General features: G+C 62.0%; 82 protein-coding genes, 1 pseudogene and 1 riboswitch. Of the genes and pseudogenes, 65 read left to right on the top strand and 18 right to left on the bottom strand.

Annotated features, from left to right (window positions below; genetic code table 11):
• The first annotated feature begins 201 nt into the window (after nucleotides 1–201).
• Nucleotides 202–954 (top strand): HAD-IIB family hydrolase, encoded by a 753-nt coding sequence (locus ACRQEG_RS03825; protein WP_016442885.1) that lies wholly within the window; start codon nucleotides 202–204, stop codon nucleotides 952–954.
• Nucleotides 955–1,027: 73 nt separating this feature from the next.
• On the opposite strand, the gene ACRQEG_RS03820 is transcribed toward ACRQEG_RS03825, so the two are convergent.
• Complete coding sequence (locus ACRQEG_RS03820) at nucleotides 1,028–1,468, bottom strand: HIT family protein (protein ID WP_016442884.1); 441 nt, start codon at nucleotides 1,466–1,468, stop codon at nucleotides 1,028–1,030.
• Between the two features lie 107 nt (nucleotides 1,469–1,575).
• Between ACRQEG_RS03820 and ACRQEG_RS03815 the strand changes: the two genes are divergently transcribed.
• Both ACRQEG_RS03815 and ACRQEG_RS03810 read left to right on the top strand, forming a co-directional pair.
• Nucleotides 1,576–4,476: a leucine--tRNA ligase gene (locus tag ACRQEG_RS03815; RefSeq protein WP_274733123.1), complete on the top strand. Its 2,901-nt coding sequence runs from the start codon at nucleotides 1,576–1,578 to the stop codon at nucleotides 4,474–4,476.
• Between the two features lie 126 nt (nucleotides 4,477–4,602).
• On the top strand, nucleotides 4,603–5,574 hold the full coding sequence (locus ACRQEG_RS03810; RefSeq protein WP_039899034.1) for an aldose 1-epimerase: 972 nt from the start codon (nucleotides 4,603–4,605) through the stop codon (nucleotides 5,572–5,574).
• 12 nt (nucleotides 5,575–5,586) lie between these two features.
• Here the strand turns inward: ACRQEG_RS03810 and ACRQEG_RS03805 are convergent, their stop codons facing one another.
• Complete coding sequence (locus ACRQEG_RS03805) at nucleotides 5,587–7,464, bottom strand: helicase HerA-like domain-containing protein (RefSeq protein WP_039899032.1); 1,878 nt, start codon at nucleotides 7,462–7,464, stop codon at nucleotides 5,587–5,589.
• A 118-nt stretch (nucleotides 7,465–7,582) separates the two neighbouring features.
• Here ACRQEG_RS03805 and ACRQEG_RS03800 point away from each other — a divergent pair, with 118 nt between their 5' ends.
• The 8 genes from ACRQEG_RS03800 (at nucleotide 7,583) to ACRQEG_RS03765 (ending at nucleotide 16,721) form a co-directional block, all read left to right on the top strand.
• A complete protein-coding gene (locus ACRQEG_RS03800) occupies nucleotides 7,583–8,572 on the top strand; it encodes a ComEA family DNA-binding protein (protein ID WP_016442880.1) in 990 nt (329 codons plus the stop codon).
• A gap of 140 nt (nucleotides 8,573–8,712) precedes the next feature.
• Complete coding sequence (locus tag ACRQEG_RS03795) at nucleotides 8,713–11,211, top strand: ComEC/Rec2 family competence protein (protein WP_196800260.1); 2,499 nt, start codon at nucleotides 8,713–8,715, stop codon at nucleotides 11,209–11,211.
• On the top strand, nucleotides 11,126–12,052 hold the full coding sequence (gene holA / locus ACRQEG_RS03790) for a DNA polymerase III subunit delta (RefSeq protein ID WP_231366734.1): 927 nt from the start codon (nucleotides 11,126–11,128) through the stop codon (nucleotides 12,050–12,052). Before ACRQEG_RS03795 ends, holA begins: the two co-directional genes overlap by 86 nt.
• A gap of 156 nt (nucleotides 12,053–12,208) precedes the next feature.
• Nucleotides 12,209–13,735, top strand: a complete 1,527-nt coding sequence (locus tag ACRQEG_RS03785; protein ID WP_016442877.1) for a Re/Si-specific NAD(P)(+) transhydrogenase subunit alpha — start codon at nucleotides 12,209–12,211, stop codon at nucleotides 13,733–13,735.
• A 3-nt stretch (nucleotides 13,736–13,738) separates the two neighbouring features.
• The gene (gene pntB, locus ACRQEG_RS03780) at nucleotides 13,739–15,217 is read left to right on the top strand and encodes a Re/Si-specific NAD(P)(+) transhydrogenase subunit beta (RefSeq protein WP_375712888.1); all 1,479 of its coding nucleotides are present in this window, start codon (nucleotides 13,739–13,741) and stop codon (nucleotides 15,215–15,217) included.
• 341 nt (nucleotides 15,218–15,558) lie between these two features.
• Nucleotides 15,559–16,137, top strand: a complete 579-nt coding sequence (locus tag ACRQEG_RS03775; protein WP_274733019.1) for a hypothetical protein — start codon at nucleotides 15,559–15,561, stop codon at nucleotides 16,135–16,137.
• A gap of 9 nt (nucleotides 16,138–16,146) precedes the next feature.
• Nucleotides 16,147–16,377, top strand: a complete 231-nt coding sequence (locus ACRQEG_RS03770) for a hypothetical protein (RefSeq protein WP_274733021.1) — start codon at nucleotides 16,147–16,149, stop codon at nucleotides 16,375–16,377.
• 152 nt (nucleotides 16,378–16,529) lie between these two features.
• Complete coding sequence (locus ACRQEG_RS03765) at nucleotides 16,530–16,721, top strand: hypothetical protein (RefSeq protein ID WP_274733023.1); 192 nt, start codon at nucleotides 16,530–16,532, stop codon at nucleotides 16,719–16,721.
• Nucleotides 16,722–16,860: 139 nt separating this feature from the next.
• On the opposite strand, the gene rpsT is transcribed toward ACRQEG_RS03765, so the two are convergent.
• From rpsT to ACRQEG_RS03750, 3 genes are all read right to left on the bottom strand, one after another.
• Entirely contained in the window at nucleotides 16,861–17,127 is a 267-nt protein-coding gene (gene rpsT, locus ACRQEG_RS03760) for a 30S ribosomal protein S20 (RefSeq protein WP_016442875.1), read from the bottom strand.
• Between the two features lie 160 nt (nucleotides 17,128–17,287).
• Nucleotides 17,288–17,800 (bottom strand): PH domain-containing protein, encoded by a 513-nt coding sequence (locus tag ACRQEG_RS03755; RefSeq protein ID WP_274733025.1) that lies wholly within the window; start codon nucleotides 17,798–17,800, stop codon nucleotides 17,288–17,290.
• Between the two features lie 118 nt (nucleotides 17,801–17,918).
• Entirely contained in the window at nucleotides 17,919–18,947 is a 1,029-nt protein-coding gene (locus tag ACRQEG_RS03750) for an LLM class flavin-dependent oxidoreductase (protein ID WP_274733027.1), read from the bottom strand.
• 48 nt (nucleotides 18,948–18,995) lie between these two features.
• Here ACRQEG_RS03750 and lepA point away from each other — a divergent pair, with 48 nt between their 5' ends.
• The 3 genes from lepA to hemW are packed head-to-tail and all read left to right on the top strand — an operon-like array spanning nucleotide 18,996 to nucleotide 22,969.
• Entirely contained in the window at nucleotides 18,996–20,849 is a 1,854-nt protein-coding gene (lepA, locus tag ACRQEG_RS03745; protein WP_126134519.1) for a translation elongation factor 4, read from the top strand.
• A gap of 2 nt (nucleotides 20,850–20,851) precedes the next feature.
• On the top strand, nucleotides 20,852–21,694 hold the full coding sequence (gene trmB / locus ACRQEG_RS03740; protein WP_274733030.1) for a tRNA (guanine(46)-N(7))-methyltransferase TrmB: 843 nt from the start codon (nucleotides 20,852–20,854) through the stop codon (nucleotides 21,692–21,694).
• Between the two features lie 6 nt (nucleotides 21,695–21,700).
• Nucleotides 21,701–22,969 (top strand): radical SAM family heme chaperone HemW, encoded by a 1,269-nt coding sequence (gene hemW / locus ACRQEG_RS03735; RefSeq protein ID WP_274733032.1) that lies wholly within the window; start codon nucleotides 21,701–21,703, stop codon nucleotides 22,967–22,969.
• 12 nt (nucleotides 22,970–22,981) lie between these two features.
• On the opposite strand, the gene ACRQEG_RS03730 is transcribed toward hemW, so the two are convergent.
• Entirely contained in the window at nucleotides 22,982–23,941 is a 960-nt protein-coding gene (locus ACRQEG_RS03730; RefSeq protein ID WP_126134516.1) for a DMT family transporter, read from the bottom strand.
• A gap of 158 nt (nucleotides 23,942–24,099) precedes the next feature.
• Nucleotides 24,100–24,957 carry a DUF3097 family protein gene (locus tag ACRQEG_RS03725; RefSeq protein WP_274733127.1) on the bottom strand — a complete coding sequence of 286 codons (858 nt, stop codon included), beginning with the start codon at nucleotides 24,955–24,957 and terminating at the stop codon, nucleotides 24,100–24,102.
• Nucleotides 24,958–25,045: 88 nt separating this feature from the next.
• Here ACRQEG_RS03725 and hrcA point away from each other — a divergent pair, with 88 nt between their 5' ends.
• The 19 genes from hrcA to ACRQEG_RS03630 all read left to right on the top strand — a co-directional run bounded on the left by hrcA (nucleotide 25,046) and on the right by ACRQEG_RS03630 (nucleotide 42,407).
• Nucleotides 25,046–26,065 (top strand): heat-inducible transcriptional repressor HrcA, encoded by a 1,020-nt coding sequence (gene hrcA / locus ACRQEG_RS03720; RefSeq protein WP_126134515.1) that lies wholly within the window; start codon nucleotides 25,046–25,048, stop codon nucleotides 26,063–26,065.
• Nucleotides 26,066–26,170: 105 nt separating this feature from the next.
• Entirely contained in the window at nucleotides 26,171–27,283 is a 1,113-nt protein-coding gene (locus ACRQEG_RS03715; protein WP_126134514.1) for a J domain-containing protein, read from the top strand.
• Nucleotides 27,280–28,065 (top strand): 16S rRNA (uracil(1498)-N(3))-methyltransferase, encoded by a 786-nt coding sequence (locus ACRQEG_RS03710; protein WP_435733785.1) that lies wholly within the window; start codon nucleotides 27,280–27,282, stop codon nucleotides 28,063–28,065. The genes ACRQEG_RS03715 and ACRQEG_RS03710 overlap by 4 nt, the downstream gene beginning before the upstream one ends.
• 6 nt (nucleotides 28,066–28,071) lie before the next feature.
• On the top strand, nucleotides 28,072–29,043 hold the full coding sequence (locus ACRQEG_RS03705; RefSeq protein ID WP_126134512.1) for a PhoH family protein: 972 nt from the start codon (nucleotides 28,072–28,074) through the stop codon (nucleotides 29,041–29,043).
• Between the two features lie 87 nt (nucleotides 29,044–29,130).
• Nucleotides 29,131–29,616, top strand: coding sequence for an rRNA maturation RNase YbeY (gene ybeY / locus ACRQEG_RS03700; RefSeq protein ID WP_274733039.1), 486 nt, complete (start codon nucleotides 29,131–29,133; stop codon nucleotides 29,614–29,616).
• A gap of 6 nt (nucleotides 29,617–29,622) precedes the next feature.
• Nucleotides 29,623–30,903 (top strand): hemolysin family protein, encoded by a 1,281-nt coding sequence (locus ACRQEG_RS03695; protein ID WP_274733041.1) that lies wholly within the window; start codon nucleotides 29,623–29,625, stop codon nucleotides 30,901–30,903.
• Between the two features lie 6 nt (nucleotides 30,904–30,909).
• The gene (era, locus tag ACRQEG_RS03690; RefSeq protein ID WP_126134509.1) at nucleotides 30,910–31,818 is read left to right on the top strand and encodes a GTPase Era; all 909 of its coding nucleotides are present in this window, start codon (nucleotides 30,910–30,912) and stop codon (nucleotides 31,816–31,818) included.
• A gap of 3 nt (nucleotides 31,819–31,821) precedes the next feature.
• Nucleotides 31,822–33,435, top strand: a complete 1,614-nt coding sequence (locus tag ACRQEG_RS03685; protein WP_284891121.1) for an alpha/beta hydrolase family protein — start codon at nucleotides 31,822–31,824, stop codon at nucleotides 33,433–33,435.
• A 271-nt stretch (nucleotides 33,436–33,706) separates the two neighbouring features.
• Nucleotides 33,707–35,509 (top strand): 2-isopropylmalate synthase, encoded by a 1,803-nt coding sequence (gene leuA, locus ACRQEG_RS03680; RefSeq protein ID WP_274733045.1) that lies wholly within the window; start codon nucleotides 33,707–33,709, stop codon nucleotides 35,507–35,509.
• An 11-nt stretch (nucleotides 35,510–35,520) separates the two neighbouring features.
• On the top strand, nucleotides 35,521–36,252 hold the full coding sequence (gene recO, locus ACRQEG_RS03675) for a DNA repair protein RecO (RefSeq protein ID WP_274778257.1): 732 nt from the start codon (nucleotides 35,521–35,523) through the stop codon (nucleotides 36,250–36,252).
• Nucleotides 36,249–37,148, top strand: coding sequence for a polyprenyl diphosphate synthase (gene uppS, locus ACRQEG_RS03670; protein WP_274755667.1), 900 nt, complete (start codon nucleotides 36,249–36,251; stop codon nucleotides 37,146–37,148). Before recO ends, uppS begins: the two co-directional genes overlap by 4 nt.
• A gap of 62 nt (nucleotides 37,149–37,210) precedes the next feature.
• Entirely contained in the window at nucleotides 37,211–37,732 is a 522-nt protein-coding gene (locus ACRQEG_RS03665) for a YbhB/YbcL family Raf kinase inhibitor-like protein (RefSeq protein WP_274755668.1), read from the top strand.
• Between the two features lie 31 nt (nucleotides 37,733–37,763).
• The gene (locus ACRQEG_RS03660; RefSeq protein WP_274733051.1) at nucleotides 37,764–38,354 is read left to right on the top strand and encodes a hypothetical protein; all 591 of its coding nucleotides are present in this window, start codon (nucleotides 37,764–37,766) and stop codon (nucleotides 38,352–38,354) included.
• Nucleotides 38,344–39,081 carry a HisA/HisF-related TIM barrel protein gene (locus ACRQEG_RS03655; protein ID WP_274733053.1) on the top strand — a complete coding sequence of 246 codons (738 nt, stop codon included), beginning with the start codon at nucleotides 38,344–38,346 and terminating at the stop codon, nucleotides 39,079–39,081. Before ACRQEG_RS03660 ends, ACRQEG_RS03655 begins: the two co-directional genes overlap by 11 nt.
• A 278-nt stretch (nucleotides 39,082–39,359) precedes the next feature.
• Nucleotides 39,360–40,037, top strand: coding sequence for a translation initiation factor IF-3 (gene infC, locus ACRQEG_RS03650; protein WP_206435355.1), 678 nt, complete (start codon nucleotides 39,360–39,362; stop codon nucleotides 40,035–40,037).
• Between the two features lie 81 nt (nucleotides 40,038–40,118).
• The gene (gene rpmI, locus ACRQEG_RS03645; protein WP_016442851.1) at nucleotides 40,119–40,313 is read left to right on the top strand and encodes a 50S ribosomal protein L35; all 195 of its coding nucleotides are present in this window, start codon (nucleotides 40,119–40,121) and stop codon (nucleotides 40,311–40,313) included.
• A 37-nt stretch (nucleotides 40,314–40,350) separates the two neighbouring features.
• Nucleotides 40,351–40,734 carry a 50S ribosomal protein L20 gene (gene rplT / locus ACRQEG_RS03640; protein WP_026429412.1) on the top strand — a complete coding sequence of 128 codons (384 nt, stop codon included), beginning with the start codon at nucleotides 40,351–40,353 and terminating at the stop codon, nucleotides 40,732–40,734.
• Between the two features lie 77 nt (nucleotides 40,735–40,811).
• Nucleotides 40,812–41,525, top strand: coding sequence for a glycerophosphodiester phosphodiesterase family protein (locus ACRQEG_RS03635; RefSeq protein ID WP_274733058.1), 714 nt, complete (start codon nucleotides 40,812–40,814; stop codon nucleotides 41,523–41,525).
• A gap of 42 nt (nucleotides 41,526–41,567) precedes the next feature.
• Nucleotides 41,568–42,407, top strand: a complete 840-nt coding sequence (locus ACRQEG_RS03630; protein WP_126134499.1) for a TrmH family RNA methyltransferase — start codon at nucleotides 41,568–41,570, stop codon at nucleotides 42,405–42,407.
• Between the two features lie 142 nt (nucleotides 42,408–42,549).
• Here the strand turns inward: ACRQEG_RS03630 and ACRQEG_RS03625 are convergent, their stop codons facing one another.
• Together ACRQEG_RS03625 and uxaC are read right to left on the bottom strand one after the other, a co-directional pair.
• Complete coding sequence (locus ACRQEG_RS03625; protein WP_126134498.1) at nucleotides 42,550–42,858, bottom strand: hypothetical protein; 309 nt, start codon at nucleotides 42,856–42,858, stop codon at nucleotides 42,550–42,552.
• Between the two features lie 216 nt (nucleotides 42,859–43,074).
• On the bottom strand, nucleotides 43,075–44,526 hold the full coding sequence (gene uxaC, locus ACRQEG_RS03620) for a glucuronate isomerase (protein WP_274733062.1): 1,452 nt from the start codon (nucleotides 44,524–44,526) through the stop codon (nucleotides 43,075–43,077).
• Nucleotides 44,527–45,046: 520 nt separating this feature from the next.
• Here uxaC and ACRQEG_RS03615 point away from each other — a divergent pair.
• The 4 genes from ACRQEG_RS03615 (at nucleotide 45,047) to ACRQEG_RS03600 (ending at nucleotide 51,339) form a co-directional block, all read left to right on the top strand.
• Nucleotides 45,047–46,714 (top strand): MFS transporter, encoded by a 1,668-nt coding sequence (locus ACRQEG_RS03615; protein WP_126134496.1) that lies wholly within the window; start codon nucleotides 45,047–45,049, stop codon nucleotides 46,712–46,714.
• A gap of 148 nt (nucleotides 46,715–46,862) precedes the next feature.
• Entirely contained in the window at nucleotides 46,863–47,942 is a 1,080-nt protein-coding gene (gene pheS, locus ACRQEG_RS03610; protein ID WP_126134495.1) for a phenylalanine--tRNA ligase subunit alpha, read from the top strand.
• Nucleotides 47,942–50,485 (top strand): phenylalanine--tRNA ligase subunit beta, encoded by a 2,544-nt coding sequence (pheT, locus tag ACRQEG_RS03605; protein WP_274733065.1) that lies wholly within the window; start codon nucleotides 47,942–47,944, stop codon nucleotides 50,483–50,485. The genes pheS and pheT overlap by 1 nt, the downstream gene beginning before the upstream one ends.
• The gene (locus ACRQEG_RS03600) at nucleotides 50,485–51,339 is read left to right on the top strand and encodes an SDR family NAD(P)-dependent oxidoreductase (RefSeq protein ID WP_274733067.1); all 855 of its coding nucleotides are present in this window, start codon (nucleotides 50,485–50,487) and stop codon (nucleotides 51,337–51,339) included. Before pheT ends, ACRQEG_RS03600 begins: the two co-directional genes overlap by 1 nt.
• 107 nt (nucleotides 51,340–51,446) lie before the next feature.
• Here ACRQEG_RS03600 and ACRQEG_RS03595 read toward each other — a convergent pair whose 3' ends face one another.
• The 4 genes from ACRQEG_RS03595 to ACRQEG_RS03580 form a co-directional block, all read right to left on the bottom strand.
• The gene (locus ACRQEG_RS03595) at nucleotides 51,447–51,926 is read right to left on the bottom strand and encodes a hypothetical protein (RefSeq protein WP_274733069.1); all 480 of its coding nucleotides are present in this window, start codon (nucleotides 51,924–51,926) and stop codon (nucleotides 51,447–51,449) included.
• Between the two features lie 128 nt (nucleotides 51,927–52,054).
• Entirely contained in the window at nucleotides 52,055–52,426 is a 372-nt protein-coding gene (locus ACRQEG_RS03590) for a hypothetical protein (protein ID WP_274733071.1), read from the bottom strand.
• 101 nt (nucleotides 52,427–52,527) lie between these two features.
• A complete protein-coding gene (locus ACRQEG_RS03585) occupies nucleotides 52,528–54,537 on the bottom strand; it encodes a DEAD/DEAH box helicase (protein ID WP_274733073.1) in 2,010 nt (669 codons plus the stop codon).
• A 162-nt stretch (nucleotides 54,538–54,699) separates the two neighbouring features.
• Nucleotides 54,700–56,160 carry an MFS transporter gene (locus ACRQEG_RS03580; protein ID WP_274733075.1) on the bottom strand — a complete coding sequence of 487 codons (1,461 nt, stop codon included), beginning with the start codon at nucleotides 56,158–56,160 and terminating at the stop codon, nucleotides 54,700–54,702.
• A gap of 206 nt (nucleotides 56,161–56,366) precedes the next feature.
• On the opposite strand from ACRQEG_RS03580, the gene aspS reads away from it, so the two are divergent.
• Nucleotides 56,367–58,202, top strand: a complete 1,836-nt coding sequence (gene aspS / locus ACRQEG_RS03575) for an aspartate--tRNA ligase (protein WP_274755669.1) — start codon at nucleotides 56,367–56,369, stop codon at nucleotides 58,200–58,202.
• Nucleotides 58,203–58,268: 66 nt separating this feature from the next.
• Here aspS and ACRQEG_RS03570 read toward each other — a convergent pair whose 3' ends face one another.
• Both ACRQEG_RS03570 and ACRQEG_RS03565 read right to left on the bottom strand, forming a co-directional pair.
• Complete coding sequence (locus tag ACRQEG_RS03570; RefSeq protein ID WP_274755670.1) at nucleotides 58,269–58,817, bottom strand: DUF421 domain-containing protein; 549 nt, start codon at nucleotides 58,815–58,817, stop codon at nucleotides 58,269–58,271.
• Between the two features lie 7 nt (nucleotides 58,818–58,824).
• The gene (locus ACRQEG_RS03565; RefSeq protein ID WP_274755671.1) at nucleotides 58,825–61,425 is read right to left on the bottom strand and encodes an MMPL family transporter; all 2,601 of its coding nucleotides are present in this window, start codon (nucleotides 61,423–61,425) and stop codon (nucleotides 58,825–58,827) included.
• 131 nt (nucleotides 61,426–61,556) lie between these two features.
• Between ACRQEG_RS03565 and ACRQEG_RS03560 the strand changes: the two genes are divergently transcribed.
• The 10 genes from ACRQEG_RS03560 to ACRQEG_RS03515 all read left to right on the top strand — a co-directional run bounded on the left by ACRQEG_RS03560 (nucleotide 61,557) and on the right by ACRQEG_RS03515 (nucleotide 72,294).
• Nucleotides 61,557–62,900 (top strand): replication-associated recombination protein A, encoded by a 1,344-nt coding sequence (locus ACRQEG_RS03560; protein ID WP_274733082.1) that lies wholly within the window; start codon nucleotides 61,557–61,559, stop codon nucleotides 62,898–62,900.
• Nucleotides 62,901–63,011: 111 nt separating this feature from the next.
• Nucleotides 63,012–63,632, top strand: a complete 621-nt coding sequence (gene rpsD, locus ACRQEG_RS03555; protein WP_016442833.1) for a 30S ribosomal protein S4 — start codon at nucleotides 63,012–63,014, stop codon at nucleotides 63,630–63,632.
• A gap of 241 nt (nucleotides 63,633–63,873) precedes the next feature.
• Entirely contained in the window at nucleotides 63,874–66,555 is a 2,682-nt protein-coding gene (gene alaS / locus ACRQEG_RS03550; RefSeq protein ID WP_274733085.1) for an alanine--tRNA ligase, read from the top strand.
• Nucleotides 66,555–67,034, top strand: coding sequence for a Holliday junction resolvase RuvX (ruvX, locus tag ACRQEG_RS03545; RefSeq protein ID WP_126134484.1), 480 nt, complete (start codon nucleotides 66,555–66,557; stop codon nucleotides 67,032–67,034). Before alaS ends, ruvX begins: the two co-directional genes overlap by 1 nt.
• The gene (mltG, locus tag ACRQEG_RS03540) at nucleotides 67,027–68,358 is read left to right on the top strand and encodes an endolytic transglycosylase MltG (RefSeq protein ID WP_274733088.1); all 1,332 of its coding nucleotides are present in this window, start codon (nucleotides 67,027–67,029) and stop codon (nucleotides 68,356–68,358) included. Before ruvX ends, mltG begins: the two co-directional genes overlap by 8 nt.
• A 155-nt stretch (nucleotides 68,359–68,513) precedes the next feature.
• Nucleotides 68,514–69,143: a prepilin peptidase gene (locus tag ACRQEG_RS03535; protein ID WP_274733090.1), complete on the top strand. Its 630-nt coding sequence runs from the start codon at nucleotides 68,514–68,516 to the stop codon at nucleotides 69,141–69,143.
• Nucleotides 69,144–69,272: 129 nt separating this feature from the next.
• Nucleotides 69,273–70,484, top strand: a complete 1,212-nt coding sequence (gene aroC, locus ACRQEG_RS03530) for a chorismate synthase (RefSeq protein WP_274733129.1) — start codon at nucleotides 69,273–69,275, stop codon at nucleotides 70,482–70,484.
• On the top strand, nucleotides 70,481–71,005 hold the full coding sequence (locus ACRQEG_RS03525; RefSeq protein WP_126134480.1) for a shikimate kinase: 525 nt from the start codon (nucleotides 70,481–70,483) through the stop codon (nucleotides 71,003–71,005). Before aroC ends, ACRQEG_RS03525 begins: the two co-directional genes overlap by 4 nt.
• Nucleotides 71,006–71,125: 120 nt before the next feature.
• Nucleotides 71,126–71,689, top strand: coding sequence for an elongation factor P (efp, locus tag ACRQEG_RS03520; RefSeq protein ID WP_016442826.1), 564 nt, complete (start codon nucleotides 71,126–71,128; stop codon nucleotides 71,687–71,689).
• Entirely contained in the window at nucleotides 71,689–72,294 is a 606-nt protein-coding gene (locus tag ACRQEG_RS03515) for a transcription antitermination protein NusB (protein ID WP_126134479.1), read from the top strand. Before efp ends, ACRQEG_RS03515 begins: the two co-directional genes overlap by 1 nt.
• A 168-nt stretch (nucleotides 72,295–72,462) precedes the next feature.
• Here the strand turns inward: ACRQEG_RS03515 and ACRQEG_RS03510 are convergent, their stop codons facing one another.
• The gene (locus ACRQEG_RS03510; protein WP_087070820.1) at nucleotides 72,463–72,840 is read right to left on the bottom strand and encodes an RNA-binding S4 domain-containing protein; all 378 of its coding nucleotides are present in this window, start codon (nucleotides 72,838–72,840) and stop codon (nucleotides 72,463–72,465) included.
• Nucleotides 72,841–73,013: 173 nt separating this feature from the next.
• Here ACRQEG_RS03510 and mihF point away from each other — a divergent pair, with 173 nt between their 5' ends.
• From mihF to ACRQEG_RS03455, 11 genes and pseudogenes are all read left to right on the top strand, one after another.
• The gene (gene mihF / locus ACRQEG_RS03505) at nucleotides 73,014–73,388 is read left to right on the top strand and encodes an integration host factor, actinobacterial type (RefSeq protein ID WP_435733784.1); all 375 of its coding nucleotides are present in this window, start codon (nucleotides 73,014–73,016) and stop codon (nucleotides 73,386–73,388) included.
• 95 nt (nucleotides 73,389–73,483) lie between these two features.
• Nucleotides 73,484–74,053, top strand: coding sequence for a guanylate kinase (gene gmk, locus ACRQEG_RS03500; protein ID WP_274733096.1), 570 nt, complete (start codon nucleotides 73,484–73,486; stop codon nucleotides 74,051–74,053).
• Nucleotides 74,054–74,119: 66 nt separating this feature from the next.
• Nucleotides 74,120–74,368, top strand: a pseudogene (rpoZ, locus tag ACRQEG_RS03495) (DNA-directed RNA polymerase subunit omega); the annotation flags it as partial.
• Entirely contained in the window at nucleotides 74,368–75,651 is a 1,284-nt protein-coding gene (gene coaBC, locus ACRQEG_RS03490) for a bifunctional phosphopantothenoylcysteine decarboxylase/phosphopantothenate--cysteine ligase CoaBC (protein WP_274733098.1), read from the top strand. The pseudogene rpoZ and the gene coaBC, both read left to right, overlap by 1 nt.
• A 75-nt stretch (nucleotides 75,652–75,726) precedes the next feature.
• A complete protein-coding gene (gene metK, locus ACRQEG_RS03485; RefSeq protein WP_126134475.1) occupies nucleotides 75,727–76,926 on the top strand; it encodes a methionine adenosyltransferase in 1,200 nt (399 codons plus the stop codon).
• A gap of 66 nt (nucleotides 76,927–76,992) precedes the next feature.
• Nucleotides 76,993–79,167, top strand: coding sequence for a primosomal protein N' family DNA-binding protein (locus tag ACRQEG_RS03480; protein WP_435733783.1), 2,175 nt, complete (start codon nucleotides 76,993–76,995; stop codon nucleotides 79,165–79,167).
• Nucleotides 79,168–79,235: 68 nt separating this feature from the next.
• The gene (fmt, locus tag ACRQEG_RS03475) at nucleotides 79,236–80,192 is read left to right on the top strand and encodes a methionyl-tRNA formyltransferase (protein ID WP_274736525.1); all 957 of its coding nucleotides are present in this window, start codon (nucleotides 79,236–79,238) and stop codon (nucleotides 80,190–80,192) included.
• On the top strand, nucleotides 80,185–81,633 hold the full coding sequence (locus ACRQEG_RS03470; RefSeq protein WP_274733105.1) for an RsmB/NOP family class I SAM-dependent RNA methyltransferase: 1,449 nt from the start codon (nucleotides 80,185–80,187) through the stop codon (nucleotides 81,631–81,633). The genes fmt and ACRQEG_RS03470 overlap by 8 nt, the downstream gene beginning before the upstream one ends.
• Nucleotides 81,634–81,646: 13 nt before the next feature.
• A complete protein-coding gene (gene rpe / locus ACRQEG_RS03465; protein WP_274733106.1) occupies nucleotides 81,647–82,321 on the top strand; it encodes a ribulose-phosphate 3-epimerase in 675 nt (224 codons plus the stop codon).
• A gap of 40 nt (nucleotides 82,322–82,361) precedes the next feature.
• Nucleotides 82,362–82,480: riboswitch (FMN riboswitch) on the top strand.
• Between the two features lie 103 nt (nucleotides 82,481–82,583).
• Nucleotides 82,584–83,387: an ABC transporter permease gene (locus ACRQEG_RS03460; RefSeq protein WP_274733107.1), complete on the top strand. Its 804-nt coding sequence runs from the start codon at nucleotides 82,584–82,586 to the stop codon at nucleotides 83,385–83,387.
• 89 nt (nucleotides 83,388–83,476) lie between these two features.
• Nucleotides 83,477–84,517 (top strand): ABC transporter substrate-binding protein, encoded by a 1,041-nt coding sequence (locus tag ACRQEG_RS03455; RefSeq protein ID WP_274733108.1) that lies wholly within the window; start codon nucleotides 83,477–83,479, stop codon nucleotides 84,515–84,517.
• A 45-nt stretch (nucleotides 84,518–84,562) separates the two neighbouring features.
• On the opposite strand, the gene ACRQEG_RS03450 is transcribed toward ACRQEG_RS03455, so the two are convergent.
• A complete protein-coding gene (locus tag ACRQEG_RS03450; protein WP_274733110.1) occupies nucleotides 84,563–85,678 on the bottom strand; it encodes a DUF3866 family protein in 1,116 nt (371 codons plus the stop codon).
• 36 nt (nucleotides 85,679–85,714) lie between these two features.
• Between ACRQEG_RS03450 and ACRQEG_RS03445 the strand changes: the two genes are divergently transcribed.
• From ACRQEG_RS03445 to ACRQEG_RS03425, 5 genes are read left to right on the top strand one after another with little or no spacing between them, the layout of a single operon-like run.
• Entirely contained in the window at nucleotides 85,715–86,695 is a 981-nt protein-coding gene (locus tag ACRQEG_RS03445) for a helix-turn-helix transcriptional regulator (RefSeq protein WP_274733111.1), read from the top strand.
• Nucleotides 86,692–87,807: a helix-turn-helix transcriptional regulator gene (locus tag ACRQEG_RS03440; RefSeq protein WP_435733782.1), complete on the top strand. Its 1,116-nt coding sequence runs from the start codon at nucleotides 86,692–86,694 to the stop codon at nucleotides 87,805–87,807. The genes ACRQEG_RS03445 and ACRQEG_RS03440 overlap by 4 nt, the downstream gene beginning before the upstream one ends.
• Nucleotides 87,804–90,401 carry a DEAD/DEAH box helicase gene (locus ACRQEG_RS03435; RefSeq protein WP_274755672.1) on the top strand — a complete coding sequence of 866 codons (2,598 nt, stop codon included), beginning with the start codon at nucleotides 87,804–87,806 and terminating at the stop codon, nucleotides 90,399–90,401. The genes ACRQEG_RS03440 and ACRQEG_RS03435 overlap by 4 nt, the downstream gene beginning before the upstream one ends.
• A complete protein-coding gene (gene lnt / locus ACRQEG_RS03430) occupies nucleotides 90,398–91,990 on the top strand; it encodes an apolipoprotein N-acyltransferase (protein ID WP_274733118.1) in 1,593 nt (530 codons plus the stop codon). The genes ACRQEG_RS03435 and lnt overlap by 4 nt, the downstream gene beginning before the upstream one ends.
• Entirely contained in the window at nucleotides 91,951–92,763 is an 813-nt protein-coding gene (locus ACRQEG_RS03425) for a polyprenol monophosphomannose synthase (RefSeq protein ID WP_284891728.1), read from the top strand. The genes lnt and ACRQEG_RS03425 overlap by 40 nt, the downstream gene beginning before the upstream one ends.
• 24 nt (nucleotides 92,764–92,787) lie before the next feature.
• Here ACRQEG_RS03425 and ACRQEG_RS03420 read toward each other — a convergent pair whose 3' ends face one another.
• Nucleotides 92,788–93,141 carry an RNA polymerase-binding protein RbpA gene (locus ACRQEG_RS03420; protein WP_126134462.1) on the bottom strand — a complete coding sequence of 118 codons (354 nt, stop codon included), beginning with the start codon at nucleotides 93,139–93,141 and terminating at the stop codon, nucleotides 92,788–92,790.
• A gap of 418 nt (nucleotides 93,142–93,559) precedes the next feature.
• Here ACRQEG_RS03420 and ACRQEG_RS03415 point away from each other — a divergent pair.
• Nucleotides 93,560–97,073: S8 family serine peptidase (locus ACRQEG_RS03415; RefSeq protein ID WP_435733781.1), on the top strand; the 3,514-nt coding region annotated here is incomplete at its 3' end.

Raw genomic sequence — 97,073 nt, 5'->3', positions numbered from 1 at the left:
GGGTAGTCCTCCGCACCGGTCGGGGCGGTGGGGGTAACCTGGGTCGGCGCATCGTAGGTAGCAAGCCACTCGCGATGTATCAGCCCGCTGCGTCGTCGTAAGAATGTGTGGGTACCCTAAAACAAGGGGCATCTACTCTGCGGGTAGGTAGCGTTGCCTAGTTATTTCGCATTTGGGTGCTCGGTGCACCATACTGTGGCTATGACGTCTTACCGCCTTATTGCTTTTGACTTGGACGATACCCTGGCACCTTCCAAATCCGCGCTCCCGGAACGCATGGCGCGGGCCCTGCGGGCACTGCTCGATACGTACGACGTGTGCGTGATTTCCGGCGGCCAATTCGGACAGTTCGAAAGCCAACTCCTGGAAGGACTAGACGGCACCCCCGCAGAGCTTGCGCGTCTCCACCTCATGCCCACCTGCGGAACCCGCTACCTCGTTCACGAGGACGGAGCGTGGCGCGATGTGTACGTCCGTAACCTCACCGCGGAAGAACGTCGGGATGCCGCTCTGGCCCTGGAAGAAGAAGCACGGCGGCTCGGGCTGTGGGAAAGTAGCACCTGGGGCGAGATCCTGGAAGACCGCGGATCCCAGGTGACCTTTTCCGCGCTCGGGCAAAGCGCCCCGCTGGAAGCGAAACGCGCCTGGGATCCGAGCGGGGAAAAGAAAAACGCGCTGCGAGAAGCTGTCGCAGCGCGTCTGCCGCACCTGGAGGTGCGCTCGGGCGGTTCAACGTCCGTGGATATTACCCGCAAGGGCGTGGATAAAGCCTACGGAATTGCGGAATTATCCAAGCAAACCGGTATCCCCATCGCCCACATGCTCTTCGTGGGGGACCGCCTCGACCCCGCCGGAAACGACTACCCCGTTACCCGGCTCGGCATCGATACCCACGCGGTGCGGGACTGGACCGATACTGCCGACTTCATTGAGGAACTGGTGGGGCTGGCCTAGACCGTTGCGTGTGTGGCCTAGGCGAGCGGGCATAACGCAGTGGGCTTAGGCAACTTGGCTTAGGCAACTTGGCTTAGGCGAGGGAACTGAGCTGGGCCGGAACGAAGGAACCCCAGCCCTGCTGCCGCAGGGCCGCGCGTAATTCCTCCATGGCCGCATCCAATTCGGTGCCGGGAACATCCTTGCGTGCCGATGCGAAACTGGTGACGTTTTCCGAATCAGCCGGAATAACATGCAGGTGTGTATGAGGTACCCCGAGTCCGGCGATGACGAGCATCGCCCGCTCCACGCCGAAAGCCGCGATCTGGGCCTTGCCAATACGCTTAGCCACGATGAAGAGATGCGCGGCTGTATCGTCGTCAAGATCGGTGAAACGGTCAATTTCCGCGCGCGGAACAACTAGCACATGGCCGCGGGCGTGCGGCTCAAGAGTTGCGAAAGCAACGCAGACGTCGTCGGCCCAAACAAAACGACCCGGAATCTCGCCGGCAATAATTTTTGAAAAGACACTCATGGTGCCAGTCTAGTCACCGCTGTGGACGACCTGAGATTTGTCGGAGGAGAGAGCTACAATTGACCGAAGTCGACCGTCGAAAAGGAGTACCCTTGAGCGCTGAGGATATGACCCAGTTCCGCTACACCGCAGAACTGGCTAATGAGATCGAAGCCCACTGGCAGGAACGCTGGGAAGAGGAAGGTGCCTTCTACGCCGCGAACCCGGTTGGGGATCTCGCGGGGGATACCTCGGCGCCGAAGTTCTTCATCCAGGACATGTTCCCCTATCCGTCCGGGCGCGGCCTGCACGTGGGCCATCCGCTCGGCTATATTGCCACGGATACCGTGGCCCGCTACCACCGCATGAAGGGTGAGAACGTCCTCTACACCATGGGCTATGACGCCTTCGGACTTCCCGCCGAACAGTTCGCGGTGCAAAATGGCAAGCACCCGGCTATCACCACCGCGGAAAATATTGCCAATATGGCAGCTCAGCTGCATCGCCTCGGGCTTTCCCACGATTCACGGCGGGTTTTCTCCACCACAGATATTGATTACGTGAAGTGGACCCAATGGATTTTCACCAAGGTGTTTAATTCCTGGTTTGACCCGGATTACCCGCGCCGGGACGGGCGTGGCAACGGAGCGGCCCGGCCCATTGCGGAACTCGAAGCGAAATTCGCCAGTGGGGAAAAGGCCACGCCGGATGGTCGGCCCTGGGAGGCGCTCTCCAGGAAAGAAAAAGCGGATGCGCTCAGCGAGTACCGCCTGGTTTATATTAAGGAAGCCCCGGTTAATTGGTGTCCGGGGCTGGGAACGGTGCTTGCCAATGAGGAAGTCACCGCGGAAGGCCGGTCCGAACGCGGTAACTTCCCGGTGTTCCGGCGCAATCTTGCCCAGTGGATGATGCGGATTACCGCCTATGCGGACCGCCTGGTGAGTGACCTGGACACCATTGACTGGCCGGATAAAGTGCGGGCCATGCAGCAGAACTGGATCGGGCGCTCCCACGGCGCCACGGTTCGTTTTGAGCTTTCTGACGGCTCCGGGCGGGTCCTGGATGTTTATACCACCCGCCCCGATACTCTCTTCGGGGCCAGCTTCATGGCCGTTGCTCCCGAACATGAGGCCTTGGGCGGAAGTGAAGCGGGTACGGATACGGATGCGCAGGCACTCCGGGTTCCCGATAGCTGGCCGGAAGGCACCCGCGCAGAATGGACTGGCGGATACGCCACTCCGCGCGCAGCGGTTGCGGCCTACCGGGCGCGCGCCGCCGCGAAATCGGATATGGAACGCACCTCGGATACTCACGAAAAGACCGGCGTTTTCTCCGGGCTCTTCGGGATTAATCCGGTCAACGGCGCCAAGGTTCCGGTTTTCGTGGCGGATTATGTGCTGGTCGGTTACGGAACCGGTGCCATTATGGCGGTTCCTGCCCATGATGATCGCGACTGGGCTTTCGCGCGCGAATACAATCTGGACGTTATCCGCACCATCGGCCCGGCGGAGGATCCGTACGGCCCGGACCTGGAAGAGGGTGCCTACACCGGGGATGGCATCCTCGTTGATTCCGCCAATGAGGAAATCTCCCTCAACGGCATGACGAAATCCGAATCCATGGCCGCTATTATCGCCTGGCTGGAAGAACGCGGTGCCGGAACCGCCACCGTCACCTACCGCCTGCACGATTGGCTTTTCTCCCGCCAGCGCTACTGGGGTGAGCCCTTCCCGATTGTTTGGGATGAGGAGGGTATTGCGCACGCGCTACCCGAATCGATGCTCCCCTTGGAGCTGCCCGAAATGGAAGACTTCTCGCCGGCGTCTTACGATGCCGACGACGCAAATTCACTGCCCCAACCTCCGCTGGAACGCAACCCGGAATGGGTGAATGTGGAGCTTGACCTGGGTGATGGTCTCAAGAAGTACCGCCGCGAAACCAATACCATGCCGCAGTGGGCAGGTTCGTGCTGGTACGAATTGCGCTATGTGGATCCCACCAATTCGGATAGCTTCTGCGCCCCGGAAAACGAAGCCTACTGGATGGGCCCGCGTCCCGAGGCCGGTAACACTTCCGGAGGGGTGGATTTGTACGTGGGCGGCGTCGAACACGCGGTGCTCCACCTGCTCTACGCGCGTTTCTGGCACAAGGTCCTCTTTGACCTGGGTTATGTTTCCTCTTCGGAGCCTTTCCACAAGCTCTTCAACCAGGGCTACGTACAGGCATATGCCTATACCGATGCTCGCGGGGCCTACGTGCCGGCCGATGAGGTAGAAGAACGCGAAGAAAACGGCGAAACGGTCTTCTACTACCGGGGGGAGAAGGTCAACCGGGAATACGGGAAGATGGGCAAGTCCCTCAAGAACATCATCACACCTGATGATATGGCTGATCAGTACGGTGCGGATACGTTCCGCGTCTACGAAATGTCCATGGGTCCGCTTGATGTTTCCCGGCCCTGGGATACCCGCGCGGTGGTAGGTTCGCAGCGCTTCTTGCAGCGGCTGTGGCGCAATATCGTTGATGAGCGCACCGGCGAGGTGACGGTCAGTGACGCGGCTCCGGATACCGAAACCGCTAAGCTCCTGGCCCGCACCATCGCGGGAGTGGCTGATGATTACGATCATATGCGTATCAACACCGCGATCTCCAAGCTCATTGTTCTCAATAACCATCTCACCGGGCTGACGGCGGTACCGCGGGAAGCTGCCTGCGCTATCGTGGCCATGGTGGCACCGGTGGCCCCCCATATTGCCGAAGAACTCTGGGCACGTTTGGGTAATAGCGGCCTGGTCGCGCGCGCTGCGTTCCCGCAGGTTAGCGACGCAGCGCTGCTGGTGGATGACACCGTGACCTGCGTGGTGCAGGTGAAGGGTAAGGTCCGCGCCCGTCTGGAGGTACCCCAGGATATTTCCGATGCGGATCTGACCGCCCGGGCCCTGGCTGAAGAACGGGTGCAGGCCTTCCTGGAGGGCGAACCGCGCAAGATTATTGTGCGTGCTCCGGGACTCATCAATATCGTTCCCTAAAGCGGAACGCAGGCAAGTCTCAGGCTCTGCTGGGGTCCGAGCCTGAAATGCTCGTTCACGCCCGTGAAGTGGGCGCCAATCCAAGGGGAGGAACCCGCGGGAGTAAGGAGGAATATCGTGGCACGTATGCGAATCACAGCGCAGGACTTTGACGGTAACCCGGCGTGGCTTCTTAGCGCACCGGGCGGAGCCAGCGCCCTCGTAGCTGCACGCGGGGCCACCCTCCTCTCCTGGAGTCCCGACGGGGAGGTGTTTTCCGGATACCGTAACGGTGCCGAACTGGAGGAGGCAGATGGGGGGCGTGGGCTTATCGAAGCCCCCTGGGTGGGGCCTCTCGCCGGCGGGTGCTACACCTGGGATGGGCAGAGCTACCGCCTCGAAGCGGATACCACCGGGCGGTGCTTGCGGGTCCACAGCTGCGAATTCCGGCGGGAACGCTCCGCAGATGCGCTTATTTTGCGCGCGGAGCTTCCCGCGGTAGCGGGCTACCCGTGGCCCGTGGGAATCCAAGTGGTCTATGCGCTGGGGGATTCCAGCGCGGGAACCCATCATCTTTCCGTCAGTCTGGAAGTGACGAACCGGGGTGAGAGCTGCGCCCCGGTGGCGGTCGCGTGGAACGGCTACTTGCGTTTCCCGCAGCTCGCTTCCATTTCAAAAATGTCGACGACGGTTAGTGCGCGCACCAAGATCGCAGCCGATGCCCACGGAATCCCGGCTCCCGGCGATGCCGCGCTCACGGGGGTAAGCACCCCCGTGGAGTGGCCGGTACTCGGAGCTAGCCGTATCGACTCCACCTTCACCTCGCTGGTGCCCACCAGTGACGGAGTCGTGGCAACCGTGCTGACCGATCCAGCTCGCGAACGCGATATCATCCTCGCCCAGGAACCGAGCGAAGCACCCTATGTGCGGCTATGGACCGGGGATACTCTGGAACGCGGGGCCCGGGAAGCTCTCCTGGTTGCCCCGGCCTCTGCCTTGCCCAATGCTTTTAATCGTTCGGATCAAGTGGGGCGCGTGGCGCTAGCGCCGGGCCAGTCCCGCAGCCTCACCGTCACCATGAGCTATCCGGCTACCTCTGCTCCGTATGCCCGAAAGTAAGCGGAATCCGCGCTAGCGCCGCCGCCCGAAAATCGAATTAATAATTGAACGGCCGAGTGACCTTCCGGCACTGCGCACCACCGAATCAATTGCGGCATCGCGGCGCCGGGCCTGCCGTTGCGCCTCCTTCTCGGCATTCCGTTGGGCCTGCCGAGCCTGACGCTCCGCTTCCCGCTCCGCGGCCGCCAGTTTTTTCTCCGCCTCGCGGGCAGCTTTCTTCGCCGCGGCTTCCGCGGCCCGCCGCTGCTCTTCAGCTTCTTTAGCAGCCACCGCGGCAGCTTCTCGTTGCGCGCGCCGCGCGGCAACAGCGCGGGCAGCACCTTCGCTTGCGGTATCCCCGGCTATAGGAGCAGGCCGGGGTGTGGTGCCAAGAGCGGTGCTCAACGCGGCCGGTCCGGCTGGGCCCATGATAGAGCGCGGCGCCCAGAGCCGGGTAGGGGCCACGGCCGTAGGGGCGCCGTCGTCGCCCAAACCTGTAACCACAGCCTCGCCGGTGCCGAGCGCGGGTAGCACGGCCGCTATATCGAGGGGTGAGAAGGGGAAGGTTTTTGCTGTTTCCTTGAGAATCTTCACGTCCTTGGGCGTGTGGGCGCGCAGCGCGTGGTGAATGCGGGTGCCCAGCTGCGCGAGCACCGATTCGGGAATATCCTGCGGCGTTTGAGTCACGAAGAAAACGCCTACACCTTTCGAGCGGATGAGGCGCACCACGCGGGTAACCTCGTCCACGAAATTCCGGGAAGCGCCCGAGAACAGCAGATGCGCTTCGTCGAAGAAGAACACCAGGCGGGGCAGGGGAGTATCGCCCACTTCGGGAAGATCGGAAAAGAGCCGACTGAGTATCCACATGGTGAAAGTGGAGAAAAGTTCGGGCATATCGCGCACGTCGGGAAGTTCGAGGGCGGAGATAACACCGCGTTCGCCTTCGTGGGCGATGAGCTCGCTGGGGCTAAAGGACGGGCGCTGGAAGAACATGTCTCCGCCCTGCGCAGCCAGGGCTGATACCTCGCGCAGAATCACCCCGGCGGTGGCGGTCGATACCCCGCCAATACCGGATAGCTCCGCCTTCCCCGCCGTGGTCAAATAATGAAGTACCTCGCGCAGATCCTCCAGGGTGTACAAGTGCAGATTCTCTTTTTCCGCCCACGCGAAAACCAAGGCCAGCGCCGATTCCTGGGTGTCATTTAGTTTCAGGGCCCGGGCTAAGAGCAAAGCACCGAAATCTTCCACCGTGGAACGTAGCGGCACCCCGGTTGATTCGGTGAGGGAATACAGGTGGAGCGGGAACGAGGCACCGGACCAATCCTGCCCTAAAGCTCGGGTGCGGGCCGTGAGCTTATCGGAAGCCACGCCCGCTTCGCACAGGCCCGACAGATCTCCTTTAATATCGGTGAGGAAAACGGCCACTCCGGCCGCGCTCAGCTGTTCGGCCAGCAGCTGGAGAGTACGAGTTTTCCCGGTTCCGGTTGCTCCGCACACCAGGCCGTGCCGGTTGAAACTAGCGAAGGGCAGCCGCACCAGAACATCGGGGCGCGGATTCCCAGCCGGGTCCAGGTAGGCGCCCAGGGTGAGAGCCGGGCCCGATATCTGGTAGCTGCGGGCAACCTCGCTCGCGTAATCCTCACCGGTGCTTTCTGGCGATTGTTCCGGCGACGCCGCCGCCGGCTGCGCCGGTGAGCGCTTCTCTGCCGCGGTGGCGGTGGTTATGGTGTCCGCGCCGTCCGCGCCTTCCGCTCCTGCCGTGGCATCGGCGGCGGTGGCTACTGCCGGGGAGGCTGCGGCGGCAAGTGCGGCATCGAGGCGGGCCTGGGCGAGTTCGGCTTCGGCGCGGGCAGCTTTGGCAGCGGCTTCGGCCGCTTGGGCACGCAGGCGAGCAATATCGGCGTCGTTCATACCAATATTGTAGAGCGGGCAATGGCCGTGGCTATCCACAGCTCGGCAAACGTTAGCGTTATCCCCAGGCCAGTGGGGCTGCCAACGCTGGGTGTGCCTCGGTGTGCATGATAGCCCCATGAATGCTTCTCTGCCTCGCCCTGCCCCGCGCCTGAGTCTGCCCTTTAACGATCCTCTCAACGAAACCCGCGGGGATCCGGGTGCGGGTGCGCCGCCCGGCCAGAGCCCGGTACGGGATTTCGCCACGCTGGCCCTCGGTGCGGGCACCGGCGAGGATATCGCCGTGCTCACCACACCCGCGCAATCATCGCGGTGGCGGTGGTCACCCCGCGCGTTGGGCGCCTTTGCTATAGCTTTGCTGGGCGGGCTGCTCATTCTCGGGCTGCTGGTATGGCTCGGGCGCGGTGGTGGTCCCGTTTCCGCCAACCCCGCAGCGGTGCCACCGGGAAGCAGTGTGGCCAGTTCGGGTTCCAACACGGAAAATCCGGCTGTGGTATCTACCGATCCGCAGGCTTCGCCGGGCCCTTCGCACGGCCGGGTAATGGGTAGCACACCTGGGCCGGCTGGCCCTACCGCGGGAGAATCCGCTCCCGCAACCATCGTTGCCTATATTTCTGGTGAAGTGGCCACTCCGGGAGTGTATAGCGCTCCCGGTGGGGCACGTGTCAATGACCTCGTGGAATTAGCCGGTGGGCTCACCCCGAATGCGGATGGCGCCGCGATCAATCTTGCCGAACCGGTAGCGGATGGCTCCCATATTCATATTCCCGCTCCCGGTGAAGCACCGCGAGCACGCATCGGCTCTGGAGCTAGCACAAGCCCGGGTGGGAGCGGTGGTAGCGCAGGTGGGAATAGCGGTGGGGCGGGCGGCGGCGCGGCCGGTGGGGATAAAGCATCTGGGAAAGCCGGCTCGGGTGCCCTGATCAACCTTAATACCGCCTCAGCCAGCGACTTGGAGAGCCTCCCCGGGGTTGGCCCGGCTACCGCTCGGGATATCCTCACCTGGAGGGAAAACAACGGCCCCTTTACCGCTCCGGAAGATCTTCTTGAGGTCCCCGGTATTGGACCAGCTAAATTTAATAAGCTTTCCGCGCTGGTGACAGTATGATCCGCAAGCTCGATGTCCCGCGCAGTCGCAGTGCCAGGGGCAAGCGCAGCGATCTGTGCAAGCCTAGGGTGTTCGGCGATCCCCGCACTCGCAGAAGCCAGCGAAGTTCGCATTGCGCGCATGCGGGCCACGGTCAGGATATGCGCCTCCTTCCATCAGCCGCCGCGGCCCTGGGCGGGGCGTGGGCGGCGCTGAGCGGGTATGCGCACTTCGGATTCCTCGGTGCTGCCCTGTGCATCGTGGCAGCTTGGGCAGTAACCGGGTATGCCCGGGCGCATCCCGGCCGGCGCGGGAAAGCAAGCGGGGTGGTTTTGAGTATCCTCGCGGTGGCGTGCACGCTGGGTGCTACCAGTATCGCCGGGCTGCTCGCCCTCTCTGCCGCGCATATCCCGGCAGTCAGGGGAAGCGTGGAACTGGATGCCTATGTCATGACCCGCCCGGAACCCTCCACTATGCCGTGGGGAGAAGAAAAATGCACGGCGCTGCTGCGCCCCGCAAAGATCACCACCGCTGGCCCGAACGGGGTGCAGCTTGCCAGCGGCCCCCGCGCGCGAATCCGAGCGGAAGTTCCCTGCACAGCCCTGGCGGGTCAGCGCGTGTTTGGGCAGGGCCGACTCACCCCCGCGCACGGGCGGCGGGAAAGTGCCCGCTGGTCCGGGCCTGCCCTCCAAACACGCGGGAGTGGCGCGCTGAGCGCCGGCATCGTTCACCGCATCGATACCGCGCTTGCCACGCTGCTCTCCACCCGCCCTGAGCACGCCCGCGGCCTTATCCCCGGGGTCGCCCTCGGAGACGATAGCCGGGTATCCCCGGAACTGGAAGAAGCCATGCGCACAACGGCCCTTACCCATCTCATTGCGGTCTCCGGGGCTCATGTATCCCTTGTTCTCGGCATCATTATTATGGCGGTGGGCCGGGCCCGGCCCCTGCGTACCGCGTTAGCGGGAGTGGTGGGTTTAGGTGGACTGGTTATTCTGGTGGGACCCGCGCCCTCGGTTATCCGGGCGGCACTCATGGGCCTGGTGGTTCTCGCAGCAGTGGGAATGAACCGCCGAAGCCAAGCTATCAATGCCCTGAGCTGCGCGAGCATCACCGCTGCCCTCATTGATCCGTGGCTCGCAACCGGCTACGGTTTCCTGCTCTCCGCCAGTGCCACCCTCGGAATTATCTGCGGAGGATACCCGCTTACGGAACACCTCAGCAGGTTCTTCCCGGCCGCACTCGCCCGGGTCGTTGCCATTCCGCTGGTGGCCCAAATCTCCTGCCTACCCGTACTGCTCCTCTTCACCGAAGCTGGGTCGCTGTGGGCGGTTCCGGCTAATGCGCTTGTGGCACCCGTCGTCGCACCCCTCACTATTTTCGGACTTGTCGGGGCGCTCACCGCACCGCTGTTCCCGGTGCTCGCCGGCCTCGCCATCTCCTTTGCGCAACTGGCCACGTGGTGGATTGACCACGTAGCCCGCGCCCTTGCCTCCCTACCGGGATCGGGAATTCCCCTTGTCCTTGCCGGAATCGGTCATATATGTGCGGTCTTGGTGCTCCTGGTGATACCCCGCCTGAGCGCAATCCTGATTCTGGTGGCCGCCCTCGTGGCCCTCGGGCTATCACGAGGGCCGGGCGCTACCGTGATTCCCTCCAACTGGACGGCGGTGCAATGCGATGTGGGCCAGGGATCAGCTTTCCTCTACCGGGTGCGCGGATACACGATAATGATTGATGTTGGACCTCGCACTCCCGCCGCTGCTCGCTGCCTAAGCGATGCTCAGGTGAGTCATCTTGATCTCCTCATCCTCTCCCATTTTCACTCCGATCACGTGGAAGGGTTACGCGACGTTCTCAGCACCGCAACAATCAGCGCGGTATGGATATCTCCAAATTCCGCCCCGAAGCCCCAGTCCCGCACCGCACTCGACTTACTCGATTCCCATTCCATTCCGGTGAACGTGGTAGCCGCAGGAACAACCTTGCGGGTAGATGATGTTCCCATCGCCCGGATTCTTAGCCCGCATCCGGGTGCGCGTAGCATTCCCGAGGAAGCCAACGCGGATTCCCTCGTGATCCTCCTCGACGCTGATGGTGTGGACAGCCCGGGCCGGGCAGCTAACGCCGGCGCGAGCGGTGGCACTAGCCAGGCTGCTCAACGCATCGTGGTTCTCGGAGATGCGACTGCCCCGGCCCAAGAACGCCTCGTGGGGGCGGTCGGGCCGGTTGATATCGCCGTCGTCGCCCATCACGGAAGCGCGGACCAATCCGCACGCCTCGCCCGTGAACTTGACCCCGCAATTGCCCTGATATCCGTGGGGGAGAATAGTTACGGGCATCCCTCCGCACGCGTCTATGAGCTTTATTCCGGTGCCCAGATTTATCCCACCCTCGCGTGCGGGGCAATCGCATGGGCGGAAGGGGACCTCGTTTCCGAATGCGAGGAGCCACCCACGCAGCCCACGCCACCCAAGCCACCCGCCGTGCAGCAGGTGGGTTATGACATGAGAGAATGGAGCTATGGCAGCCAAAGAACGCGCGGTCGGGTACGACGCTCTCCGCTTAGAACCGGTGATCCTCATCGTTGGCGCGGAACCGGTCCTTGCCGAGCGCGCCTGGGCCCGCCTCATCAGCCTTGCCCGCCAGGCGCACCCTGAGGTGCAGGTCGTGCGCGTGGACGCGGCAACCTATGAACGCGGGGCCCTCGCCCTGCACACCTCACCTTCACTTTTTGGTGACCATTGCATCGTCATCGTCACCGGCGCCGAACATATGAATGACGCGTTCCTCACGGAGATGCTCGCCTACCTACCGCAGCCCAATGCGGATATTCCCGTGATCATCCAGCACGGGGGAGGTACCCGCGGTAAAAAACTCCTTGACGCTATCGCGGCGGGTGGTTGGCAAGTAGCCCGGATCGAAAAAATCAAACGCGATGACGATAAGGCGCGCTTGGTGACAGCGGATGTGCGGGCCGCCGGGCGCAAAATCACGGACGGGGCGGTGCGGGCGCTCGTTGATGCACTCGGCCAGGACCTGCGCGAATTACTCAGTGCCACCTCCCAACTCCTCGCGGATGTGGAGGGGATGATCACCGAGGACCATATTCGGGATTTCTATGCCGGGCGCAATGAAGCAACACCCTTTGAGATCGCGGATGCTGCCTTGGCCGGGCGTACCGGCCAAGCTTTGGCACTGGCCCGCCACGCTTTCGCCACCCGGGTCAACCCGGTTCCCATCGTGGCGGCGCTCGCGGCGAAACTGCGCCAGCTCGCTATTGTCCAGGCGCCTGGCATCACCCAGCGAGAATTGAAAATGGCGCCCTGGCAGGCCCAACGGGCCCGCCGGGAAGCACGCGGGTGGAGCGATGCCGGACTCGGGCAAGCCATTCGAGCGGTGGCGCTCGCCGATGAACAGGTCAAGGGTGCCTCCCGCGACCCGCAGTTCGCTGTTGAACACGCGATTATCACCATCGGGCGCGCCCGGCGCACGCGGTAGCGACTAACCCGCACAGTCTCACGCTTGCCGGGGTGCTCAGGCCCCTTCGGGAAACGTGGAATAATAAGGAATGTCCCGCGGCGGCGCGACAATGGCGTATCTGGAGCGCCGCCCACGCAGACCGCAGCACGGTAGTGCTGTACTGAGGAGCACTTTATGCTTGTTGGAATACCACAAAGTACCCGCCCGGGTGACCCCCTGGTGGCGGGCACCCCCGATACCGTCGCCAAGCTCATCGCTTTGGGCTACGAGGTCGTGGTGGAAACGGGGGCGGGGGAGGCCTCGTCCTACCCCGATAGCCAATACGAAAGCGCGGGCGCACGCCTCGTTTCCGCGCAAGAAGCCTGGGCTGCGGATATTGTTTTAGCCACCGACGCCCCGGATGTGAGCTACCTTGACCGCATGAGCCGCGGCGCCACCCTCATTGCGCGTATGAACCCGGCCGGCTCGCCCGAGCTTATCGAGGAACTTTCGCGCCGTGAACTCACGGCCCTGGCGCTTGACGCAATTCCGCGTATTTCGCGCGCTCAGTCCATGGATGTACGTTCCTCGATGGCCAATATTTCCGGCTACCGTGCCGTTATCGAAGCAGCCTCCCACTTCGGGCGGCTTTTCACCGGGCAGGTTACCGCCGCCGGTAAGGTTCCCCCGGCCACCGTCTACGTTATTGGAGCGGGAGTTGCTGGGCTTGCGGCGGTTGGCACCGCCAATTCCATGGGTGCGATCGTCAAGGCAACGGACGTGCGTGCCGATGTTGCCGAACAGGTTCAGTCCATGGGTGCCGAATTCGTGGAGATCCCGGTACGCCAGGAATCCGCGGACGGTTACGCCCGTGAAATGACCGCGGATCAGGCCAACGCAGCCGGGGTGGTCTACGCCCGGGAAGCAGCCGCGGCGGATATTGTTATTACGACGGCGCTCATCCCCGGCAAGCCGGCCCCGCAACTATTGGACTCTGCGGCGGTAGCCGCCATGAAACCCGGCAGCGTCATCGTTGATTTGGCGGCGGCTAACGGCGGAAACGTGGCCGGTACTCGCCCGGGAGAAGTTGTCCACACCGAGAACGGCGTCACGATTATTGGCTACGAAGATCTTGCCCTACGCCTGCCCGGCCAAGCCTCGCAGCTTTTCGGGCAGAACCTCGTCAATTTCCTCAAACTCACCACCCCGGGTAAGGACGGCCAGCTGGTGCTGGATACCGAGGATGATATTGTGCGCGGTATTCTGGTCACCCTCGGGGGAGCGGTGGCCTGGCCGCCCCCGCCCATCAAGGTCTCGGCCGCGCCGGCTGCGCCTCCAGCGCCTCCCGCACCGCCGGCCGCCCCTGAACCGTCCCGCCCTAGCCCGTTGCGCTACCTGTGGGCCGGGCTGGCAGCGGCGGTAGCCCTGTGGATTCTCTTCACGGCCCCGCCGAGCATGACTTCGCATTTCATCGTCTTCATGCTGGCCTGCGTGGTGGGCTTCTACGTCATCACCTCGGTGACGCACGCGCTGCATACACCGCTCATGTCCGTAACGAACGCGATTTCCGGAATCATCGTGGTGGGGGCAATCCTCCAGCTCAGTTCGGGACATCTAGCCGTGACCATCCTTGCCGCTATTGCACTCACCCTCGCTTCCATCAATATTTTCGGTGGATTCTTGGTGACTGCGCGCATGCTGTCTATGTTTAAGAGGAGCTAAGCCGTGCTCACTACTATTAACGACGTCCTTGCCCTTGCCACCCCGAACTTGGGTGGTCTCAAGGTTGCTTTCAGCGTGCAAACTGTCGCCTACCTGGTGGCGGCCCTGCTCTTCATTCTCGCTCTGGCCGGGCTTTCCAAACAGGAAACCGCCGCGAAAGGTAATATTCTGGGCGCCATTGGAATGGTGTTGGCCCTGGTCGCCACCATTATCGTGGTTCTCGCTTTCCCCACGGAGGCTTCTTCCACTGTTGTTGTGCTGGTGCTCGTGCTCGCCCTCGTGGTGGGCGGCGGCATCGGGATTTGGAGGGCCCGCACCGTGGAAATGACGGGCATGCCCGAACTCATCGCTCTGCTTCATTCTTTCGTGGGCGCGGCAGCGGTGCTGGTGGGCTACAACTCTTTCCTCCAGCAACCCGGGGAAGATTTCTCCCCCACAAATGCCTTCCATATGGGCGAAGTGGGCTTGGCTGTGTTCATCGGCGCGATCACCTTCACCGGATCGGTATGCGCCTACCTGAAACTCGCGGGGAAGATTCCCGGCAAGCCGCTGGTGCTCCCGGCCCGTAATCTTCTCAATTTGCTGGCGATCCTGGCGTGCCTGGGGCTTATTATCTGGTTCGCCTGGACCCGCGGGGTAGGGGCCGGCCTCATTCCCCTCATCCTCATCACGATTATTGCGCTGCTGCTCGGGGCACATATGGTGCTCGCGATCGGCGGTGGTGATATGCCCGTCGTCGTATCAATGCTCAATTCCTACTCGGGCTGGGCGGCAGCGATGGCTGGCTTCACCCTCGGCAATGACCTCCTCATCATCACCGGAGCGCTGGTGGGGTCCTCGGGCGCGTATCTCTCCTACATCATGTGCAAGGCCATGAACCGTTCTTTCATTTCGGTGATCCTGGGCGGTTTTGGGTCCGACGGCGCAGTTACCGGAGAGGCGCGTGACTATGGCAGCCACACGGAAACCACCGCGGCGGAGGTGGCCCAAGAGCTCGCGGACGCCAGCTCGGTGATTATTGCTCCCGGTTACGGTATGGCCGTGGCCCAAGCCCAATATCCGGTGGCGGAGCTGACGAAGAAGCTGCGCGAGAACGGAACCGAGGTACGTTTCGCTATCCATCCGGTAGCAGGGCGCCTGCCCGGGCATATGAACGTGCTGCTGGCCGAAGCGAAAGTCCCCTATGACATCGTGGAGGAAATGGACGATATCAACGATTCCTTCGCGGATACCGATGTCGTGCTGGTTATCGGGGCGAATGACACGGTCAATCCTTCGGCTTCCGAGCCCGGTTCGCCTATCGCGGGTATGCCGGTGCTGCATGTCTGGGATGCCAAGAAGGTGATCGTATTCAAGCGGTCCATGGGCAATGCCGGCTATGCCGGGGTGCAAAACCCGCTGTTCTTTAATGAGAATACCGATATGCTGCTCGGCGATGCCAAGGCATCCGTGGATGCCATCAATGCGGCTTTCCCCGGTTAAGGTAGCCTCGCTCCCGCGCCCTAGCCCGGGCGTGGCCGGGGCAAGCTGAGCAACTATAACCGCTTAGGGAATCCCTCAGTTAGCGCAGGTGGCCGGAACACCTTTCAGGTTCCGGCCACCTGCGCTACGTGTATATCTAGCGACTCTTATAGATAAGTTTCTTTCAGGATTCTGACTTCAATTCGATTGTTGGATAGAAATATAACAAACCGTGATATGCGCTAAATGAAGTGTTGCAAAAGTGTAATAGGAAATTGATTTACGGTGAGTGTGACTCGTGTTACGGTGAAATCGTACCTGTAATAAGCGTCACAGGTATTCACATCTATGAAGGAATTGCTATGTCTATCAAAAGTTTCGCCGTACTTCCTGTTACTCTCGCTTTTGCCTGCGGCGGGTCTCTCCCGGCAGTTGTTGCTGGTGACGAGGTGCCGCAAGGGTCTCATGTTAATATGTCGATACCTACCAGTGAGGATGACGCTCTCGCGCAAGACTTGGCAAAGGTGCTTATTGAAGCGGAAAGCGTGCCACCAGATGGTCAGCTTCGAACAACGGGATCTTTGCGGTGGAAGGTGACGAAAGAGTCGTCGCAAGAACTCTCCCTCATGGGTAGGGAGCAGGGCTACGCTCCTCAGTTCCGAGTGACCGCAGGTTGGTATCTATACCTTTATCTCAACACGGACGAACATAAGCGGATTGGAATGGCTGTCGGTGGAGTGCTTGGAAATGCCATATGCGGTTCGTTGGGAGTTACGGGGGTTGGTGGCCTTGCCTGTGTAACCGTCTTGGCAACGTTTTCACGTTACCTTATGGAAAAAGGCGCACCTGGGCCGAATCAATGTGGAGAGCTTAGGTTGTTGTGGGGAGCGTTCACCCCGGTAGGTTATAAAATAATCAATCGTCCGTGCAATGAGATTTAAGGAGGGGGTATGCGTTCGAAGAGGTACTTCTATTTCTCGCAACTGGCACTTGGTGTCGTGTTGAGCTGCTTTGTACTGAATGTACTGAAGAGGCGTTCTTGGTATGACTACGCTCTTATCCCCGGCCTTGTCACTCTTGCGTTATTCGGCCTTGCTCTGTGGCACCGGCATCGTGAAAACGAAGTACGCGCTACACTGCGCCGTTTGGAAGCGGAACGCAAGCACGAGGAAGAAGAATGAGGGGAACTCGGGTTGCTGGGTGAGTGTCCATCTCGGTAGTTTATAAAAACATCAATCGTCCGTGCAATGAGATTTAAGGAGGAGGTATGCGCTCGAAGAGATATTTCATATGGGCAAGTTCGTGGCTCGGTGCAACGTTGGGTATCGTGATAATGGCTCTAGTGAGGGATAACCCGTGGTACGACTACGCTCTTATCCCCGGCCTTGTCACTCTTGCGTTATTCGGCCTTGCGCTGTGGCACCGGCATCGTGAAAACGAAGTACGCGCTACACTGCGCCGTTTGGAAGCGGAACGCCGCAGTTTGGAAGCGGACCGCGAGGGCGAGCACGAAGGAGAAGAATGAGAAAATTCGTGAGCGATATGAAAAGCGGCTGGAACGCCTAGGTTCCAGCCGCTTTTTCTAATTTCCTCTAAGTATCAGCGCGGTAGATATAAGAGATACAACCGCGCCGGAGGTCCGGCCTGCATGGCCGGGGCACAGCCTACTTGGCCAGTGCGTTCACGCGCTTAGCAAGCTTCGACTTGCGGTTCGCCGCTTGGTTGCGGTGAATAACACCCTTGGACACAGCCTTGTCCAGCTTGCGGGAGGCCGCGGCCAGGAGGGTTTCCGCTTCTTCGGCATTGCCGGCTTCCACGGCAAGGCGAGTCTTACGGATGTAGGTCTTCAGTTCCGACTTAACGGCCTGGTTGCGAAGGCGACGCTTCTCGTTCGTCAGAACGCGCTTCTTCTGCTGCTTGATATTAGCCAATGAAATATCTCTTTCGGTCAATCGCTAGGCGATAGATGAATATGGTCGGAGAGGGAAGCGTTCCTCGTAGGACTGCGGGCGTGGGGCACCCGTGGTTGTTACGAAAGAACAAGGACTTGCCACCCGACCGGTGAAAGTCCATCTCCAAACACTACCAGAATCAGGCGGTTTCGCGCGAGGTCCCGGTGTGAAACCCCTCTCCCGCGCGCTTGTCCAGTAGCGTGTTCAGGAACGTGGTGACAGCGGGAAGATTCGCGATGCGGCGCAGAATGACCGTGGCACCTGACGTCGTCGTCACAAGAAGGGAACCGGAGGTGCCGGTACCCGTAGGTTGCGCCTCCACCCGTGCCACCGCGGCGAGCGGAAGATCGTGCCCGAGCTTCGTGAATACCCCGCGCCGAGTGATAATCCGGCGGTTGGTAATACTCACGGTGCTCATATACCACTGCAGCCACGGCCACCCGGCTATCGCAATAAGCGTGAGAACCCCGGCCGCCACCACCAGCCACCCGGCCAGCGGCTGCCAACTACCTGGCAGCGCGACCACCCCGAGCACCGCGAGGAACACCACCGCCGCGGCACCGAGCGCCCGCGGCAACAAATGCCGGGCATCGGGGTGCATATGGACAAGGAGTTCTTCGCCGGTTCCGAGTAGTTTTTGCGACAGAGGCATACTGACCATCGTGCCACAAAGAAAACGCGGGCGTGCGAGGCGGCCGATAGCGCGTGGGGGATGCGACGCTGCGCGATACGGTACGACGCCGCGCCTAGCTGCCCGCGCCGTGCCTGCCTCAGCTATCCAAGCCGTAGCCGCGGGCGGTGAGCTCCAAGCACGCCAGTGATTCTTCATGCGAGGTGGCCTGCACCGAAATCATGAGCTCATCGGCCTGGGCATCCCGGGCGAACGTGCGCAGATACTCGCCCACCTCGGTCGCATTACCCACCGCGGTGTAGCGGAGCATATCGAGGATCTGGCGGCCCTGCGCGCTGTCCAGCACCGCAGCAAGATCCGCATCGGAAATATCGCGGCCGGGCGCCCCGCGCAACAGCATATTGCGAACCCGAGCCCGCTTGACCCGCTCAAATTCCCGCGCGGCAGCCTCCGACGTTTCCGCCGCGGTCACATTTACCGCCGCAATGACATAGGGGTGGGCAAGGGCTTCGGAGGGCTGGAAATTCTCCCGGTAGTGGGCGATAGCCTCGTGGAGCAGGCGCGGAGCGAAATGAGAAGCAAAAGAATAGGGTAGGCCCAGCTGCGCGGCCAGATCCGCCCCGAAAAGCGAAGAACCCAGAATAATGAGGGGGACGTGGGTGCCCTGGCCCGGATAGGCCGCCACGCCCGGTACCCGGGAAGTATCCCCGAGGAACCCCTGGAGTTCCATCACATCACGGGGGAAGTTCTCATAGGCGCTAGCATCGCGGCGCAGCGCGTAGAGGGTGCGGCTATCGGTGCCCGGTGCCCGCCCGAGCCCCAGATCGATACGGTTCGGGTACATCTCCGCAAGGGCCCCGAATTGTTCAGCAACGACGAGCGGAGAATGATTGGGGAGCATGACACCGCCCGCACCCAGCCGAATCCGTGCGGTGTGGGAGGCGACGTAGCCGATGATAATCGCGGGGGAGGAGGAGATCACCGTGGGCATATTGTGATGCTCGGTGTACCACACCCGGGTGTATCCCAAAGCCTCGGCGCGCTGGGCGAGGTCCACACAGCGGTGCAGGGCCGCGGCGGGGGCTTCGCCGTCGTACCGCGTAGCGAAATCTAACACTGACAAAGGAACATTCATGGCAACTCCCGTGACCGATATATCCATATCCATTATGGTCCAAGGACTATACTTGAGCAGAGTTTATTGTGAAGGAGAGACGTGCCTATTTCTTCCGCTGAGGAATCGCGCGCCATTATTCCGGGCGCCACACCGCCCGAGCGTATCCGCAACTTTTGTATCATCGCGCATATTGACCACGGAAAATCCACGCTAGCTGACCGGATGCTCCAGCTCACCGGCATCGTGGAACAGCGCGAGATGCGCGATCAGTACCTGGACCGGATGGATATTGAGCGCGAACGCGGCATCACCATCAAATCGCAGGCCGTGCGGTTGCCGTGGTCGGTGGAGGGGAAAGCTTACGCCCTCAATATGATCGATACCCCCGGCCACGTGGACTTCTCCTATGAAGTGAACCGTTCGCTGGCGGCCTGCGAAGGCGCGGTGCTGCTCGTGGATGCCACCCAGGGGATTGAGGCGCAAACTTTGGCCAATCTCTATATGGCCATGGAAAACGACCTCACGATTATTCCCGTCCTCAATAAAATTGATTTGCCTTCCGCGCAGCCGGAAAAAATCGCGGAAGAAGTGGCGTCCCTGCTCGGTGTGGAACCGGAGGAATGCCTAGCCGTTTCCGGGAAAACGGGGGCGGGCGTGCCGGAACTGCTGGACCGGATCGTCGCGGAGATTCCCGCGCCCTCCGGGCGCCCGGAGGGGCCGGCTCGCGCCATGATTTTCGATTCTGTTTACGATATTTATCGCGGGGTCGTCACCTATGTGCGTGTGGTTGATGGTGAGCTAACTACCCGCTCGAAGGTGCGGACCATGGCTACCCGCACCGAACATGAACTCCTGGAACTGGGCGTGATCTCCCCGGAACCCACCCCCACCACCGCGCTGGGTGCCGGGGAAGTGGGGTACCTCATCACCGGGGTGAAGGATGTGCGCCAAACCCGCGTGGGAGATACCGTGACCGGCGCGCGGGAGAGTGCCACCGAAGCCCTGCCCGGCTATCTCGATCCGAAACCGATGGTGTATTCCGGGATCTATCCTATGGACGGCTCTGATTTCCCGAATCTGCGCGAAGCCCTGGAAAAGCTCAAGCTCAATGATGCCTCGTTGGTGTATGAACCGGAAAGCTCAGTGGCCCTCGGTTTCGGTTTCCGCTGCGGCTTCCTGGGATTGCTCCACTTGGAGATTATCCGCGAACGCCTCGAGCGGGAATTCGACCTCGATATTATTGCCACCGCGCCCTCGGTGATCTACCGGGTCATCACAGACGCCGGTGAAGAACTCACCGTCACCAACCCCTCGGAATTCCCGGAAGGGAAAATTCGGGAGATTTACGAGCCGACCGTGCGCGCCACGATCCTGGCTCCTTCCGATTACGTAGGCTCCATTATGGAGCTGTGCCAGGAACGGCGCGGGGCGCTGCAGGGCATGGATTACCTTACGGCCGAACGGGTGGAGATCCACTACGTGCTGCCGCTAGCGGAGATCGTGACCGATTTCTTTGATCAGCTCAAGTCACGCACGAAGGGCTACGCCTCCCTCGATTACGATATTGCCGGCGAACAGCCCTCTGATCTAGTCAAGGTCGATGTGCTCCTCAACCACGAACAGGTGGATGCTTTCTCCGCTATCGTCCACAAAGACAAGGCATATTCCTACGGCAATGAGATGACGAAGAAACTCAAAACCCTCATTCCGCGCCAGCAATTCGAAATCCCGGTGCAGGCCGCGGTGGGTTCGCGCATTATCGCCCGCGAAACTATTAAGGCCCTGCGTAAGGACGTGCTGTCCAAGTGCTACGGCGGCGACGTCTCCCGTAAACGCAAGCTGTTGGAAAAGCAGAAGGAAGGCAAGAAGCGCATGAAGTCCATCGGGCGCGTGGACGTGCCCCAAGAAGCTTTCGTGGCAGCTCTCACCTCCGAAGCACCCACGGGGAAGTAAGCATGGCCGAGTCTCCCGCACCAGATCGCTCCCAATGGCGCATCCGCTCCTTCTCCCTGCGCGGTTCCCGCCTGGGTGCGCGCCACGAAGAAACGGTGGCCCGCCACCCCGAGCTTTTCGTGCCGCTGGCACCCGGCCCCCAGGCCACCACGGTTGCCCTCGATGCGCGCTGTGACCTCACGGAAGTTTTTGGCCGCGCGGCCCCGCTCGCCGTGGAAATCGGTCCGGGTTCGGGCGAACACGGGGTCTCCTTCGCGCAGCGCCACCCCGAATATAATGTGCTGCTCGTCGAAGCGTGGGCTCCCGGCGCGGCGCGCTGCGTGGCCAGTATTCTGCGTGCGGGCGTAACGAACGTGCGGGTGCTGGAGGCCGACGCCGCCCAGGCGCTCCCCGTCCTCTTTGGCCTGGAATGCGCGGGCCTGGTGCGCGGGGAGGATGTGACCACGTGCGGGCCGGAGCGCAGCGCCACCCATCCGAATGCTGCCAATCCGCGCGTCGAGCAGGTGTGGACATTCTTCCCCGATCCCTGGCGCAAAGCCCGCCACCACAAGCGCCGCCTGGTGGCCGCGCCTTTTGCCACGGTGGTGGCCGGGATGCTCCGGGAAGGAGGCGCGTGGCGGCTGGCCACGGATTGGGATAATTACGCCTGGCAGATGCGCGACGTCGTCGAAGCATCCCCGTACTTCACGAATCCGCATGCCGGTGAACGCCCGAACCCCGCGGATCCCACCCCGGAGCGCGGCGGTTTCGCACCGCGGTGGGAAGAACGGGTTTTGACTCGTTTTGAGGAACGCGGCATTGCGGCCGGGCGCACCATCCACGATATTCTCGCGGTGCGAGCCTAGTCTCCGATGGCTTCCCTTCCGCACGGTGAGCCGGCTCCGGCTTCCGGCATCCTCCCGAACCCGGATGTGAGCGCCGGTTTCTCCGCTTACGTCCACATTCCTTTCTGCACGGTGCGCTGCGGGTACTGCGATTTCAATACCTACACCAAGCCGAGCTTCGGGCCGGGGGCGGGCCGCGATGATTTCCCGGCGTCCCTCGCCCGTGAAATAGCGCTCTCGCGCGCGGTTCTCGACACCGGCACCAATCGCGCCGCGCTGCGCACCGTATTCTTCGGGGGCGGCACGCCCACCCTGTTGGACGCCCGGCAGCTCGTCTCGGTGCTCGCGGATCTCGCAAGCGCTTTCGGCCTGGCTGAGGGTGCCGAAATCACCACGGAATGCAATCCGGAATCCGTGGACCGCGCGGCCCTCGCGACCCTGCGCGCCGGCGGTTTCACCCGCATCTCTTTCGGGATGCAATCAGCCGTACCCGAGGTGCTGCGCACCCTCGACCGCCAGCACAGCCCCGGGCAGGTAGAACGCGTATGCGCGTGGGCGCGCGAGTTGGGCCTGGAGTATTCCCTCGACCTCATTTACGGTGCGCCCGGGGAAACAATGGGGCAGTGGCGCACCTCCCTGGCCGCGGCTCTTGCCCTCGAACCGGCGCATATCAGTGCCTACGGACTCATGGTGGAACCGGGAACCAAAATGGGCATGCAGGCCCGCCGCGGCCTCATTAGCCTCCCCGATCCGGATGAGCTCGCCGATAAATACGAGGTCGCGGACGATATTCTCAGCGCGGCCGGCTACCGCTGGTACGAAATTTCCAATTGGGCCCGCCCCGGTCACGAATGCCGGCACAATTGCTATTACTGGGAGAACGCGAATTGGTGGGGTTACGGCCCCGGCGCGCACTCGCATATTAACGGGGTACGGTTTTGGAACGTCAAACACCCGCGCGCGTACGCGGATCGCGTCTGGGCTCGCGGGATTGGAAACGACGACGGCGCCGCCGCGCCACGCGCGGCGGGCGAGGTAGCCATGAGCCACTCGGCGATTAGCTCGCCGGCCCTGGAGCGGGAAATTCTCAGTCCGGCTGAACAACGCGAAGAAAAAATCATGCTCGGTATTCGGATGAGCCGGGGAATTGATATTCCGCGGGGCGTGGATGCCGCGGTGGTGGCGGGTCTGGTTCGCGATGGTTTAGTAGAGGCAGAAATAGCGCGCTCCGGGCGCCTTGTTTTGACCCGGCGCGGGCGGCTCCTGGCTGATACCGTAACCCGGGCGCTCTGGTAGCGCAGTGGGTAGTTATGCGTGGCGGCGGCGAATCCGCAGCGAAGGCCGCTTGATCCCGAGCCGGTAGCGGCGCTTGGGCGCACGCCCGATGAGGAAGATCCCGAGCAGCATAATAATGGCGCCCAACCATTGCAGGGCGGAGAGCCGTTCTCCAACCAGTAGCGCGGAAAAAATAATGGCACTCAGGGGCTGAATCAAAATAAGGGTAGCGGCCACCGAGGGATTAACGAGGGGCATACTTGCCTGGCAGAACAACCATCCCAGTACCTGGCTGGAAAGCGCGATAAGAATCATCCATCCCCAGGAACTCGCTGAGAGTGCGAGGGTGAGAGGCCCGTGGGTGGCAATGAGCAGCGGGGTGGACACCACCGTGGTTACCAGGCAGACGATCGCCATGGCGGTGCCCTGATGGTGCGGAGAATTTGTGCGCCCGGTGAGGACCACGTAGACGGTATAGGTCAGGCCCGCGAGCGCGGAGAGGATAATGCCGCGTACCAGATCGGATCCGCCGGCGCCGTCGAGAATACCGGAAAGTAAGAAAATCCCGCCGAGGGAAAAAGGCGCGGCCACGAAAAACATCCACGGGACCCGGTTGCGGAAGAAAATCCAGGCGACCAACGGTACCGCGAGGGCCTGCACGTAATTGACCACCACAGCGGAAACCGAGGGGCCGGCTAGTAGTACCGACGGCGTCCACAAGGCCATATCCACCCCGAAGCACACCCCGCATACCGCGTAGAGCAGCAGGTCAGCGCGACGCATCGGCCCGTACTGGCGCCATTCATGGACCACCATGGGCAGTAGGGCAAGGAAAGCGAGACCGAAGCGGAAGAACACAATCGTGGTGGCGTTTTCTCCCGATAGCGTGATGAAGGGAGAGACAAGTCCCACGAGAACCGAAGCGACGGCGAGGGTGCCGCGCGGGGACGCAACAGCGATTTTGTCCACGACGGAGCGGCGCTGGGAGGCCACGTGATCACAACTCCTGATAGGGGTGAAGAAGAACCGAAACAACGAGGGCAGCGGCTCCGGCCGGGACCGGATAGGCGCACGCAGCAAGGATATACCCTGAGGGCCTAGGAATCGTAGCGCTACCGGGTGCGTCCTCGCGCTACCGGGTACGCCTTTCCCTACCGGGTGCCGGCAGCGGTCACGAAATCAATGAGTTCTTCCATGCGGCCCAGTAGCGCGGGCTCAATATCTTTATACGAATGCACGCAGCTAAGAATCCGGGCCCAGGCCCGGCCAATATCTTCCGCGGTTTCGTGCGGCCAGCCGAGCCGGCGCAGGGTACCCACTTTAATATCTTCCCCGCGCGGTACCTCCGGCCAGGCGCGCAAGCCCACGGCGGCAGGTTTAATCGCTTGCCACACGTCGATATAGGGATGGCCGAGCACGAGCACGCCCGGGCCGGCCACCCGCGCCGCAATCCGAGATTCTTTGGAACCGGGCACCAGGTGATCTACCAGTGCACCCAGGCGATGCTCATTATCGGGAGCAGTTTCCCGCACTACGGACTCCAGATTATCCACCCCGAGTAATTCTTCGACCACCACCCCTTCGAGAGCCAGATCTTCACCCCAGATCTTGGCCACCAGTTCGGCGTCGTGCTTGCCTTCTACCCAGATACGCGAGGCGCGTGCTACGCGCGCCCGCGCCGTGACGTGAAAAGATCCGGACGCGGTTAAGAGCCGGCCGCGCGGGGCCTCCACTTTCGGGGTGGTGATTTCTACCGGCTCACCCTCGATCCAATAACCTTTGCCCAGCGGGAAGGAACGGCGCACCCCGCCGCGGCCCTCCACTTCCATCTGCCAGCGGCCGGCTACTTTCCCTACCGAAAGCACCTCGCCCACGAAGCCGGAGGCCACATCCTCGATGAGGAGGCCGGGGGCGGCCGGAACGGGGCGGGAGGGGCGGCGGTGGTCGTGCGGGTCGCGGGCGAGGACGTCGTCGCCGTAGCGATCAGGCATTCCGGTAGCAGAGAACATCACGCTCTAAGGGTATGCGCTCCCGGGCGTCCCCGCGTAGAATTAGCACTCGAAGGTATAGAGTGCTGAGCGGGGAGGAAGAACACAGGTGGCGGCAGAAGATCGGCGCGGGCGCGTTCTTGAGGCGATTGTGCGCGATTACGTCACCACCCGCGAACCGGTGGGATCCAAAGCTCTGGTAGAACGCTACGCGCTGGGAGTGTCCCCGGCTACCGTGCGTAATGATATGGCGGTCTTGGAAGAAGCCGGGCTGCTCACCCATCCGCATACCTCGGCCGGGCGCATCCCCACCGATGCCGGCTACCGCGCGTTCGTAGATTCCCTTACTACCGTCAAGCCGCTTTCGCGAGCGGAACGGCGCGCTATCAGTCAAATCCTTGATGCCGCGGTGGATCTTGATGATGTGCTGGATCGCGCCGCGCGATTGCTTTCCCACCTCACCCAGCAAGTCGCGGTCATCCAATACCCGGCGCTGGATAAAGCAGTGTTGCGCCACCTGGAACTCATTTGGCTCGGCGCTACCCGTATTCTCCTCGTGGTCATTACCAGCGCGGGGCGGGTAGAACAGCGCGTTATCGCGGTGCCTGCGCACCTGGAAGGTCTCGATGTGGACGCGGTGAGCCGGGAGGTAACTACCCGCTGTAACGGCCAGCCGTTGACCACCGCGGTTGCGGTACTCGCAGAGATCGCCGAACGCAGCGAACCGGAGGCTGCCGCAGCTCTGCGCGATATCGCGGCGGCGCTCACCACCGCGGTGCATACCGGTGCGGAGGATCGCCTCACCATGGCCGGCACCGCCAATCTTTCGCGCCATTCGGTGGATTTCCTGCACTCGATTTCTCCGGTGCTGGATGCCTTGGAAGAACAGGTGGTGCTCTTGCGGCTCCTCGCCGCAATGGAAACTGATGTGGCGGTGTCCATCGGGGCGGAAAACGATCATGAGAATCTGAGTGAAACCTCCGTGGTTTCCTCCAGTTACGAAGTCGCCGGGCACGAAGTTGCCCGAGTGGGCGTCGTCGGCCCTACTCGAATGGACTATCCCGGGAATATCGCGGCGGTACGTGCCGTTGCCCATTACCTATCCGGTATTCTGTCCGGGCAGTCCTAAGTACGGTGATACACGGTAGGGAGCACGGCGTTTGAACGGGCACTCCTCAGCTAGATAGCGCGCCGGCGCGGTCAGGGCGCAGAAAAGAACAAAGACGGGAGAAATGTGGCTGATTTTTACGAAACCCTCGGGGTGGAACGCGATGCGAGCCAGGAGCAAATCCGCAAAGCGTACCTGCGCCTCTCGCGCAAATTACACCCGGATCACGCCGGTCCGGAAGCCGCCGAACGTTATAAAGAAGTCAACGAAGCGTATACGGTGCTCTCCAACCCGGACTCGCGCCGGCAATACGACCTCGGCGGACTCGGCGGGGGAGCCGGGGCTGGCGGTTTTGGTTTCGATATGAACGATATCTTCTCCACCTTCTTCGGGGGAGCGGGTATGCGCGCGGGCGGTCCGGCCCCGCGCGGGGAACGCGGGCGTGATGCGCTGCTCGGTTTGAGCATCGAGCTCTCCGACGTGGTCTTCGGAGCCCAGCGCCAGGTCAGTGACTCCTTCTTCAGCGTGTGCCCTACATGTGCGGGTAGCGGCTGCGCGGCCGGTTCCCAACCGGTCACGTGCGGGGCCTGCCAAGGCCAGGGCATGGTTCAGCAAGTCACAAATTCCCTCTTCGGGCAAATGGTTACCCAGGTGCCCTGCCACACCTGCGAGGGCCACGGTACCGTCATCGCGGACCCCTGCCGCCCCTGCCACGGCACCGGGCGCATCCGCCAAGAAAAAACCCTCACCGTGGACATCCCGGCCGGAATCGAGAACGGAATGCGTATCCGCCTGCGCGGCCAGGGCGATGCCGGAACCTTCGGTGCCCCGGCCGGTGATATTTTTGTGGAAATCCGGGTAGCGGAACACCCTATTTTCCAGCGGGTGGGCGAAGAACTCCTCGGTGAAGTTCAGGTGCCCATGACCTTCGCGGCCCTGGGCGGAACCGTCACCATTCCGACCCTGGACGGGGACCGCGAGCTGGAGATTCCCGCCGGGACCTCATCCGGCGTGGTCCTCACCCTCAAAGGCTTGGGGGTTGCCCGTTTGCGTGGCAAGGGCCGCGGGGATATGCGTATCACCGTTGCGGTGACAACCCCAACAGACCTCGATGAACGCCAGCGCGAGCTCCTGCGCGAACTGGCCGAGCTGCGCGGGGAAAGCGTGCAGGATGCTCAGCTATCCGAGCAGGGCAAATCCTTCTTCGATAAATTGCGCGAAAGGTTGAGTTCGCTGTGACGCTCCCGCTTTTCTTCGCTGACTTCCCCGCCACCCGGCCCGGGGGCGGAGCCGGCGCATCCCTCCGGGTAGGCCAGGAACTCAGTCTCACCGGCGAGGAAGCTCGCCACGCCAACGTCATGCGGATCCGGGTAGGGGAGGAGGTTCTGCTTTCCGATGGGGAAGGCCGCCGTGCCCGGTGCACGGTGAGCGTCGTCGCCAAAAATGAGGTGCGCGCCCGCATCGAGGCCGTGACCGCGGAGCCGAAACCGGCCGGGCCCATCACCCTGGTGCAGGCCCTTGCCAAGGGCGGCCGCGATGAACAGGCGGTGGAAACCTGCACCGAATACGGGGTGTGGGATATCGTCCCGTGGGAAGCGGCCCGTTGCGTTGCGTCGTGGAAAAACAAGAAAGAAAAAGGCCGGGCTCGCTGGCAGGCCACCGCACGCGCGGCGGCGAAACAATCGCGGCGCAGCTATATTCCGCGTATCCGTTCATTAAGTACGACGGCGCAGCTGCCCCGGGCCCTCGCCGGGAGCACCGTGTTCATCTGCCATGAGGAAGCCGAGGTTACCCTGGCAGAAGCGGTAACCCGCGGAACGGTGAGCCTCGCGCACGTGGCCGGGCCCGTGGCCGTGATTATCGGCCCGGAAGGCGGGATTGCACCGGAGGAGATGGAGGCATTGCAGGCGGCGGGCGCTATCCCGGTGCTCCTGGGGGCGCATGTGCTGCGCAGCGCCTCCGCCGGGGCCTACGCACTGGCAAGTATCGCCACCGTGCGGGCGCTGGGCGCGCTACTATAGGACGTAATGACGCATACAGAACACAGCCAGCGCACCATTGTTGTGCCGGACCGAGTTTCCATGATTCAGCTGCTCGGGCATCGTGATGACGTCCTGCGGACCTTGGAAGAACGGCTCGCCCCCACCACTATTCACGTGCTTGGCCACCGGATCACCCTGACCGGCGCGGCGGCCGAGCTTGATTTTGCCGAATCGCTCCTCGGGGAATTAATCGACGTCGTTGCCGAAGGTGAAATCCTCACCCGTGACGCAGTGGCCCGCGCCGTTGATATTGCGCGCGCCGGCGTGGCGCATCCCACCACGCTGCTGCACACCGATATTTTATCCAAGCGCGGTAAAACTATCCGCCCGAAAAGCCTGGGCCAGAAGGCGTACGTGGACGCAATCGACACCCACGATATTACTTTCGGGATCGGTCCGGCCGGCACCGGGAAAACCTATCTCGCCATGGCCAAAGCGGTGGTGGCACTCAATGACGGGCAGGTCAAACGTATTATTCTGACGCGCCCGGCGGTGGAGGCCGGGGAATCCCTGGGATTTTTGCCCGGTTCCCTCACCGATAAAATCGATCCGTATCTGCGCCCGCTATACGATGCCATGTACGACATGCTCGATGCCGATTCCATTCCGAAACTCATGGCTGCCGGCACCATTGAGGTGGCGCCGCTGGCCTATATGCGCGGACGCACCCTCAATGATGCTTTCGTGATTTTGGACGAGGCGCAGAACACCACACCCGAACAAATGAAGATGTTTCTCACCCGGCTCGGCTTCAACTCTAAAATGGTGGTGACAGGCGATATCACCCAGGTTGATCTCGGGGCGAATAAAGTTTCCGGATTGCAGGTGGTGCGTCGGATTCTGCGTGATGTTCCGGGGATTCATTTCTCGGAGCTGAGTTCGGCGGACGTGGTGCGCCACCGCTTGGTTGCCGAAATCATCGACGCCTATGCCCGCTGGGATTCCCGGCAACGTTAGCGCGGGGCGGTAGCGGTAGTGTCACGGCGTGAATGGCGGCAGAGCTGTTTCGGGGAAAGCTAGGGAACGGTTGTCAGGAAAGACCACATGATTGAAGTAAATGACGAATCGAGTTTTAGTCCGGCTGCGGATCTGGAAGAGATCTCGGAGCTGGCCACGTATGTCCTCGATAAGATGCGGGTGCATCCCATGGCGGATCTATCTATCGTGCTCCTCGACGAGGATGCCATGGCGGATCTCCACGTGACGTGGATGGATCTGGAAGGCCCCACGGATGTCATGTCCTTCCCCATGGATGAGGTGCGCCCGGCACCACCGGGTGAAGAACCGCGCCCGGGAATGCTCGGTGATATCGCTGTATGCCCGCAGGTCGCCAGCCGCCAGGCTCACGCCATGGGGCACTCCACCGCGGAGGAGATTCTCCTCCTCGTCACCCACGGGATTCTGCATCTGCTCGGCTACGATCACGCAACCCCGGAAGAAAAAGACACCATGTTTGCTTTGCAACGCCAACTCCTCCTCGTGTTCCTCTCCGAACGCGGGGGAGGCGATCCGCGCCCCACGGAGGTGTAAGAAAGGATGGATCACTTACCTGTGGCAGCGGGAACGCTGCCCTCCGCTCCGTTTTATATTGCGGCCGGCCTGTGCCTGCTGCTCTCCCTGTGGTGCACCGTGGTGGGTGCTGCCCTCGGGCGGATGACCCGCACCGAAGCCGCGGAAATGTACGCGCATAAGGAACGCGGTTCGGCACGCGTGGTGGCCATTATGGCCCGCCGCCCGGCCGCCTCTATGGGCATCGCGGTGGTGCGGGCCCTCCTCATGGCCAGCTACGGAATCTGCTTCACTTTCGCCCTGGGAACGGATGTAGCTGCCTGGTGGCAGATCTTCCCCATTTTCTTCGGCGTGACGGTGCTGGTTCTCCTCGCGTTCGCCTTCTTCAACCCCCTGAGTTTCGGGGTGGAACGCCACCAGCGAGTGCTGCGCAAAGCCACCTGGTGGCTTTCCCCGCTCACCTGGTTGCTTTCGCTACTCATCCGGGAACGCGAATTCTCACCCGAAGAAGCCGAACAACGCCAAGAAGACCAGCTCGCGGTTATGGTGGAACGGGTGGCCGAATCCGAGGCCTTGGATGATGCCGAACGCGATATCCTGCAATCACTTTTCGATATGGGGAACACCCTGGTGCGCGAAGTCATGGTCCCGCGTACCGATATGATCGCGGTGGAGGCCGATGAAACCCTTGACCGCGCCATCTCCTTGTTCACCCGCTCCGGATTCTCGCGGGTGCCCGTGTACCGCGAATCCATTGATGATGTAATCGGGGTGCTCTACCTGAAGGACGTGATCCGGCGGGTGCACCGGCGCCACCAGCACGATGAGCTACGGGTGGCCGATCTGGTGCGCGAACCTGTGTTCGTTCCGGAAACTAAAATCATTGATACGCTCATGCGGGAAATGCAGGCCGACCAGGTTCATATTGCCCTCGTCGTGGATGAATACGGCGGTATCGCCGGCCTGGTCACCATCGAGGATCTTGTGGAAGAACTCGTGGGAGAAATCTCCGATGAACACGACCGGGCCCTCCCGGCCGTGGAAGAACTCGAGGCGGGTAGTTTCCGCATCCCGGCGCGTATGCCCATCGATGATCTAGGTGACCTCTTCGGAATCGAATTGGAGGACGACGACGTTGATACCGCCGGTGGGTTTTTCGCCAAAAGCATCGGGCGGGTTCCCATCCGCGGAGCAGAAACAACGGTGGCCGGAATCCACATGGTGGCCGACCGCTTCGAAGGGCGCCGGCGCCGGTTATCGACTATTATCGTTGCGCGCGAAGAAACCGATGATGAGGGTGAGGACTAGAAGACGATGACGGTGGAAAACACGGAATTTCGGGCCGGGTTCGCCTCGGTGGTGGGCCGCCCGAATGCCGGGAAATCAACCCTCACCAATGCGATGGTGGGCAAGAAGGTCGCGATTACCAGCGCCCGCCCGGAAACCACCCGGCGTATTATTCGCGCCATTGTGACTCGGGATGCCGGTCAGGTGATCCTGGTCGATACCCCCGGGATGCACCGCCCCCGCACCCTGCTGGGTGAACGCCTGGGTGATATGGTGCGCGATTCTATCGCCGATGTGGACACCATCGTTATGTGCCTACCCGCTAATGAAAAACTCGGGCCGGGCGATAAGTACCTCCTCGATTTGGCGGTGCGCGCGAAAGTACCCATGATCGCCGCGATTACTAAAACCGATCTGGTCAGCCGCGAAGCCCTTGCGGAGAAGATCGCGGCCGTGGCAGCTTTCCATGATTTTGTGGAGATCGTCCCGGTGAGTGCCGCCACGCTGGATCAGGTGGAAGTCCTCACCGAGCAGATTATTAAACAGCTCCCCGTTTCCCCGCCGCTATATCCGCTGGATGCGATTACCGATGAAACGGAAGAAACCCTCATCGCGGAGCTTATCCGCGAAGCGGGCCTGGAAAAAATGCGCGAGGAACTTCCGCATTCCCTCGCGGTCACCATCGACGAAATCATTGAGGACACCGCACCGAACGGTGGCCCGCTGGTGCGGGTGCATGCCTCTTTGCACGTGGAGCGCGATTCCCAAAAGGGGATTGTTATTGGGCGCGGGGGTGCGCGCCTGCGCCAGATTGGGCGCGATGCCCGCAAAGCCATTAAGGCGCTGCTCGGTACGCCGGTCTATCTTGATTTGCACGTGAAAGTTTCCAAAGACTGGCAACGTGACCCGAAAATGCTGGATCGACTCGGGTTCTGATACGTGCGTTTCACCGATCATCCCGATACCCCGCCCGCCGAGAATCCGCCGGCGGGGCGCACCCTGGTGCCAGCCAGCGGAATGGAAAGCGCCGCAGGCCCGGAACACAGCGCGCTCCGGGGCTGGCGGCGCTGGCTTCCCACCCATAAACGTTTCGTTACCTGGCTGATAGTGGTGCTCGCCGCCGGGCTGATCGGGAGTGCTTTCGGCCCGGGGTGGAATCCGCAACCCATGACCGCCGCGATCGCCCCGCAAACCGCGGATACCACAATTTCCACCGGGGTTCCCACCGCGCGGCTGGGAACGTACGAGGTGGCGAGTAGCACGGTCACCATCACCTTGCGGGATGGCACCCTCATTCCGGCTGTTGTTAAACGCCCGGTAGGCGCGGGCCCGGTGGTGCCAGGCATGCTTTTTATTCACGGTACCGGCACTTCTTCCGCGCGTGATTTCGGGCGGGAAACCGAAGCTATTGCTTCTACCGGGATTATTACGGTGGTTTCGGAAAAACGGGTAGCGAACTATACGACGACGCATCGTGACTATCTCCAGCTCGCCGCGGATTTCGAGGACGTCTACCGCGAGATGCTCTCCTGGGAGGACGTTGATGCGCGCCACTCCGGCCTGTACGCGGTATCCGAAGGCTGCTTCGTTGCGCCCATTGTGGCCACCAGCGCGCGGGCGGTGAATTACGTGGCTCTTATCAGCGCCCCGGTGCTCCCGATCCGCCAGCAGGGGGCCTACGCGGCCGACGCCTACCTGCGGGAGATTCACGCACCGGAACGCCTGCGCGCCGCCATTCCAAAACTTATCGGCCAGGATTTCGGCCCCGACACCTTCCGCTATATTGATTTTGATGCGGCGCCGTATGAGAAGCAGATGACCATGCCGGTTCTTATGCTCTACGGCACGGCAGATAATTCCATGCCGACGATCCAGGGCCCGCAGATGATGAGCAACTACCTGGAAGAGGCCGGAAACAGCGCGCTCACGGTGCGCTACTACAAAGACGCGGACCACGGCCTCCAGATCAACCGCCGGCAGCTGTCCCAGGCGGCCATGCAAGATACCGCGGATTGGGTTAACGGTTTACCCTTTACGGCGACGGCGCAGCCGCGGGTGGCCGGTGACCAACCCCGGCAGGCATTCGTCGCCCCCACCCTGACGGCCGGCGGGTGGTTCACCGCCCAAACAGCGCTCTATATCGCGCTGGGCGGGGTGGCCCTCCTCGGGCTCAGCATCGTGCTGGTGGCGGTGTGCTGGATTCCGGTGCGCGGGCATCGACTCTCGAATTTTTCCAGATCGGGCGCAGCCCTCAATCTCGCTTCGCTTTCCGTGGTGGGAGCCTGGGTGGTATTCCTCATCTACCTGGTGGCCGTTGCCCATATCGCGCTCACCTACTCACATAATCTTCTCATCGTCCAGGGCGGATTTGCCCTTGTACACCTAGCGGCTCTGGGCGCGGCGTGGATGCACGTGCGGGCCGTTTTCCGCAGCTGGAGTGCGCGGCCGAGCATGGGGCGCATCGCGCGAGTGACGACCCTCCTCACCCTCTGCGCCCAGGCGGTTCTGCTCATGAGCCTGGGATACTGGAACGCCTTTCCGGCGGTGCTCTAACCGCAGCCCTGAACTAACGCGGCCCGGCCGGGTACCACCAGCCCACCGCGCCGTCACCCTTCGTAATCGTCCATATCCCGGGCGTTATGTCTCACATCTCGGACAAGTCTGTGCATATTCAGCTAGCTGAGGGGCTAGAGTTATCCGTATGGGTTCCTCTCGCCTTCTCCTTATGAGCCGCCGCGAGCTTATTCGGCTTCTCGCGGCGGGTTAAGCTGCGCCGTCGTTCTTAAATTTGACCGCCACACAGAGAAGACAAGGTGACCACCCCATGAAAACTTCCGGATACACGCACCGTCAGCGCCCCTCGGGAATGCCGTTCTACAAGTACCGGCCCTTCCTCGACACCAATCCGATCGCGCTGCCGGATCGCACCTGGCCCAATAACCGGATCACCAAGGCGCCGCGCTGGCTCTCCACCGATCTGCGGGACGGCAACCAGGCTCTTATCGAACCCATGGATATGATCCGCAAGCGGCGGATTTTTGATCTGCTTGTCAAGATCGGCGTGAAGGAAATAGAGATTGGTTTCCCGGCTGCCTCCCAAACCGATTGGGATTTCGTGCGCTCCCTGGCGGAGGACGGCGCGGTACCCGAAGATGTGACCGTCTCGGTCCTCACCCAGTCGCGCCCCGAACTCATCCACCGCACTATCGATGCGCTGGCTGGATTCCCGCGCGCCACCGTGCATCTGTATAACGCGACCTCGCCGGTGTTCCGCGATGTGGTTTTTGGCTCCTCGAAGGAGGCTATCCGCGAACTAGCCATGGCCGGAACTCGGGAAATCGTGGCCTACGCCGAGAAAGTCTTGCCGGATGATCTCATTTTCGGCTTCGAGTACTCCCCGGAAATCTTCGTGGATACCGAAATTGATTACGCCCTCGAGGTCTGTTCCTCCGTCATGGAGGTGTGGCAACCGGATGCCGAGCGCGAAATTATTATTAACCTGCCCACCACGGTAGAACGCGCCACCCCAAACGTATACGCGGATCAAATCGAGTACTTCTCCCGCCATATCCCCAAACGTGAATACGTGGCGCTTTCCGCGCATAACCACAATGACCGTGGTACCGGGGTCGCCACCACTGAGTTGGCCATGCTCGCCGGGATCGACCGGGTAGAAGGCTGCCTTTTCGGGCAGGGGGAGCGCACCGGAAATGTTGATCTCATTACGGTTGCTATGAATCTCTATTCGCAGGGAATTGACCCGGAACTGGACCTTTCCGATATTGATGCCATCGTGGATGTGTGCGAAGAATGCACCGGGATTGAGGTGGGGCCGCGGGTGCCCTACGCTGGCTCGCTCGTCTACACGTCCTTCTCCGGCTCCCACCAGGATGCCATCAAGAAAGGCATGCAGCGCCGGGCATCCGATCTGGCCGCGGCCGGGGGAGATGAGCGGCAAGTTCCCTGGGCGCTGCCCTATCTACCCATTGACCCGAAAGATGTGGGGCGCACCTACGATGCCATCGTGCGCGTCAACTCCCAATCCGGCAAGGGCGGTGTGGCCTATCTTATGCAAACCACCCGAAACCTGGATCTGCCGCGGCGTATGCAAATCGAGCTGTCCCGCATCGTGCAGACCTGGACAGAACGCACCGGAGAAGAAGTCAGTGCGGATACCCTCTGGGATATTTTCGTGGACGAATACCTCCCGCTCTCCCAGGGCTACGGAGAGCAGGGGCCGGCGGGCGCGCACGGGGCACCGGGGAAGGCCAGCACTCCGTGGGGGCGTTACCGCTTGCGCGCGCTGGAATTCACGAACCATAGCGGCGGGGTGACCGATATTAGCGCCGTCGTTGAAACTCAGGCGGACGGTGTGCAACATAGCCTGCACGGCAGCGGCAACGGGCCCATCCACGCTTTCGTGACCGCGATGGAACAGCTGGGCGAATATATCCGGGTGCTCGACTACGCCGAACACACCCTGAGCGAAGGTACGGATGCTTCGGCTGCCGCGTATGTGGAATGCGAGATCGATGATCAGGTGCTGTGGGGCTGCGGCATTCACACCTCCACGACACGCGCCGGCCTCAAGGCGATTATCTCGGCTGTCAATCGCGCGCACCGCTAAACTGGGAGCCAGTGAAACTCTATCGGGATGAAGGAATCGTCCTGCGCACGCAGGACTTGGGGGAAGCGGATCGTATCGTCACCCTGCTGGCACGCGCGCACGGCCTGGTGCGATGCGTGGCCAAAGGGGTGCGCCGCACCCGCTCCCGATTCGGGGCGCGCCTGGAACCCTTCACCTACGTGGATGTGCAGCTCTACCGGGGGCGCAGCCTTGATGTCGTCACGGAAGTGGCAACCCTCAATCCCTTCGGGCGGGCCATCGCGCCTGATTTTGAAGCCTACGCGGCCGCGAGCACCATGGTGGAAGTAGCCGAAAAGCTCGGGGCGGAAAGGGAGCCGGACCGAGCTCACTACCGCCTCCTCCTCGGGGCACTCAATTCCCTGGCCTCCCGCCAGCACGCTCCCTACCCAATTATGGATTCTTACCTGCTGCGTGCCATGGCGGTATCCGGGTGGGGCCTGGCGGTCACTTCCTGCGCGCTCTGCGGTAGCGGGGAGGACCTCACCGCCTTCCACGTGCAAGCCGGTGGGCTGGTGTGCCGGCGGTGCGCCCCGCGCGGGGCAGCCTATCCGGGGGAAGACGCGCGGCGGCTCCTCGCCGCGCTAGCCCGCGGGGATTGGGAAATTATCGACGCGCTTGCCGGGAGCGCGGGGGAAACCGCGCACGGCTATATTTCCGCGTACGTGCAATGGTATCTGGAACGCAAGGTACGTTCCTTGCAGATCGTGAGGTCGGCATCATGACAGAAGTACACCCGAAGCTGGAGCATCCACATCTGGCCCACCTGGAGCGGCCCACCCCGGCCCATCGGCCCGGCCTCACGCCCCCGCGGTTGGGGCGGGTGCCCGAGCACGTGGCCATCGTGATGGACGGCAACGGGCGCTGGGCAAATGCCCGCGGGCTGGCGCGTACCGAAGGCCATAAAGCCGGCGAGCGTTCCCTCATGGACGTGGTGGCCGGGGCCTTGGAACTCGGAATCGCGGAGCTATCCGTCTACGCTTTTTCTACCGAAAATTGGCGGCGTTCGCCGGCCGAAGTTCGTTTCCTCATGGGGTTTTCCCGCGATATTATCCGCGCCAACCGCGATCAACTCCACGACTGGGGCGTGCGGGTGCAGTGGGTGGGGCGCGAGGGCCGGCTGTGGCGCTCGGTGCTGCGTGAGATTCACGCCGCGGAAGAACTGACCGCGGGGAATACCCGCATGGTGCTCAATCTGTGCATTAACTACGGCGGGCGCGCGGAAATTGTCGATGCGGTGCGCGCGGTGGCCGAACGGGTAGCTCGCGGGGAGCTCACGGCGGAGCGCATTAGCGAAGCCACCCTAACCGCCCAGCTCTACGCTCCGCGGATGCGCGACGTCGACCTCCTCATCCGCACCGGCGGGGAATACCGCACCTCCAATTTCCTCATGTGGGAAAGTGCCTACGCGGAACTGTATTTTTCTCCGCTGCCCTGGCCCGAATTCGAGCGGCGCGCCCTATGGGATGCCTGCGCCGCCTACGGGCAGCGCGAACGGCGGTTCGGCGGCGCCGTCGACAAGATTGCGCCTCAGGATACCGGCACCGGTGCTGCGAGCGCGCCGCGGGGCGCGGGCGCCGTCGCCAAAAACAGGCCCGAGGGCACGGGCACGGACCGCTAGACTGGAACTCAAGCACGCCCGCCGCGCGGACGCGGCGCCCCAAGCACGCATAAGGAGCGGATATGACCACCCACGATCCCTACGCCGGAGTGCCGGCCGGAAGCGTTGATCTTCACCTCACCTCCGATGATTTCGCGGAAGGCGAGGCACTGCCCGAAAGCGCCACCGGGGCGGGCAGCACCCCGGGCGGTGCGGACCGCAATCCGCAACTGGGGTGGGATGCCCCGCCGGAGGGTACGGTCAGCCTGCTCGTCTCCTGCTATGACCCGGATGCTCCCACGCCGTCCGGATACTGGCACTGGACGGTGGCGAATCTGCCCGCGGATACCAGCGAGATTGTGGCCGGTGGCTCCGGTGCGCTTGCGGCACCGGCCCTCACCTTGAAGAACGACGGCGGAACCCCGACTTTCCAGGGCGCCGCCCCGCCGGCCGGCCACGGCCCGCACCGCTATATTTTCGCGGTGCTCGCCCTCGACACCGTTCTGGATATCGATGTGGAAACCCGGCCCGCGGTGGCGTATTTCCTAGCCCGTGAACACGTGCTCGGCCGCGGCCTACTCACCGGCACCTGGGAAAACAACTAAAGTAAACGAAGCGCAAGGGGAGGATAACTCAATGACTGACGTGCGCACATACGCGGTACTCACGCCTTTTGATAGCGCGGATACCCTCGCGGCGCTCTGCGCGCTGCACGGCCTGGACGTGCAGGTGGTCGCCACGCATTCCGGAGCGCTGGTGTATCGCCAGCTGGCAACGCCCGTGTATGACGAATGGGATATCCGTAATATCACCGGCCCGGATCCTGATGAGGAACCCGCCTCCCTTTCCGATGACGCCCCGGCGGTTGCCGGCATGCTCTCCCGCCTCAGCCCCTACGGTTCCATCCTCATTGATGTGAATCTGGATAAGGAATCCACCGGTTTTGAGCCGGGCGTATCCGGGATGGTGCGCGCGCGGCGTTTCTTCGCAGGCAAAGCCGATGAGGAAATCGCTTCCGGCCTGCTGCTCAATTCTTTAGATCCCATCGTTGAGGAGCTCATGCTGGGGGAGCGCTCCATTACCGACTGTGACCCGTGGGATTCCGCGAAGCTCACCCAGCAGGATATTGAGAAAATCCTGCGCAAGGTGACCCGCGGGGAAAGCGCGGAAGGTATGCGTGGCGAGGCTGGCGAGGAAACCGCTGCGGGGGATAACGATGAGCTGTGAGCTGCTCGTTGCCGTCGATATCCGGGCGGGGCGTTCGGCGCGGCTCGGTAGCGGGCCGGAGGCGTGGAGTGACCCGGCGGTGGCTATCGCAGATTTCCGGGCGGCCGGGGGACGGTGGATTCACCTGGTGGATCTGGATCTTGTGTACGGCACCGGGGATAATTTCGCGTTGTTAGAGCGCCTCATGGAGAGTAGCCCGATGCGTTGGGAACTCTCCGGGGGAATCGACAGCCCGGAGGTACTCGAGCGCGCCCTCGCCACCCGCGCGGAACGCATTAATCTTGCGACTACCGCGCTGCGGGATCGTGCGTGGGTGGCGCGGGTGCTGGCGCAGCACGCGGATCGGGTGGCCGTATGTCTTGATGTCGACGGCGCCCGGGTGGTTGCGCGCGGTGCCGGTACCGATGTCGGGGAGTTACGCGAAGTTATTGATTTTCTCGACGACGCCGGTGCCCGCCGCTACGTTGTTACAGATCGAAACCGAGATGGCGCCCTCGCCGGGGCAAACCTCGAGTTGCTTAGTCGGGTGGCGGCGCTGAGCCCGGCGCATATCACCGCCTCGGGCGGCATGGCGACGCTCGCTGATCTGCGCGCGGTTCGAGAACTGAGCGAGAGCGGCGCGAGCGGCGAAGCTGGTTGCCCCGGTCGCGTGGACTCGGTCATTATTGGCAAAGCTTTCTACGAAGGAAACTTCACCGTTGCCCAGGCCCTCGCGGAGCTTTCTTAACCGTCGAACTTGTTACGGCCGTGAGTTGCATATACGCCGTGGTATGTGGGGAGAATAACCCACGGTGTTATCCATAACTCATGGCGCTGTGCTACACTAGTACGGTCAATCCGGCATTCTGCCGGAACGCAAGTGGAGAAATCCCACCTAGCCGCCCGCCCGGGCTGCTGTTTCGAAAAGAAATTTTCGAAAACGGAAAGATCGGGTTATATCAAAGGGTAGCGGGTTCGTAACATGGCCATCTGGCGTGCCGTGTCACCTCGGGAGTACTCCGTGCGTTGTCCACGTTGAGGAACAGAGGAACTGCAATTAACAACGAACCGCGTGTAAATGATCGCATCCACGTCCCTAAGGTGCGCCTTGTTGGCCCCAGCGGTGAACAGGTCGGTGTGGTGCGCACGGAAGATGCGCTCCGCCTAGCCGTTGAGGCGAACCTTGACCTGGTGGAAGTTGCTCCGAATTCCAACCCGCCGGTCGCGCGCCTCATGGACTACGGGAAATATAAGTACGAATCCGCCCAGAAAGCTCGGGAAGCACGTCGTAACCAAGCCAATACTCAGATCAAATCCATCCGGATTGGGCTGAAGATTGACGGTAATGACTACAACACCAAGAAGTCGCAGGCGGAACGTTTCCTAAACGCCGGGGATAAGGTCAAGTTTGATCTTCGTTTCCGGGGCCGTGAACAATCCCGTCCGGAAATGGGTGTGCGTCTGCTTTCGGGCCTGGCTGAAGAGCTCGCGGAAATTTCCACTGTCGAAGCAGCACCTCGCGCTGACGGGCGCAATATGTCCATGGTTCTTGCGCCCACGCGGCGCAAGTCCGAAGCGAAGTCCGATCAGCGGCGTCGTCGTGAAGCGGAACGTGAAAACCGGCGCGCGAAAGCAGCCAAGCGCGCGGCGGAACGCAACGGACAATCGTCCGAAACGGACAGCAACGCAGCAGCAACCGAATAAGTTGACTTGTGAAAAGCGCGCCCGCGGGCGCGGAGATCTGGTAGATCAAATGTGCCCCCGGGGCACGAGTGAGGATGAATAATGCCCAAGATGAAGACGCACTCCGGTGCGAAGAAGCGTTTCCGCGTGACGGGAAGCGGCAAGCTCATGCGCGAACAGCGCAATAAGCGCCACCTGCTGGAGCACAAGAGCTCCACCCGGAAGCGTCGGCTCTCGCGCGACCAGGTTGTGGACAAGTCCAACCTTCGCGAAGTTAACCGTCTGCTCGGCCGCTAGATTCGTCCGACGAAAAGTTTTGTAAAAGGAGAAAAACATGGCACGCGTCAAGCGCTCCGTTAACGCCAAGAAGAAGCGTCGCACTACCCTAGATCGGGCGTCCGGCTACCGCGGGCAGCGGTCCCGCCTCTACCGCAAGGCCAAGGAACAGGTCACCCATTCCTTCGTCTACAACTACCGCGACCGCAAGAAGCGGAAGAACGATTTCCGCAAGCTGTGGATCACCCGCATCAACGCGGCCGTGCGCGCCGAGGGCATGACCTACAACCGCTTCATCCAGGGCCTGGGCCTGGCCGGAATTGAAGTTGATCGCCGTCAGCTCGCTGAAATGGCCGTCAATGATCCCACCGGTTTCACCGCGGTGGTCAATGCCGCCAAGGCTGCGCTTCCGGAAGACGTGAACGCACCCAAGGTTGCCTAAGCTTTTTCAAGCGTGACATAGCAGCGGCCCGAGTGACGAAACCTCGTTACTCGGGCCGCTGCGTTTAGACTACAATCATGAAACTTTTCGCCCACCGCGGCCTGTGCGCCGACGCCCCCGAAAACACGATGGCCGCATTCCGGGCTGCCTACCAGGCCGGATTTACCTGGATCGAAACGGATGTGGATATCACGGCAGATGGCTCGCTCCCGCTCTGCCACGATGCCACCCTCGAGCGCACCACCACGGGCCACGGGCGGGTCGATGCGCTGCGTGCCGCCGATCTGGAGACCTTGGACGCCGGATCCTGGTTCAGCCCGGGCTTCGCGGGGGAGAAGATTCCCACCCTCGCCCAACTCGTTGATTTTGCACTCGAGACTAGCATGGGTATTAATATCGAAATGAAACCATGCGTGCAAGGTGGCCAGCAAGCCCGTGCCCTCGTGCGCGCGGTGGCGGAACAAGCCCGCAGGCTCGGTCCCGAGCGAGCCCTGGTCTCCTCTTTCTCGCACCTGCAACTGGCCGAATTCGCGCGCCACGCCCCCGAGATCCCGCGCGGCGCACTCGTTGATCGAACGAGTTTCGGGCCGGATTGGCTCACCGTCCTCGACCTCACCGATTCCCGCTATCTGCACATGAGCGACGACGCCGTGACCGCGGCCGTGGTGGCAGAGGTCCGGGCAGCGGGCCGAGACGTGCACGTCTACACAATCAACAACCCCGAACGCGCCCGGCAATTGGAACGCTGGGGCGTGGCCGGTATTTTCACCGACGGATTCGTGCGGCCCTAGCGCTACCGAAAAACTGCAAGCTATAGAAAAAGAAAAAGACCCGTGAAAAGCACACCCGCATCGCATACCCAACTCACCCGCGCAGCCCGCCTACACCGGCCCCAGCAGCGCGAACGTTTCCGGCAAACCCTGGTGGAAGGTCCCGGGGCTGTTCAGGAGCTCCTCGCGCACCGCGCGAATCTTGTTCGCGACGTCTACTATACGAAAGCCAGCCTGATCTCCAATCCGGACTTGGGCGGGCTTATTAAAGAAGCCAACGTGTACCATCACCCGCTTAATGCCGATGAGATGCAGGCGCTCTCCGAAGATGCGCGCGGTGTTGTGGCCGTTATCGACATTCCGGAAACTCCCGCGCTCACCCCGACGGTCAAGGACGCGAAGCTGGTGCTCGCCACCGCTAATATCCAGGACCCCGGGAACGTTGGTGCCATTATTCGAGCTGCTGACGTGGCCGGATGCGATGCGGTGCTCCTTGGCCGCGGTAGCGTGGAGCTGTGGTCCCCGAAGGTTATTCGATCCTCAGCCGGCTCTATTTTCCATCTGCCGGTTCTCGATTCCATTAACATCAGCAAGCTTGACGGCGTTCTGGAGCGCGCGGGCATCAGTTTCTTGGCAGCCACCGGGGAAGGGGAGTGGGATCTTGCCACCCTGGTGACGTCTGCAAATGACACCGCTTATCTTGGGCAGCCGCCCCTCGGGCCGGATCTCACCCGGCCGGTATGCTGGCTGCTGGGAAACGAAGCGCACGGCTTCGCGGATGTGGACGCCAATGTGGATGCAACGGTCGCCATTCCGATCTACGGGAAAGCCGAATCCTGCAATGTTGCTATGGCCGCCGCGATTCTTGCCAGCACGACGGCGATGATCCAGCACCGCCCCTAAATAAACGCATACCGCACCTAAAGAAAGCCCTGCGGACATAAGTAAGCGGGCGGCGAAGATTCTTCTTCGCCGCCCGCCGTGGGCTACCCTGTGGCGGGTGCACCCAGCACTACTTTGGTGGATTTACTGCTGAATGGTGGATTTACTTGTTATCGGAGAGGTTCTCTTTGACGTCCTCGAACTTTTCCTTCGCGGCATCACCGGCATCGGAGGCAGCGTCCTTCACCTTCTCGCTAGCATCCTTCGCCTTGTCACCGGCATCGGAAGCCTTCTCCGCGGCCTTATCGCCGTGGTCCTTGTCCGTTAGTTCGTCCTTGATGTCCTCGAACTTTTCCTTGGCGGCATCGCCCAGCTGACCTGCCTTATCAGCAGCCTTCTGACCGAATTCCTTAGCCCGATCAAAAGCTTCGGTTGCGCCTTCCTTAATCTTGTCCACAAATTCGTTCGCCATAGCGACTCCTTTCCGTTGATTAATGGAACAAATCGATCATAGCAAAGTGGTGGCCGTCACTTCATGTTAAGGTGGTTAATGCGCTCGGCCGTGCGCGAACGTATCGCGCACGGCCGAATCTGCAATGCCGGACAGCTCGTTGGGGCGCTGGCGGCTCGGTGTGGAGCCACGCTCCGCTTACCGAGCCGTAAGTGCCGCGGCTGAGCGGTGGCTGCCTTACTGAGCGGTGGTTCCGCTCAGCTTGGAGGTGTCCACCCGGAAAGCCCGAGCCGGAATCGTGGTGACGAGTGCTTCGGATACCTCGAGAGCCTCATCAAGCTCCAGGCGATGTTCGGCAACCATACGGGCCAGGTACACGGCGTCCATCCGGCGTGCGACGTCGTGCCGCGCGGGAATGGAAGCGAAGGCGCGGGTATCGTCAATCATCCCGGAGGTCTTGTAGAAAGTACCGTAGGGGGTGACCTGCTCGCGGTAACGCAAAATCGCATCCGGCTCATCGATGAACCACCACGGTGCGCCCACGTAGACGCTCGGGTAGTAGCCGGCCAGCGGAGCCAGTTCGCGCTGGTAGACATCTTGATCGATGGTGAAGAAAACAACCTGGAAGTTCGGATTGTCCCCGTACTCGGAAAGCATGGGACGCACGTTATTCGTGAACTCCACAGCCATGGGCACATCGCCCCCGACATCCGCGCCCAGGCGCTCAAAGGCCGCCTGGTGGTGGTTGCGGTACACGGCCGGGTGGAAGGTCATCACCAGGCCGTCCTCGCAGGCCAGGCGAGCCTGGTCGTTGAGCATATGCCGGCGCAGCGCAGCGCCGTCTTCCGGCGAAATCTTGCCGTCCAGGGCGAGCTTGTAAAGTTCGGCCGCCCGCGCCTCGGGTAGGCGTGCCGTGCCCGGATCGCGATGCGAATGATCGGAGGAGACCGCACCCATTTCCTTGAAGAAGAGGCGGCGCTTGCGCATGGCCTCCACGTAGCCCGCATAGGTGGACACATCCTGATCGGCCGCCTGACCGAGCGCCTCCACATTTGCCTTGAAGTCCGGGGTGGCCGGCTCGAGGTACTTATCGGGGCGGAAGGTGGGCGGAATATAGCCTTCCCAGGTGGGATCCTCGAGGAGCTGCTTGTGGTAGCGCAGATCGGAAACCGGATCATCGGTGGTGGCCATCATCGCCAGGTTGAAACGCTTGTACAGCGAGCGGGGGAGGAACTCCTCCGTCTTGAGCAATGCGTTGATGTGATCGTAGATCTGGTCGGCAGTTTCTTCGGAGGGGCGCACATGCACATCGAAGACATCCACAAATTCGGATTCAAACCAGCCCTGCACCGCGGTACCGCGCAAGGTCCACCAGTTCTTGCAGAACAGGCGCCAGGCCGCGCGGGACTTTTCGGGGGAAAGCGGGCTTCCTACCGGTACGCCCAGATCGGCCAGATCCACCCGGCCCACCGCGTGCAAGAGGCGGTTGGTGTAGTGATCCGGGGTCAGGAGCATGCTCGTGGGATCGGTGAAGGGGGTATTGAGAGCGAGCCATTCGGGGGGAACGTGGCCGTGCGGGGAAATGATGGGATGCTTCTTGGTGACCTCGAAAATTTCGCGCGCCAGTTTCCGCTGCGTCGGATCGGCCGGGAAAAGCCGATCCGGATTGAGAGTGAGGGGCGTCGACATTGAATCCTCCTATTTTTGAGCCGGGCGCGGGGCTTTCCCTCGCCTCGGCTTTCTTCTTTTAAGGTACTCCACCGCGCCAGGTGGCACGCGGGCACAGAGACCGGGGGCGTGACCATCGGCGACGACGCCGCGGCCCGTACCCTCACTTTACGCGAAAACATGCGGTTTTCGGGAGAGTATTTGAAAGCACGAAACGGGAATTTCTAAATGTGAAAAATATCATGGTGGGGGCGGAGGGGTGCGCGCAAGCGCCGTCGTCGTGCAAAAAACCGCGATAATCCGCGGTTTTCAGAGAATCTCCCCGGTGGCACGTCACTCGTCCACGATATGAACCGGGAGCTAGATAACTGCTGGAAAGCCTTGGAAACTTATAAGCTTTTGATGCGAAAGAGCGGTAGTGATAGCTTCGCGGCAGTGTAGCGCGGTAACAGCTCGCGCGGGCACAGAAGCCGAGCGTGAGCGCGGTAAGAGTCGATGGCGAACCACAACCGTTCCTCCTTTCACAGAAAGACAAAAGAAAATGGGAACACACAATAGCGGCGCATTAGACGCCGATAAGCGTGGTGAGCTGGAGAAACTCTCCAAGCTGCGCGTGTACACCGCCAAGCCGATCACCATTGGTCGCGGTATTTGTTTCGGGCTGGTGGACCTCATGGGTGGTGGGTGGAATACCATCATCTCCGGTCTGCTGCTCTACTTCTTCACGAACTACGGCGGGGTAACGGCTACCCAGGGTGGTCTTATCCTCGGTGTAGCTCGTATCGTTGATGCTCTTATTTCGGTATTCATCGGCCCGCTCACGGACGGTTTCTACCGCACGAAGCTGGGGCGGCGTTTCGGGCGGCGCCACTTCTTCCTCATGATCGGCGGCCCACTGCTGCTTCTCATCTTCCCGCTGCTGTGGATCCCCTTCGGCGGGTTCTGGTACTACCTCGTTATCTACCTGCTGATCGAAGTTATTATCGCGATCATCCTCATTCCGTGGGAGACGCTGCCCACCGAAATGACGCGTAAGTACGAAGAACGCACCACGCTTTCGTCCATGCGTATGTTCTGCTCGGCTACGGGTACTTTCGTGGTGTTCTTCATCCCGGCGCTGGTGCGCGGTAACGTCTCCAACCCCTGGGCCTACCTCGGAATCGGTGGCGCCTTCGCGGTGCTCTTCGCTATCGGTGTGTTCACCACTTACGCCACCACGTGGGAGCGCCCGCTCACTCCGGAATTCGTGGCCGAACTTGACGCCATGCCGAAGATGAACGGTTTCCAGATGCTCAAGCACACCGCGGTGGAATTCACCTCGGTGTTCCGCAACTCTTCCTACAACAAGCACCTGACGGTGTACCTCTTCTCCTTCACCGGCAAGGATGTGTACGCTTCGGCGCTCACCTTCTTCGCCGTCTACGCGGTGGGAATGAGCGAATCCCAGGGCTTCTGGCTGCAGGCCGTGTCCATCGTGGGTATCCCCATGACGATTTGGGCGATGTTCCTCATGCTCTCGCACGGGCCGCGTTTCCTGTGGGCCTTCTCCTTCACGCTGATCCTCGCCTCGCTGGCGGGTGTGGGTGCGATCTACCTCATCGGGCCGGAAAGCAACGCCTTCATCTACCTGCTGGCCACCGCGGTCATCTACCAGTGCGGGCGCGCGCTGCTCGAATACACCCCGTGGAATGTGTACCCCTTCATTCCGGACGTTGACTACATCATGACCCGCGAAGACCGCGCCGGTATCTACGCGGCCGTTATGACCTTCGGGCGTAAGTCCACCGGTGCGCTGGGAACCTTCCTCGTTGGCTGGTTCATGGATCTGGGCGGTTTCGTCAATCCGCTGGAAAAGGGCACGAACCTGGCGGCCTCCGGCTACACCCCGCTGCACGAAGGTGCCTGCAAGGTAGATGCCTCCGGCGTGCTGGAAAGCTCCTGCCAGGTGGCTCAGTCCACCGGCGCTTCCCATATGATCGCCTTCGTGACGGTCATTCTTCCCGCGATCCTCATCGGGGTGGCCTTGCTTGTTTCCCGCTTCGTCAAGCTGGATAAGCACACCCACGCCATCCTCATGGATGAGATCCATCGTTTGGAAGCGGGCGGGGCGAAGGAAGACGCCACTCCCGAAGCCCGCAAGGTTGCTGAAGACCTCACCGGGCATTCGTGGGACAAGCTCTGGCCTGAGGTTCCCCTGAGCCAGCGCTAAATTTAGGAACGACGCCGGCGCCGCGTACCGCGGCGCGAGCGGCCTTCCAGTTACCTCACAGCGGGGCCGAGTCCATCTCGGCCCCGCTGTTACGCACTCTCGGCGAGTTTGACTAGAATTGACATGGTTAACAACAAGAAAGGCAGCTATGTCCTCACAGCTCAGTCCCCTGGACGAAGCGGGAGTACAGGCAGCCGTAGCGCAGGCCCTCAGTGCTTTTGCCGCGGCTACCACTCTCGAGGAGTTGAAAGCCGCGCGGCTGGCGCACAGCGGTGATAACGCTCCGATCACTCACGCAAATATGCAGATCCGGAACCTCGCCAAAGAAGAAAAGCCCATTGCCGGCAAGCTTCTGGGCGCGGCCCGCAAAGACATCCAGGCGGCCCTCGCCAGCGCCACCGCCCGCATTGAGGAGGCGGAAGCGGCCGCGGCCCTCGCCACTGAAACGGTGGATGTTACCGTGCCGACCAACCGGTCCCCGCGGGGGGCGCGCCATCCGCTCACGGTTCTCAGTGAGGATATTGCCGACTTCTTCATTGCCATGGGCTGGGAGATCGCCGAAGGCCCCGAAGTGGAACACGAATGGTTTAACTTCGACTCCCTGAATTTCGGGCCCGACCACCCGGCACGCCAGATGCAAGATACCTTCTACGTATCGGGTGTCGTCGACGGTGCCGGTGCGGTAACCGAGGAACGCAACCTGGTGTTGCGCACCCACACTTCGCCCGTGCAATCCCACGCGCTACTGCGCCGCGGGGCTCCGCTCTACATCGCCTGCCCGGGCAAGGTATTCCGTACCGACGCGCTGGATGCCACCCACACCCCGGTTTTTCACCAGGTGGAGGGCTTAGCGGTCGATAAGGGCTTGACTATGGCCCACCTGAAAGGCACCCTTGATCACTTCGCCCGCCATATGTTCGGCCCCGAAGCCAAGGCGCGCCTGCGCCCCTCTTTCTTCCCCTTTACCGAACCGAGTGCCGAAATGGACCTGTGGTTCCCGCAAAAGAAGGGCGGCCCGGGGTGGATCGAATGGGGCGGCTGCGGCATGGTCAATCCGGAAGTACTGCGCAATAACGGTATCGACCCGGATATTTACACCGGATTCGCTTTCGGGATGGGCCTGGAGCGCACCCTGATGCTGCGCAATTCCATCGCTGATATGCGTGACATGGTGGAAGGTGATGTGCGCTTCTCCATGCAATTCGGAACCACCGGGAGGGGAAACTAATGCCACTTATTCCGCAGGAATGGTTAGGCTCGCACGTGGAGCTGCCCGAGGATCTTACCCCGGCGCAGCTGGCTGCCGCGCTGGTAAAAGTCGGCTTGGAAGAAGAAACAATCCATCCAGCTACTGTTACCGGCCCGCTGGTTTTCGGCCGGGTTCTCACCCGCGAACCGAAGAAACAAAGCAACGGCAAAATCATTAACTACTGCCGCGTGGACGTAGGCCAGTACAATGACGAGCCCGGTACCGGCCGGGAGCCCTCTGAGCTGCCCTCGCGCGGCATCATTTGCGGGGCCCATAATTTCGAGGCGGGCGATACCGTGGTTGTCTCCCTCCCCGGCGCGGTGCTACCGGGTGGTTTTGAGATCGCGGCCCGCAAAACTTACGGCCATATTTCCGACGGCATGATGTGTTCGGAACGTGAACTGGGGCTCTCGGATGAAAGCGCAGGAATTATTGTGCTCGACGCCGCGGCCGCCAGCCGGGTGGAACTGGGAAGTGACGCCCGGCAATTCCTGGGCTTGCCCGGGGAAACCCTGGAAATTAACGTAACCCCGGATCGCGGTTACTGCTTCTCCATACGCGGAGTAGCCCGCGAATACCACCACTCCACCGGAGCATGCTTCACCGATCCGGGCCTGCCTACGCAGCCACTCCCGGAGGCGACTCCCACCGGTTTTCCGGTGCGGGTGGAAGATAATGCGCCCATTCATGGCCAGCCCGGCTGCGACCTTTTCGTGACTCGGGTGGTGCGCGGGGTGGATCCCGAAGCGCCCTCCCCGGCCTGGATGGCACGCCGTCTCCAGCAAGCCGGCCAGCGCTCCATTTCGCTGGCGGTCGATGCCACGAATTACGTCATGCTGGACCTGGGCCAACCGCTCCACGCCTACGATCTGGATAAGATCCGCGGCGGCGGGCTGGTGGTACGCCGCGCCACGGCCGGTGAAAAACTCACCACCTTGGACGACGTGGAACGCGTCCTCGATCCGGAAGATCTTCTTATTACGGATAGCGATGGAGCACGGGTTCTTGGCCTGGCCGGCGTGATGGGTGGTGCGGACACTGAGATCACCGCCGAAACGCGCAATGTCCTGGTAGAGGCAGCGCATTTTGACGCGGTATCGGTGGCGCGTAGCGCCCGGCGGCATAAGCTCCCCACCGAAGCATCCAAGCGGTTCGAACGCGGGGTGGATCCCGCGGTGGCGGCGGTGGCCGCGCAGCGCGTCGTCGACCTTTTGGTGGAATACGGCGGGGGAGAAGCTACCGATGAAGTATTCCACTACGGCCAGGTGCAGCCGCTGCCCGCGCTGGCTTTCCCGATTGCGGATGTGGAACGCCTGACTTCATTGCGACTGAGCGCGGATCGTATCGCGGATATCCTCACGGATATCGGTTGCACGGTGGAACGTAGCGGCGAGGTGTGGAGCGTGCAGCCTCCGACCTGGCGCCCGGACCTGGTCGGTTCGGCTCATCTGGTGGAGGAAATTGCGCGCCTGGAGGGCTACGACGCAATTCCAACCGCCGTTCCCACCGCTCCGGCGGGGCGCGGCCTGAGCCCCGCGCAGCGGCAGCGCCGCGATATTGCCCGTACCCTAGCTGAAACCGGGTGGGTGCAAGTACTTACCTATCCCTTTATCCCGGCCGCGCGTTTCGATGAGCTCGGGTACGCCGCGGATGATGAGCGACGCACCGCTATCGCCTTGGCTAACCCCCTGCAAGACGATGCCAATCTGCTACGCACGTCCCTGCTCGACACCCTCATTCCGGTGGCCTCGCTCAATGTGAAGCGGGGTAATCCGGCGGTGGCAGTGTTCGAGATGGGCACGGTGAGCCGTCCGGCTGGCATTAGCCCGGCTCCGATTCCGGCAGCGGGCCAGCGCCCCTCGGAAGCAGAAATTGCTGCACTCCACGCGGCTATTCCTGCTCAACCCCATCACGTCGCCGGGGTCGCCTGCGGTCCGCGCACGCCCGCGCGGGCCGGTTACCCGGTAGAAACATGGGATTGGCGTGACGCGGTGGAAGCCGGGCGGCGGGCTGCCGGTATGCTTGCCGACGTTTCGGTACGCGCCGCGAGCCAGGCCCCTTGGCACCCGGGGCGCTGCGCGGCCATTCTCAGTGGCGATCAGGTAGTTGGCTATGGTGGGGAACTTGCTCCGGCCGTCTGCAAGGCCTTGGATATTCCGGCGCGCTCTATCGCCTTTGAGGTGAATACGGATGCGGCGCTTCCCGATACCGTGGAACCCGCCGCGGTGAAGCCGGTATGGACCAGCCCGGTTGCCAAGGAAGATCTCGCCTTTATTGTTGATGCCGACGTGATTGCCGGTGATGTACGGGCGACCATCGAGGCAGCCGCGGGGGAGATCCTCGAGGGCATTGAACTCTTCGATGTGTTCACGGGCGATCCCGTACCGGAAGGCAAGAAGTCACTGGCGTTCTCGCTGCGTTTCCGCACCGATCACACCCTGACCGCTGAGGAAACTGCCCAGGTACGCCACCGGGTCGCACGCCGGATGCGCAAGGACTTCGGCGCGGAGTTGAGGGCGTAATGGCGCAGCAGGAACTGGAGCGCGAAGAATCGGGCGAGGCCGCGGCGGCTAGCGTGGAGCGGGCCGGTTTAGAACCCGCCCGCCGGATTCTTATCACCGGAGCCTCCCGGGGCGTGGGCAAGGAGCTTGCTATTGGCTTAGCGGCGCCCGGGCGCACTCTCATTTTGCTGGCGACCAAGCTCTCCAATTTGGATGGTACCGCCACCGAATGTGAGATCCGGGGTGCCCAGATTATTACCCTCGGGTGTGATCTAGCCAAGGAATCCTCCATTCGAGAGATGTTGCGCATCCTCCTGGAGGAAGGCGCACCCGATATGGTGCTCAATTCTGCCGGGGTGTACGGGGAAGAGGAACTTCCCTGGGATACCAGTCTGGAAGATTTCCAGCGCACCATCGCCATTAACGTGGAGGCGCCGTTCCAGCTCGCGAAAACGTTGGTGCCCATTATGCTGGAGCGTGGCGGGGGGAGAATTCTTGATCTTTCCGCCACCGCGGCCTCGCACGATTCTGCGGATGCGGTATCGTATTACGCCTCGAAAACGGCGCTTTTGCGGCTGGCTGCTTCTTTGCATCTAGCCGGGTACCAGCGTGGCTTGCGGGTACTTTCCCTCAATCCGGGAGCGGTGAAAACCGATATGACGGCCTCCATGAAACGCTATCGCGACCGCACCGAATGGGTACCGCTCGGGGAATCGGTAGCTATTGCCCAGGCATTTGCGGCCGGCGAGCTCGACGGACTTTCCGGCACCCAGGTGCGGGCTGGAACGGACTCCCTGGAAAAGCTTCGCGAGCTCTCCGCGCGTGGGGTATCCGGGCGGGCGCGCCGCCTGCGCCTAACCGGATGGGATGCCTAAATCTCTCCGGGTCCAGCAATGAGGGCTAGGGGCAGGCAATGACTAAGGGCGGGAGTCTCCTGCAATGGAGGCTCCCGCCCTCGCTTTGTACCCAGAATAACTAGTGGTTAGTTAGCCCCGAATTTTTCCCCGCAGACCTTGGCTGCTTCGCCCATAATGGCCTGGTCTTCCTGGGAGAGCAAAAGGACCTGCGCGGCGATATTACGCTGGCCCTGCTCGGAAAGGCCGCGGTTGAGCGCTTCATCAACAGTGCACTCCACCAGCTGGGGGAGCATCGCCTTTTGGGCTTCCGGAATATCCTGCGTGTTCTTGAGTAACTCCGAAGTAGCGGCGAGCATACCGGCGCTCACCTCATCGCGGCTAGGTGCCGGACCATCCGTTGCGATAGCTGCCGGGCCCTTATCGGTGATCGGCGCGGCAGGCTCAGCGGAGCTTTCAACCGGTGCCGACGGCGCGGCCGGTGCCGACGCGGCTACCGATGTTTCCGGAGCCGGCGTAGCCGATTCCGATGTATCGCTCTTACCCGAACAAGCGGCCAGATTCACCACGAGGCATACCGCGGCAACGCCGCCCAAAAATTTACGCATCTTCACTCATTTCCACGCGGAATAAAACAAGTAGATACTATCAGCTACGCGGCATTCACCCGCGGGCTGCCCGCGTGAGGTATACCGCCTAACGCGCGGGTAGCACAAATGGGTAATAAGGCGTGGGCTTAGCCCTGGGGCTGGCCAACGAGCTTCGTCACGCAACCTTCGGTGATTTTTTGGAGAAGCTCATCGTCCTGTTTCGGAACGTCATTAAATTTATCAGCGTCACCCGTGGCAATGATCTTGAGGCCCTCCGCGGAGACGCCCTGTTCGATAGCACCATCGGCTATGCATTCAACAAAGTTAGAAAGCATGGCTTCCTGAAGGCCGGCCGGGGCCGACGTGCCCGTCTCCTTGATAGCGGAACTGAATCCTTGGTTCAGCCCGGCTACGATCTCATCACGAGAGGGCGCGGCATCCTTTCCGGAACCGTTGGAGCAGGCTGTTAGAGTGATCGCGGTGCAGAGCGCCGCCAAACCGGCAAAGATTTTACGCATGGAATTCTCCTCAGAAGCGTGGTAGTGGGTGAAAGTTTATCCAGCCCACCACCACTTTACCGGGAGAAGGTTACCAGCGCGTGAACACTAAGCGGCGACACCTATGAGCGACGCCACCCGCGTCCGCCGCGGCGTTCCCCGCGATCATGCCGGTCATGGCGCCGGTCTGAGCGCCGCTCAGCCCGGTAATCCGAACCGTACTCACCTTCGTCACCGCGGTTGAAGCTGCCGCGCCCGCGCCCGCGCCGATCCCCGCGCGCGGTGCGATCCGAACGGCCGTGGCCCCCACGGCGCGCGGTGGGAGCACCGCTGTCCTCGGAGATACGCAGGGCTCGCCCGGAAACCTGGGCTTCGGAAATGCGCCGGCGGGCTTCCGGAGAAAGCGGCACCCCGATTTCCACCAGCGAGAACGTGGGATAAATATCGATATGACCCAGGTCCGAACCGCGCAGGCCACCTTCGTGGGTGAGTGCGCCAACGATAGCTCCCGGCCGCACCCGATCCTTATGCCCGACCTCGATGCGGTAACGCTTCCCGCCCTTGAATTCACGAGCTTCGCGACGCTTCTTCTTGAAGGAATCGCGGCTATCCTCCCCGGTGAAGCTTTCCTCTTCATCCGCGGAAGGCCCGGGATCGCGCACGCCCAAGGCCAGCAGGGCAACGATAATATCCTCGAGGCTCATCGGCTCGGGAGCGTCACTCGCTGCTTCGGTAACGTCCTCATCCGTGGGGAGGGAGGCGTCACTCGCGGCTTCGGTAACGTCCTCGCCCGCGGGGAGGGGAGCGGAGGAGGCTGCGGCGTCGTCGTTCTTAAGCTGCTGCGCCTCTTGTTGCGCGGCCAAGAATTGCTCGAGTACCTCGCGGTAGACCCCCAGGCGCCCGGCATCGAAACGGGTGCGAGCCTGCTCCATGAGTTTGGCGGCGCGCAGTTTCGAAACCTCGGCCGGGGTGGGAAGATCGATTTCTTCCATCTTCGATTTGGTGGTCTTCGCGATGCGGCGCAGGCGCGGGAGTTCCTTCGGGGTCACGAACGTGAGTGAGCGACCCTCGCGGCCAGCGCGGCCGGTGCGGCCGATGCGATGCACATAGGTATCGGCTTCGCGCGGCACATCAAAATTGACAACCAGCCCGATGCGTTCCACGTCCAGGCCGCGCGCGGCCACGTCCGTGGCGATAAGAACATCCAGGGTGCCGTCGCGCAGGCGCGAGACCAAGCGTTCGCGATCCTTTTGGGCGACGTCGCCGGACAGCGCCGCGGTGGCCACCCCGCGGGTACCCAGCTCAATCGCCAAGTCCTCGGCGGTGGCGCGGGTGCGCACGAAGACGAGGGCGGCGTCGGCCTCAGAAACCGCGAGTACTCGGGCGAGGGCACCCACCTTGCGGCGGGCCGGAACCACGGCGAACTCCTGGGTAATATTCGCAACCGTCGAAGCCGGGGGAGTAACAGTAATTTCCTCCGGGTCGTGCAGATGAGAATCCGCCACGCGGCGAATCGCGGGAGGCATCGTAGCGGAGAAAAGCGCCGAGACGCGCTCCGCGGGCAGATCCGAGGCGATCTTTTCCACGTCCTCCGCGAAGCCCATGCGCAGCATTTCGTCGGCTTCGTCCAAAACGAAGTAGGAAACGTGATCGAGCACAAGCGCGCCGCGATCAATGAGATCCATAATGCGCCCGGGCGTGCCCACCACCACGTGCACGCCGTTTTCAAGGGCGCGCAGCTGCGGCGGGTAGGGCGAACCACCGTACACAGCCAGCACCTTGGTATCCGTGCCGCGGGCAAAAGATTCAATGGCGTCCGCGCCCTGGAGCGCGAGTTCGCGCGTGGGGGCGAGCACAAGTGCTTGTACGACGGCGCTGCTAGTATCCACCCGTTCCAGGAGCGGCAAACCGAACGCCGCAGTTTTCCCCGTTCCTGTTTGGGCGACGCCGATAACGTCCCGCCCGCTCAGCAGGAGCGGAATGGCCTGTTCCTGGATCGGGGAGGGGTGTTCAAAGCCGAGAGCATGAATAGCGGTGAGCGTTTCCTCGGAAAGCCCGAGGTCAGCGAAAGTCGCCGGAGTGGCGGTGGAGGAAGAATCAGACGGCGTGTGTTCACCGAGATGTTCAGACATGAATTCCTAACATAGGCACAGGGGGCGCAAACGCGCCGCTACTAGTTTACTCCGGGGCGCAAGCCCGGCGGTGGATATGCGCGGTGAGCTTGCCCTCTGTTCGGAACGGGGCGCGGGTGCGGTGTGCCGCAGCGATACCCGGGGATTAGTTCGGACCAGGGATTAGTTCCTGCCCGGCCCGGGTTCCTCGCTGAGCATATCCGATCCACTCAGCTTTTCCCCGCCCGGACCCACGCCACTCAGGCGCTGCGATTCGGCAAGATTGGCTGCGGCCTCACTTCCCGCGGGTGGCACAATGCGACTGGCCACCACGGCACCGGCAATAGTCAGCGCGATGGACACCGCGATTCCCGCCATCAGCGCAATATCCTGCGGCGGCGTAATAACGGAATAAATAATGCCAATTATTGCGGCAACGAGTGAAGTCCCCATGGAATCAGCCACCTGGAGCGCCGAGGAGGTGCGTCCTTGACCGGCTTGGGAGGTGCAGGCGAGCGCGTGCACGCTCAGCGCTGGGAAAGCAAAACCGCATCCGATACCCGCGATGGCCCAGCCAAGAATGACGAGGCTTCCTGGAAGGGCGTGGTGTGAGCCGGCTAATACCAGGGCCAACCCGATGGCGTCGGTAATCGAGCCCCATAGCGGCAGGCGCAGGCGCAACGCCGCATTGGTAATCCGCCCGGAGAAATACGATCCCACCGCCCAGGTAATTGAGCCGACCGATAAAATGAGACCGGCTTCCACCGGGCTCCACCCGTGCACATCCTGGAGCAGCAGCGGTAGAAACATCTCAATGGCCGTGAAAGTACCCAGGAGGACGCGGGTGGCGATTGTTGCGGGTAGTCCGCGCACTCCGCGGAAGGTTCCGCGCGGGAAGAGCGGGCGGGCACAGAACACCAGGGCAAAGGCACATACGCCAATAATCGCGAAGGTGCGTGCGTTATGCGACGTCGCCCCGCTCATAATTTGCAAGCACGCCACCAGAGCGCCGGTGCCGAAAGCCGGAACCACCATGGTGCGAATATTCATCGGCTTCTTCACGCGGTCGATATCGGGGATTTTATTCATTCCGATAAAGAAGAAGGGGCCGATGAGCAGGATGGTGGCGGGGACGAATCCGAAAATCCAGCGCCAGGACATTGCCTCGACGATAATTCCGGCGAGCAGGGGCCCGAAAAGCGAGGGGAGAACCCAGGCCGCGGCGAAAGCGGTGAAGAATCCGGGGCGACGGCGCGGCTGCACGCTATTGCCCACGATGGTATAGAAGGGCACAATAATGAGCCCGCCGCCCAGGCCCTGAATGGCACGCCCGGCCACGAAAACTTCCATGCTGGGGGAGATGGTACAGATTGTGAGCCCCACGGTGAGAAGCACAACGCCGGTGTAGAGGCAGGAATGCGGGCCTTTGGAATCGGACCATTCCCCGGCGAGCGCCGTCGTCATGAGCTGGGCAGCAAGTACCACGCCGAGCGCGAGGGCGTAGAGATTCTGGCCGTTGAAGGCGCGGGCAACGGTGGGCATGGCCGTGGTGACCGCCATGCTCTCAAAAGCAACGAGCGAAATAAAGCCGACGGAAAAAATGCGGAAAAGGCGTTCGCGCTCCGGAGATAGATACCTGCTCATTAGATCAATTACACTAGCGGAAGGGGGGAGAAAGAAAGAGGCGGAGCTCAAGAAAGTCGGTGGTGTGTGCCACCGTAGCACATGGGCCTAACTTTTGCCCCGAGTGCGCTGCGGGTTCTACCATGGAGCCGGTGCTTGCTCGTCTCGCAGGTGCCTCAGAACGGCCCGTCTAGCCGTTTCCCACGACAAGAAAGAGTGACAAAAGCGTGTTACGTACTCGTTATGCAGGCTCGCTGCGAGCAAGTGATATTGACAGCGGAGTGACGCTGACCGGGTGGGTGGATCGCCGCCGTGACCACGGGGGTATCGCCTTTATTGATCTGCGCGATGCTTCGGGTATCGCACAGGTGACCGTCCGCGAAGAAATTGCGCACGAGTTGCGTAACGAATTTTGCATTAAGGTGACCGGGATTGTGCGCGAACGGCCGGAGGGCAATGCGAATGCGGCCCTGGCTACCGGGGAGATCGAAGTGGAGGCCACGGACGTTGAGGTCCTCAGCCCCGCCGAAGCCCTGCCCTTCCAGGTCTCCGATCATGCCGAAGGCTCCGGCAAGGTTTCCGAAGATATTCGCCTCAAGTACCGCTACCTGGATTTGCGGCGCTCCTACGAACAGAAGGCGCTGCGCTTGCGCGCCAAGGTGAATCAGGCGGCTCGCCGGGTGCTGGACGGCCATGATTTCGTGGAGATTGAGACCCCGACCCTTACCCGTTCCACCCCGGAAGGTGCGCGTGATTTCATTGTGCCGGCGCGCCTCAATCCGGGAACCTGGTACGCCCTACCGCAGTCCCCGCAGCTCTTTAAGCAGCTGCTCATGGTGGGCGGGATGGAACGCTACTACCAGATTGCCCGCTGCTACCGCGATGAAGATTTCCGCGCGGACCGGCAGCCGGAGTTCACCCAGCTGGACGTGGAGATGAGCTTCGTTGACCAGGATGACGTTATCGCGGTGGCCGAAGAAGTGCTGCGCGAGATCTGGAAGCTCATCGGCTATGACCTGGCCACCCCGATTCCCCGGATGACCTTCAAGGACGCCATGGAAAAGTACGGTTCGGATAAGCCGGACCTGCGCTTCGGGTTGGAACTTATTGACCTGACCGAGTACTTCAAGGACACCACCTTCCGAGTTTTCCAGAACCCTTACGTGGGCGCGGTAGTTATGCCCGGCGGGGCCTCCCAGCCGCGGCGCACCTTCGATAAGTGGCAGGAATGGGCGAAGGCGCGCGGGGCGCACGGTCTGGCCTACGTCACCATCGCGGAGGATGGCACTCTGGGCGGCCCGGTGGCCAAGAATATTACCGAGGCGGAACGTGCCGGCCTGGCTGAGGTCACCGGCGCGAAGCCCGGGGATTGCATCTTCTTCGCTGCCGGTGAGCCGACTTTCTCCCGTGAACTGCTGGGCGCGGCCCGGTTGGAGATTGGCCAGCGGGTAGGCCTTATTGATGAGGATGCCTGGGCCTTTGTGTGGGTGGTGGACGCACCTATGTTCAAGCCGGCCTCCCAGGCCGCGGCGGAAGGCGATGTGGCTCTTGGGTCGCGCTGGACCGCGGTTCATCACGCTTTCACGGCGCCCAAGCCCGAACACCTGGATACCTTCGATACCGATCCGGCCGGTGCGCTCACAAATGCTTACGATATCGTCTGCAATGGCAACGAGATCGGCGGTGGTTCCATCCGTATCCACCGCCGTGATATCCAGGAGCGCGTCTTCAAGGTCATGGGTATCGATAAGGAAGCCGCCGAGGAGAAATTCGGTTTCCTCCTCGAGGCTTTCAAATTCGGTGCGCCCCCGCACGGCGGCATTGCGTTCGGCTGGGATCGTATTGTCTCCCTGCTGGTCAAAGCCCCGTCGATCCGCGATGTTATCGCTTTCCCGAAGATCGGCAACGGCTGGGATCCCCTCACGGACGCTCCCGCGGAAATCACCGCGCAGCAGCGTAAGGAAGCCGGTGTGGATGCCACCCCGAAGGCCTGCTCTGGCGCGGTGGATGCCGCGACCGGTGCCCCGATCACGGAGGAGGCCGCTGCGGCCAGCGCGAAATAACGGCTCGGCCGCCGCGTAGGCGGTGGCTGTGAAACTAGGGGATTTACCGGGAAGACGCCGGGCGTACTAGATGCGCTCGGCGTCTTTCACACCCGCGAGCAGGCGCGGATCAAGCGTATTGGCTGGCCCGGTCAGTATCGATAGCTGCCCGTTCGGCTCGAGGATGACAGCGGCGACGTCGTCCACACACGCAACCCCGCGCAAACGCAAAGCCATCATGATTTCTTCCGTGGTGGTGGAATGGCGCCGGGCGGCAGGGGTGAGCTCCCCGTGCGCCCAGATAACGACGGGCCGCGCGTGCACCCAGGCTTCTCCGCGGTGCGAGAGCGCGATAAATCGCAGCAGCGCCTGCATGAAGAACAGGGTGAGAAGGGCGACGATACCGCCGGCCAGGGTGGGGGTATGCCCGAGCGTCACGCGCCCCGCGATTGCCCCGATAACGACGACGGCCGCCATATCCGAGGTGGAGAGCCGGCTCACCACGTTTTGCCCCAGAGCCCGCAAAATCACCACGAGGAAAAGGTACATAAGGCAGGTGGCCACCGCGATAGCACCGGCCTGCAACCAGGTAATGCCCAGTAGTTCGGCCAGATTCAGGTGATTGATCTCAGACATGCCTCCATTATGGCGCGGCGTGCCTCCCGCGCGGCACCGCAGTCGCGGTGCTGGCGCTTGCCGGCGCGATATCCGCGGGGTATTTTTCCGGCGCGATGGCCGCGGCTTGGGCCGGTTCGTGGTGCTCGAGGATGCGGTGCCCGCCTTCGGACACCCCGAAACGCTGGTAAATACGCGAAAGCCAGCGCGGCGCCCACCAATTCCACTTGCCCAGTACCGTCATGGTAGCCGGAACCAGGAGGATACGGCTGAGGCTGGTATCCGCGATGACGGTGATGGCTAGCAGCACCCCAACTTCCTTGATCGCGAGCATCTGCCCGAAGCAGAAGCCCACGAAGACCGCCACGATAATCGCGGCCGCGGACGTAATAATTCGCCCCGAGCGCTGCAAGCCGAGCGAGACTGCCCGGTCATTGGATTCACCGGCATCCCAGTATTCCTTCATGCGGGCCACCAAGAACACTTCGTAATCCATGGAAAGCCCGAATCCGAATGCCAGGCCGCAAGCCACTACCACCGCGGTCAGCCCGTCGGTTTCCGGCAGACCCAGCAGGCCGTTATCGAAGAGGAAGGCGGTCAGCCCGAGCGAGGCCACCAGGGAGAGCGAATTAATAATGATGGCCTTGATTGGGATGAGCACCGAACCGGTCATGAGGAAGAGCAAAATCAGCACGGCGAGCAGCACCACGCTGAAGGCAATAGGTGCGCCCTCGCGCAGTACCTGGTTGAAATCAATCTGGATAGCCGCGCTCCCGCCTACCAGAATCTCCGTATTCGCGACGCTTTCCGCATGGGTGCGGATATCGCGAACGGTATTACTGGCCTGGGCGGAGGTAGGATCCCCACCGTTAACAAATACTCCGAGATTATGCCAGCCGTTATCCATTTTCGTGGATTCCCCGACCTTGGAAACCTCCGGCAGCCCGGCGATCCACTCTGATTGCTCGCGCAGGGCGGCATCATCACCCTTGACCAGGACGGTAATGGCCGGCTGGCTCAAATCCGGGTAATCACGTTCCAGAATCTCCTGGGTGGTGCCCGGCGAGGAGGTTACCGGAATATATTCACTGGTATCCGTGCGTAAAGTAGTGTCCTTAATGGGAATAATCATGACCACGAGGATGGCGGTCACCACAGTCATAATGACCCACGGGCGCCGCTGCACCCAGCTCGCGATACGGGAGAACACCCCGTGATCGGTATGGGTATCACCCACCGCGCGCATCAGGTGGCCCAGGCCGGGGATTTTCGCGAGCGCGGACGGCTGGGCCAACCGCGGCCCGGCAATACGCAAAAGGGCCGGCACCAAACTAACTGCGGAAATAACCGCGAGGAGCACGACGACGAAACCCCCCATGGCTATCACCCGAATAATGCGGGAATTGAAGGCCAGCAGCCCGGCAATGGCGAAAGCAATGGTGACGGCGGAGAAGATCACGGTGCGCCCGGCGGTGCGGACCGTGGTGGCTAGCGCCCCTTCCATAATGGTGGCCAGTTCCTTTTTCTCCGGTTTGGCTCCCGGCCCGTAGCGTTTTTCGATACCGCGGGTGATTTCTTCGCGGTAGCGGGAGACCACCAGCAGGCCGTAGTCAATGGAGAGCGCCAAGCCAATAATGGAAACCACGTTGAGTACGAAGGAATCCACATCGGCCACGAAGGTGAGGAGCCAGACTCCGCCCAGGGTAATAATGATGGCAACAATGGCCCCGGCCAGCGGCATAAGAGCGGTGAGGAGACCGCCAAAGACCAGCACCATGAGGATGAGGGCGACCGGGAGGCCGATAGCTTCCCCGCGCACCAGATCGTGACGGGCTACATCATTAATGGCGGTCATCGCCGCATTCGCGGAGGTGGCATCCACCTGGACAGCGTGGGTGGATGCAAAAGTATCAAGCGTTTCCTGCACCCGAGCTTCGGTAGCATCGGTATTCGCATCCGAGGTGAATGTGATGACGAGGGCGAAGCCGTCCGCGGCGCGCAAACCGGCTGTTTCCACGCGGGCCTGGGTGCGCGCGGTGGTGATGCCTTCTTCACGCGCGGAGGCAATGACCTCTTCTTCGCTGGGTTGGCCCGCCTGGGCCGCGGCGGCCGCGGCGCTCACTTCCTGGGTGGCGCGGGCCTGAGCTGCTTCGCGCGGCATTCCACCGCGCATGAGCTGCGCGGTGGCGGCCTCAATTTGGGTGGCGAGCTGCTGCTGGGCCGCGGCGGCGGCCTTCTGATATTCGGCGCGCGCCTGCTCCTCAGCCTTGGTTGCGCCTTCCGCTTCGGCTTCCCGCACGAGGGAAGGTGAACTCAGGGCGCTGGCCACCCCGGGGATTTTTGCGATCTCCTCACTGAGATCAGCGACGGCAGCGGTGAGCTCCTGCGGATTTGCGGCGCCGTGGATGGCGGCCACCATGCGGTAATCGCCCTGGGAATCGGTGAGTTCCAGGACTCGAGCGGATTCTGTGCCGGTGGTGAGGCCCTGGGTGGAGGACATGCGGGAGAATAGGCCTCCCTGGCCGAAACCTGACAGCGCGGCGAAACCGGCAGCAACGGCGCACAATATCCAGGTGATAATGACTCTCCACGGGTGGCGAATAGAGGCACGCGCTAACAACTCTGTCATGCTCCTATTATCGCTCATTTTCCCGAAAAGTAGCGGTTTTTAAGCCATCTTTGAACGCTGGAGCTGGAGCTTTTGCGGTAGGCGTCCATAGCGGAGCGTGAGCCTGCGTGCCGAGCCCGTAAACTGGGAGGGTGGATCTCTTTGAAAGCAGCCAAGTTGATGCTCGCGGGGTGCCCGATTCCGACACCGGCCCGCTGGCGGTGCGCATGCGCCCGCGCACGGCCGCCGAGGTGGTCGGTCAGGATGAGGTGCTCGCCCGCGGCGCACCCTTGCGCCGCCTCATCGACGCGGAGGCCGGGTCTGCGCCGTCGTCCGTATTTTTATGGGGACCGCCGGGGGTTGGGAAAACAACTCTCGCGTATCTTATTGCTCGCTCTGGGCACCGCGATTTTATTGAGCTATCCGCGGTGAGCGCCGGGGTGAAAGACGTGCGGGCCGCGGTGGAAAGTGCCCGGCGCAAGCTGGTGAGCAACGGTACCGAAACCGTGCTTTTTATTGATGAGGTGCATCGCTTCTCGAAAACGCAGCAGGATGCGCTGCTACCGGCCGTGGAAAACGGGTGGGTGATTCTGGTGGCCGCGACCACCGAAAATCCGGCCTTTTCCGTGGTGGCACCGCTGCTTTCGCGCTCGCTTCTCGTCACGCTGCGCGGTTTGAACGACGCCGATATCCGCGCCATCATCAACCGGGCCCTCACCAGTGAGCGCGGGCTGGGCGGGGCATATACTCTCGACGACGATGCGGAATACAATCTGGTGCGACTGGCCGGAGCGGACGGGCGGCGCAGCCTCACCCTCCTGGAAGCCGCGGTGGACGGGGCCCGTGCTCGCGGGGAACACCGGGTGAGCGTGGAGGATGTGGCCCGCGCCGCCGATGGCGCCACCGTGCGCTACGACCGCGATGGCGATGAACACTACCAGGTGATTTCCGCTTTTATTAAGTCGATCCGCGGTTCGGATGCGGACGCGGCTATGCACTATCTTGCACGCATGCTAGAAGCGGGGGAGGACCCGCGGTTCATCGCGCGCCGTCTCATGATTTCCGCCGCCGAGGATGTGGGGATGGCCGATCCTTCCGCGCTGCAAACCGCTACCGCGGCGGCGCAGGCCGTCGCCCTGGTGGGTATGCCCGAGGCACGGATTATCCTCGCGGAAGCCGTGGTCCACCTGGCCACCGCACCGAAATCAAACCGGGCCTACCGCGCTATCAACGCTGCCATTGCCGATGTGCGGGCCGGGAAAAGCGCCCCGGTGCCCCTCGCGCTGCGCAATGCCTCGTTCAAAGGTGCCGCTGCCCAAGGCTACGGGGAAGGATACCGGTACGCTCACGACTACGAGGAAGGGATTGCCCCCATGCAATTTATGCCGGAGGGCTTGGAAGGCACTCGCTATTACGAACCCACCACCCGCGGCTACGAGGCGAATATCACCCCGAGGTTGGCGCATAACCGCGAGGTGCTCGACCGAGAGAACTGATACACTAGTTCGGTTGCTTTGCGAGAAGTAACACCTGGGGTCTTAGCCGATTGTGTTGGCCCCGAACCGGCGCCGCCCGGCGCTGGAACGTACATCTACAGGAGATTATCAATGGCAGGAAATCGTTCTCGTAAGGCCGTGCGTCAGTCGCGCGCCCTGGGCATCGCCCTCACCCCGAAGGCCGAGCGCTATATGCAGCGCCGCCCCTACCGTCCCGGTGAGCATGGCCGCGGCCGCACCAAGGATTCCGACTACTCGGTCCGTCTCAAGGAAAAGCAGCGCCTGCGCGCCCAGTACGGCATCCGCGAAGCGCAGATGCGCCGCGTCTGGGAAGAAGCGCGCCGCCAGGATGGTCTGGCCGGTGAAAACCTCGTCGAGCTGCTGGAAATGCGCCTGGATGCCCTGGTGCTGCGCGCAGGTTTCGCGCGTACCATCGCCCAGGCTCGTCAGGTTGTGGGCCACTCTCACGTCATGGTAGACGGCAAGATCGTCAACCTCCCGTCCTACCGCGTGACCCCGGGCCAGGTGGTGCAGGTCAAGCCGAAGTCGCAGGCTTCCCCGCAGTTCCTCGTGGCAGCGCAGGGCGCGCACCGCGATGTGCTCCCCGCGGTTCCCGAATATCTCGATGTTGACCTGGAGAAGCTGAAGTTCACCCTGGTGCGCCGCCCGCGCCGCGTGGAAGTTCCGGTCCAGGCTGACGTCCAGATGATCGTCGAATACTACTCCCGCTAAAGATGTGGGACTTGAGGAAGGGTGCACCCGGAAAGGTGTGCCCTTTCTTTGTTTCATAGTTTTTTTGATAGCTATGTGAGAGCGATGCCCGCCGCTGCTTATAGTGCCCCCGCGAGCAGCTGCGGCGTCGTCGTAAAAAATAAGCCACTCCCGCCTGTGCCTCGAAAATACCGGGCGGGAGAGCCTGTACCATAGGTGCGTGGTCGGAACGGCCACATAAGCCATAAGGAGACAAATACGTATGCGCACCGCTGAGATTCGCCGGCGCTGGCTGGATTACTTCGCGAAGCACGACCATCATATTGAGCCGTCCGTGCCCCTCGTGTCGCCCGATCCCTCCATTTTGTTCACGATTGCCGGCATGGTTCCCTTCATTCCTTATATCGTGGGAACTCAGCGAGCTCCGTGGCCGAGGGTAGCCTCGGTACAGAAGTGCATCCGTACGAACGACATCGATAACGTTGGCAAAACCACGCGGCACGGTACGTTCTTCCAGATGTGCGGCAATTTCTCCTTCGGGGACTACTTCAAGGAAGGCGCTATCGACCTGGCCTTCGGGCTGCTGTGCGCGCCGCTGGAAGAGGGCGGCTACGGCCTAGATATCGAGCGGATGTGGGTGACCATCTGGGAAGAAGATGAAGTCTCCTTCGCGAAGCTCGTTGAGGTAGGCGTGAATCCGGCCCATATCGTCAAGCTGACCCGGGAAGAAATTTTCTGGTCCACGGGCCAGCCTGGACCGGCCGGACCCTGCGCGGAAATTCATTATGACCGCGGGCCCGAATACGGCCCGGATGCGGTGGGCGGAACCGTGGACCCGGGCGGGGACCGCTACCTGGAAGTGTGGAACCTCGTTTTCGACCAGTATCGGCGCGGAGAAGGCTCCGGCAGTGACTACCCGCTGCTCGGGGAGCTGGACCAAACCGCCATCGATACCGGTGCGGGCCTGGAGCGTATCGCCTTCCTGCTCCAGGGCAAAAATAATATGTACGAAACCGATGAAGTGTGGCCGGTTATCGCCCGCACCCAGGAACTCACCGGGCGTACCTACGGCGCGAACGAAGAAGACGATGTTCGCATGCGCGTTATCGCTGACCACGTGCGCTCGGCCATGATGCTTATTAACGACGGCGTGCGCCCGGGCAACGACGGACGCGGCTACGTACTGCGCCGGCTTATGCGGCGCGCCATTCGTTCGGTCCGCTTGCTCGGGGTGGATGCCGCGGTCCTCGGTGACCTGGTGGAAACCTCGAAGAATGCCATGAAGGAGTCCTACCCCGATCTGGAGGCGAACTTCGGGCAGATTCACCAGGTGGCGGTGGAAGAAGAAGCCGCTTTCCGGCGCACCCTGGCTACCGGTGAACAGATTTTCGCGGCGGCCGTGGACTCTGCGACAAACGCGCCCCATGCCGGCAAGGTCATTATTCCCGGATCGGCCGCTTTCACGCTGCATGATACTTACGGGTTCCCCATTGACCTCACGCTCGAAATGGCGGCTGAGAAGGGCGTGGCCGTGGACGAAAAGGGCTTCCGGGCCCTCATGACCGAGCAGCGCGAGCGGGCGCGCGCCGATGCCCAGGCAAAGAAAACCGGGCATGTGGACGCGCACGTGTACCACGAGATTCTCGACGCGCAGGGTGGGCCCACCTCGTTCCTCGGATACTTTGAAAAGGCCGCGGAAGCGCGCGTGGTGGCGATCCTTGAAAACGGGGTACCGGTACCTGCGGTCACGGCTCCCTCCGATGCTGATGTTATTTTGGACAAGACCCCGTTCTACGCCGAAATGGGTGGGCAGCTTGCCGATCACGGCACCATCAGCGTAGCCGGGGGCGGTATGTTCGACGTCGTAGACGTGCAGGCACCCGTCAAGGGCTTGCATGTGCATCGCGGCTCGCTGACCGAAGGGACCATCGCGGTGGGCGATATTGTCCACGCGCAGATCGATACCCTACGCCGCCATCGGATTGCCCAGGCGCATACCGCTACCCATATGATTCATAAGGTGCTCCACGAGTTTATTGGTGAGCAGGCCACCCAGGCGGGCTCCGAAGATGCCCCCTCGCGGCTGCGTTTCGATTTCCGCCACGGCTCGCAAATCCCGGTGGACGTGATGACGCAGATTGAGGCGCGCGCCAATGAACGCCTCCAGGACAACCTGGAAGTTACGTGGGCGGAATACCCGATTGAAGAAGCCAAGAAACTCGGGGCGCAGATGCTCTTCGGGGAGAAATACGGCGATATCGTGCGGGTGGTTTCCATTGACGATGCCTGGTCGCGGGAATTCTGCGCCGGCACCCACGTGGCGAATACCGGTGAAATCGGGATGATTACCGTCCTGGGTGAATCCTCCATCGGTTCGGGGGTGCGCCGTATTGATGCGCTCGTGGGCGAAAGCGCCTACGCGCAAGGGGCGCGTGAACGCGCGCTGGTTTCGCAGCTCACCGCGATGATGGGGGTACGCCCGGAGGAGCTTCCCGAGCGCATCGACACGATGCTCGGCAAGCTCAAGGCGGCTGAAAAACAAATCGCGGCGCTGCGCCAGAAAGATATTGTGGGGCAGGTTGACACGGTTATTTCGCAGGGCGTGCACCTGGGCGATCGCACGCTCTACCGTGCCCACCTCGGCGTGGTGGAGAGTGCGGATGACCTGCGCGTGCTCGCCACGGAGATCCGCGGGCGGCTGGCACCGTCCGATGATTTCGTCATCATTATTACCGGAGTTAGCAACGGGCGTCCCCTTATTGTGGTGGCAGCTTCCGAGGCGGCGCGTACGGCCGGTCTGAAGGCCGGGGCGCTGGTTTCGCGTGCGGCGAAGATCCTGGGCGGGGGCGGCGGCGGTAAGCCGGATCTCGCGCAGGGCGGCGGTTCGGATGTGACGAAGCTGGATGAAGCCCTCGCGGTTCTGGAAGCGGAGCTGCGCGGCTAATGCGGCGAGGCGTGCGGATCGGAGTGGACGTAGGGCGGGCGCGTACCGGCGTGGCCAGTTGCGATAGCGACGGCATCCTCGCCACTCCGGTCGCCACGCTCCGGGCGAACGGCACGGACGTGAGTGAAGTTGCTCGCGAGGTGCGCGAGCGCGGCGCCATTGAAGTCATCGTGGGTTTGCCGCGCAATATGGATGGGAGTGAAGGCTCCTCCGCTAAGTATTCACGCAGGTGGGCGCGGCGTTTAGCCCGGCGTATCGCTCCGGTTCCGGTACGTTTATTCGACGAGCGGCTCTCCACGGTGGCCGCCCATGCCCAATTGCACGAGGCCGGGCGCAGCTCGCGGAGCCACCGCGCCGTTGTTGACCAGGTCGCGGCGACCGTTATTCTTAATAATGCGTTGGAAGCAGAGAGGCTCACCGGCGCACCGGCCGGCGAACTCGTGGCGGCGAGTACCGAAGCGAAAGGCGATAATGAGTGACGTTTTTGACCGCTTGAGTGCGGACGACGCCGATACCCCGCGCCGTCGCCAATCGGGCGCGCGGCGAAGCTCTCACGGGGCGGGTGTGCCGCGGGGCGGTGCACGTGGAAGCCAGCCGCACGGGCGCGGTGCCCAGGGGCGCGGGAGTTCCGGGCGGATGCCGGCGGGGCGTAACTCATCGGGCCGAAATTCGGAAGGCCGCAATGCCGCGGAGGCGAGGCGTCGGGCGGCCGCGCGGCGTACGGAGCGGGCCCGGCTGCGGCGCCGCAAGAGGATTACCACCGGGATCATTACCGTTCTTCTTGTTACCGCGCTCACCGCGGCGGCTGTTATTTTCTTCCCGCGCTTGCTGCACAGCTCCGATACCGTGCGCGACTACAGCGGAGAAGGAACCGGCCAGGTGGTGGTGCGGATTCCGGAAGGGGCTACCGGGCGGCAGATCGCAGCGGTACTCGCCGAGAAAAATATTGTTGCCACCGAAGGCGCATTTATCGATGTCTTTTCCCGTGATCCGCGCTCCACGGGCATCCAGGCCGGGGCGTATACGCTGCGCGAGCAGATGTCCGCTTCCGCGGCTCTTTCCGCCCTGCTGGATCCGGCTAATGCCGCCACGATTAAAGTGACGATTCCCGAAGGCTTTACCAAATGGCAGGTGCGTGACCGGCTCGGCAATCTTATGGACATCGACGTCGGGGTGGTTGAAGATGCGATGAACGACGCCGCAGCTATCGGCCTGCCCGCGGAAGCTGGCGGGAATGCGGAAGGTTGGCTGGCGCCCGCCACCTACGATTTTGATCCGAATACCACGGTGACCGAGGCGCTCCAGCAGATGGTGGAAGTCCAGGTTGGGCGCCTAGAAGCCAGCGGGGCGGAGCGGAGCCGGTGGCAAGCAGTGCTCACCACCGCTTCTATCGTGGAACGCGAAGGGCATCCGGCCGATTACCCGAAGGTCGCCCGAGTCATTGAGAACCGGCTCGGGGATAATGCGCCGGAAGTAGCCGGGCGCCTGCAGATGGACTCCACTGTGCTCTACGGGGTAGGCAAATCCGGCGGGGTGCCCACGCGGGCGGAATTGGACGCGGATAATCCGTATAACACCTACCGGGTCAAGGGCCTACCGCCCACCGCTATCGGGGCGCCCGGGGTACAAGCCATTGAAGCGGCTGTCAATCCGGCGGAAGGCAATTGGCTCTATTTCACCACCGTTAATCTGGAAACCGGGGAAACGAAGTTCACGGCCGATTACGAGGAGCAGATGCGTTTCCAGGCTGAGTTCCGCGAATGGTACGCCGCTCACCCGGACGGAGAGAAAAAGGACCACTAGCGTAGCTGCGCATAGGTACGACGGCGCAGCGCGAATCTGGCACGTATCGATGCGGCGGTGCCGGAGTTTATCCCCAGGTTGCTCGCGCGGCCCTGCTATCCACAGGGTGCAGGCGTGGCATCGCCCCGATACGTGGGCATCCGTAATCTGAGCGCATGAACTTCTTTTCCCGTGAACGTATCCTGCGCGGCGCTCTCAGCCCGGCGGTAGCGGTGTTGCTCGTCGTGGGTGTGAGCCTGTGCTGGGCGGGGTTGGGGTGGTCACGTTCGGTGGGTGCACTTGGGGGCGGTAGCCCTGTTGTTGATACGGGTGCCGGTAATTCTGCCGGGGTGTTCCCGGGCGCCGGAGCGCTGCTGGGTGCCGGTATGCTCGCGCTCCTTTGCGAGGCGGTAAGCGGGGCATGCCTGGCTCTTGCCGCGGTCGTGGACTCGCGGGTGCAACTCCTTCCTGATCCGCTGCTGGCGGCGGCTGGGGGAGCTGCGCTTACGGGCATCGCGCTGCGCGGGCAGTGGGAGGATAGTGCTATTGGAGCCGTGGCTGGCCTCGGCGGTTACGTGGTGCATCGTTTTGCCCAGCTCGGATGGGGTGATGTCAAAATGCTCATCGTGCTGGGGTGGTGGACGGGGCCGCGCCTTGGGCTCGGCCTGCTTATGAGCCTCGTGGGCGCGGGTATATTTGCCGCGGTGCGGGTGCTGAGCGCCCGGCTCACCGTGGATGATTCCATTCCGCTCGGGCCGTGGCTCATGGGCGGTGGCGCCCTCGCGTGGCTGGCCGGGCTAGGATAGGGAGGCGCCCGCATCCCGGCACTTCCGGGCCATGGCGGGTGAACCGGGATCCGTGAGCTCTGTGCTAACAGCACGGGTGGCCGGGATACGTAACGGGACTTATGAACGTAGGAATGGGGAATGACGCGCATGATTCGGTGGTCAACAGCGGGGGAATCCCACGGAGCAGCCCTCGTGGCGCTTATTGAGGGAATTCCAGCGGGCCTGAGCCTGAGTTCGGATACCATTCGGGATCAATTGGCCCGCCGCCGGCTCGGCTATGGGCGCGGTGCCCGCCAGAAATTCGAACAGGATAAGCTTCACGTCCTCACCGGATTACGGCACGGATCCACCCTCGGTTCACCCATCGCGCTCGTTATTGAGAATTCCGAATGGCCCAAATGGGAAGCGGTCATGTCCGTTGATCCGGTTCCACCCGAAGCACTGCTGCGTGATGCCGGGAGGGGAGATAACCAAGAACTTGCCCGGAATAAACGCCTCACCGCGCCCCGGCCCGGGCATGCCGATCTCACCGGCATGAATAAGTACGACCACAGCGATGCTCGAAACGTCCTCGAACGCGCTTCGGCTCGGGAAACTGCGGCCCGGGTGGCGCTGGGCGCTATCGCGCGCGAGTACGCGAGCCAAAGCGCTGGAATCACCATCGTTTCCCGCGTGGTGGCTCTCGGTGGCGTGAGTGATACCTCAAAGACTGTTCCCGGGCCGGCCGATGCCGCAGCTCTTGATGCCTCGCCGGTGCGCTGTCTGGATGAGGCCGTGGCCCAGGCCATGATGGAAGAAGTTGATCGGGCGAAGAACGCGGGGGACACCCTGGGCGGCGTCGTCGAAGTTCTTGCCTACGGCGTGCCGCAAGGACTGGGCAGTTACGCAACACCTTACGGGAGGCTCGATGCGGAACTGGCCCGCGCCATGATGTCCATTCAAGCGGTAAAAGGCGTGGAAATCGGAGATGGATTCACCACCGCTGGCCGGCCCGGCAGCCAGGCTCATGATGAGATCGTCCGCACCGCAGCAGGGGTGCGGCGTCTAACCAACCGGGCGGGTGGAATCGAAGGCGGCATGTCCAATGGCGAAACGATCCGAGTGCGTGTGGCTTTCAAACCGATTTCCACGGTACCGAGGGCCCTGCGCACCATCGATACTGAAACCGGGGAAGCCACAACGGCACTGCACCAGCGCAGCGATGCAAGTGCTGTGGTTCCCGGAGCGGTTATTTGCGAAGCGATGATGGCGCTGGTTCTCGCGGAAGCAATCCAGGATAAATTCGGCGGGGACACCCTCGGTGATACCCGAGCGGCGGTCCGCGCCTACCTGGATCGCATTCCGGAGGAACGCCGATGAGCGTGCGAGCAGTGTTGGTCGGGATGCCTGGGGTGGGCAAATCGACCGTGGGAAAGCTGCTGGCCAAAGATCTGGGCCTTCCCTTTGCCGATTCGGATGCTCTGATCGTGAGCGAAACGGGGCAGAGCATCCCGGAGATTTTCCAGACGGTGGGAGAAGAAGGATTCCGGAGGCTGGAAGCCGATATTATCGCGCGCACCCTCGCGGATTTTGATGGTGTGCTTTCCCTGGGGGGAGGAGCTATTTTGAGTGAAGCCACCCGGCAAGCGTTACGGCACCATCCCGTGGTTCTCATCGAGGCGCGTATGGATATCCTGGTGCGAAGGATTACCGGTTCGCGGACCCGCCGTCCGCTCCTCGAGGATAATCCCGCGCTTCGGTTGCGGGAACTCGATCGGGAGCGCACTCCGCTTTATCGCGATGTGGCAAGCGTGACGGTAACCTCCGATGGGGGTTCCCCACACCGGGTAGTGCGCCGGATTCGCGCGGCTCTGGATGAATGCGGTGATACCGCCAGGTGAAGGCTCCGCCACCCAGTGGATGCACCGCTCAGAAAAAGGTGATGGCACCGTAGCGGCTGCGTCGCAAAGATGAAACTCCCCGTGTAAACTTGGGGAGGACTATTTGTGAAAGGATACCTTGTGGCAACAACCAATGATTTGAAGAATGGCATGGTCCTGGTATTCGACAACCAGCTGTGGCAGGTTGTTGAGTTCCAGCACGTCAAGCCGGGCAAGGGCCCTGCTTTTGTGCGGACTAAGCTGAAGAATGTCCTCTCCGGTAAGACTGTGGATCGCACTCTCAACGCGGGTATCAAGGTCGAAACCGCCACCGTGGACCGCCGCGATATGCAGTACCTCTACCATGATGGTACTGATTTCATCTTTATGGATGAGGATACCTACGAACAGGTTCCGGTCACCGCTGAAGTCATGGGTAATCTGGCGAACTTCCTGCTCGAAAACCAGAAGGCCATTGTTGCTTTCCACGAAGGTAATGTGCTGTTCGTGGAACTCCCCGCTTCGGTGATTCTCGAAGTGACGGAAACCGAACCGGGTCTCCAGGGCGACCGCTCGAATGCGGGCACCAAGCCGGCTACGGTGCAGACCGGGTATGAACTCCAGGTGCCGCTCTTCCTCAATATTGGGGACAAGATTAAGGTTGATACGCGCACCGGTGAATACATTTCCCGGGCGAATGACTAATGGCTAAACAGAAGAAACACCGGTCCACAGGCCGTTCCACCCAGCGTCATCGCGCCTTGGATGTGCTTTTCGAAGCTGATGAAAAGAACATCACGTCGGAAGCGGGTATTCTCGAGCTTCTTGCTGAGCGTCAGCGCGTCTCTACCGCACAGGTTCCTATCGGGGAATTTGGTTCGCAGATTGTGAGGGCTTACGCGCAGCAAATCTCGCAGGTGGATACCCTCATTGAGGCTTCCTCGGAGGATTGGTCACTCGAACGTATGAACGCGGTGGATCGCAGCGCTTTGCGCGGTGCGGTTGCTGAACTCATGTACCTGGGGACTTTCCGCGGTGCCGTCATTGTGGAGTGGACGAACCTCGTACGCGAATTCTCTACGGATCGCTCCGTCGGCTTCGTTATGGGCGTGCTCAATAAGGCTGCCGATATTCGCGAACGTGAGGAAAGTGGCGGCGCACCGATTCTTCAGAACGACGACGCCGCTAACGCGGTGGAATCCGGCGAAGAAAGTAACCTTGTGGAATCTGATGAGGCCGGCCTCATCGCCGCTATCCGCACCGGCCAGCTAGATGATCCCGAAGCTGCCCGGGCCAGCGCGGAAGAATAAGAATTTCTCCCGGCCACCAGTAACTAATGGCGGGTTTCCGTGAAATCAATTCACGGAAACCCGCCATTTTTGTGCTTGGTAGGCAGCTTGTGCTGCTAAGCGAAAGTGATGAATCCCCGCGCCCCCGAAAATTCCCGAGTTCCCGGAAAAGCCCGAGTTTCCGGAGTCTTATCGCCGGCCGTAATTGGAATTGCGGCCGAAAAGGCGGTCGAGTTCGCGCCGTTCTTTCTTCGTGGGGCGGCCGCTGCCAGGATCACGCCGCATGACCGGTAGATAAACTTTCTCCCGCACGGGGGTGAGATCCTCATAATTTTCCCGAGCTAGTGGCGCACTCGTCCGTTTGGTAATAATCCCGGTAACTTTGAGGATTCGATCAAAACCTTCTACCCGGTAGCGCACCACATCACCAACACGGACCTTCGCGGCGGGCTTGACCGGTTCATCATTGATGCGCACGTGGCCCGCCTTGCATTCGGACGTAGCCAAGGAACGAGTTTTGCACTGCCGCACGCTCCATAGCCAGACGTCAATCCGAGTTGTTTCCATAGGTCTAGCCTACTCGGATGCCGCTACCCGTTGCGAACTTCGTCACAAGCCGCGGCGCTGACCTGCCGCGATGGTTTTATAAAAAAACAAGGGCGCGGCTCCTTATATTATTTACGGCTTTTTCGCTCTACGCTACTAACAAGACAGAGAAGTTTCGTAGCGTCAGCGTCGTTATGACTGATGTTGACGGAATTGTTATGAGCACCAGGGCATATCTGATGCGCAAGAAAGGGGACACTGTGGAGGTACCACCACTTACTCCGGAGCAGCGTCTCGCCGCTTTGGATAAGGCCGCCGAAACACGGCGGCGCCGCGCGGAACTTTTGCAGCAACTGAAATCCGGACAGCTGCACCTTTCGGAGGTTTTGGCGCAGCGCGATGACCCGGTAATCGCACGCACCAGTGCCAGCGTGCTACTGCGGGCACTTCCCGGTATCGGTGAAGCCAAGGCCGCGCGGGCAATGGCTGATATCGGAATCGCTCCCTCCCGGCGCGTACGCGGACTGGGTGTGCATCAGACCGCGGCCCTTATCGCACTTTTCGGTTAAAGGCCCGCCTGAGGTAAGCACCAATTGTTCGCGAGGCACGGCGAGGATTTTCGGGATCGAAAATCCTGTCGTAGGGCTGTGGCACAATAAATGTCATGACACCTCAGGATCATCGTCGTATTTGCGTGCTTGCCGGCCCCTCCGGGGTGGGAAAGGGAACCGTGGTTGCGCAGTTGCTCGCGCAGGAGCCGCGCATATGGCTGTCCATTTCTGCCACTACGCGCGCACCTCGCCCAGGGGAGCGGGAAGGGGAATCCTACTTCTTCGTGGATGATGAGCATTTCGATCACCTCGTCGAAAGCGGGGAGATGCTCGAGTGGGCCATAGTGCACGGGAAACACCGTTACGGAACCCCGCGCCAGCCCGTGCTAGAAGCATACGCAGCGGGAAAAATTCCGCTTCTTGAAATCGATCTGGCAGGGGCGCGCCAGGTTCGCCAGTCACTGCCCGAAGCTTTCCAGATCTTTCTAGCCCCGCCGTCGTTCCAAGAACTTGAAGCGCGGTTGCGCGGGCGCGGTACTGAAACAGAAGAGGCCATCGAACGGCGCCTGGAGACCGCGCGAGGTGAATTAGCCGCCCAGGCGGAGTTTGACGCCGTCGTCGTTAATGACACCGTGGCACGTGCCACCGGCGAAATTCTCGACCTCATCGCCCCGAAGCGTTAGAATAAAAGGCCGAAGCTTCACGGTGGTGCCCATGTGCGGTACCGCGTTTATCCAGAAGGGAACTACATGTTCGGAACTGTTCCGGAACCCGAAGGTATTACCAACCCGCCCATTGACGATCTTCTCGCAAAGATTGATTCGAAGTACGCACTGTGCGTGCTTTCAGCGGATCGTGCGCGTCAAATCAACTCCTACAAGCAGGAAATGGCGCGTGGTGACGGCAATATCGAGCATTACGGTGCGCTTGTCTCGGCGGAACCGGAAGAAAAGCCCCTGTCCATCGCGCTGCGTGAAATCGCCGAGGACAAGCTCGAATGGCAGCTGGACGAAAAGTAGAACACGCGCCGCGCGTCGTTATCGGCGTAACCGGAGGTATCGCCGCCTATAAGGCGGCCTACCTCGTCCGGCTCTTCGTGAAAGCCGGTGCGGATGTGCACGTTATCCCTACCCCGGCTGCCCTGGAGATGGTCGGGGCCACCACGTGGGAAGCCTTGACGCATCATCCCGTTCTTGTGCGAACCAGTGAACACGCTGATGAAGTCGCGCACGTTCGCCTTGGAAAAGAAGCCGACTTGGTTGTGGTCGCGCCGGCAACTGCGAATACTATCGCGAAGGCGCGTGTGGGAATAGCCGATAACCTTCTTCTCAATACCCTGTTGGTGGCCCAGTGCCCGGTGGTGATGGCACCGGCGATGCACACCCAAATGTGGGAGCATCCGGCTACTCAAGAGAATATTGCGGTGCTGCAGGCCCGCGGGGTTCATATTATTCCACCCGCTAGCGGGCAACTCACCGGGGCGGATTCCGGGCCGGGCCGGCTGCCGGAACCGGAAGATATCTTCGCGCAATCCTGGGAGATCCTCACCGGCGAACACCCGGATGCACGGGCGGAGCAGCACAGTGCGGAACAGAGTACGCTGCGCGGTCGGACTATCCTTGTCACAGCGGGAGGCACCCACGAAGCCCTCGATCCGGTGCGTTTTATCGGCAACCGTTCTTCGGGGCGTTTTGGACTGGAAATTGCTCGTGCTTTGCTCGAGCGCGGCGCGCGGGTAACGGTGCTGGCGGCTCATGTAGCCCGCGATATCACCGCACTTGCTCCGGGGGCTGAGATTGTTCCGGTCAGTTCGGCGCGCGATCTTCACCAAGCAGTTCTTGCCCGAGTGAAGAATGTAGACGGCGTAGTTATGAGCGCAGCGGTTGCTGATTTTCGCCCGGCCGAACCCGCCGCAAGCAAACAGAAAAAAGACGGTAGCGGCAAACGCGTCGTCGAACTGGTAGAAAATCCGGATATTTTGGCTGATATTTCCCACCGGCGCCGCCGGTCGGGGCAGCTCATCGTGGGTTTCGCCGCGGAAACCGGCGACGCGAATGGAAGCGTCTTGGATTACGGACGCGAAAAAGCGCGGCGCAAAGGCGCTGATTTACTTGTGATCAATCGCGTAGGGGAGAAAACAGGATTTGGCGAGGTACCCACTGAGATCACCGTGGTTACCCCCGCAGGTGAGATCATTGCGAGCGGCGCGGGCAGCAAAGCTCAGATGGCTGGTATTATTGCGGGCCTTATAGCCGATCATTTCACCACCGAGCGCGTATAGAATAAGGTTTGCCTTACCTGGCAGCCGCTGATGACTAATAGTGACTAAGTAGTTTTAATTAAGCGAGGGGATACGATGCATTACCGGCAACCGTTCACGTCCGAATCGGTCACGGAAGGACACCCCGACAAGGTGTGTGACCTTATTTCCGACTCCATTCTTGACGCTCTGCTCGCGTCGGATGAGAATTCTCGCGTTGCCGTGGAAACGATGGTGACGACCGGGCTGGTGCACGTGGCCGGTGAAGTGACCACGGATGCCTACGCGGATATCGCTCATATTATCCGCACTGTTGTGACCGGGATCGGTTACAACTCCTCGCAAGTCGGCTTTGATGGAAACTCCTGCGGCGTAACCATCTCCATCGATGAACAAAGTCCGGATATTGCCGCCGGTGTTAATACCTCGCTGGAACGGCGGGAAAGCAGCGAAGTCGAATACGATCATTTCGACCAGCAGGGGGCCGGGGATCAGGGGCTCATGTTCGGTTATGCCTGCAATGAGACTAAAACACTTATGCCCGCTCCCATCCTGCTTGCCCACCGCTTCGCAGAACGCCTCGCCCTGGTTCGCCGTGAAGGTGTCGTTCCCGGACTGCGCCCCGATGGTAAAACTCAGGTCACTATTGACTATGAAGGTGCGCGGCCCGTGGCCCTCAATACCGTGGTGATCTCCAGCCAGCACGACGAAAATGTGCAACGCGAGTGGTTAACGGAAACGCTGCGTGACCACGTGGTTGCGCCCGTTCTCGAAGAAGAAAATATCGCCATCGATACCGATAAATTCTCGCTTCTCGTTAATCCCTCGGGGCGTTTCGTGGTGGGAGGACCGATGGGCGACGCCGGGGTGACCGGCCGGAAAATCATCGTGGACACCTACGGCGGGATGGCACGCCACGGCGGCGGGGCTTTCTCTGGAAAAGACGCGTCCAAGGTAGATCGCAGCGCGGCCTACGCGGCGCGCTGGGCGGCCAAGAATGTGGTTGCGGCCGGGCTTGCTTCCCGGTGCGAACTCCAGCTGGCTTACGCTATTGGGCGTGCCCATCCGGTATCCGTGCGCCTGGATACCTTCGGGACGGAAACAGAAGAACTGGGGCGTATCGAAAACGCTGTTCAGAAGGTTTTCGATTTCCGCCCCGCGGCGATTATTGACGCTTTGGAACTCAAGCGTCCAATTTTCGCGAAGACGGCTTCCTACGGTCACTTCGGGCGGGAACTCCCCGAATTCACCTGGGAGAAAACAGACCGGGTTGAAGAACTCCTCCGCGCTATCTAGAGCTATCTAGAGCCCGAAGTTTGACGCCGGATTTTTCTGTCGTAGGGCCGGGATATCCTAGGTTGCATGGAGAGCACACTCTTTGATTTCGATGCCCTCCCCCTCGTGGGGGAGCAAGGCGCCCTTCTTGAGGCGCGCCCGGCACGCACCCGCGTGCGCTCCAAGGTACCTAATCCCGTTGCGCATGTTCAGGTGCTCCACTCCCAGCCTCATATGGACCGGGTATTTGACTACCTTGTCCCCGAAAAATTCGCGGATAGTGCCCGGGTGGGAACCCGGGTCGTGGTAGATCTCGGTGCGCAGCGGGTAGGCGGATTTATCGTTGCTCGGGATAGTGTTACGGAAGGCAGCGGGCGGCTGCGCCCCCTGTATCGGGTGGTCTCGGAATACCCGGTGCTCACTGCGTCGGTGTATGCGGTTGCCCGTACTCTTGCCGATAAGTATGCCGGAACAGTAGCTGATATATTGCGGACCGCTATCCCGGAACGGCATGCGCGGGCCGCTAAGGAATTCTTGGCCACTACCCAAGAAACCATCCCCTTGGCAAGCTCGCACGCGGCTCCTGAACCGGGCCCCTGGGAAGCCTATCGGGGTGGACCAGAATTCCTTGCGGCGCTAGGGGAAGGGAAAGCCGTGCGGGCCTGCATGGCTGCCCTCCCCGGGCCCGCCGGGGGAGTAGAAGTTTTGATTCGGGCCGTGCAGGCAGTGCGGCACGCCGGGCGCAGCGTCCTCCTGGTTGTTCCCACTACCCGGGCCGCCAGAGCACTGCAGGATACCCTTGCATCCCGCGTAGGGGAAACCCCCACTCTCATGGTGTCCGAAGAAGCACACGAAAAACGCTACCGTGCTTTTTTGGCGGTGCTATCGGGGCAATCACGCATTGTGGTAGGTACCCGCGGAGCGGCCTGGGCGCCGCTCACAGATCTTGGGCTGGCAGTCATCATGGATGATGCCGCCTCAACCTTGCGTGATATTCGCGCACCGTATCTGGCAACACGTGACGTACTACTGGAGCGTGTTCGGCGTGAAGAGGCTGCGTTTCTAGCTTTCTCCCCTTACGTGAGTGAAGAATGTGCCCAGCTGCTTTCCGAACACCGCATCAGCCTATTGGACGGCACCGCGGCCGCTCGCCGCGCCGCGCTTCCGCATATTTCAGGTCCCCACCAGTGGCCCGGGGGAGAAGCCGATCACTTGCGCTTACCTCAACCTGCATTCCCTATTCTGCGGCGCGCCCTGGAAAATGGGCCGGTTCTTATCCTCGTGCCGCGGAGCGGGTATATTCCGGTGCTGTGCTGTACCTACTGCGGGGAGCGTGCGCTGTGCACAATCTGCGGAGGTAACCTGGCTCAGCGTACCTCACGTGAACCACTGCGCTGTCAGCGATGCGGAGTGCGAGTGCAGCCCTGGCGATGTCCGCACTGCCACAACGGGAAGCTGCGCGCTGTTCGAATCGGTTCTGCACGTACCGCGGAGGAAATCGGGCGGGCTTTTCCCGGTGTTGGCATTATTCTTTCCGGATCACACTCTCCGGAGGGAATTATTGGGCGAGTCTCCCCGCGCCCACGCATCGTGGTGGCAACACCGGGTGCGGAACCGGAGGCTGAAGGCGGATTCGCCGCTGCATTGGTATTGGATGCACGCTACCTCCTCGGAGAAGGGCTCGGTGCTGAAACACGTTTTATTCGGGTGCTCGCGCGGGTTGCGGCCCGGGTCCGTTCAGCCGGAGAAGGCGGCCATATGCTGGTGGCCGGGGGAGCACCTCCTGCACTTCTCAATCGGCTAGCGCAATGGGAGCTGGGTGAATATGCCGCTGAATCACTCGAACAGCGGGCCGAATTGAAGTTGCCTCCCACTGCTTCCTGGGTGGCTATCTCCGGAGCCAGCGGGGATGTGCGAACGTACCTGGCCATGTTGCGCGCGGCCCTCTATCGCGGCGTAAGAGAGGAAGAGTCCCATCTCTTTACCCAGTTTTCACGTGAGGCCGGTTCCAAGAAATGGCCGCCGGAGAATGAGAAAGAAACAGAAGCAGACCTGCTGGCCGGCGGAGCCTTTGAGCTAGCGTCCGGGATCGTGCTGCTCGGCCCGGTGCCGGGGGCACGCCCGGGAGAAATCACCGTCTATGCACGGGCGGAACTCTCGCGGGGTATGACCCTCACCCGTCAGACGCGGAAAACTTACGGTGCCTACTCTGCCCAGCGGCTGGGTGGCTCATTGCGTTTACAGGTTAACCCACCCCTATAAGCACTCAGGGTCAGAGATAACTATCCATACTCGACTAGGCTGAGAAAAGAACTAGGTAGGATTGATACGTGAGAATACTATTCGCAGGCACACCGGAGACCGCGGTTCCCGCCTTAAAACTCCTGCATGATGAAGGTTTCGATATCGCTGGGGTGCTTACCCGCGCTCCAGCCGCCCAAGGGCGCAAACGCGTGTTGACTCCCTCGCCGGTACACCGCGTGGCAACAGAACTGAACCTTCCCGTGCTCACCCCCCGTACCTTAAAGGACAGCACCGCTCAGGACCAGATCGCCCAGCTCGCCCCCGAAGCTGTAGCGGTAGTCGCCTACGGGCTCATTATTCCGCCCGCGCTCCTCACAGTGCCGCGCCACGGTTGGCTCAACCTGCATTTCTCCCTCCTGCCGCGCTGGCGGGGGGCCGCGCCGGTCAATTACGCGATTGCCGCGGGGGATACCACCACCGGAACCAGCGTCTTTCAAATTGAACAAGGCCTGGATACCGGCCCCGTTTTCGCGAGTGAAGCCACCCGGATCGGGGCGGAAGAAACCGCTGGAGAACTGCTGGCCCGCCTGGCACAATCCGGGGCGCGCCAATTGAGCGATACTCTGCATGCCATCGCTGCCGGTAACGCCCACGCACAACCCCAAACTGGGGAAGTTACCCTCGCACCCCAATTCGATTCTTCCTGGGCGCGAGTGAATTGGGAGTGGCCCGCCCAGCGTATTGTGGATCGGGTTCGCGCTGCCAACCCGGCCCCCGGGGCCTGGACCACCCTCAACGGCCAGCGCTTTAAAATCGAATCAGTGCACGTGGTTGTGCCTGAAGCGCCTACAGCACACCTAAACTTGGCACCGGGCGAAATCGGCCCGGGTGGTGTTATCGGCTGCGGGGAAGGAACCGTGCAATTGCGCCGGGTCGCCCCGCCCGGCAAGGCTCATATGGATGCCGCCGCCTGGCTTAACGGTGCCCGCCTTGCCGAGCACACCCGTTTCGATGCCGAAGTGAAGGAAGGCCACCATGAATGAGCGTCCTGCCGGCTGGGTGCCGCGCCGCCAGTCATCGAACTACGCCCGTCTCGTTGCCTATGATGCATTACGGGCTGTTAATACTGAAGATGCTTACGCTAATCTCATCCTTCCGGGCATGGTGAGCCGGGCGCGTCTCAATCGAAGCGACGCGGCCTTCGCCACCAATCTGGCCTACGGAACCTTGCGACTGCAAGGCCGGTGGGATGCCATGATCGCCCGCTGTTCCCAAGGCCGTACCCTCGCGGATATCGATCCGCGTGCCCTCGATCTACTCCGTCTAGGCTGCTACCAGCTCATTGAGCTGAAAACACCACCCCACGCGGCGATTAATGAAACAGTTGCGCTAGCTCGCAATGAACTAGGTCAGGGAATCGCCGGTTTCGTCAACGCCGTGTTGCGGAGGGTGTCTGAGCGTCGGAATGCCTGGCGTGGGATCATTGAAAATAGCACGGCATCTAGGGAAGAGTTCCTGGCGGTGTGGCATTCGCATCCGCGCTGGATCGTGCGGCAGCTGGAATCTTCGCTCGCGGCAGCCGGGCGTTCCACCGAGGTGGAAGCCGTTCTCGAAGCGAATAACACGCCCGCGAAAGTAGCTTTAGCCTGTCGCAATATCTCACCCGAACACCTCAAAGCCAGGATTGAGCGCGCCAAAATGACGTGGGAAGATCCCTACCTGGTACCCAGCGCGGTGCTCCTAGCCTCCGGTGACCCGCACCGGCTCTGGCCCGTACGGGACGGGGTCGCCGGTGTCCAGGATGAGGGCTCGCAGCTCATTTCCGCCATTGTCACGGAGGCCTCCATATCCGGGAAGGATAAATCCTGGTTGGATATGTGCGCCGGCCCGGGAGGGAAAACCGCAACTATCGCTGCTACTGCGGCACGGCGCGGTGTTCGGGTGTTCGCAAATGAACCCCAGGCTCACCGCCTTGATCTCGTTGAAGAAAATATTGCCCCCTGGGCGGATACCGTCGCCCTGCGCGAAGGCGATGGGCGGGATATTGGCGCTCAGGAACCCGATAGCTATGATCGGATCCTCGTGGATGCCCCATGTTCTGGCTTGGGGGCACTGCGCCGTCGTCCCGAAGCTCGGTGGCGCAAAAAAGAAAGCGACCTGGCTGCACTGACGCAACTCCAAGGCGAGCTCCTCGACTCCGCCTACCGTGCCTTGCGTCCGGGCGGGCTATTGCTCTACACCACCTGTTCCCCGGTGCTCGCGGAAACCCGCGATGTCATCGCCGCGTTCCTGGAACGCACCGCGGGCGCGGAACTTGGCGACGTCACCGTCACCGCGAACCGGCGAGCCCTGCGCCCGGTTGCCTCTCGTGGAATGACCGTGCAACTGTGGCCTGATATCCATCACACGGACGCCATGTATATGGCACGCATCCTCAAATCCGCATCCGCATCCGAATTCGCGCCAGCATCACGGCGCTCCTGAAAGGATCACCATCATGGACGTGAAGATTTCCCCCTCTATCCTCAACTGCGATTTTGGGCATCTAGCTGATGAACTGGAGAAAATCTCCAATGCTGATTTCGTGCACGTGGATATTATGGACAATCACTTTGTTCCTAACCTTGCCCTCGGTCTGCCTATTTTCGAAGCGGCGGCACAGGCAACCGCGGTCCCGCTCGATGCCCACCTCATGATCGAGAACCCCGATCGCTGGGCGCCCGCCTACGCGGAAGCAGGAGCTGCCTCCGTCACTTTCCACGCCGAAGCCTGCCAAGCCCCGCTACGTCTCGCCCGCGAACTACGCGCGCGGGGCGCCCGCGCCGGACTCGCCATCAAACCGGCAACGCCCATCGAGCCGTACATCGACATTCTCAACGAATTCGACATGGTCCTCATTATGACCGTGGAACCTGGATTCGGCGGGCAAAGTTTCATCGAATCGATGATGCCGAAAGTTACCCGCACCCGCCGCGCGATCGAAGCAGCCGGCCTGGACGTGTGGATTCAAGTGGACGGCGGTATCTCCCGCGCGACCATCGAACAAGCGGCCACTGCTGGAGCTAATAACTTCGTGGCGGGTTCAGCCGTTTTCCGCGCGGAAGATGCCTACGCTGAAGTAGAGAAGCTCCGCGAATTAGCCACAGGTGCGTGCCAGCACGCGGCGCATTAACAACGGGTGCACGCCCGCACGCGACGAGCTAATATGGAACACGATGCACCGGGGTCAGTGAAAGTCTGAACCGGCGGTAACAGTCCGCGAACCACGCACGTGGCCGATGGGGTGGAATTCCCCAACCGACGGTAATAGTCCGGATGGGAGGCGCATCGAGGGGCTCCAAGCCCTGCTTCGGCTACGCAATTTTGGCGCGCCGTGGCGTCAGCGTCTCCCGGCTTCAAAGTTCCCGGCCATCGGGAAGGTCAGGAACTGGAACGTGAACACCGTGCGCCGTAACTCTCACCCGCGCCCGCGCTCTCCTCGCACCGCGTGGGTACCCGCCGCCCTCTCTCTCCTCGCGGTTTTTCTCCTCTGGGCGGCAGTCACTAGCGCCCAGCTGATACCCGACCACCTCCTCCCCGCACCTCGCGCGGTCGGGCACCGCCTAGCGACCGCACTCCTCGGACTTGGCGCTCACCCTCCCTACCTCCTCACCGCGCTAGGAAACACCCTCGCCGCGGCCCTCACCGGGTGTGCCTGGGCTGCCCTCCTCGGAGTTCCCCTCGGCATCGCTCTAGCGCGCTGGCGTCTGCTCAATAGCGCACTCCAGCCCTTCCTCGCGGCTTCGCAAGCAGTCCCCGCCGTCGCCCTCGCGCCCCTCCTCGTCGTCTGGATTGGCTACGGGATGCCCTCCATCGTAGTGCTGTGCACCATCATGGTTATCTTCCCGATTATCGTTTCCACCTCGGTGGGCGTGCATGCCATTGACCGCGATGTTATCGCCGCCGCTCGGCTCGACGGCGCAGCTCGCCTCACCCTCCTTTTCCCCATCATCGTGCCTCTGGCTGCGCCTTCCATCCTGGCTGGCCTACGCACCGGATTCACCCTGTCCATCACCGGCGCCGTCGTTGGAGAAATGATCATCGGGGGAGCGGGCCTGGGCACCGAACTCTCCCGCGCCCAACCCACCGGAGATATCACCGGAATGTTCGCCGTCATCGTTGTTATGGCTGCCGCCGCCATCAGTATCTACCTCCTCATCTTTACCGTCGAAAAACACGTCACCGCTGCGGTGCGTTAACTGCGGTGCGTTACCGAGGTCATCACAGCCACAGCTCGCACCCCAGCAGGAAACTCGCGCACAGAAGCGCAACACAAGAAAGGACACCCATGAAACGACTCATTGCCACACTCGCAACCGCTGCCCTCGGGCTCGCCGGATGTGCGGGAGGCGGCTCCGGGAACAAAGCCGGTGAAAGCAGCTCCCCCTCCGCCGGCGTGCAGCAACCTACCGCGAGCGCCACCGCCGCCCTCACCGTCGGTCTCACCTACGTTCCGGATATCCAATTCGCGCCTTTCTACGTGGCTGAAGACCAGGGCTATTTCCGCGAAGCTGGGCTTGATATCACGCTGCGTCACCACGGCGCCCAAGAATCCCTCCTCGGCGCGCTCTCCAGCGGGAGCGAAGATGTGGTTTTTGCCGGCGGTGACGAAATGATGGAGGGTCGCTCCAACGGTATCGACGTCGTCAATTGGGCAACGATGTACCAGGATTATCCCGTCACCCTCATCGTGCCGGCCGATTCCCCGATTCAAAATGCAGCTGACCTGGCTGGACGCCGCATTGGGCTGCCCGGTCCGTACGGGGAAAACTATTATGCGCTCCAGGCGCTCATGGCCGCACATAACTGGACTGAATCAGATATCAGCGTGAATTACATCGGCTACACCCAGGCCGCCGCCCTGGCCAGTGGGGAGGTGGACGCAATTATCGGTTTCCGCAACTCCGATGTTCCCAGCGTGGAACGCCAGGGGGTGCCGGTGCGCACCATTGAGATGCTCCCGGGCGGACTGCCGCTCGTCGGGGTGGGACTCGGTTCGCTGCGCCCCACTGTCGATGCCCATCGTGACGATTTCACCCGCATGCTCGGAGCGCTCGACCGCGCCGTGAACTTCGCGCGCAGCAACCCGAAGGAAACCGTGGAGATCACCGCAAAGCATGTTCCGGCTTTGCGCGAAGCGGATAACGCCACCGCTGCCGAAAAAGTCCTCGCGAATACCATTGAGCTGTATGCGGGGCGTACCCCGCTCGGGGTGCAGGACACGCGGCGCTGGGAAGCGATGGCCACGTTTATGTCTGAGAAACTGTTACGCGAACCGGTTGCCGCGGCTGATGCTTTCGTTGATCTGACCGGTAACTCCGCGCATTAAGAACGACGACGCAGCTGCGTGCCACCGGCCTACCGGGCACGCAGCTCAACTCTGCTGAGCCCACGCCACCAGCTCCCCGGCCGTGTAGCCGGCCGCGCCGGCCGCTAAGAAATTGAGGGGATCGGCGGTGAGCGAGCGCCCCATCGTGGACAGCCGTACCGGGAAGTCTGCGAGGGCGCTCGCTACCGCACTCGCCTCTATATCCACACGTTCCAAGTGGGGTGCTCGGAAAAGTTCCTCCAGCTGCCCGCCCAGACGCGCGGCCACGTCAGCTGGTACCGCTCGGGAGAGCGCATCCTCGCCGAGCACCGGAACCGGGCAGCTCACCTGGCAGCGCGCCACCCGCGTGAGTGCCGTCACGCTGTGATGGGAAAGTCCCAGGTGGCGCTCCCGCCTATCCGCGCTCGACATCCGCAAGGCCGCAATCGGGATTCCTCCCAGGGTAGCGGCGGCGTTGAGATGCTCACCGACCCGTGTTCCGGAAAATCCCCACCGGGTATCCGTTCCCAAATTCCCCGGCCCCTGCGCCACCACGGCTACATCCGCGTGCCAAACCAGGCGCGCCGCCAGTAAGGCCGTATACATCGTGACAGCTTCGAGCTTCCCCCCGAAGGCCTGCCCGCACGAAATTGTGCCCAGGATAAGGCCGAGATCTTCCAATTGCGCAGCGGTGCGTGAGAACCAGGCGGGCAGAGCTCCGCCGTCGTCCATCACATACGCGATACGTGCGTTCGGCACCCGCGCGTGCACCCCGGCAACAATCGCGGGAAGCGCCGAATGCAAATCTGCTGCCACCACCGGCATCCCGGCGATGGAATCAGCCTCGCGCAGCAGCTCGTGGTGGGGAGAATTTTGTTCATCAACACCCAGGGTGAGGTATTGGAGCGGGGTGTAGCGGGCCTTGACAATATGGCCGGGCGTGGAGGAGTCTGCGGGCAAGCGCTCGGGAATCGCGCACACAAAGAAATAACCGCCGGTGCCCAGCCCGCGCGCGGCGGCACTTGCCTGAAGCAGCACGGTATCACCGACCTCCGGCTCGCCGACGAGTTCAGGATAGGCCAGCGCTCGCCCGCGGGTGCCATCCTCAAGCTCCACTTCGGCTTCGCGCGCCCCACGCCATGTTTTGCCCAGGGAAAGAATTCTCCCTCTCCGCCACATCATCACGGCTTTAACTCTACCGTCGGCTAGGCTGGGATCGTGAAGCAGAAAGAGACACGCCGGCGCCGCGAACGTCAGCTCGCGCTCCTCCACACGATTCGCCGCGGTAGTTTCCTTACCGCGGCGGAACTCATGGAGCGAATCCCGGCCTACGCCGAAGCCGGAATCGATCTGCGCACCTTCCAACGCGATATTGATGAGCTGCGGGAAGCCGGGTATCCCGTTATTTTCGATGATCGCTGGCGTTATTCTTATGATTCGACCGCTCCGGTCCTCGCGCGGGTGACCGGAATTGGAGCCGGTGTGCTCCACGCTCTGCGCGCTAGTATCGAGGCGGGCGATCCCCAAGGTGAATCGGCACGCCTGGGGGTGGCGAAACTGCTCGCGATAGCGCCGCCGGAAAACGGCGACGCCGCAGTCCCCACCCACCTGCGGGTTAGGATTCCGGGTGGCGCGGCCGCGCGGGTGGTGGCGCGTGCCCTCCAGTACCGGCGCCGGGTCCGCTTCGATTACCGCCGCGGCCCTGGGCTGGTCAAACATTATGAAGTCGAGCCGTGGAACTTCTCCGAACACTACGGAATGTTCTATGTTTCCGGGCTGGCGCGTTCGCGGGCGGGGCGCGGCGAGGCGTTCGGCCCGTGGGATGAGCGAACTTTCCGCCTCGGTCGTGTGATCGCCGGAACTCTCAGCGTAGGTGAGCCATGTGAGTTCCCGCGGGGGGAAGTAGGCGGTGACCACTTCGATGTCGATATTATTCTTCATATTCGCGACGGTGCCGCTGCGGCGCTTACCGCCCGCGGGGAAAAACTCAGCCGCGCGCAGGCGCCGGCTCCAGCGGGATGGTCGGCCTACCGATTCTCCACCGTGGGCCTTAATCGCATTTTCGAATATCTTGCTTTTTACGGGGTGGATGTGCGCCTCGCTGCGCCCGGTGAGCTGCGTGAGGAATGGGACCGCCGTGTAGAGAATCTCATTAACCTGGGCGAAGCTGCCGGGCCGGGGGAGGGGGGAACTCGATGAGTACCGATATTGTTACCACTCTCGGGATGCTGCTCTACCTGCATGAACGCCCCGAGGGCGCGAGTTTGGCTGAGCTGACCGCCCATTTCCAGTTCCCCTCCTGGAAGCGCACCCTCGACTATCTTTGGGATGCTAACCTCGCGGAAACCGCCGATTTCGATATCCCCTTCGAATTAGAGCTCCCTGAACGTGCCGCTTCCGCGGGGCGCGTGGCGGAATCGGATACCGCGGGCGGGCCGGAGAGTCGCGTCTACCTGCGGTCCATGACAGATGATCCGGTTATTCCTTTCACGTTGGACGATGCGATGGTGGTAGCTGCGCTGCTCGATGCCGCCCGGGATGTGACCGCTCCCGGCCCGGCTGCCACAACCCTCACCGCCACGCGCAACGCACTGGGGGAGGCGGTGCGCGAAGCCGGATACGAAGGTGCCCTCTGGCCACCAACCCGCCCGGCGGCGGATGCCGCCACTATGGAGGCCGTGCACGCAGCACTCCAAGGCGGCTGCTACCTTGACTTCAACTACGAACGCGCCGTGGCCGAGCCGTTTGCGCATGCGAAGGCCGGGCACGAACACGTTATTCCCCTCGTTATCCTGGCCGGTGACGCTCCGCTACTACGCGCCCTCACCGCGCAGGGCCTGCGGCATTTCCGCCTGGACCGGATAACGGCGGCCCGTCCCGGGGCGAAGCTCAACCGATCGGAACGCGCGGCAGCTCGCAAAGCCCTCGCCGAGGTAGAGAAAAGCGAGAAAGTGCAGCGCACCCGCGGGGAGGATACCTGGGAACCGCGCGGCACGCAGGTACGGATCACCGTGACCGGAGCCTCACGCTGGGTGGCCGAAACCCTCCCCGGCGCGCGGGTGCGCGAGGCAGATGAAGAACTCGGCATCGCTGAAGCGCGTGGCGGCGAGGAACTGCTGACCATTGAGGTTCGGGCGCGCTCACTTTCCTGGCTCGTTTCCCTCCTCGTGCAAATTGACGACGTGATCGCATTGGAACCGCCGGCGGTTGCGCGCGCGGTAGGGCGGTATTGCGCGCGCTTGCGCGCCCAGAAGGGCGACGACGCCGCTGCGTGCGTGAGCGATGAAAGTGCACCGGAAGGGGAGCGATGACCGATCTGCTACTCGAGGATTATCGGGAAAGCTACGCTAGCCGCGGTATCCACCTCGATGATTTCCAGCTGGAAGCCTGCGCGGCTCTCGGGCGCGGCCATGATGTGCTGGTCTGTGCTCCCACCGGTTCGGGGAAAACAGTGGTGGCCCATTACGCGGTGTATCTAGCTTTAGCGTCGTCGAAAAAATGTATCTATACCGCGCCGATTAAAGCGCTCTCCAATCAAAAGTACGCCGAACTGTCCCGGCAGATCGGTGCGGAGCAGGTGGGTCTGCTCACCGGCGACCAGAGCATTAATCGCGAGGCGCAGATTTTGGTGGTGACCACCGAAGTGTTGCGTAATATGCTGCTGCACGAATCCCCTGATATCCGTGACGTCGGCTACGCAGTTCTGGACGAAGTGCATTTTTTGGCGGATCCTGACCGCGGGCCGGTATGGGAAGAAACAATTTTGTCGCTCCCTGATCATGTGCGTTTGGCTGCGCTATCGGCCACGGTGGCCAATACCGAGGAACTCGCAGCGTGGATGCGGTCGGTGCGCGGGGCAACGGACGTCGTCGTATCGACAAAACGCCCCGTTCCGCTCGCGCAATACGTCAATGTGGGCCGCAAGCTCTTCCCGCTCTACCGTGCGGGTACTTTGGATCCTGATCCGGCGCTGGTCAACGCGCTGGGCCGGCGCAGTGCGGAACGCAAGAAACGCGTCTCGGATCGCGAGCGCCGTGCCATCATCGACAAACTCGGCGAGCGGCGTATGCTCCCGGCGATTGAATTCATTTTTTCCCGCAAAGGCTGCGATAAAGCGGTTGAGGCACTACTGCGCCATAATGAGGTCCTCACCACCCGCGAGCAGCGCGCCGAGATCGCTAAGGAGGTCGCGGCGCTGCGCGAAACACTCACGGAATCGGATCGGCGCGCCGTGCATTTTGAGCGGGCCGCCGCGGCGCTGGAACGCGGATACGGAGCTCACCACGCCGGGGTTTTCCCCGCTATCAAAGAGCTGACTGAACGTCTCATGGAACGCGGGCTCCTCAGTATCGTCTACGCGACCGGTACTCTGGCCCTCGGCATCGATATGCCGGTGCGCACCGTGGTCCTCGAGGAACTCCAGCGCTGGGACGGGCACGGTTTTGTGGACCTGAGCGCTACCGAATACACCCAGCTCATCGGGCGTGCCGGGCGGCGCGGGCGCGATAACGTGGGCTACGGAGTGGTAGTAGCCGATGCGGATACCGATCCGGAGCATCTGGCCGATCTGGCTTCGGGGCGGGTAGAGCCCTTGATATCGGCTTTCCAGCCGTCCTATAACACGGTAACGAATCTGCTGGCTCGGATGAGCTACGCGGCGGCCCGGGATCTTATGGGGCGTTCTTTCGCGCAATTCCAACGCAATGCGGAGCTGGGGGGACTGGCGGCGCGGCGCGCCCGGATTCAACGCCGGGTGGAGACCGAGGAAAGCCGCCTGCGCTGCTCACGCGGGGATCTGCTTGACTACCTACGGCTGCGCGGGAATGCCGGGCGGGCCGCGAAAGCCGAACGCAAAGCCGCGAAACGGCGCTACCGGGAGCGTATTGCGAATAGTTTCGCGGCGGTGCGCCAGGGCTATGTGTACGCTTACGCGAGAGGTACCGAGCTGTCCTACGCACTGGTGCTCTCCGCCACCCCGGAGCGAGTGCGCATTATCGATTGGTTCGGGAACCTGGCGTGGCTTGATGAGGATTCTCTCGCCTCGGAAATGCGTGAGATCGGCCCGGTCACGGTACCTTTCGGAATGTCTACCAAAAAGGCGGAGGTGCGAGAGCACATCGCCGACGACATTCTCGATCTGGTGGGGGGACGCGCAGATCTGGGAATCGACCGGGACCTGCTGGCATCCTGGGCACGTTTCGCCACCCCGCGCGAGCCCAAAGTAGCCGCGCATCCGGTTTCTTCCTGCCCGCACCTGTATACCCATCTCGATGAGGCCCAAACATGGATGTCGCTCCACCACCGCATCGAGGAACTCGATCAGCGTATCGCGGCTTTCACCGATTCGGCCGGGCGGGAATTTGATGCCACCGCCGCGGTATTACGCGAGGTCGGGGTGCTCCAGGGCGACGATGACTCCATCCGCATGGGCCCGGGAGCCGCACAATTGCGCGAACTGCATACAGAGGCTGATCTGCTCATGTACCAGTGCTTAGCGCAGCTGCCGGAGGGCGGACTGGACGGATCGGCCCTGGCCGGATGGGTGTCCATGTTTTTGGCCGATGATCGCTTGGGGACTGCCCTACCTCGCGATACTCGGCTCTTTGATGCGGCGCGGGTCGCCCGCGCCGAGGTGCAGTACCTGCAATCCCTGGAATATCAGCATGGGATTACGCGCACCCCGGATCTGAGCCCGGGCTGCGCGGATGTTTTCGCGGCCTGGGCTAGGGGAGTGGGCTTGGAGGCGTGCCTAGAATCAGCCCGGATGACCGCCGGGGATTTCATTTCCGCGGCCCGCCGCATTATCGATGTCCTCGGGCAGGTCACGGTGGCCACTGAGGGTACCTGGCTGAGCGATATCGCACGTCAGGCCCGTGACCTCATGCGGCGATCGGAGCTTATGTGAGCGGTGTTCTCTTGCGGCTGTGCGGCGTGGTTCTGGCAGGTCTTGGGCTCTTTGCCTCCTTCCCGCCCCTGAGCTACGGCATCCTCGCGCCGGTGAGTATTGCGCTACTTCTCCTCGTTGCGGCCTCCTGTCGCCCGAGCGCTGGTTTCGCCTACGGAGTTCTTACCGGATGCATATTTTTCTCCTTGCATTTTTCCTGGGCCGGAGAAGCCTCCGGGGATCTCATACCCCAACTCGCTCTCGCTCTGTCGCAAGCACTGTTTACCGGAGTGGTGGTGGCAACCTGGAGCGCCATGAGCCAGGCGCGTTGGACTCGTTGCCCGCTGCTATTCCTCCCCGCGGTAGCCCTGGTGTGGACGGGCGCCGAACTGGCTCGCTCCCTGTGGCCTTTCGGCGGTATCGCCTGGGGAACCCTCGCCTTTTCCCAGGTAGATAGCCCGCTAGTGCGCCTGGCACCCTGGGGTTCCACCATGCTGGTCTCCGCCGCCGTCGTGATATGCGGGGCAGCCCTCAGCCTGGCCTTCATTCGAGTGCGCAGCGGTCGGCTTTTTGTGGGGGCCGCTCTGGCGCTCAGCGCCGCGCTGCTCTTCGCTCTTCCCTGGGCACTTCCTCTTCCCGCCACCCCTCCCACCGGTACGCTACGCCTGGGCTATGTGCAGGGGATCGTGCCGCGGGCGGGTAGCCTTCCGGACGGGCGTGATCAGGCCCTGACCGTCACCGAGAATCTCAGCCAAGCAACCCGGGAAATCAGCCCGGAGGAGGTAGACCTGGTGGTATGGCCGGAATCCGCCTCCGATCACGATATTCGCGAGCATCCCCGCGCTCGGGCTCTCGTGAGCGAGACCTCGAACTACCTGGGTGTTCCGCTGCTCTTGGGGACCCAATCTTACGAGCGTGATGCTTCGGGACAGGCGATGAGCCGAACCAATGATCTTGTTGTTTATCTTCCCAACGAGACCGGGGGAGAGGTAAACGCTGTATACAGTAAGCAGCACCCGGTTCCCTTCGGGGAATATATGCCCTATCGAGATTTCTTCCGAAAGTTTAGCTCCGCGGTTGATCTGGTCTCCGTTGATATGCGGGCCGGTACGAAACCTGCGGTTCTTGACATCCCGATGGGGGAGAGCGGTGCCGGTCGCAAAAACGGTAGCCCGGCCGCGAAAAGCACCACCGTGCGCCTAGCCACCCCGATTTGTTTCGAAGTGGCGCTCGGAGATGTGGGCTCCGAGGCGATCCGCCAGGGTGCCCAGCTCTACGTGGTCGCCACCAATAACGCCTCTTTTGGGGATAGCGCCGAATCTGCCCAACAATTCGATATGGTCCGTTTCCGGGCGGTGGAATACCAGCGTATTGCGCTCCAGGTTTCCACCGTGGGAGTTTCCGGCGTCGTCGAAACAAATGGCGCGGTACGTGAACGCACCGAAGCGTGGACGCAAGCAGTGCATACCACCACGGTGGCCCTCCACGAAGGCCTCACTCCGGCAGCGCGTTTCTATCCGTACTACCGGGACGGGGTTCTCGGTGCGGCGGCAGCGGTCGGCGGTATAGCATGGGTGTGGTACGCAAGGCTGCGCTGGAAGAAAGGTTAGTCGTGCACGTTCTCATCACGATTCCCACGTACAACGAGGCGGAGAATCTTCCGCGTATTATCGAGCGGGCCCGCCGGGCGGTACCCGCCGCGGATATCCTGGTTGTTGACGATAATTCTCCGGACGGTACCGGGGATATCGCCGAGGAACTTTCCGGGCGTGATGAGCAGATTCACGTGCTGCACCGCAGCGAAAAAGATGGCCTCGGGCGTGCCTATATCGCGGCTTTCGGCTGGGCACTTGAGCACGGATACAGTCATGTGGTGGAGATGGACGCGGATGGTTCCCACCATCCTGAACAGTTGCCGCTGCTGCTTGAGCGCGCCGCGATGTCTGATCGGCCGGATCTGGTTATCGGTTCGCGCTACGTGCGGGGCGGGAAAATTGATGGTTGGTCCAAGCCGCGCGAAGCGCTCTCGCGCCTGGGGAACCTTTATATTCAAGGGATGCTCGGGCTGCCGGTACGTGATGCCACCGCCGGCTACCGCGTGTACCGCACAGATATGCTGGAGAAGCTCAACCTGGATTCCGTGGAAGCACGCGGCTACTTCTTCCAGACGGATATGACCGACCATGTGGCGCGCAGCGGCGGTCATATCGTTGAAATGCCCATCACTTTTTCAGAGCGCGAGGCGGGGGAGTCGAAGCTCTCCGGTTCGGTATTCACCGAATCACTGAAGCGCACCACGGTGATGGGCGTCACGCGGCGGGGGAGGCAGCTACGCGATGCCGCGAAACGAGCTGCCGCCCACCTGCGCCGGCCGCGGCATTGAGCGCCGCGTGATTGACGGTGGCGATTAGCGGTTCCGCCGCAAGCGCAGCTTACCTTCACGCAGTAGCTCGAGACGTTCCTCCAGCAGCACCTTGAGCTCATCTTCGTTACGGCGTTCCATGAGCATATCCCAGTGGGTGCGCACCGGCTTGGGCGGCTTGCGGTCGTCCACGCCTTCACCTTCGATAAGTTCGGCTTCCACGCCGCAGCGGCACGTCCACGCGGTAGGTACCTCGGCGTCCACCGCCATGGCAACCCCGAATTCGTGGCCGTTCGTGCAGCGGTATTTCACCTGCTGGCGATCCACGAATACCACGTTGTCATCGGTCTCGAGTGAATTGGCTCCGATGCGCATTCCGCGCAAGGAACGTTCAGCCATAGTGCTATCCTTCCTCGCGGGCCGGCAAGCCCGCATATTGTTTCGCTGTTTCCATATTAACGACGACGCCGCGTACACCTGCGGTTGCGCTCTGGAAAACGGTGCGGTCATGCGTTAAAGAGGGGCTGGACGGGAATCTGGCCCCCCGGCACTACTTGCCGATAATGTACATTATGTCAAAACGAGTTCGTGGGGAGCGCGAGCGGCGGGCCGCTGGTCCGGGTCCTGGTAGCAAGCCCCTTCCCCGTACTTTTTCGCCGTACTTTGATCTTGCCCCTTCTTCGCCCATGCCTGTCGTTCACACTCTGGACTGTCAGTTTTGATTATTTAAGATATTCGGCAAAATTGCTGGCATGCCGTTGACCTGGGCGCATATCTCTCTGTTCGGGCCGGCGGCCAGCTATCAGGAAGGATATGTATGGCTGAGCAACCACGCTGGCGCCGATTTAGCGTCACTTGGGCCTGTGCCGCACTCATCGGCGGCGCCCTCGCTCCCGCAACCGCGGCGGCCACGGAATCGGATGGGCACGCACCCCTCGACATCCGCGCCACCGTCGCCGCAGCGGAAAGTGATCCAAATTTCACCGGGAAATGGTTTATTGAGCTTAAGAGCGAACCTCTTATTCGCGGTGGTTCCTCCGCCCGCATCGCGGGCGAGCAGCGCGAATTCACCCAGACGGTCGAAGATGACGGTGGCGAGGTGGACACCTCCTACCAGCACGTCTGGAATGGCGTGACCGTCGAAGCCGATTCGGTGGAACTGGCGCGCTACGTCAACGACGCTAATGTTATCGGTGTTTACCCGGTCCTCACGGTGGAACGTCCCGCCGAGGTGGACTCGAATGCGGAAATTAACCGCCCGGGCGAAACTCCCGATATGTATTCCGCGCGGGAGATGACCGGCGCGAGCGTGGCCAATGAAGAATTCGGTGTCACCGGCAAGGGCGTGCGCGTGGGAATTATCGATTCCGGCGTGGCCATTGATCACCCCGCTTTCGGTGGGAACGGCGTCAAGGGCGAGCGCGCTTTCCCCAATGAGAAGATCGTAACCGGTTACGATTTCGTGGGCGACTCCTTCAATACGGATCGCAGCGATCCGAATTTCCAGCCGGTCCCCCACCCGGACACTCTTCCCGATGATTGCGGGGCCGGCGGCGGGCACGGCTCGCACGTTGCCGGTATCGCCGCAGGTAATGACCCGGAAAGCAAGTTCAAGGGCGTGGCTCCCGATGCTGTAATCGGTGCTTACCGCGTATTCGGATGCACGGGTTCCACCAGCTCCGAGGTCATTCTTTCCGCTCTCGAACGCGCCCAGCGCGACAAGATGGACGTGGTTAATATGTCTATCGGCGCGGCTTTCGCCACCTGGCCCAACTACCCCACCGCGGTGGCTTCGGAAAACCTCGTTGCCGCCGGTGTGGTGGTGACGGCCTCGCAGGGTAATTCCGGTGCGAAAGGTATTTTCTCCGGTAGTGCTCCGGCGGTAGGCCCCTCGGTTATCGCGGTGGGTTCCGTGGACAATACCCACGTGCTGCGCCCGGTATTTATGTTCAACGGCGCGCCCGAGGGATTTGATAATGTCACGGAATCGCCGGCGGTACCCACGGCGGGTAGTCTCGACGTCGTCGCCTATCCCGAAGGGCAAAAAACCGGCGCTGTTGATCTTCCCGGAACACCGTTTACCGGGAAAGCAGTGCTTATCTCCCGCGGCACCTCGACCTTCTACCAGAAGGCGCGCGCCGCGCAGGACGACGGCGCCGCCGCGGTCATTATCTACAACAACCAACCCGGGAGCCTCAACGCAACCATCGCCGGAAGCCCGGCCGTGACCATTCCGGTCATCGCGGTCACCCAAGAACAGGGCGAGCGCTTCGAAGAGGCCGTAGCTGCCGGAAACGCCAGCCTCGAATGGACGGACGCGAAGCGAGTGGCCGCCTCCCCCACCGGCGGGAAGATTTCCGATTTTTCCTCCTGGGGCCTGGCCGCGGATCTCCAGCTCAAGCCCGATGTGGTCGCCCCGGGTGGCAATATCTATTCTGCGTGGCCGGTCGATGACGAGGTGACGCCCTCGTGGAAGACGATTTCAGGTACCTCGATGGCGGCCCCGCACGTGGCCGGGAGCGTGGCTCTGCTCCTCCAAGCTAACCCGAAGCTCACGCCGGCGCAGGTGCGCGCGGCTTTGCAGAACACCGCTGATCTGGTGACGGTGGACGGCAGCGCGGATTCCCCGAAGCTCGCCACGCACCGCCAGGGTGCTGGCCTCGTCAACCTTCCCGCGGCCCTGACCGCGGTCACGGAACCGGGTACGAATGGTGGTGGGAGCCCCACCGCTTTCACGCCCGCCAAGATTTCCCTGGGCGATTCTGACGTGCAGGAAACGACGACGCTCACCGTGCACAACGCCGCGGCAGCTCCTGTCACCTACACCTTCACGGCGGATACCCACGTGCGTGCCACCAGCGGGCCGCATGATCGTTTCACCAGCTACAACGGGACCGATGCTCAGGTGGCGATTAGCCCAGCGCAGGTGACGGTGCAGCCCGGGGCAGAAGCCCAGGTACAGGTTTCCGTGACCGATCCGACGAACGTGCCCGAGGGGACGATGTACGGCGGTTATGTGGTGGTGCACGGCGATGATAATTCCACCTACCAGGTGCCCTTTGCGGGTCTCAAGGGCGATTACGAAAACGCCTTACAATTCCTGCACACCACGTGGAAGGTCAAGGACATCCGCCCGGATATCGCCCAAAAGCGTCCGGATCTGGCGAATCTGCTCGCCTACGATCCGCCTTCTCTGACGAAGCTCATTGCTTGCCCCAACCCCGCCACCATCTACAAGGGTGAGTGCCTGGATAAGGGTGCGCAGTACTCCAATGCTCCCAATTCCGAACTGTTCGCCTACGCTATGGACTACGCCAACGGCGCGGTTCCGGTGGTGGAATACCATATCGATTCCCCGGTGCGGAAACTGGAGATCCGGGTCTTCCACGCGAACGAGGATGGCTCGAAGGGCGCTCCGGTTTCGGAAAATAACGTGGTGCATAGTGAGGACGGTGTGGGGCGTACCGATCTGGGGCGCTTCGCCTGGGACGGTACCTACCTCGAATCAGCTTCGGCGACGACGCGCACCGCGGCCGCCCCGGGACGCTATGTCTTCGAGTTGCGGGTCGTCAAAGGTACCGGCGGCGGAACAACTGAGCCGACCGGTGACACCCTTCCCGGCTTCGCCCGCAGTGCCAGCGAAGAAACCTTCGTGACGGCGCCCTTCTGCGTCAAGGAATGCACGACGCCGCAGCCTACTCCCACGCCGGAACCTACCCCGAGCGAGGAACCGACCGCGCCCGCGCCAAGCCCGAGCGTCGAGCCGACAACTCCGGCTCCTGCACCGACTCCGAGCGTGGAACCGACGGTCGATCCGACGGTCGATCCGACCACGCCAGGCCCGGTGCCGACACCCTCGGTCGAGCCGACGACGCCGGCCCCCGAACCCACGCCGAGCACGGAGCCGACGGAAGAACCTCCGGCACCTGCGCCCACTGAAAATCCGCAGCCGACCGCGCCTGCGCCGAGCCCGACTGAGGAACCGGAACCCAGTGAGGAACCGAGCAAGCCGGCCACTCCCCCGGCCTCGCACGGCAATACCTTCTTCGTCTCCAATAGTTGGACGGCAACAGTTGCCTCCGCGGTCTTCTCCTACGGTCGAGCCGGCGACGAGGTCTACGTGGGTGATTTTGATGGGGATGGTAAGGATACCTTTGCGGTGCGCCGCGGAAATACCTTCTATGTCCAGAACTCGCTGGTCGGTGGGAATGCTGAGCAGGTCTTCTCCTACGGACGCGCTGGCGACGAAGTCCTCGTGGGTGATTTTGATGGGGATGGTAAGGATACCTTTGCGGTGCGCCGCGGAAATACCTTCTATGTCCAGAACTCGC

Source organism: Actinotignum stranguriae, from assembly GCF_051265215.1.
In the GTDB taxonomy this organism is placed as follows: domain Bacteria; phylum Actinomycetota; class Actinomycetes; order Actinomycetales; family Actinomycetaceae; genus Actinotignum; species Actinotignum schaalii_C.
This window is presented reverse-complemented; position numbering and strand designations above follow the sequence as displayed.

What these genes read in the sequence shown, in the direction of transcription:
- ACRQEG_RS03515 (WP_126134479.1), top strand. Translation starts at nt 71,689, where the DNA reads ATGGCTAAACAGAAGAAACACCGGTCCACAGGCCGTTCCACCCAGCGT.
- ACRQEG_RS03595 (WP_274733069.1), bottom strand. Translation starts at nt 51,926, where the DNA reads ATGCGTAAATTTTTGGGCGGCGTTGCCGCGGTATGCCTCGTGGTGAAT.
- leuA (WP_274733045.1), top strand. Translation starts at nt 33,707, where the DNA reads ATGAAAACTTCCGGATACACGCACCGTCAGCGCCCCTCGGGAATGCCG.
- ACRQEG_RS03435 (WP_274755672.1), top strand. Translation starts at nt 87,804, where the DNA reads ATGACCGATCTGCTACTCGAGGATTATCGGGAAAGCTACGCTAGCCGC.
- trmB (WP_274733030.1), top strand. Translation starts at nt 20,852, where the DNA reads ATGGCCGAGTCTCCCGCACCAGATCGCTCCCAATGGCGCATCCGCTCC.
- pheT (WP_274733065.1), top strand. Translation starts at nt 47,942, where the DNA reads ATGCCACTTATTCCGCAGGAATGGTTAGGCTCGCACGTGGAGCTGCCC.
- ACRQEG_RS03450 (WP_274733110.1), bottom strand. Translation starts at nt 85,678, where the DNA reads ATGATGTGGCGGAGAGGGAGAATTCTTTCCCTGGGCAAAACATGGCGT.
- ACRQEG_RS03655 (WP_274733053.1), top strand. Translation starts at nt 38,344, where the DNA reads ATGAGCTGTGAGCTGCTCGTTGCCGTCGATATCCGGGCGGGGCGTTCG.
- ACRQEG_RS03820 (WP_016442884.1), bottom strand. Translation starts at nt 1,468, where the DNA reads ATGAGTGTCTTTTCAAAAATTATTGCCGGCGAGATTCCGGGTCGTTTT.
- ACRQEG_RS03600 (WP_274733067.1), top strand. Translation starts at nt 50,485, where the DNA reads ATGGCGCAGCAGGAACTGGAGCGCGAAGAATCGGGCGAGGCCGCGGCG.
- ACRQEG_RS03470 (WP_274733105.1), top strand. Translation starts at nt 80,185, where the DNA reads ATGAATGAGCGTCCTGCCGGCTGGGTGCCGCGCCGCCAGTCATCGAAC.
- ACRQEG_RS03705 (WP_126134512.1), top strand. Translation starts at nt 28,072, where the DNA reads ATGACGCATACAGAACACAGCCAGCGCACCATTGTTGTGCCGGACCGA.
- rpmI (WP_016442851.1), top strand. Translation starts at nt 40,119, where the DNA reads ATGCCCAAGATGAAGACGCACTCCGGTGCGAAGAAGCGTTTCCGCGTG.
- ACRQEG_RS03770 (WP_274733021.1), top strand. Translation starts at nt 16,147, where the DNA reads ATGCGTTCGAAGAGGTACTTCTATTTCTCGCAACTGGCACTTGGTGTC.
- ACRQEG_RS03775 (WP_274733019.1), top strand. Translation starts at nt 15,559, where the DNA reads ATGTCTATCAAAAGTTTCGCCGTACTTCCTGTTACTCTCGCTTTTGCC.
- ACRQEG_RS03755 (WP_274733025.1), bottom strand. Translation starts at nt 17,800, where the DNA reads ATGCCTCTGTCGCAAAAACTACTCGGAACCGGCGAAGAACTCCTTGTC.
- ACRQEG_RS03810 (WP_039899034.1), top strand. Translation starts at nt 4,603, where the DNA reads ATGCGAATCACAGCGCAGGACTTTGACGGTAACCCGGCGTGGCTTCTT.
- ACRQEG_RS03765 (WP_274733023.1), top strand. Translation starts at nt 16,530, where the DNA reads ATGGCTCTAGTGAGGGATAACCCGTGGTACGACTACGCTCTTATCCCC.
- ACRQEG_RS03535 (WP_274733090.1), top strand. Translation starts at nt 68,514, where the DNA reads ATGAACTTCTTTTCCCGTGAACGTATCCTGCGCGGCGCTCTCAGCCCG.
- ACRQEG_RS03480 (WP_435733783.1), top strand. Translation starts at nt 76,993, where the DNA reads ATGGAGAGCACACTCTTTGATTTCGATGCCCTCCCCCTCGTGGGGGAG.
- ACRQEG_RS03635 (WP_274733058.1), top strand. Translation starts at nt 40,812, where the DNA reads ATGAAACTTTTCGCCCACCGCGGCCTGTGCGCCGACGCCCCCGAAAAC.
- hemW (WP_274733032.1), top strand. Translation starts at nt 21,701, where the DNA reads ATGGCTTCCCTTCCGCACGGTGAGCCGGCTCCGGCTTCCGGCATCCTC.
- ACRQEG_RS03695 (WP_274733041.1), top strand. Translation starts at nt 29,623, where the DNA reads ATGGATCACTTACCTGTGGCAGCGGGAACGCTGCCCTCCGCTCCGTTT.
- pheS (WP_126134495.1), top strand. Translation starts at nt 46,863, where the DNA reads ATGTCCTCACAGCTCAGTCCCCTGGACGAAGCGGGAGTACAGGCAGCC.
- ACRQEG_RS03420 (WP_126134462.1), bottom strand. Translation starts at nt 93,141, where the DNA reads ATGGCTGAACGTTCCTTGCGCGGAATGCGCATCGGAGCCAATTCACTC.
- ACRQEG_RS03525 (WP_126134480.1), top strand. Translation starts at nt 70,481, where the DNA reads ATGAGCGTGCGAGCAGTGTTGGTCGGGATGCCTGGGGTGGGCAAATCG.
- ACRQEG_RS03590 (WP_274733071.1), bottom strand. Translation starts at nt 52,426, where the DNA reads ATGCGTAAAATCTTTGCCGGTTTGGCGGCGCTCTGCACCGCGATCACT.
- ACRQEG_RS03425 (WP_284891728.1), top strand. Translation starts at nt 91,951, where the DNA reads ATGGGTGTGGTACGCAAGGCTGCGCTGGAAGAAAGGTTAGTCGTGCAC.
- ACRQEG_RS03800 (WP_016442880.1), top strand. Translation starts at nt 7,583, where the DNA reads ATGAATGCTTCTCTGCCTCGCCCTGCCCCGCGCCTGAGTCTGCCCTTT.
- ACRQEG_RS03565 (WP_274755671.1), bottom strand. Translation starts at nt 61,425, where the DNA reads ATGACAGAGTTGTTAGCGCGTGCCTCTATTCGCCACCCGTGGAGAGTC.
- metK (WP_126134475.1), top strand. Translation starts at nt 75,727, where the DNA reads ATGCATTACCGGCAACCGTTCACGTCCGAATCGGTCACGGAAGGACAC.
- ACRQEG_RS03805 (WP_039899032.1), bottom strand. Translation starts at nt 7,464, where the DNA reads ATGAACGACGCCGATATTGCTCGCCTGCGTGCCCAAGCGGCCGAAGCC.
- ACRQEG_RS03660 (WP_274733051.1), top strand. Translation starts at nt 37,764, where the DNA reads ATGACTGACGTGCGCACATACGCGGTACTCACGCCTTTTGATAGCGCG.
- alaS (WP_274733085.1), top strand. Translation starts at nt 63,874, where the DNA reads ATGCGCACCGCTGAGATTCGCCGGCGCTGGCTGGATTACTTCGCGAAG.
- era (WP_126134509.1), top strand. Translation starts at nt 30,910, where the DNA reads ATGACGGTGGAAAACACGGAATTTCGGGCCGGGTTCGCCTCGGTGGTG.
- ACRQEG_RS03585 (WP_274733073.1), bottom strand. Translation starts at nt 54,537, where the DNA reads ATGTCTGAACATCTCGGTGAACACACGCCGTCTGATTCTTCCTCCACC.
- ACRQEG_RS03455 (WP_274733108.1), top strand. Translation starts at nt 83,477, where the DNA reads ATGAAACGACTCATTGCCACACTCGCAACCGCTGCCCTCGGGCTCGCC.
- coaBC (WP_274733098.1), top strand. Translation starts at nt 74,368, where the DNA reads ATGGCAGCTGGACGAAAAGTAGAACACGCGCCGCGCGTCGTTATCGGC.
- gmk (WP_274733096.1), top strand. Translation starts at nt 73,484, where the DNA reads ATGACACCTCAGGATCATCGTCGTATTTGCGTGCTTGCCGGCCCCTCC.
- ACRQEG_RS03580 (WP_274733075.1), bottom strand. Translation starts at nt 56,160, where the DNA reads ATGAGCAGGTATCTATCTCCGGAGCGCGAACGCCTTTTCCGCATTTTT.
- ACRQEG_RS03440 (WP_435733782.1), top strand. Translation starts at nt 86,692, where the DNA reads ATGAGTACCGATATTGTTACCACTCTCGGGATGCTGCTCTACCTGCAT.
- rplT (WP_026429412.1), top strand. Translation starts at nt 40,351, where the DNA reads ATGGCACGCGTCAAGCGCTCCGTTAACGCCAAGAAGAAGCGTCGCACT.
- ACRQEG_RS03785 (WP_016442877.1), top strand. Translation starts at nt 12,209, where the DNA reads ATGCTTGTTGGAATACCACAAAGTACCCGCCCGGGTGACCCCCTGGTG.
- aroC (WP_274733129.1), top strand. Translation starts at nt 69,273, where the DNA reads ATGATTCGGTGGTCAACAGCGGGGGAATCCCACGGAGCAGCCCTCGTG.
- rpsD (WP_016442833.1), top strand. Translation starts at nt 63,012, where the DNA reads ATGGCAGGAAATCGTTCTCGTAAGGCCGTGCGTCAGTCGCGCGCCCTG.
- ACRQEG_RS03510 (WP_087070820.1), bottom strand. Translation starts at nt 72,840, where the DNA reads ATGGAAACAACTCGGATTGACGTCTGGCTATGGAGCGTGCGGCAGTGC.
- ACRQEG_RS03625 (WP_126134498.1), bottom strand. Translation starts at nt 42,858, where the DNA reads ATGGCGAACGAATTTGTGGACAAGATTAAGGAAGGCGCAACCGAAGCT.
- ACRQEG_RS03795 (WP_196800260.1), top strand. Translation starts at nt 8,713, where the DNA reads ATGCGCCTCCTTCCATCAGCCGCCGCGGCCCTGGGCGGGGCGTGGGCG.
- ACRQEG_RS03815 (WP_274733123.1), top strand. Translation starts at nt 1,576, where the DNA reads ATGACCCAGTTCCGCTACACCGCAGAACTGGCTAATGAGATCGAAGCC.
- rpe (WP_274733106.1), top strand. Translation starts at nt 81,647, where the DNA reads ATGGACGTGAAGATTTCCCCCTCTATCCTCAACTGCGATTTTGGGCAT.
- ACRQEG_RS03750 (WP_274733027.1), bottom strand. Translation starts at nt 18,947, where the DNA reads ATGGATATGGATATATCGGTCACGGGAGTTGCCATGAATGTTCCTTTG.
- ACRQEG_RS03570 (WP_274755670.1), bottom strand. Translation starts at nt 58,817, where the DNA reads ATGTCTGAGATCAATCACCTGAATCTGGCCGAACTACTGGGCATTACC.
- ACRQEG_RS03825 (WP_016442885.1), top strand. Translation starts at nt 202, where the DNA reads ATGACGTCTTACCGCCTTATTGCTTTTGACTTGGACGATACCCTGGCA.
- mltG (WP_274733088.1), top strand. Translation starts at nt 67,027, where the DNA reads ATGAGTGACGTTTTTGACCGCTTGAGTGCGGACGACGCCGATACCCCG.
- ruvX (WP_126134484.1), top strand. Translation starts at nt 66,555, where the DNA reads ATGCGGCGAGGCGTGCGGATCGGAGTGGACGTAGGGCGGGCGCGTACC.
- ACRQEG_RS03615 (WP_126134496.1), top strand. Translation starts at nt 45,047, where the DNA reads ATGGGAACACACAATAGCGGCGCATTAGACGCCGATAAGCGTGGTGAG.
- mihF (WP_435733784.1), top strand. Translation starts at nt 73,014, where the DNA reads ATGACTGATGTTGACGGAATTGTTATGAGCACCAGGGCATATCTGATG.
- ACRQEG_RS03725 (WP_274733127.1), bottom strand. Translation starts at nt 24,957, where the DNA reads ATGTTCTCTGCTACCGGAATGCCTGATCGCTACGGCGACGACGTCCTC.
- ybeY (WP_274733039.1), top strand. Translation starts at nt 29,131, where the DNA reads ATGATTGAAGTAAATGACGAATCGAGTTTTAGTCCGGCTGCGGATCTG.
- ACRQEG_RS03665 (WP_274755668.1), top strand. Translation starts at nt 37,211, where the DNA reads ATGACCACCCACGATCCCTACGCCGGAGTGCCGGCCGGAAGCGTTGAT.
- uppS (WP_274755667.1), top strand. Translation starts at nt 36,249, where the DNA reads ATGACAGAAGTACACCCGAAGCTGGAGCATCCACATCTGGCCCACCTG.
- uxaC (WP_274733062.1), bottom strand. Translation starts at nt 44,526, where the DNA reads ATGTCGACGCCCCTCACTCTCAATCCGGATCGGCTTTTCCCGGCCGAT.